Source organism: Salmonella sp. 32120201201600049SM, from assembly GCF_017572835.1.
Lineage (GTDB): Bacteria > Pseudomonadota > Gammaproteobacteria > Enterobacterales > Enterobacteriaceae > Salmonella > Salmonella enterica.
In genome coordinates this window covers 917,867-1,030,207 of sequence record NZ_JAGESA010000001.1, presented here as the reverse complement: position 1 = coordinate 1,030,207, position 112,341 = coordinate 917,867, and the positions used below count along the sequence as shown (strand labels likewise).

Here is a 112,341-nt window from a genome sequence, read left to right as displayed (position 1 = left end):
TTACTTCGCCACCTTCCACCTCGGCGTGGACGGCGGTATTGAGGTGACCGCCAGCCATAACCCGATGGACTACAACGGTATGAAGCTGGTGCGCGAGGGCGCCCGCCCGATAAGCGGCGACACCGGTCTGCGCGACGTTCAGCGTCTGGCAGAAGCGGGCGACTTCCCGCCGGTGAACGAGGCCGCGCGCGGCAGCTACAGACAAATCAGCCTGCGCGACGCCTACATCGACCACCTGCTCGGCTATATCAGTGTTAACAATCTCACCCCGCTGAAGTTGGTGGTGAATTCCGGCAATGGGGCGGCGGGGCCGGTCATTGACGCCATCGAAGCGCGTCTGAAGGCGCTGGGCGCGCCGGTGGAGTTCATCAAAATCCACAACACCCCGGACGGCACCTTCCCGAACGGCATTCCCAACCCGTTGCTGCCGGAGTGTCGCGACGACACCCGCAAGGCCGTTATTGAACACGGGGCGGACATGGGCATCGCCTTTGACGGCGACTTCGACCGCTGCTTCCTGTTCGATGAGAAAGGGCAGTTTATCGAGGGGTACTACATCGTCGGGCTGCTGGCGGAAGCGTTTCTGGAAAAACACCCGGGGGCGAAGATTATCCACGACCCGCGCCTGACCTGGAACACGGAGGCAGTGGTGGCGGCGGCGGGCGGGACGCCGGTGATGTCAAAAACCGGGCACGCCTTTATCAAGGAGCGGATGCGTACGGAGGATGCCATTTATGGCGGGGAAATGAGCGCGCATCACTATTTTCGTGATTTTGCCTACTGCGACAGCGGGATGATCCCGTGGCTGCTGGTAGCGGAGCTGGTGTGCCTGAAGAGACAGTCGCTGGGTGAACTGGTCTGCGACCGGATGGCGGCGTTCCCGGCGAGCGGGGAAATCAACAGCAGGCTGGCGGAGCCGGCGGCAGCCATTGCGCGGGTGGAAGCGCACTTTGCGGAAGAGGCGCAGGCGGTGGATCGCACGGACGGTCTCAGCATGTCATTCCCGGACTGGCGTTTCAACCTGCGCTCGTCGAACACCGAACCGGTGGTGCGCCTGAATGTGGAATCACGCGGCGATATTCCGCTGATGGAAGCGCGAACGAAAGAAATTCTTCAGCTACTCAATTCATAAAAAGCAGCCCTTCTTTATGGAGGGCTAACTTTTCGGATATTCTCTAACCAATTCGTAGTATAAAGCCAATAAATATTAAGTGTGTTTGATTGTTGTTGGTTTCCATTTCTAATAGATATAAGGCTTTCGCTATGTTCTTTTCGGACAGTATAAATAATCATTGATATAATTATTTATTTTACCTTCCTGGTAATATTAATTATTATGGGGCTAATAATAATTGATGTAATCCTGTAACTTCCCACGAATATTTATTTACTTTAAGTTTACATCCGGAAAGTAAAAATGCGAACTATAAAAGCGATTAACAACTTTAAAGTTGATTTATTTATTACTTTTTTTCTTATTGCGCTAGGATTTTATCTTCGAACTATATTTGTCTCTAAGATGGGCGCTGATTTAACAGGTGTGATGTTGTTATTTACACAACTGACTGCTTATTTAAATCTCGCCGAGCTTGGCATAGGGGTAGCTGCGGCAAGCCTTTTATACAAGCCGCTGAGTGAGGGGGATTATGCAAAAATAAAATACTTAACTTTATTGCTGTCTACAATCTATAGATATATCTCGTTTTTAGTTTTATTGATAGGTATAGTAATTGGCTTTGGTATTTACTTTTTCATCGATTCTGTTAATGCAGTAAGTCACGTTTTTATTTATTGGGCATTTTTTGTAATAAATACATCTTTAACTTATTCTTATGCAAAGCATTCAACTCTATTAACTGCAAATCAGCAATATTCAGTAGTCCGTAAAATACAGGGTGGCGGGAAAATATTAATTATTGCGCTGCAAATATTGCTATTAGTCACCACACATAATTTCTTACTCTATTTGCTCGTTGAAACTATTGGCGTGATAGTACAGTATTTTATATTTAAAAATATTATTAATAACGACATCCATTTTAAGGTAGTTCCACAATCTATTAGCGATGATGAAAAAACAACATTAAAAAATGAATTAAAAATAAAAATAAAAAACATGTTTTTTCATAAGATTGGTGGTGTGTTAGTTTTAAATACTGATTATTTGCTAGTTTCAAAATTTCTTAATTTAAGCTACGTCACGATTTATGGAAGTTATATGATGGTCTTCCAGGTTGTGACTGTGCTTATGTCCAGTTTTGTTAATGCTATTACAGCTAGTGTGGGTAATTTTTTAATCAATCAAAATGATGATGAAGTTACCAGTATTGCAAAGCAATTTAACACAGTATTTATAGCATTGGCTACCTTCATTTCTTTGAATATGTATTTTTTGGTTAATGACTTTATTACCAGCTGGATAGGCGAAAAATTCATACTAGGTAATGGTATTGTTATATTAATGCTTGTTAATGTATTTATAAGTGTCATTAGAATTCCTTGTGATATTTTTAAAAACGCAACTGGTTTTTTTGGGGATGTATATTATCCTTTGCTTGAGGGAGTGGTTAATTTATTTTTTTCCGCGCTCCTGGCTTTTTATATTGGTCTTCCCGGTATTATTATTGGCACGATTATATCTAATGTATTAATTACATTAATTGCAAAGCCATTATATCTATATGGTAAAATGTTTGGTAGATTTAATGCATTAAAAAAGTACTTGTCATTTGTACTGAAACCTTTAATATTCTCATTTGTTATTTTTGCTGTTTTTTATTTTACAAGAGAACAAATAATTTTCTTTAAAGTTTCCAACTGGTTTGACTTTATAAGTAAGCTTACTATTGTATCGCTGGTAAGTATGATTATAGTTTTTGCGGTTTTTTATGCAGATGCTAACTTTAGGTCTTTTGTTAAAAGAATTTTACGCGTGGTATTTTAAGTTAACCAAGCGGGAAAATATCCGCCGAACCACAATGTGCTATTAATGGACAAGTATTTAATATGCTTTACGCTGTAAAATTTGTAGCACATAATGGTGAAATATATGTAACTTCCACACCTGACAGGAGTATGTAATGTCCAAGCAACAGATCGGCGTCGTCGGTATGGCAGTGATGGGGCGCAACCTCGCGCTCAACATCGAAAGCCGTGGTTATACCGTCTCCGTTTTCAACCGCTCCCGTGAAAAGACCGAAGAAGTGATTGCCGAGAATCCCGGCAAAAAGCTGGTGCCTTATTACACGGTGAAAGAGTTTGTTGAATCCCTCGAAACGCCTCGTCGTATCCTGTTAATGGTGAAAGCGGGCGCAGGTACTGATGCAGCTATCGATTCGCTGAAACCGTATCTGGAAAAAGGCGATATCATTATTGATGGCGGTAACACCTTCTTCCAGGACACAATCCGTCGCAATCGCGAGCTGTCTGCGGAAGGTTTTAACTTTATCGGTACCGGTGTTTCCGGTGGTGAAGAGGGCGCGCTGAAAGGGCCATCTATCATGCCTGGCGGTCAGAAAGATGCCTATGAACTGGTGGCGCCGATCCTGACGAAGATTGCTGCTGTGGCAGAAGATGGCGAACCGTGCGTGACCTATATCGGCGCCGATGGTGCTGGTCACTACGTCAAGATGGTCCACAATGGTATTGAATATGGCGATATGCAGCTTATCGCTGAAGCTTACTCCCTGCTGAAAGGCGGCCTGAATCTCAGCAATGAAGAGTTGGCGAACACTTTTACTGAGTGGAATAACGGCGAGCTGAGCAGCTATCTGATCGACATCACTAAAGACATCTTCACTAAAAAAGATGAAGACGGAAACTACCTGGTGGATGTCATTCTTGATGAAGCCGCCAACAAAGGGACCGGTAAATGGACCAGCCAGAGCGCGCTGGATCTGGGTGAACCGCTGTCGCTGATTACCGAATCCGTCTTTGCGCGTTACATCTCTTCGTTGAAAGCGCAACGTGTTGCCGCATCTAAAGTGCTCTCCGGGCCGAAAGCGCAGCCGGCAGGCGACAAAGCTGAATTTATCGAGAAAGTGCGTCGCGCGCTGTATCTTGGCAAGATCGTCTCCTATGCGCAGGGCTTCTCGCAGCTACGCGCCGCGTCTGATGAATATCACTGGGATCTCAACTACGGCGAGATTGCTAAGATTTTCCGTGCGGGCTGTATCATTCGCGCTCAGTTTCTGCAGAAGATCACTGATGCTTACGCAGAAAACGCCGGTATCGCTAACTTGCTGTTAGCGCCTTACTTCAAGAAAATTGCTGATGAGTACCAGCAGGCGCTGCGTGATGTCGTGGCTTACGCGGTGCAGAACGGCATTCCGGTGCCGACATTCTCTGCGGCAGTGGCCTACTATGACAGCTATCGCGCCGCAGTACTGCCAGCTAACTTAATTCAGGCGCAGCGTGACTACTTTGGTGCGCACACCTATAAACGTACTGATAAAGAAGGCATTTTCCATACCGAATGGTTGGAATAATTTCTGCAAAAATGTTTAAGCCCGGTTTAATACCGGGCTTTTTTTTTATCTCTATTCTTATTGATTTATCGCTTTTGCTTAATATTAACTTAATAATCTGTGTTTATCGTAATGAAGATAATCTGAATTGTTTTCGTCTGCGTTGCACTTTATATACTCAGGCGTTAAAACTTTAATATCTTATCAGGATGCGAAATACATCATGATTCATAATTAAGTTAATTCTGAGAGCGAATAATGAAAATCACGATATCCGGGACGGGTTATGTTGGCTTGTCTAATGGTTTGCTTATTGCACAACATCATGATGTGGTGGCGTTAGACATTGTTCCTTCCCGTGTTGAACTGTTAAATGATCGGATATCTCCGATTGTTGATAAAGAAATTCAGCAATTTTTAAAGGAAGATAACATCAGATTCAGGGCAACGCTGGATAAGTTTGATGCGTACCAGAATGCAGATTACGTCATCATTGCTACGCCTACGGATTACGATCCCAAAACCAACTATTTTAATACGTCCAGTGTGGAATCGGTCATTCAGGATGTGATCAGCATCAACCCCGCAGCCGTGATGATTATTAAGTCTACGGTGCCGGTTGGCTTCACGGCGGCAATGCGTCAGAAGTTTGCGACAGAAAATATCATTTTCTCTCCGGAGTTTTTACGTGAAGGTAAAGCCCTTTACGATAACCTTTATCCCTCCCGTATCGTGATTGGGGAACAGTCTGAGCGCGCCAGAGAATTTGCCGCATTACTCCAGGAAGGCGCTATTAAACAGGAGATTCCAACGCTGTTTACGGACTCCACTGAGGCGGAAGCTATTAAACTTTTCGCCAATACTTATCTCGCTATGCGAGTCGCTTATTTTAATGAATTAGACAGCTATGCTGAAACGTTAGGATTAAATACCCGACAAATTATTGAAGGGGTGTGCCTCGACCCGCGTATTGGCAATCATTATAATAATCCCTCTTTTGGTTATGGCGGATATTGTTTGCCAAAAGATACCAAACAGTTGCTGGCCAATTATCAGTCGGTGCCTAATAATATTATCTCCGCTATCGTTGAAGCAAACCGTACGCGTAAAGATTTTATTGCCGACGCTATCCTCGCCAGAAAGCCTAAAGTGGTGGGCATTTATCGCCTGATTATGAAGAGTGGCTCCGATAACTTCCGCGCCTCATCGATTCAGGGGATTATGAAGCGCATTAAAGCGAAAGGCGTAGAGGTCATCATCTATGAGCCGGTAATGGAAGAAGATACTTTCTTTAACTCACGTCTTGAACGTGATTTGCACTGCTTTAAACAGCAGGCGGATGTCATTATTTCCAACAGGATGGCGGCAGAGCTTTTGGATGTCGCTGAAAAAGTGTATACCCGCGATCTTTTCGGTAGTGATTAATAAGGCAATCGGGGCTGATGAGTCCCGATGATTTATTGACCAAATGGAAATAATGTCTGATTTTTATCATTAATCCTATGGCATATATTTGCTTTATGGCTACACTGTCTCCAGCTTCATCCTTTTTTTAGTTAGGGTATCTATGACAGTGGATAGTAATACGTCTTCCGGGCGTGGGAACGATCCGGAACAGATTGATTTGATTGAGTTATTGCTACAGTTATGGCGTGGGAAGATGACCATTATTGTAGCCGTTATTATCGCCATTTTGCTGGCTGTAGGCTACCTGATGATAGCCAAAGAAAAATGGACATCCACGGCGATTATTACCCAACCTGATGCCGCGCAGGTTGCCACCTATACCAACGCGCTCAACGTCTTGTATGGTGGGAATGCCCCCAAAATCTCTGAAGTGCAGGCGAATTTTATAAGCCGCTTTAGCTCTGCGTTTTCCGCATTATCGGAAGTGCTGGATAATCAGAAAGAGCGGGAAAAGCTTACCATTGAACAGTCGGTAAAAGGGCAGGCGCTGCCACTCTCGGTTTCTTATGTGAGTACTACCGCTGAAGGGGCGCAGCGTCGGCTGGCGGAATATATCCAACAGGTGGATGAAGAGGTCGCTAAGGAACTGGAAGTTGACCTGAAAGATAACATCACGCTGCAAACCAAAACGTTGCAGGAGTCCCTTGAGACGCAGGAAGTTGTGGCGCAGGAGCAAAAAGATCTGCGTATTAAGCAAATCGAAGAAGCGTTGCGCTATGCGGATGAGGCCAAAATCACGCAGCCGCAGATTCAGCAAACCCAGGATGTTACCCAGGACACGATGTTCCTGCTGGGGAGCGATGCGCTAAAATCGATGATACAGAACGAAGCGACGCGTCCACTGGTCTTTTCTCCGGCCTATTACCAGACGAAGCAGACACTGCTGGACATTAAAAATCTGAAAGTGACTGCCGATACGGTGCACGTCTATCGTTATGTGATGAAGCCGACGCTGCCGGTCCGTCGCGATAGCCCGAAAAAAGCCATTACTCTTGTGCTAGCTGTATTGCTGGGTGGGATGATCGGTGCCGGGATTGTGCTGGGACGCAATGCGCTACGTAGCTATAAGCCAAAAGCCTTGTAAGCTTCTTTGCCGGATGGTGGTCGGCTACGACAGGTAAAATTTCTCATTAAAAAACCGGGCATTGCCCGGTTTTTTTACGCTTATTGATGACGCTTACGAAGATTGTCGATCACGGTGGTGAGGTTGAGATCCTGATCCTGCAACAGCACCAGCAGGTGGTACATCAAATCAGACGCTTCATTGGTTAATTCAAAACGATCATTGACGGTGGCCGCCAGCGCGGTTTCCACACCTTCTTCGCCAACTTTTTGCGCAATACGTTTAGTACCGCTGGCGTACAGTTTCGCCGTGTAAGAGCTGGCCGGATCGGCGGTTTTGCGCTCTGCCAGTAGCTGCTCCAGTTGATACAGGAATAACCACTGATGGCTGGCGTCGCCAAAGCAGCTGCTGGTACCTTTGTGGCAGGTCGGCCCGACAGGATTTGCCAGCACCAGCAGTGTATCGTTGTCGCAATCCGGCGCAATGCTGACGACATTCAGCACATGGCCTGAGGTTTCGCCTTTGGTCCATAAACGCTGTTTCGTGCGTGAGAAGAACGTGACATGGCCGGATTCAATGGTTTTGTCCAGCGCTTGTGGGTTCATATAGCCCAGCATCAATACTTCGCCGGATACCGCATGTTGCACGATGGCTGGCATCAGGCCATCGGTTTTTTCCCAGTCCAGCTCGCGGCGTTGTTGCTCTGTTAACATATCCTGATCTCCACGCCCTGGCCTGCCAGGTACGCTTTTAATTCGCCAATATTGATGATTTGCTTGTGAAAAACGGAGGCGGCAAGCGCGCCGTCGACATCGGCATCACGGAATGCCTCAAGAAAGTGTTCCATCGTGCCCGCGCCGCCGGAGGCGATCAGCGGCACGCGGCAAACGTCACGGACTTTTTGCAACTGCGTCAGATCGTAACCGTTACGCACGCCGTCCTGGTTCATCATATTCAGGACGATTTCCCCCGCGCCGCGCTGTTGTACCTCTTGCACCCAGTCCAGCGTCTCCCACTGCGTCACGCGGGTACGGTTTTCATCGCCGGTATACTGGTTAACATGATATTTCCCCGTGGCGTCGTCAAACCAGGTATCAATCCCGACGACAATGCACTGTACGCCAAAACGGTCAGCCAGACGGGTAATCAGCGTTGGGTCAGCCAGCGCCGGGGAGTTGATAGAGATCTTATCCGCCCCGAAAGAAAGAATTTTGGCGGCGTCGTCAATTGACCGGATACCGCCCGCTACACAAAACGGAATGTCGATCACCTCGGCAACGCGCGCCACCCAGCTTTTATCGACTACGCGACCATCGCTGGAGGCGGTAATGTCATAGAACACCAGTTCGTCCGCGCCTTCGTCGGCATAGCGTTTGGCCAGCGGAACGATATCGCCAATGATCTCATGGTTGCGAAACTGTACGCCTTTCACCACCTGACCATCACGAACATCCAGACACGGAATTATACGTTTTGCCAGCATTGGATGGCCTCCTTAACGGTAAATTTCCCTTCCAACAGCGCGCGTCCGACAATCACGCCGCGCACGCCGGTGCCGCGCAGGGCGGCAATATCATCGATATCGCCAATACCGCCGGAGGATTGAAAGGCGATCTGCGGATATCTGGCGCATACCTCTTCGTACAGCGAAACGTTAGAGCCCGCCAGCGTGCCGTCGCGAGAAATATCGGTACACAGTACATGTTTCAGGCCGACGGGGAGATAGGTCTCCACCAGTTGTTCCAGCGAGACACCGGAATTTTCCTGCCAGCCGCTAACCGCCACCTGCTTGGTGCCGTGTTCGTCTATGCGAACGTCCAGCGCCAGCACCAGCGCCTGCGCGCCAAAACGTTCAAACCAGCCTTTCACCACGTCAGGGGATTTCACCGCCGTTGAACCGATGACCACACGGGCAACGCCAGCTTTCAGTAATGCCGCAACGTCTTCTTCGGTACGCACGCCGCCGCCGACCTGAACAGGCACGTTCACGCCCGCGACCAGGGTTTTAATCAGCGGTATCTGTCGCTTAGCCGGATCTTTAGCGCCGGTCAGATCTACCAGATGCAGCACCCCGGCGCCCTGGGCGGCGTAATCCTGCAAACGGGGCAGGGGATCGTTACCGTAATCCCGCTGCCGGGCGTAGTCGCCCTGGTGGAGACGCACCACGGTGCCGTCAATTAAATCTAATGCCGGAATAATCATTACATCTCCAGGAAGTTTTTCAGCAACTGTGCGCCCGCCGCGCCCGAACGTTCCGGATGGAACTGTACGCCGAAGAAATTATCTTTCTGTACCGCCGCGGTAAACGGCTCGCCGTAATTGCACTGGGCGATAGTCCACGGGTTGACCGGCATCGCGTAGCTGTGAACAAAGTAAAAATAGGCGCCATCTTCAATGCCCTGAAACAGCCGGTTGCCCGCCTGCGGATACACGCGATTCCAGCCCATGTGCGGCAGCGGCAGACCAAAGTCGGTCATTTTCGGCACGTCTTGTTCGATAATGTTCAGCAGATCCACGCCGCGCGTCTCTTCGCTGCGACGACCCAGCAGTTGCATCCCTAAGCAGATACCCAGTACCGGCTGAGTACACGCTTTAATTAAGTCGATCAGTTCACGTTCGCGCAGTTGATCCATAGCGGCCTGCGCCGTGCCGACGCCGGGCAGAAAGAGTTTGTCAGCGCGTAATACGATTTCCGCTTCGCGGCTGACCACCGGGGTGTAACCGTGGCGCGCCACGGCGGATTTTACCGAGCTTAAATTGGCGCAGCCGGTGTCAAGGATGACGACGTTCATCACAGCACTCCTTTCGAGGACGGTAATGTATCGCCCTCCACGCGAATAGCCTGGCGTAGCGTCCGACCAAAGGCTTTAAACAAACTTTCGACACGGTGGTGATCGTTTTTACCTTTAGTCTTGAGATGCAGAGTGACGCCCATAGTGTAAGAGAGTGAGCGGAAAAAGTGTTCAATCATCTCTGTGCTCAAATCGCCCACACGTTGGTAGGTAAATTCAGCTTTATATTCCAGATGCGGACGACCGGAAATATCCAGCGCGCAGCGCGCCAGACATTCATCCATCGGCAGTACAAAGCCAAAACGACAGATACCGCGTTTGTCGCCAAGTGCCAGTTTTAATGCCTCACCGAGCGCCAGTCCGGTATCTTCTACCGTGTGGTGATCGTCGATATAGAGATCGCCCTTAACGGTAATCTCCATGCGAAAGCCGCCGTGGGTGGCGATTTGATCGAGCATATGGTCAAAGAAGCCGACGCCGGTATTAATCTTGCTGTTGCCTTCGCGATCCAGCCAGACGCTGACATCAATCTGTGTCTCTTTGGTGTTGCGGACCACATGCGCATAGCGATCGCGTTTCGTTAGCTGTTCGCCAATCATCGTCCAGTTCAGCGTTTCACGGTGATAGCGTAAACCAGTAATGCCCATATTATCAGCGAGCTGGATATCGGTTGCACGATCGCCAATCACATAGCTGTTGGCGCTATCCATCGCTTGTTCCGCAAGATAACGCTCCACCAGCTTCACTTTGGGCTTGCGGCAGTCGCAGTCGTCTGCGGGCAGGTGAGGGCAGATCAGTACCTCATCAAAGCATACGCCCTGAGAAGTGAAAATCTGCATCATCAGGTTGTGCGGTCCGTCGAAGTCCGCCTGCGGGAAGCTTTGCGTGCCAAGTCCATCCTGGTTAGTGATCATCACCAGCTTAAAACCGGCTTTTTGCAGCTTCAGCAATACGGGAATCACCTCTGGCTCAAAGGCCAGTTTATCAAAGCGGTCTACCTGAAAATCGCTCGGCGGTTCGGAAATCAAGGTTCCGTCCCGGTCGATGAAAAGATACTTCTGACTCATACTGGCTCCGCACGTAAGGCGTCAATGACGCGCTGGTTTTCCTGGCGGGTGCCGACCGTAATCCGCAGGCAGCCGCTTAAAGAAGGTTGTTTATTCTGATCGCGTAAGATAATGCCCTGATCCCATAAGGATTTAAACACGCTGCTGGAGGCGGTAAACCGCGCCAGAATATAGTTGGTTTCAGAGTCAAAGACGTGTTCTACGCAGGCGGTCTGTTGCAGGGCATTCACCAGATACTGACGTTCCTGCACTGTCTGCGCCACGCGATCGCGCATTGCGTTTATTCCCTGCGGGCTCAGCGCCTGGGCGGCGATATCCGCCACTGGCGTAGAAAGCGGATAAGGGGCGATCACTTTTAACAGCAGGTTGATCACCTCTTCATTAGCCAGCGTAAAGCCGCAGCGCAGACCCGCCAGCGCAAAAGCTTTCGACAATGTGCGCAGGATAACCAGATGAGGATATTCAACCAGCCAGCCTGTCAGCGTGGCCTGCGGGCAAAACTCAATATAAGCTTCGTCGGCGACGACTATCGCTTTACCGCGTGTCAACTCCAGCAGCGTGCGTAGATCCTGCGGGTTGATAAGTTGCCCGGTGGGGTTATTGGGGCTACAAACGAACACCACTTTTGCGCCGTCAAGGTTGTCGGAAATCCCCTGTAGATCCAGCTGCCAGTTTTCAAGCGCGGGAACCGTCCGGCGCTCTACGCCAATGGTTTCGGCGCTGACGCTGTACATACCGTAAGTGGGCGGACAGTAGAGAATGGCGTCTTTCCCCGGTTCGCAGAAGGCGCGGATCACCAGTTCGATCCCTTCATCCGCGCCGCGGCTGACCAGCACCTGCTCCGGCTTTACGCCAGCATATTGCGCGTAGTTTTCAATCACGGCCTTTGGCTGGCATTCCGGGTAGCGGTTAAGCGTTTGTTGGGTGAGCTGAAACTCCACCGCTGTCGGGAATTCATTCGCGTTCAGCCAGACATCGCCGTTACCGCCCAGACGGCGGGCGGACTGATACGGTACCAGGTTGCGGACATTTTCACGGGCTAAGTCAGCGACGCTGAGAGTGTTTTCAGTGCTCATGCTTGCTCCTTGAGGGCGTTTACGCGCAGGGTCACGGCATTTTTATGGGCGGTCAGACGTTCTGCCGCCGCCAATGTTTCAATGGTTGATGCCAGAGCGGAAAAGCCCGCTTTCGACAGTTCCTGAACGGTCATCCGTTTCTGGAAATCCGCTAACCCAAGGCTGGAACAGGTAGCAGTATAGCCATAGGTCGGTAAAACATGGTTGGTTCCGGAAGCGTAATCACCGGCGGATTCCGGCGACCAGTCGCCGAGAAATACCGAACCTGCGCTGGTAATCGCATCCACCAAATCGCGCGCATTGCGCGTCTGGATAATTAAGTGTTCCGGCCCATACTGATTAGAGATGGCGACGCACTGCGCTAAATCTTTGGTCACAATCAGACGACTGGCGCTCAGGGCCTGCCGGGCGGTGTCCGCGCGCGGCAGTTCCGCCAGTTGACGTTCTACCGCCTCCGCCACCTTGCGGGCAATGTCAGCATCCGGCGTCAGCAGGATCACCTGGGAATCCGGGCCGTGCTCAGCCTGGGAGAGCAGGTCAGAAGCGACGAAATCCGGTGTTGCGCCGCTGTCGGCGATCACCAGCACTTCAGACGGCCCGGCTGGCATATCGATAGCCGCGCCGTCGAGACGCTGGCTGACCTGACGCTTGGCTTCGGTTACAAAGGCGTTGCCGGGGCCAAAAATTTTATCCACTTTCGGTACGGACTCGCTGCCGAAGGCCAGAGCGGCAATCGCCTGCGCGCCGCCGACGTTAAAGATTTCCTGCACGCCACACAGTTGTGCCGCATAGAGGATTTCATCAGCGATGGGCGGTGGCGAGCACAGAACCACCTTCTGGCATCCTGCAATGCGCGCCGGCGTCGCCAGCATCAGCACCGTTGAGAAGAGCGGAGCCGAGCCGCCGGGAATATACAGACCGACAGACGCGACGGGACGCGTAACCTGCTGGCAACGCACGCCTGGCTGGGTTTCCACATCTACAGGCGGTAGCGTCTGCGCGGAATGGAACGTTTCAATATTTTTGACGGCAGCGGCCATCGCCTGTTTTAATTCGTCGCTCAGACGCGCGCCGGCGGCGGCGATCTCTTCAGGGGTGACGCGTAGCGCTGTCACTTCTGTTTTATCAAATTTAGCGCTGTATTCACGCAGGGCATCGTCACCGCGCGTTTTTACATTATCCAGAATATCGCTGACCGTCCGGGTAATACTGTCAGAGGCGGAAATCGCCGGACGCGTCAGCAGCGCACGCTGCTGTTCAGGGCTACAGCTGTTCCAGTCAATCAGGGTATTGAAGCTCATGGTCTTTACTCCATCACAGGGTTCCGCCTTATCCGGCCTACAGAACCCAAAATATCAACGCATTACGTAGGCCTGATAAGCGCAGCGCCATCAGGCGTCAGATCACTCCATCATCTTCTCGATCGGCAGTACCAGAATCGAGCTGGCGCCAAGCGCTTTCAGTTTCTCCATGGTTTCCCAGAACAACGTTTCGCTGCTGACCATGTGCATCGCCACGCGCTGTTGCTCGCCCGCCAGCGGCAGAATTGTCGGCCTTTCAGCGCCTGGCAGCAGGGCGATAACCTCTTCCAGGCGTTCACTTGGCGCGTGCATCATGATGTATTTCGATTCGCGCGCCTGAATCACGCCCTGAATACGGGTCAGCAATTTATCGATCAGCTGCTGCTTGCTCTGTGCCATCTCACCGTCGCGCTGAATCAGACAGGCTTTAGAGCGGTAGATAACTTCGACTTCACGCAGGCCGTTAGCTTCAAGCGTCGCGCCGGTAGAGACCAAATCGCAGATAGCGTCGGCCAGCCCCGCGCGCGGCGCGACTTCGACAGAACCATTTAACAGACACGATTTAAAAGAGACGCCTTTCTGGTCGAGGTAGCGTTTGAGGAGGTGCGGATAAGAGGTAGCGATACGTTTACCGTCCAGCGCGGCCGGGCCGTCCCAGGCTTCGTCAACCGGCGTTGCCAGTGATAAACGGCAGCCGCCGAAGTCAAGACGGCGCAGGGTTAAATAGCGTGGATCTTCGCCCTGCGCGCGGCGGTTGAGTAGCTCTTCTTCCAGCACGTTTTCGCCGATAATGCCGAGATCGACCACGCCATCCATCACCAGACCCGGAATGTCATCATCACGCACGCGCAGGATATCAATCGGCATGTTTTCCGCCATCGCAATCAGGCGCTGAGTGTGTAAATTAATTTTTATGCCGCAGCGGGCCAGCAATTCTCGTGAATCATCGCTTAAACGGCCTGATTTCTGAATAGCTATGCGTAAGCGGGTGTTGTCTAACATTCTGCGTTCCTCTTTATCCTGTCTGAACCGGTCTGTATCGCGCGCCAAAAAAAAAGCCCCCGGAAGATGATCTTCCGGGGGCTTTCTCATGCGTTCATGCACCACTGGAAGATCTGAATGTCTTCCAGCACACATCGCCTGAAAGACTAGTCAGGATGATGGTGATGATGGTGGTGTTTAAATTGAACGCGTGTCATAAAAATTCCGATGAATGCTTATTCATTTGATACCTTTTAACCTAAACCACTTTTACGCCTTAAAGCAAGCGCTTTTTTCATTTCGCATTTATAGTATGAATTGTCAGTCACGGCGGGCTGGCGTAGCCTTATGTATAAAGCGTTAAAGTCAGGAGAAAATGGATGAAAAAGGTCGCAATTGTCGGTTTAGGTTGGTTAGGCATGCCGCTGGCAATGTCGCTGGCAGCGAGAGGCTGGCAGGTTACCGGCAGCAAAACCACCCTTGACGGGGTGGAAGCGGCCCGTATGAGTGGAATTGAAAGCTATCCGCTGCGTCTGGAGCCGGAGCTGGTCTGTGAGGCGGACGATCTTGACGCTCTGCTGGATGTCGATGCGCTGGTGATAACACTGCCCGCGCGCCGTAGCGGTCCAGGAGAGGATTTTTATCTGCAGGCGATGCAGGAGCTGGTCGACAGCGCGCTGGCTTATCGTATCCCGCGTATTATTTTTACCAGTTCGACGTCTGTTTACGGCGATGCGCAAGGCGTGGTGAAAGAGAATACGCCGCGTAATCCGGTCACGGCCAGCGGGCGTACCCTGAAGGAACTGGAAGATTGGCTGCATAATCTGCCGGGCACGTCAGTAGATATTCTGCGGCTGGCGGGGTTGGTCGGGCCTGGACGCCATCCCGGTCGTTTCTTTGCCGGAAAAACCGCGCCGGATGGTCAACACGGGGTCAATCTGGTGCATCTTGAAGACGTGGTTGGCGCAATTACCCTCTTGCTACAGGCGCCGAAAGGAGGGCACATCTATAATATATGTGCGCCGGCGCATCCAGCCCGCAACGTGTTTTATCCGCAAATGACGCGCTTGCTGGGAATGGCGCCGCCGCATTTTCGTGACGCACCGGACAACGGCAAAGGGAAGATTATCGACGGTAGCCGGATTTGTAATGAGCTGGGATTTGAATATCAATATCCCGATCCGCTGGTGATGCCGATGGAGTGAGTCGCTGTCCAGCAGGTGGTCGCCATATAGCGCAAGGGGACGAGTATGAAACCACTGCTGGACGTTCTGGTTATTCTTGATGCGTTAGAAAAAGAAGGCAGCTTCGCGGCGGCGTCGGCAAAATTATTTAAAACGCCGTCCGCCCTCAGTTATACCGTTCATAAGCTGGAAAACGATCTTAATATCCAACTGCTCGACCGTAGCGGGCATCGCGCGCGATTTACACGAACCGGTAAGATGCTACTGGAAAAAGGCCGTGAAGTGCTGCACACCGTTCGCGAGCTGGAAAAGCAGGCGATTAAACTGCATGAAGGCTGGGAGAACGAACTGGTCATCGGTGTGGATGATACCTTTCCCTTTTCTCTTCTGGCCCCGCTTATCGACGCTTTTTATCAACGCCACAGCGTGACGCGCCTTAAATTTGTCAATGGCGTTCTCGGCGGTTCATGGGAGACGCTGACGCAGGGAAGGGCGGATATTATTGTTGGCGCCATGCGCGCGCCGCCGCCTGACACCGGCTTTGGCTTTGCAAGACTGGGCGATCTTGAACTGGTGTTTGCTGTCGCTCCGCATCATCCGCTGGTTCATGAAGAGGAACCGCTTAGCCGCCAGACGATCAAACGTTTTCGCGCGATTGTGGTTGGCGATAGCGTCCATTCCTCGCGATCAATAGGGTCTGAACTGCTCGACGCTCAGGAAGCGATTACCGTGTTTGATTTTAAAACCAAGCTGGAGCTGCAAATTAGCGGCCTGGGATGCGGCTATTTACCGCGTTATCTGGCGCAGCGATTTTTGGAAAGCGGCGCGCTTATAGAGAAGAAAGTTGTGGCGCAAATCGTCTATGAACCGGTGTGGGTTGGCTGGAATGAACAGACCGCCGGGCTGGCCAGCGGCTGGTGGCGGGATGAAATTTTAGCAAATAATGCTATTGCTGGGGTGTATGCAAAATCGCCGGTTTAAAAATCAATCGCTTATGAAAAATAATTTTTTGAACGCGCTCGCATTCTCTTGTCATTTCACTTCAATTTAGGGCAGAATACGCCGCTTGCAAAAAATGACACTAACCGACGTTTTAATACGCGTCGGTTATTTTTTTGCTTCAAACACATCATTCAATACCAAGAGGCCGGGCTTCGTACCGGATAGATACTTACTTAAAAATCGACAGTTGTTGTCGCTGAGGAATCCAGAAAATGGGGCAATTTTTTGCTTACGCGACGGCATTCGCCGTAAAGGAGAATGACCATGTCGCATAACGTTACTCCAAACACCTCTCGCGTGGAATTACGTAAAACGCTTACGTTAGTTCCGGTTGTAATGATGGGTCTTGCCTATATGCAGCCGATGACGCTGTTCGATACATTTGGTATCGTTTCAGGCCTCACTGACGGTCACGTACCGACGGCGTATGCATTCGCGTTAATCGCGATTCTGTTTACGGCGTTGAGCTACGGGAAACTGGTGCGTCGCTACCCTTCCGCGGGTTCGGCGTATACCTATGCCCAGAAATCCATCAGCCCGACCGTTGGCTTTATGGTGGGTTGGTCTTCTCTGCTCGATTATCTGTTCGCGCCGATGATCAACATTCTGTTGGCGAAAATTTATTTTGAAGCGCTGGTGCCCTCCATTCCGTCATGGGTGTTTGTTGTGGCGCTGGTGGCCTTTATGACGGCCTTTAACCTGCGCAGCCTCAAATCGGTCGCTAACTTCAACACCGTGATTGTAGTGCTACAGGTGGTGCTGATTGCGGTCATTCTGGGCATGGTGGTTTATGGCGTATTTGAAGGCGAAGGCGCCGGTACGCTGGCGAGCACCCGTCCGTTCTGGTCCGGCGATGCGCACGTTATCCCGATGATTACGGGAGCGACGATCCTGTGCTTCTCCTTTACCGGCTTTGACGGCATCAGTAACCTGTCGGAAGAGACCAAAGATGCTGAGCGCGTGATCCCGCGTGCGATTTTCCTGACCGCGCTGATTGGCGGCCTGATCTTCATCTTTGCAACCTATTTCCTGCAATTGTACTTCCCGGATATCTCTCGCTTTAAAGATCCGGATGCGTCTCAGCCGGAAATCATGCTGTACGTGGCGGGTAAAACCTTCCAGGTGGGCGCGCTGATCTTCTCTACTATCACCGTGCTGGCTTCCGGTATGGCTGCGCATGCAGGCGTAGCGCGCCTGATGTACGTAATGGGGCGCGACGGCGTATTCCCGAAAAGCTTCTTCGGTTACGTTCATCCGAAATGGCGTACGCCAGCGATGAACATCATCCTGGTCGGGGCGATCGCGCTGCTGGCGATTAATTTTGACCTGGTGATGGCGACAGCGCTGATTAACTTTGGTGCGCTGGTCGCGTTTACCTTTGTTAACCTGTCGGTGATTTCGCAGTTCTGGATCCGTGAGAAGCGTAATAAAACGTTGAAAGATCACTTCCAGTATCTGTTCCTGCCGATGTGCGGCGCGCTCACGGTTGGTGCGTTGTGGGTTAACCTGGAAGAGAGCTCAATGGTACTGGGCCTGATCTGGGCGGGTATCGGGCTGATTTATCTGGCGTGCGTAACTAAAAGCTTCCGCAACCCGGTTCCACAGTACGAAGACGTCGCGTAATCGCGCGTATTATCGGCAATAGTAAAACCGGAGGCAGTGCCTCCGGTTTTTTGTTTGTCATCCAGCATGTTTACCGGATGGCGGCGTCACTATTTATCCGCTCTGGATTAACAATGCCCGTCAGGCATTGGTCAATTACACAATCTCGGTTGCGTACTGCCACAGTGATTTCAGCAACCCCAGCTTCGTTTTATCTTCCGCATACTGCTGAGAAAGCATCTGCAATTCATTGGCATACTGTTGTAAAAACTCCGGCGTCAGCACCTGACGGCGATGCTCCAGCCAGCGCTGCTGCTCTGCGTCATCCAGCGTACCGGGAAAATTGCGTGCGCGGTAATTAAACAGCAGCTTCTCAATGCGCTTATCGACAAAGGTAATATCCAGCGCGGGCAGGTTACGCGGCTCGGTTTCGAGTACGATTTTCATGGCTGCGCGATCGGCATCGCTGAAAAAACCATCATAGAGCTGGGCATCAACGTTATCCGAGGCGGCAAAAGGTTCGGCTTCGGCGAAAATCGCCACCACTTTGTCGCGGACCTGCGGGTTTTCACGCAGCACTTTCAGGTTATCCAGGCAGTGCTGGCGGTTAATTCCCAGCCGGTCGGCATCCTCCGGGCGCAAGGTATTCGCCTGCGCCAGTACCGGACATTTATTGATATGCACCAGCTTTACCGGCACTGCGGCGTGATCGCCAAGATCGGCTTTGGCCGTATAAAGCCGCTCGCGAAGGGTATCGCTGTCCAGCTCAAGAAGAGGAGAAATATCGCCTGCTAAATCGACCATGATCACCGCGTTACGGTTTTCAGGATGCCACGCCAGCGGCGCGACCCAGCTTGTATTACCGCGCCACGCGCCAAACATGCCGGAGACATGCACCAGCGGCTTCATTTGCGGGACGTCAATCAGCGCCGCCAGTTTATGTTTACTGCGGTGGCTATAAAGATAATCAAACAGCCGCGGCTGGCGTGTTTTCACCAGTTGCGCCATCGCAATAGTGGCGTAGACATCCGCCATCGCATCATGCGCGTTGCTGTGTTCGATCCCGTTCGCCTGGGTTAAATGTTCCAGACGAAAGCTGGGCAGGCCGTCGTCGTTTTCCGGCCAGTTAATTCCCTCCGGGCGCAGCGCATAACAGGCGCGCATGACATCCAATAGATCCCAACGTGAATTATCATGCTGCCAGCTCCAGGCGTAGGGATCGTAAAAGTTGCGATAAAAAATATTGCGCGTGACTTCATCATCAAAGCGCACATTGTTGTAGCCCACAACGCAGGTTTTAGGAACGGTAAACAGCGCATGAATGCGTCTGGCGAAAGCGGCTTCGTTTTCTCCTTTCTCACGCGCTTCCTGCGGCGTGATGCCGGTAATCAGCACCGCGCCGGGCTGCGGTAGATAATCATCGGCGGGTTTGCAATAAAACACCTCCGGCTCGCCAATAACGTTGAAGTCGTTATCCGTACGGAGCGCGGCGAATTGCGCAGGTCTGTCGAGGGCTGGATGCGTACCGAAGGTTTCGTAATCGTGGAAGAGGAATGTGCTCTGTATGCTGTCGTTTTTAACTGTCACTTGATGTACACGCCTGATGTTATATGTATATGAAATATTTTATTCTTTTATTTTGTCGTTGATTGATTGTATTTGTACACCAATTGATATTGTTGCTAATGTTCGTACATGCGATGGTGAGTACAAAATACTAAAATGATCATCAGCGACACTAAACTACGCTCCCTCTATGGTAAACCATATTCCGGTCCATCTGAAATTACTGATTCTGATTTAGTACTGTATGGAATTTAGGCCAGGGGCAATCTGGCCGGGATCTCAAAAAATGCATGGACTAAAACGGGTCTATTTACAAAGGGACACAACGCTGTGTCCCTTAATTCCATGCGGGTTGAGGCTGGACTACGCCCAGGCCAGTGGCAGGATGGATGACAGAACACTCGGGAAATATTTTCTGGCATGACGTTGCATACTATCCGCCACAACGCTGGTACAGGTAAAGGCGCCATGGAGGCCGTGAAAACGGTCGGACCACTCGGTAAATTGTTCGCTGGATGGGAATATCGCCGGAGACAGCTCCCAGGCTTTCTGCATCAGCGCCTCCGCATAGCCTCTCAGGGCGGGCGGAGAGTCATGCTCAGTGCCGAAAATGGCGCTGGAGGAATAGCGTGCGAATGCGGTACTGAGACAGAACAGGGTTTCCGCCTGCTTCTGTGGGGTGGCGTCCGCCAGGTGATAAGCACTGAGGATGTGCTGGTAGTGTGTCGGGCTGAGTTTGCCTTCAGGAAGCAAGGGGTCAAAAACGGTGTTCAGACGCGACACTGAGGCATCATCAATCAACTTCACGGTGGAATGTTTCTGGTTCGTGGCGGCAATAAACTGCTGGTTCAGCTCCCCGTGCTCTTCAGTGCTGAGGATGATATCAATCAGCTCCCCAAAGCGTCGCTGCGTGGCCTGCTGATTAAATGCGGCGAGAAACACCGGAAAGTCATGACGGAATAACTCTACCGGAGAGATTTGCGCGGTGGAAACGTTCTCTCCGGCTCGCAGCAGGTAAAAGTTGTCCCATGCAGTGTCAGGAGTAGGGTTTAGCATTGTTAACAGCGTGTCAGTGGAGAGCATCATCGCCGTGTCTGAATCCTGGGAGGAAAGCAGCAGGAAATTATCTGCGGCGCGGGTTGTCCAGTCCGGGCTGCCGTCATAATTGCCGAAGAGTCCATTATGGATGTGGGGAGACACCGCCGGGTGCGCAAGATACTGTTCATAAAGCGCTGCAGCTTTCTGGCGGGTGCCATCAGTGCAGTCCACGCCTGTCATACAGTGTAAAATCACCTGATTAAAGAGTCCGCTGTGAGTGGTCATGGCGGCGCTGTTCCTGTCAAACGAATCCAGCAACACAGGCAGTATGCGCTGCTGATAATATGTGTCAGGAGCCGGCAGGGGAACGTCATTATAGGTCTGGCACTGGTGGGCAAAAAAACGTTCCTGAACAGGCCTGATCCACTCGCTGATAAGCGTACTTTGCGTATAGGGGGGGTGGGCCAGTACGCTCACCAGCGAACTTTCAACTGGCCGGATACATGCCTCTGTTAAGCGGCCGCCCCGCAATGACTTCACCAGGTCTTCCATTGCCCGGACTTTTTCCTGACTGTATTTATCGGGCAGACTGTCAATGGTCATCAGAATACTTTTACCATTATTGTGCTCATGATTTAAAAATCCATCCACAGCGTTCTCAGTCCAAAGGAGTGGCATTTGCAGCCAGATATCACCTAGACGAATAAAATTTCCGCCCCTTGATACTGACGGAGGTGATGAATTATCCGGTTCATTTAAAATAACGCCAGAGAGGTTGGCTTTGTGACGTATAAGCGTATTTTTTAATGTTGTATCAATAAAAGAGGGCTGTTGTTGTGTAGTAATTGAATACTGTAGAAACACTTCATTCATGTCTGAATTACTAAATTTTGTATTACTGCAGACTACATCACTCAGTGTCGAATAAGTGAATCGGCATTCGTCAAAATGTAAATGAGATATATCAGAATAAGTAAATTTTGAATTTGAAAAGTTGAACCCCTTAATAATATCGCCGTCTCGCTCCATGAAGCTGGGGGGCAATATTTTGCTGAATGTAATATTACGGAAATCTGCGTTTGAAAAATCGCGATCTGCGGCCGTAAGGGTTTCTCCGGCTTTCTGCCGTAAAACTGCATCCGTGAGTTTCTTAGCCCAGTCGGCAGGTGATGACGGGGAAGACGTAGCCTGAAGTGAGAGGGAGGGGGATACTGGTGGTGTTCTACCTTCAGAAACCGTGGGCCTGTTATTAGCTGATACAGAGACTCCACCGGGGAGCGGGGCCGCACCTGTCATTCTGTAATTATAATCACATGTTTGATTTGCAATATGCTTACGCATGAATGCTGCATTCATTTTTGAGACATCTTCTGCTGAAATATTTTTCTTGCCTGCATTATTTGTATCTTTAATATTTTTAACAGTAATCAATGTTTTGTTTAAGGTGTTTTTATCTTTCGGCTGAAAGAAGTCTTTTATTTTTTGTGGTAACGCTAACTCAATCGGTGAGTCCTTTCCTGTTTTAAATTTTTCATTTAAAGATGTATGCGTGTTTTTAACACTGGTTATTTTTGAGGCGAGCCCGTTTTTCGTATGTTCACGAATAGAGGTAATTAATTTTTTAACCTGGTTAGGAATAGTAGAAAAATTAATTGCGCCTGATGATATCTTCATTAGAATTCCTTATCAACATCATTATGGAAAAACGGTCTGGATTTTTAACGCCTTAAAAGTAAGCTTCATATGTCGGTATGGCGATGGAGATCACAATTCACCATGTTATCTGGCAGGTTTCTTTCAGAAAGTGTCCATCCTGTCATCATGTCACCGTATTGTGGGACGCTGACGTATCTGCGGAAAAATCAAGGCATAAGGGAGCGGGTCGGGTAACGAAGCCCGTGTGCACGCAAAAGTAAACCCGCTTCGATGCTCAACCAGCGTTTTTCACCGGCATTCAGGATATCGTCGGCGGACGTTCCGGCGCGTATGAGAAAGAACTGCGTAAAGCGCGTGAAATCGCTTTTCAGGAAATAATCGTTTTCTTTTAAATATTATTACGTGTTATTGGAATTGTATCATTTTTATAATTAACAGCGGGTTGTTTGGTAATTCTGCTGATTATTCAATGATAGTCCATGTGCGTGTTCAGGAAATGTAAAATATTTATAAAATAAAAGGTTTTATCGTGTTGACATGCTCATTTTAACAACTATTTCAAATTGTGATTGAAGCCGACATTTCATAATACAAATTAAATATAATCTTCAGCTATATCTAATAACAGGAGGTTATATGAGCATTAGTCGTCGTTCTTTTTTGCAGGGGGTAGGCATCGGCTGCTCTGCCTGCGCGCTGGGCGCTTTTCCGCCCGGGGCGCTGGCGCGCAACCCGATTGCCGGCATTAACGGTAAAACCACGCTAACGCCAAGCTTGTGCGAAATGTGTTCCTTTCGTTGCCCTATTCAGGCGCAGGTAGTCAATAACAAGACCGTTTTTATCCAGGGCAATCCTTCTGCGCCGCAGCAGGGGACGCGCATATGCGCCAGGGGCGGGAGCGGCGTCAGCCTGGTCAATGACCCGCAACGGATTGTAAAACCTATGAAACGCACCGGGCCACGCGGCGACGGTGAATGGCAGGTGATTAGCTGGCAACAGGCTTACCAGGAAATCGCGGCGAAAATGAATGCCATCAAAGCGCAGCATGGCCCCGAGAGCGTGGCTTTCTCTTCCAAATCGGGCTCGCTCTCCAGCCATCTTTTCCATCTGGCTACGGCCTTTGGTTCGCCTAATACCTTTACGCACGCCTCAACATGCCCTGCCGGGAAAGCCATTGCGGCAAAAGTGATGATGGGCGGCGATCTGGCGATGGATATCGCTAACACGCGCTATCTGGTTTCGTTTGGCCACAATTTGTATGAAGGGATTGAAGTTGCCGATACCCATGAGTTAATGACCGCGCAGGAGAAGGGGGCCAAAATGGTGAGCTTCGATCCGCGTCTGTCGATATTTTCCAGCAAGGCGGATGAGTGGCACGCTATTCGTCCCGGGGGGGATTTAGCGGTTCTGCTGGCGATGTGCCACGTCATGATTGATGAACAACTCTACGATGCGTCTTTTGTTGAGCGTTATACCAGCGGATTTGAACAGTTAGCACAGGCGGTAAAAGAGACGACGCCGGAATGGGCCGCCGCGCAGGCCGATGTCCCAGCCGACGTTATTGTCCGGGTGACACGCGAACTGGCCGCCTGCGCGCCTCACGCTATTGTCAGTCCTGGTCATCGCGCGACGTTCTCGCAGGAAGAGATCGATATGCGGCGTATGATTTTTACGCTTAATGTGCTGCTCGGTAATATTGAGCGCGAAGGCGGGCTATATCAGAAAAAAAACGCGTCTGTTTACAATAAACTGGCCGGAGAAAAGGTCGCGCCAACGCTGGCGAAACTCAACATTAAAAATATGCCGAAACCGACGGCGCAACGCATCGATTTGGTCGCACCGCAGTTTAAATATATCGCCGCTGGCGGCGGCGTGGTGCAAAGCATTATTGACTCGGCGTTAACCCAGAAGCCTTACCCGATAAAGGCGTGGATTATGTCGCGGCATAATCCTTTCCAGACCGTCACCTGTCGTTCGGACCTGGTAAAAACCGTTGAGCAACTGGATCTGGTGGTCAGCTGCGATGTCTATTTGAGCGAGAGCGCGGCATATGCCGACTATCTGCTGCCGGAATGCACCTATCTCGAACGGGACGAAGAGGTATCCGATATGTCGGGACTGCACCCGGCTTACGCTCTGCGCCAACAGGTCGTAGAGCCGATTGGCGAGGCGCGTCCGAGTTGGCAAATCTGGAAAGAACTTGGCGAACAGTTGGGATTAGGGCAGTACTATCCGTGGCAGGATATGCAGACGCGCCAACTCTATCAGTTGAACGGCGACCATGCCTTAGCGAAGGAACTGCGACAGAAAGGGTATCTCGAATGGGGCGTTCCGCTGCTATTACGCGAACCAGAATCCGTTCGTCAGTTTACGGCGCGTTACCCCGGCGCTATCGCGACGGACAGTGACAACACCTATGGCGAACAGCTTCGCTTCAAATCGCCCTCCGGCAAAATCGAACTTTATTCCGCAACCCTGGAGGAATTGCTCCCTGGCTACGGCGTTCCGCGCGTTCGTGACTTTGCGCTGAAAAAAGAGAATGAGCTTTACTTCATTCAGGGCAAGGTGGCCGTGCATACCAATGGCGCGACGCAGTACGTACCTTTACTCAGCGAGCTAATGTGGGATAACGCGGTCTGGGTTCATCCGCAAACGGCGCAAGAAAAAGGCATTAAGACCGGCGATGAGATCTGGCTGGAAAATGCCACGGGTAAAGAGAAAGGTAAGGCGCTGGTGACGCCCGGTATCCGCCCGGACACGCTTTTTGTCTATATGGGATTTGGCGCTAAAGCTGGGGCCAAAACGGCGGCGACGACACACGGTATCCACTGCGGAAATTTACTGCCGCACGTGACGAGTCCGGTATCCGGTACGGTAGTGCATACCGCAGGCGTGACGCTGAGCCGGGCATGAGGGAGGAGGGAACCATGAATCATTTAACGAATCAGTACGTCATGCTGCATGATGAAAAACGTTGTATCGGCTGCCAGGCGTGTACCGTTGCCTGCAAAGTGCTTAATGACGTACCGGAGGGATTTAGCCGCGTACAGGTACAAATTCGCGCCCCTGAACAGGCATCCAACGCACTAACCCATTTTCAATTTGTCCGCGTCTCCTGTCAGCACTGTGAAAATGCGCCATGTGTCAGCGTTTGTCCTACCGGAGCGTCATATCGTGATGAAAACGGGATCGTGCAGGTGGATAAATCGCGCTGTATTGGCTGCGATTATTGTGTTGCCGCGTGTCCTTTCCATGTGCGCTATTTGAATCCGCAAACCGGTGTCGCCGACAAGTGTAACTTCTGCGCCGACACGCGGTTGGCGGCTGGCCAGTCTCCGGCGTGCGTATCCGTTTGCCCAACGGACGCGCTGAAATTCGGCAGACTGGATGAGAGCGAGATCCAGCGCTGGGTCGGTCAGAAAGAGGTCTATCGCCAGCAGGAGGCGCGTAGCGGCGCGGTCAGTCTGTACCGTCGTAAAGAAGTCCATCAGGAGGGTAAAGCATGAATACTATCTGGGGAGCGGAACTACACTATGCGCCAGATTATTGGCCGCTGTGGTTAATTTATGCAGGCGTCGTGGTGCTGCTCATGCTTGTTGGGCTGGTTATCCATGCGTTATTGCGCCGGATGCTGGCGCCAAAAACGGCGGGCGGCGAAGAGCATCGTGACTATCTCTACTCGCTGGCGATTCGCCGTTGGCATTGGGGAAATGCGTTACTGTTTGTTTTATTACTGTTAAGCGGTTTATTTGGTCATTTTTCTCTCGGCCCTGTAGCGCTAATGGTACAAGTGCATACCTGGTGTGGTTTTGCCTTACTGGCTTTCTGGGTCGGGTTTGTGCTGATCAACCTCACCACAGGTAACGGGCGTCACTATCGGGTAAATTTTTCCGGACTGGTAACGCGCTGCATACGCCAGACGCGTTTTTACCTTTTTGGCATCATGAAAGGGGAAGCGCATCCGTTCGCGGCAACAGAGCAGAATAAGTTCAATCCACTGCAACAACTGGCATATCTGGCGATTATGTACGCGCTGGTACCGCTGTTAATCATCACCGGTTTGCTGTGTCTCTATCCGCAGGTTGCGGGTCTGGGCCCTGTGATGCTGGTGCTGCATATGGCGCTTGCTATCATCGGCTTACTGTTTATTTGCGCGCATCTCTATCTGTGTACTCTTGGCGACACGCCGGGACAAATTTTCCGTAGCATGGTTGACGGCTATCATCGTCATCGTACCGCGCCGCGCGGGGATAAGTCCGCCGTCTGAGCGTATCCATAAAATAATGTCAGCAAGAAAATGTGCCTTGTGTCACATTTTCTTGCAATTTATCCATGTTTGTTTAACTGAACTTCCGTAAAAAGAACGGCAAATAGAGACCATCCTGAGGACATGCTGTTGAAACGCCGTTTGTTTATTGCCGCTTCTTTATTCGCGATGCACCTTTCTCCTGCGCTTGCGGCCGATGCCGTAAGTTTTGCTCCCCAACCGCCAGCCATTGATGCAGGCGCCTGGGTGTTGATGGATTACACTACGGGACAGGTTCTTACCGCCGGTAATGAACACCAGCAACGTAATCCCGCCAGCCTTACCAAGCTAATGACGGGCTACGTCGTCGATCGCGCCATCGATAGTCATCGTATCAGCCCTGACGATATCGTCACCGTTGGGCGCGACGCCTGGGCGAAGGATAATCCGGTGTTTGTCGGCTCCTCGTTGATGTTTTTAAAAGAAGGAGATCGCGTGTCGGTGCGTGATTTAAGCCGTGGCTTAATCGTGGATTCCGGTAACGATGCCTGTGTGGCGCTGGCGGATTATATCGCGGGCGGGCAGCCGCAGTTTGTGGCGATGATGAACAGCTATGTGAAAAAACTCAATTTACGGGATACCCATTTTGAAACCGTCCACGGTCTGGATGCGCCGGGACAACATAGCTCCGCGTATGACCTGGCCGTACTCTCCCGGGCGATTATTCACGGTGAACCTGAATTTTATCACATGTACAGCGAGAAGAGCCTGACCTGGAACGGCATCACACAGCAGAACCGCAACGGCTTGTTGTGGGATAAGACCATGCATATTGATGGGCTTAAAACCGGACACACATCGGGGGCGGGGTTTAATCTTATCGCATCGGCGGTGGACGGGCAGCGTCGACTTATCGCCGTCGTGATGGGGGCGAAAAGTTCGAAAGGCCGTGAGGAACAGGCGCGAAAACTGTTGCAGTGGGGCCAGCAAAACTTTGCGACGGTGCAGATTTTGCACAGCGGTAAAAAAGTGGGCAGCGAGCGAATCTGGTATGGAGATAAAGAAAAGATTGCGCTGGGTACGGAACAGGACTTCTGGATGGCGCTGCCTAAAGCGGAAATTCCGCATATCAAAGCAAAATATGTGCTGGATAGAAAAGATCTGGAGGCGCCAATCGCCGCTCATCAGCGGGTAGGTGAAATAGAGCTCTACGATCGAGATAAACTGATCGCTCAGTGGCCGCTGGTCACTCTGGAATCGGTGGGTAAAGGCGGTATGTTCTCTCGTCTGAGCGACTATTTTCAGCATAAAGCGTAAGCCGTTGTCACATACCGTTCACCGTCACCTGAAGTGTCAAAAGGGCGGGAGCGCGAGGTTGCTCACAAAATGATCACTCTGTCCTTGTGACCGTAAAATGCCGCAATTATACTGTATATACATACAGCATGATAAAGTAACGGAGGCAGCATGGATTACGAAATCAGGCAGGAACAAAAACGCAAGATAGCCGGCTTCCACATGGTCGGTCCATGGGAACACACCGTGAAGCAGGGTTTTGAACAACTGATGACGTGGGTGGATCGACAGCGGATCGTGCCAGTTGAATGGATTGCCGTCTATTACGACAATCCAGATGTCGTACCTGCGGAAAAACTCCGCTGCGATACCGTGGTGTCCGTGGCAGAGAATTTCATCCTGCCGGACAATAGCGAAGGCGTAATCGTGACCGCCATTGAAGGCGGCGAATATGCCACTGCTGTCGCGCGTGTGGAAGACCGTGACTTTGCGAAGCCGTGGGAACGGTTTTTTGACGTCCTGGAGCAGGATAGCGCTTATCAGATAGCCTCTGCGCCCTGTTTTGAAACCTATCTGAATAACGGCATGGAAGATGGATACTGGGATATTGAAATGTATATTCCAGTACAGCGGAAGTGATCGACTGGTTTCCTGTCTGAAAAGAGCGGACGGATAATGTGTTCCGTCCGCCAGTGCGCTATTTTTGCTATAAAGCAGGTACAATGCATTTTTTGCCATTCCCGTAAGGAGCGCAAGCGTGCGTGCCGATAAGTCATTAAGCCCTTTTGAAATACGGTTGTACCGTCATTATCGCATCGTGCATGGCATACGTATCGCCCTGGCGTTCATTCTTACCTTTCTGCTGGTTCGTCTGTTTTCTATTCCCGAGGGCACATGGCCGCTAATCACGTTAGTGGTGATTATGGGGCCCATCTCATTCTGGGGAAATGTAGTGCCTCGTGCTTTTGAGCGCATAGGCGGTACGATTCTGGGCGCGGCGTTAGGGCTGGTGGCGCTACGCCTGGAGCTCTTTTCCTTACCGCTGATGCTGGTGTGGTGTGCGATAGCGATGTTTTTGTGCGGCTGGCTGGCCTTAGGGAAAAAACCGTATCAGGCGCTACTGATAGGCATAACGCTCGCCGTTGTTGTCGGCGCTCCCGCTGGTGATATGAATACGGCATTATGGCGTGGCGGGGATGTGATTTTGGGGTCGCTACTGGCGATGTTGTTTACCGGCATCTGGCCCCAGCGCGCCTTTTTGCACTGGCGCATCCAACTGGCGCATTGCGTCACGGCGTATAATCGGGTGTATCAGGCAGCGCTGTCGCCGAATTTGCTGGAGCGCCCCCGGTTGGATAAACATTTGCAACGGTTGCTGAACGATGTCGTCAAAATGCGCGGACTGATAACGCCTGCCAGTAAAGAAACCCGGATACAAAAATCTATTTTCGAGGCCATTCAGACCATCAACCGCAATCTGGTTTGTATGCTTGAATTACAAATCAATGCCCACTGGGCGACGCGCGCCAGCCATTTTGTGATGCTTAACGCGCACACATTGCGTGAAACCCAGCAGATGACGCAGCAAACCTTGCTAACGATCGCCCACGCGTTGTTTGAAGGCAACCCGCAGCCGGTACTGGCAAACACCGGTAAACTGAATGATATTGCTGCCGAGTTGCGGCAGCTAATGAACGAGCAGCAGGGCGACGCGGTGGCTGAAACTCCCATCCACGGCTATGTTTGGCTAAGTATGGAAACGGCCCGACAGTTGGAACTGCTTTCACATTTGATCTGCCGGGCTTTGCGCAAATAAAAAGCAGATGGGGCGAATGAATTTGTTGCTGCTTCGATTCAGCAAAGATTAAGAGTATGATACTAATATAAGGATAAAATGAGTGCTACTGGCAACGATTTTATCCCCGAACCTTCAGGTTTCCACAGGCGGCGACGTAACGGTGTTTCCTCTGGCGGCTTGAAGTATGACGGGGATAAACGTAATGTTTATCCACTAGCAGTTGCTTAACGAATCCGAATCTCACATTATCAGGGGTGTAAAAATGGAAACAACCAAGCCTTCTTTCCAGGACGTGCTGGAGTTTGTTCGTCTGTTCCGTCGCAAAAATAAACTGCAGCGTGAAATTCAGGACATTGAGAAGAAGATCCGTGACAACCAGAAGCGTGTGCTGCTGCTGGACAACCTGAGCGACTACATCAAGCCAGGTATGAGCGTTGAGGCGATTCAGGGTATCATCGCCAGCATGAAAAGCGACTATGAAGATCGCGTTGATGACTACATCATTAAAAATGCCGAAATCTCCAAAGAGCGTCGCGACATTTCCAAAAAGCTGAAAGCGATGGGCGAAATGAAACACGCCGATGTAAAAGCCGAATAATGCGCTACGGCAGTGGGAGCGTATATCAGGCTCTCACTGCAGTTTGACCCCGCCTGTGACCATCTTGAGTAAATGTTGTTTTGGCCAGTGTCGGGTAAGTTTTTTCTCTGCCAGCTTACCCTTCAGACGCGCAATATCATGACGTTTTCGGTCCAGCATCAGACCCACCACGCTACCGCTATGCGCCACGTTCAATCCGTATAAATCACACTCTTCGACCAGCGACAGCAGGGCGGTAAAGCCCGGCTTAGGTAACAGCGTCTGGCTGGCGATAGCGCTAAGCGTAGCCGCCTCACCCAGTCGGAGCGGATTTTGCGTTATACAGGCTTCCTGCACCAGATTCCAGGCCTGCTGCAAGGTTGGTGAACTTGCTATTAATTTCTGCTGGCGAGGGAGGCGGTGGTAATCTTGCGTGCGCAGTGTGACCGGGCTTTCCAGTACCAGCAAATCGATTGGCGGCGGTGGCTCGCAGGCGATTTGCGTGGCCGCATTATTATGATCAAACAGCGTTAACTGATGAAAAACGGTGCTATCAGTGGGTTCGATTGAGACGCAAAGCTGTGCAAGGGTAGTTTCATCCAGCGAATGGCCAAGATGATGCGCCGTTGCCACTGCCGTAGCGGCAATATCTGCGGTGCTGCTGGCCATGCCTTTGGCAACGGGAATTGACGAGCGCACATCGACGCGAATCTCGTTACTCCAGTGCGCAGGATACTGCCAGTGCGCCAGAACGCGCTCCACCATCGCCCGCGACAATGGACGCTCGTTTACCAGCGGCGGCGCAGCCGTGACTGCTACGGTGCTGTACCAGTCAACGGGGCAGGAGACCAGTTTCTCACTGCCCAGAATCCATCCCTGGATAAGTTCTCCGCATGAGGCGGGGCATTGCGCAACAGCCACGTTATCACCTTTCAGGTACGAATAGTGTGCGCGCATAGTGTCATGGTAAAAGCGTTATTACCATGACTTGCCGCAATGCGTCGTATAACCCTCTCAGGCTGGTACACAAAGCCCTTCCGTGGCCGGTAGCGCAATGCGCATAACGTCTTGTGCGATCATTAACTCTTCGTTGGTGTTGATGACGGCGACTTTCACCAGGGCGTTCTCCGTCTGGATAAATGTCGCATTACGCTGATTTTTCTCTTCATCAACGGCTAAGCCTAAAAATTGCAAATTATGGCAAACCGCCGATCTGGCGCGCGCTGAGTTCTCGCCAATTCCCCCAGTGAATACCAGCGCATCCAGTCCTCCCATTTGCATAATATAGCTGCCAATGGTGGCGCGAATGCGTTCGGCAAACAGAGTGAGAGCGAGTTTAGCCTGCCGGTTACCGGTATTGGCTGCCTGTTCGACATCGCGGTAATCAGACGACACGCCAGAAACGCCCAGCAAGCCTGACTCATTATTTAATAACTGATTCAACTGTTGCGGCGTTTTGCTTTCGCGCTGGGCTATCCACGGCAGAATAGAGGGATCAATATCTCCGCTACGGGTGCCCATCATCACGCCTGACTGCGGCGTAAAGCCCATCGACGTATTGACCGAACGCCCGTTCTTGATGGCGCAGATGCTGCTACCGTTTCCAAGATGACAACAAATCACCCGTAATGCGCTGAGTGGTACGCCCAGCTTTTCCGCCAGAACGCCGCTGACATACTTATGGCTGGTGCCATGAAAGCCATAACGGCGAATCCCCAGTTCAGCATAATAATGCCAGGGAAGCGGGTAAATATAGGCGGGTTCATCCAGCGTCTGGTGAAATGCCGTATCAAACACGGCTACGGAAGGGGCATCAGGCAACAGTTGACGAAAAACGTGAATACCCAACGCGTTTACCGGGTTGTGAAGCGGGGCCAGTTCAGCAAGACGTTCGATTTGCGCTAACGTTTCATCCGTGACCAGCGTCGAGTCTTTAAAAAACTCACCGCCGTGCGCCACACGATGGCCCACCCCATCAATGTCCCGCAGACTATTAATGATTTGATAACCCAGCAGCTTTTCCAGAAGCAGCGTTACCGCATCGCGATGATCGGCAACGGGGACGGTTTCCTGCCATTTTTGGCTGTGCGTCTTAATTGTCACCTGCGCATCCGCCATACCGATACGCTCAATCAGCCCCTGACAGAGCATGTCGCCCTGCGGCATCTCCAGCAGCTGGAATTTTAACGATGAGCTGCCGGCGTTAATTGCCATTATTTTGTAAGACATAAAGGTTCCTTCGAATTCAGAAAATCCAGCACGGCGTCGAGACCCGAGTTATTCAGCGCGCTGGTAATAAAAATCTGCTGTGCGCCAGCCTGCGTAAGCCACTCCGCAACCAGCGAAATACGCTGCGGCTCGGCGAGATCGGCCTTGGTGACCAGGCCAATCGTCGGGCGGTTCATCGGGGCGGTAAAACCCGGAGAAAAGGGCGACCACTGGGCGTCGGCATTCAGCACCAGGGCGATGACGTCGGCCTCGCAGGCGCTGGTCAGCAGGGCGCTGTACAGGCAGCGGTTCTCCAGATATTCGCCCGGCGTATCGATAGCCATCGGCGACCATTCAATGGCCTGGGTTTTCTTATAATGGAGCGCTTCGCCACGCAGGCTTTGGGTCAGCGAGGTTTTGCCGCACTGGCTGGGGCCGATAAACATCAGACGCTTCATTGGATTACGTCCGGGTGATCGAGCAGGTGGTGAACTGCATCATCTCGCCCAGGGTGCGCGTCACCTGCTTGAGGGCATATTCCACGGCGGAAACATCGCCGGTCAGCACCACCGCGCCGGTAAAGCGGTCAAGAAAACCAATCTCCACCGCGCCGGATTTGGTAGCAATATCGCAGGCAATAATAGATGCTTCGCTCGGCGTGATGGTAAGGATGCCAATGGCGGACACCGCATCCTGCAGGCCCAGCTTCTTAAATAAATCTTTCCCCGGATTGGCAATCAGGTGCGCGAGAGTGACCTGTTTCCCCGGCACGTATTCCTGAATCATGCGATCCGTTGTCGGTTGTCTTTCCATTATCCCTCCACCATCTGTCGCCACATGGCTTCATGCGGGCGTGGGATCACCGAACGGTAAACCAACAACCCTTTCTCGCCCGCGCTTTCGCTGGCAACCGTCACGGCGTTATTGACGTCAGAAACGTCGCCCGCCACCACCATGTAGCATTTACCGCCGATACCGAAGGCCATATGCACCCGCACCAGGGTGACGTTTGAGCCTTTCACCGCCCGGTCTGCGGCGCTAATGCAGGCCGCCACGCTCCAGGTTTCGACGATACCTACCGCCTGGCGCTTATCGACGCTGTTCAGGCCGCTGATGGCCGGAAGTACGCTGGGATGAATATTCGCCAGCACCAGGCTGTCGACGAGCATCTCGCCGGCCTGCGACGTACCGGTTTCAATGGCCTGCTGGATAGCGCCGATATCGCCGCCCAGCATCAGTAAAAACTTCCCCGGACAGATGGTCTTGCTGACCAGTAGATCGACGTTGGCGCTTTTCAGCATCGCATCGCCGAGTTCCATCCCTTTGGCGATGCTGGTGAGTTCTAAAATTCCTATAGCCTGAGACATGGTTAACCTCTTACAACCGTGATGGCCTGTTCGCTGATGGCCGAAACAATGCCGTCGATGCTGGCGTGAACGGGGGCGCCGAGCGCGCCAGGCGGGACATCGGTAACGCATTGCCCGCGCGTCACGCGCTCGCCGACGGCAACAGTCGGTACTGCGCTGGCACCAATATGCTGGCGCAGCTGCAAAGTGACTTTTTCTACTGACGGCTCTTCTTCAACCAGCGGCGCTTCCTGGTACCAGGGGCTTAGTCCCAGTTTGGCGATCAGCCGCTTCACCGGCACCAGGCGATATTTCGCCATTTCGTCGGACGGATTCAGCGGCCCTTCGTAGCGCTGGTTTTGCGCCCGTAGCTCGCGTTTTAACATGCGGTTGATGCGCATCGGCGAGATCCCCACCGGACAGGCCACGCTTTCGCAAACGTTGCATTCCGAGCAGGTAAGGGCGCTCAGCAGCAGCTGCGGCGTGGCAGCCTGGTGAAAGTTCACCGCCCGCACCAGCAGGTGCGGAGAGAGTTCGTGGCCGATCAGGTGTCGCGGACAGAGATCGGTACACAGTCGGCACTGTTCGCAGACGGTGCGCGCGACGGAAAGCACCGTGCGCTCGTCCTGCATTCTCCGCTGGATAAGCGGATGGCTTTTGGGGAGCACCAGCAGGCCGCCGGTAGTTTTCGTCACCGGATTATCAAGAGAGGTAATCAGGCCACCCATCATCGGGCCGCCGTTAATAAAACCAGGGTCGTCGACCGTTGCGCCGCCCGCCAGCGCCAGTACTTCCCGCAGCGACATGCCGATGGGAACAGTAACGGTCAACGGTCTGGCGACCGCGCCGTTCACGGTCAACGTGCGACGAGTGACCGGAAACTGCTGCTCGACCGCCCGGGCAATATTGAGCACCGTTTGCACGTTATTGACGGCCACGCCGACGCTGGCAGGCAACGCGGCAGGGGCGACCCGACGACCGGTTGCCATCCAGATAGTCAGCACCTCATCGCCCGCCGGATAAACATCCGGCAGAATATGCAGGCGGATACCGGCGGGCAGTAGCGGGGTAAGGGCGTCGATGGCCCGGCGGTATTTTTCTTTCAGGGCAATCACCCCTTCGCGCGCGCCGGTCGCCGTCATGGCGTACTGTACGCCGCGGACAAGACGCGCGGCCTGCTGCCACATTAGCTGCTGGTCAACCTTGAGCATCGGTTCACACTCGGCGGCGTTCACCAGAAAAATCTCTACCTGCGCCTGTAGTTTGACGTGAGCGGGAAAACCTGCGCCGCCCGCACCGACAACGCCCGCTGCGCGGACGTGCTCACGAATTTCATCGGCGCTAAGGGACATTTCAACGCTGTTGATGGCGGTGCTCATAGCAGTTCCTCCAGCAGTTCACGAATTTCTTCGGCGCTGGCCGGGCGCGGGTTGGTGCGCAGCGTAACGTCCGCCAGCGCGGCCTGCACCATCGCCGGAATGCGTGCGGAAAAGTTGGATCTTCCTTCTTTAAGCGCAACGGCCAGTGAGGGAAGGGCGCAGCGTTGCTTAAGCAGTTCGATTTGCTGAATCAGCGCATTGATCGCCGCGATATCATTGGCTTCTGCCGGGCAAAAACCGCAGGCTTTGGCCAGCCGCGCGTAGCGTTTGGCGGCGCGCGGAACGCCGGCGTTAAAACGGATAACCGTGGTTAACAGCAGGGCGTTGGCCAGGCCATGCGGCAGATGAAACTGCCCGCCAAGCTGGTGGGCTATCGCGTGGTTAAGCCCCAGCCCCGCCTGGCTGAAGGCCATCCCGGCGAGCGTTGAGGCATTGTGCATTTTCCCGCGCGTCGCCACGCAGTCGCCTTTTTCCACCGCCGTGGGCAGATACTGGAACACCAGTTTGGCGGCTTTTTCCGCCAGCGCGTCGGTAAAGTCGCTGGCGCGCGGTGACACCCAGGCCTCCAGGGCGTGGGTCAGCACGTCCATGCCGGTGTTGGCGGTAATCTGCGGCGGTACGCTGACCACCAGCTCCGGGTCGAGGATCGCCATATCCGGATACAGCGCATTGTTGAACAGCGGATACTTGATGCCTTTATCCGGGTCGCTAATTACGCAGGCGCTGGTCACTTCCGAGCCGGTGCCGCTGGTGGTCGGGATCGCCACGCAGGTTTCGATGTTGATCCCGCTCTGCTGGCTAAACCAGACAATCGCTTTCGCCGCGTCCATTGCCGAGCCGCCGCCAAAACCAATCACCACCTGCGGTTGCAGAGCCTGCATTTGCGCAATGCCCTGAACCACTGTGTGGATGGTGGGGTCCGGCGTTATCTCGCTAAAGACGCTGATGCGGTTATCTGCGGGCAGCGCGTTACGCAGGGTATCCAGCAGCGGAGAGCGCGCCAGAAAGCCATCGCAGATTATCCAGATGTGCTTATTGGTAAAGCGCTTGAGCACCGCCAGGCTGCCCTGACCGCTGTACAACCGCGTTTGTAGTGAGAAGGTATTCATCGCGACCTCAGTTAGCGAATAGAAAAGCCGTTGGTCAGTACGCAGCGCCGGGAACGGGCAAAAGTACGCGCTGACGTGGTCCCTTCACCGGTTGGCGTGGCGATAGTGAAGGTGGTAAAGCCTTCGCCGCCGACGCCGATCCCGGCATAAGAGGGGCCATTTTTGACGAATATCGAGGTTTGCAGGGTGCGGGCCGCGAGGTTCAGGCGCGACACGTTCTGCGAGTGCATAATGGCGGTATGATGTAGCCCCTCTTCAACCTTCAGGGCCAGCGCCAGTGCGCTATCGAAATCGCTGACTTTTACCACCGGCAGCATCGGCATCAACTGTTCGCTGGTGACCCACGGATCGTCAGCGTTAACCAGCGCAATCAGCAGACGCGGCGCTTTTGCAGGGACAGCGATCCCGGCGGCTTCCAGCATGGCCGATGGGCTCTTGCCGACCAGTTTTTTATTCGCCTGGCCTTCAGGCAGGCAGACGGCGCGGAGTTTGTCGGTATCGGCAGGGCTTAACAGCAGCGCGCCGAAGGTTTGCATTTGCTGCACCAGACGTTCGGCGACACTCTCCACTACGATCAGGCTCTTCTCGGCAATGCAGGGCAGGTTATAATCGAATGACGCGCCGTTGATGATATCTTCTGCCGCTTTCACCAGGTCCGCTGTTTCATCGACGATGCAGGGCGGGTTACCCGCGCCAGCGCCAATCACCTTCTTACCGCTCTTCATGCCCATTGCCACAATGCCCGGGCCGCCGGTAATGGCCAGTACTGCGATTCGCGGGTGGGCCATCATCTGCTGGGTCGCTTCGAAGGTGGGTTCAGCCACGGTCACCACCAGATTGCGGATGCCGCAGCAGCGGAAGGCAATCTCTTCAATCAGGCTAATCAGTTTCAGAGAGACCTTTTTCGCTCCCGGATGCGGGCTAAAGTAGATACTATTGCCCGCCGCCAACATGCTGATGCTGTTATTGATGATGGTTTCCGTCGGGTTGGTGCTTGGGGCGACCGAACCGATGACGCCAAACGGCGAGTATTCAAAGAGCACCATGCCGCCGTCACCGGTCAGCGCGGTGGTGGTGAGGTCTTCTACGCCCGGCGTGTTGTCCAGCGCAGCCTTGTTCTTGAGGAATTTATCTTCTTTGTTGCCCATCCCCGTTTCATTGGCGCTCTCTTCCGCCAGGGTCGCCAGTAGCGGCGTCAGCTCCTGACGCATCGCGCTGATAATGGCGCTGCGGGTTTTTAGCGGGCACTGCTGATAACGTAAGAACGCCTGGTGCGCGGCGTCGATGGCCTCGCTCACGGACTGGAAAATCCCTTTGCCCTGAGGCTGGGCCGGCGTTTGCGCCGGCGTGGTTAATTGCTCGCTAAGAATGGTGCGAATCAGGGTTTCGAGTTCAGAAGTATTCATTGATGAGTTCCCACGTTAATAGCCGCGATGGCGGTCTGTGCTATGTCCATGTCCTGCTCAACGCTGCCGCCGCTGATGCCAAGACCCCCAATTAATATGCCGTCGCGCCACAGGGCGTAACCGCCGCCAAAGGTGACCACTTTTCCCTGTAAATGACTTTCCAGGCCATAAAGCGCCGCGCCTGGCTGAACAACATCGCTCAGCTCATGGGTCGCCGTTTTCATTGCCACTGCGGTCCATGCCTTTTTCGGCGCCAGTTCGCTGCTGACCAGCAGGGCGTCCGGCATCCGCCAGGTCACAGTTTCCGTGCCGTGCGCGTCAACGATGCTGACGACTACCGGAACCTGCAGTTGCTGCGCGCGTTCAACGGCGGCGCGGGTGAGCTGGTGCAGATCGTGGAATGAGAGGGCCACGGGCGTTGTCTCCTTGCTGCGGGTCGGCTGGCTGGCAGCCAGATAGCGCTTGCTAACTTCACGGATGATGTTGGCCTGGTGCGCATCGCTATCTTCCGCGCGGGCCAGGGCGTACAGGCAGTCCGATAAGCGGTTGATGTAGCGCATCAGCACCTGGCGTACGTTGACTTCAGTTGCCAGTTCAACCAGACGGCGTTCGGCGCGGCGCGCCAGCGTGCGGGCAAAATGTAAGCGGCTCGCGGCTTCGCAGCGTCCGGGTAAAATAAAGCTGTGCAGCGGTTCGACGCGGGCCATTGCCCGATCGATAGCGGCTTCCAGAGCCGAAATCTCTTCGCTGCTGATGTAGCGCTGTTTGGGCGACGGCTGCTCGCTGTCGCTGGCCAGCTCTGCGCTAAACCAAAAAAGTTGCTGCTGGATGGCCTCGAGTAAGGTGCGGTGATTTTCATCCGCAGCGGCGCAGGCGCACAGGCTCAGCGCGGCGTTCAGCTCATCCAGCGTGCCGTAGGCTTCAACCCGCGGGTGGGTTTTGCTCACCCGCTGGCCGGTAAACAGTGATGTGGTGCCAGCGTCACCTGTTCGGGTATAAATCGCCATAACCACCCCTTAACGCGAAAGCGTATCTACAATGCCGACAACGGCGAGGTCGATGGCCTCATTTGGCCCGGAAAAAACGTGCCTGGCGCTGGAGCCGCCGCTGAGCAAAACCAGTTCGCCGACGCCCGCGCCGACGGAGTCCACGGCCACTTCATCGCCGGAGGTAGGCGAGGCGGGGAGTTCGCCATCGGCGCTGACCCGACGCACCAGCAGCAGCTTTTTCCCAATCAAAGAAGGTGATTTTTGCGTGGAGACAACCGCGCCCGTGACTCGTGCCAGATGCATGATTTACTCCTGCTTAATTAATTGAATATTCCGCGCATTGGCCGCGTCACGCGCCATGGCGGTCACGATGCATTTGCGGTGGACAACCACACGCCCCCGGCTTAGCAGCGCGACATCGCGATAGCTCAGCACCGAACCCGCATGCAGAACCAGCGGCAGTCCGTGCTCATCGGTGAATACCAGCGGCAGACGAGCCAGTTTTTTTACCGGGATAACCGGCAGCAGCTGGCTGTGCAGGCTGAGCTGTACGCGGATGCCAAACGCCAGCGCGTCGTGAATTTTCCGGGCGGCGGCATCGCCGGTTTCTGCATCCGCAAGCTGACCCAGCAGCGGCAGGTCGACGAGCAGGATGCGCAGCGACGCGTGCTGACAGAACAGTGCTGGACAGTCGGCATCGCGAAGTTGCGTAACGCTCAGCGTCGCCGTGCTCTGGGCACGGCGCTGCAGCCGGGAGACAATCTCCTCGACAATGCGCTGCAGGGTTTCGCCGTTCATCGCGGGCCTACCAGCCGGGCAAAGGCCTGCGGGTTATCGGCACCAGCGGCGTTGGCTTCATCGGTATCAATGTGCATTTCGAGGCGCATGTCCGGTGAAACGCGAATCGCCACGTTGTTGAAAATCAGCCCGCGATCGTCGCCTTCAATCGCCACTGAAACCATATCGCCGTGGGAAACCCGCAGGATCAGCGCATCAAGCGGCGACATATGGATATGCCGCTGCGCGACGATAACCCCGGAAGGTAGCTCCAGTTCGGCAAAGGGGCTGACCAGGCGGATGCCCGGCGTCCCCTTCAGGTTGCCGGACATTCTCAGCGGCGCGGCAATCCCCAGCGTTCTCGCATCGGTACGCGAAATTTCCACCTGGCTTACCGAGCGCAGCGGGCCGAGCAGGCGCACATTTTTGAGCTGCCCTTTCGGTCCCACCAGAGTGACGGTTTGCTCCGCGGCGTATTGTCCCGGCTGCAGCAGCGCTTTTTTCTCGCTGATGGGATGGCCGGGAAACAGCCGCTCATAATCCTGTGCGGACAGGTGGATATGACGGTTTGAGACGCCCAGCGGGATAGGCCGCTGGCGCATCTCATCAAGAACTTTACTGACCGTTGATTGCAGAAGCTCTTTATCCATTACGCTTCACCTCGCTTACCGGGATGAATGCAAAGCGTGCGAGGTTCGCCCTTCTGGCGAGGACATTTTGGATCCAGACACAGGTTGCAACTGACCAGTTCTGATTCCTGCGGGGCCTCTTCTGCTGTCGCTTCAGAAACGACATCAGCTATCTCTGACTCTTCAGGCTCAGGTTCAATGACGGAGGGTGGGGGTGTCTCTGCGAGCAGGATCCCTTCTCCGGGCCTGGCGATAACCTTGTGGGCCACCAGGCCATTCCGCTGTTCGGCGAAATGCGCACCGGTGGTGATAGCCGCCTGAACGGAGGCCACATCACCGGTAATTTTAATCACCATCCAGCCTGAACCATTGGTCTTTTCGAGGGCGAGCAGCGTGATAGAAGCGGATTTCGCCATGATATCGGCGCAGCTGATAGCCAGTGCCAGACCACAAACTTCAAGTAATCCCAGTGATTGCTTCACGCGGTGCTCCTTATTTGCCATCGATTAGGCTGATTTCGGTAAAATGGCCTCAACATCGCTGTGCGGACGCGGGATAACGTGGCAGGATTTCACTTCACCCACGACGCTTGCCGCCGCGCTGCCTGCATCTACGGCTGCTTTAACCGCGCCGACGTCGCCGCGAACCATGACGGTAACCAGGCCAGAACCAATTTTTTCGTAGCCCACCAGCTGTACGTTGGCGGATTTAACCATTGCATCGGCGGCTTCAATGGCGCCGACCAGCCCTTTTGTTTCAACCAGTCCCAGTGCGTTATTCATACTGCCGTTCTCCTGTGATTAAGCATGGAGATCCCGAAAAGGGATCCCTTTGACCAGCCGTGCCGCGTTATTACCGGTGTTGCGTTGGGCCTGACTGTCCTGATGATGCATCAGCGTAAAAAGCGGCGCCGATGCGGGTAAATTCTTGTAATGCACGACCAGCGAGTGTCGATCGCAGGCAATGCCAACCAGCAGCGGCGAGCTGCGCGCCGCCTGCCAGGCGCTGTCAACGACATCTCCAGCCGGGTGACGCTGAAGCAGGAAAGGGATGCCTTCCTCTTCGATACCCAGCAGCACTTCGTGCCAGAGGCTGGCGCAGTCGTTGATAACGGTAATGACGATGGCCGGGGCGCTGTGATTACTGTCCATATGCAAATTCCTTGTGCCAGGAGAGAATCAGGCCGGTGGCCACCGCGTTTCTTGGGCCTTCGCTGCCGCGAATATTTCCTCGCCCGGCGACCAGGCGGTAGTGCGCCAGCGCATCGGTGACCAGCTGCGGAACTTCAAAATCCAGCGACGAGCCGCCGACCAGCACCACGAACGGAATATCGCGAATGTTGCCGGTTGGACTGACCTGGCGCAGCGCGCGCAGGGCGTTGGTGACAAAGACACGTTCTTTAGCGCTGCGGCGAATAGCACGCACTTTTTCCAGCGCTAAGTCGCCGGGAAGCGGCACCAGTTCGTCCGGTTTCACCACGCAGACGCGGGCGAACACGGCGGGAGGCAGCGGCGTCGGGAAGAACTGGACGCTGCCGTCCTCGTGGCGTAAGTGGAACAGGCTTTCGACCTTAGCCAGCGGGTATTTTTTGATCTCTTCCGCCAGATAGCGGTCTTCCAGCCCCAGTTCGCGGGCAATAATCATCGTGACCATGTCGCCTGCCCCGGCGAGATGGGTGGCGATGATTTCGCCTTTAGGGTTGATGATGGAGGCATCGGTGGAGCCCGCGCCGAGGTCGAGGATCGCCAGCGGTCGGGTGGTACCCGGCGTGGTCAGCGCGCCCAGAATGGCGGCTTCAGCCTCAGCGCCGCCGATCTGCACGTCGATATTAAGCTTCTGCTCAATTTCACGGGCAATCATCGCCATCTGCAGACGGTCTGATTTCACCATCGAAGCGATGCCGACGGCCTGCTCCAGCGAGAACTCCCCGGCCAGACCGCCGGTGACGCTCACCGGAACCGAGGTGTCAACGGCCAGAAGATCCTGAATGAAAATCTCGCTGCTGGGCTTATTGGTTAGCTCGGCCATGGTCTGGCGTACGTGCTCCAGCATGCCGCCGATATTGGTCCCGGCCTCGCCGGTGACGTTGTCGAGCTTGCCGCAGCCGTCCACCGCTTTCATGATAGCTTCGGCACCGGCGGCAACATCCACGCGCACGGTACGACCCTGAGCCTGCAGCTCCAGGTTACCGGCGGGTATTGCGCGCGCTTTGACGTCGCCGGATGGCGTTTTAACCACCACGGCGGAACGGTTGCCAATCAGCGCGCGCGCCATCGGGACGATGTTTTTCGTCTCATCGGCGTTGAGATTAAATACGGTGGCGATGCCGTAAGGGTTGGAGAGGGTTTCGATAACCTTTCCCGGCACGGCGACTTCAATCGCCGCCAGCATCCCCAGCGGAATGCGGTCGATGTACAGAACTTCATCGACAATCGGTAGCGATTTTTCCAGCCGGTTGCTGACCAGTACGCCATCGTCGCGCTGCAAAATGACGCCGGTAATCTGGTATCCGGCGCGCATTGAGGCGTTGATAACATTGGCGATATCAGCAAAATCAAAGGCTGACGATACCACCAGAATATAGGACGAGTCCGCCGGGCGGGTTAACAGCTCCTCCGGCGTAATCGTGATACCCACACCAAGGCCTGCTCCGCCCGGCGTTTTTGGGTTATGGCCGATCATTGTCGATTCGGTGATGATGGTTTCGGTAATGGTTTCCATCGCCACATCGCCAATCACCGGCGTGGCTTCGTTAATGCGGATGAGCGAAATATCGCTGACATTGATCCCCGCGCGCTTTGCGACGAGGGCGAGCGCTTCCTGAATGCCGAACACGTTACGCAACGTGCCTTTGATCCCGGTCGTTTCCGCCAGCGCGCTGTGGGTGATTGTCAGCGCACCAGCCTCATTCAGAGTCGCCAGGGCGACTTCCGTCGATGAGTTGCCGATGTCAATGCCAGCTATATATCGCATCGTATATCCTTTTTCTCGTCGTACTTCAAACTGCCTTTTTGTTGGCTGCGTTCTTTCACCCGAATCACTTACTACAGTAAGCTCATCGGGGTTATGAGGGACATCCCTGTCCCTCACTAAAGCCAGCCTATGGCTGTTCAAATTCGTTCCAGACGAATTTGTCACTCACTTGCCGCCTCAATGCATCTCGAATTACTTAGAGAAAGCTAATCGTCGCCTTTGAGTTTTTTACGCTCGACATACAGCGTTGCCGCTTCGCGAACGAAAGCTGCGCAGATCTTCGCCTGATAGCGGTTTTCGAGATCGTCGGCGATAGCCATCAGCTCTTCTTTCGTCGAGCGATAGGGGCGAAGGGCGTTGTAGATTTCAAGAATGCGATCGTCCGGTACCGCGGTCAGTTCGGCGGCGCGTTCAAAGTTCATCGCCAGCCGGTCGCGACCCGCATCTTTGGCGATAGAGGCCTGTAAGCGCAGGGTTTCCGGGGTAATACGCATATCCTGAGCGGTGACTTTATTGCTCAGCACGTTTTCCAGCGTAAAGTCGTCCAGCGTTTTATTGGTGGCGGTTTTCACCCATTCCGGGTGTTTGTTCGCCAGCGGGTAGTCGCTGACCTTTGCGCTGCGGGACGTGCCGCCTGCCGCAGGAGCCGCTGCTGGCGCATCGCCCTGCAGGCTGTTCATGCGGCTCAATACGTCCCGGACCATCGATTCAATTGCGTCGGTATTCATGGAGTTATCCTTTATCAAAGCGCCACGCGCAGTTCCTGCGGGTTTTTGCCCGTCACGACGTACTTGGTCTCTTTAATGTGCAAAATGGCCGACTTTGCCTGGTACTTCGGGCGTGCCATCTGGTCATTGAGCGTAGGGACCGGCTGCGGTGATTCTCGTTTCGCATAGCGGGCGGCGTTTTTACCAATCTGACGGTAGGTTTCCAGCGTCAGCAGCGGTGCCTGCGGGAACAGCTCCAGGTTGGAGAGCGGCGGTAGCCCCTGCTGGTGGATAACCGTAGTACCTTTCGACTGGATGCCGATGGAGATGCCGGATCCGCTCAGGCGGTTACCTTCAACGGCGACGAACGCCACGTCGGAAGATTTAAAGCAGCGAATCACGCGCGCCTTGATGCCTTCTTCTTCAATACCGGCAATGACTTCGCGCAGAATGCTCTTATGCGGTAAGCCGACGATATTGACGGTTTGCGCCAGGCCAAATGCCGGGCCGACGGCGATAATGACTTCGTCCTGCTGAGTGCCCTGGCGCGCTTCGCCCACTTCGGTCAGAAAGCCGTCGCCCGCAGGCACAGCGGTCTGTGGCGCTGTGGATGCCGCAGGCGCATTAAACGAGACGGGTTTATCGCTGCCCTTCATATCGCGGAGCACGTCTTCAATTATCTGGCGCAGCAATTTTTCATTAATTTCCATTTCTCACCCCTTAATCAATCTCGTTGGGATCAAGAGCGCCAGGGATGTTTTTAATCTCTTCCCAGCGTTCTCCCTGCAGGCGATAACCTGTTGCCGGACCGGCATAGTCATTGACGTCATTAACCGCAGAGAGCACTTGTCCGTCGCCGACGATAATGGCGGAGGTGTGCAAATAGTCGCCGGTTAGCTTGGCTTTCTGGATGTTGAGCATGTCCTGGGCCACGTCGGTAAACCCGCCCTGCGCCAGCGCTTTCACAACTTCCAGACCGTTGCGGTTTTTATTGATGATTTCCTGGGCGAACTTGATGTCTTCGACGATGTTGCGCTCCGGCATATCTTTCGAACCGTGGGCATAGGTCGCGGCTTCAACTTCTTCATCGGTAATCGGCGGCAGTCCCATTCCGGCAAACACGGCCTGCAGCGCGCGGGCGGCTTTGTTACGGATGGCGATAACGTCCTCTTCGCGAACCGGGCGCAGACCGCCGTCCACTTTCAGGTCGCGCTGGATAACGTTGTAGTCGTCAAAGTCTTCCGCATCTTCGTTGGAACCGGCGAACATGTTGTCGTAGTTCGGCACCGCGGAATAACCAGAGGAGATAAAGTCGGTACCCGGCAGGAACTGCATCAGCAGGCGCGCGGTACGACGCATATCGGAGTGGGTGAAGGTCTGGTCGTTACTGGAGGCGCATTCCAGATCCAGCGAAGAGCAGATCAGGTTTTCCGCCAGCACGGCACGAATGCCTGACGGCACGGCAGACGGTACGCCGATGCAGCTTACGGAGCCGTTTTGCAGCCCCTGAACGCCCGCGGCTTTGGTGATATAGATGCAGCGCGCTTCCAGATACAGCATGGATTTGCCTTCGGCGTAGCCCATCTGCACTTCGGAGCCGGAGCCGGAGGTGAAGCGCATTTTCAGGCCGCGAGAGGCGTAGGAAGAGGCTAAGAAGCCCTTCGACCATGGGGTATCGTCACCGTCGGTGAAGACCGGCTCGGTGCCGTAAACGGAGATGGTTTCGGCGTAGCAGGTGTGGCCCAGCATGCCGAGCTTCAGCTCGGTGGCTTCTTCCAGCGAGCATTGAGTCAGTACCCCCGGACGACCTACCTGAGAACCAACCAGCAGCGCGATGGCGTTGAACGGCGCATAGCGCGCTACCGCAACCGTCGTCTCTTGTTCGTCAAACCCGCGCCATGCGCCTTCGGCGGCATCGGCGGCAATTTGCACCGGGTTGTCTTTAACGTTGGTGACGTGCGCCTGTTGAGATGGAGTACGGCGGGCGCGCATTTTCTGCATCGCCATCATCATCTCAACCACGTTCATATGCGAAACCACTTCGACAATTTTCGCTGGGGTCATCGCGGTGGTTAGCGGAACGATTTCGCTGCGCTTGACGTTCGGATCGCACAGCATGTTAGCCAGCTTGACCGAATCCATCGCCATCACTTCTTCGGCGCGGTTCAGGTTGATGCCGTAGCGGGCGATAAAGTGGTCGATCAGGTCGAATTCGCTAACCGGTTTTCCGTCCAGCTCGGTTACCGCGCCGTTAACGATTTTTATCGACGGTTTTGGGTCGTTCGGGCTTTCCATCGCGATAAAGCCTTCTTCGATCCACTCCTTAACAAAGCCGTCCTGATTCACAGGGCGTTTCGCCAGTGCTTCAAATCTTTTCGATCTCATGAATCAGCCTCGTGGGTATCAGATGTAGGACGGGCGATCGTTTTTCGGTTCAGAACCGAGGGTCGCAAGGACGGTTTTGCCGATTTCGCGGGCGGAGGTCACCGCCTGACGGACCGCGCCGGAGTCGCCGGAAATCACCAGAATAGCTTCGTTACTAAAGCTGGTGCCGTGCGCCGGAGAGCTGTACGCCACGACTTCAACGTTGGCTGACTTCAGCGCGGTATCGGCCATCAGTACGCCGACGGAAGCCGGAGCGCCGACGATAATGCCGCAGGCGCGGCCAATCGGCGCGCCGAACGCTTTTTCCAGCGCATAGCTGGCGCGAGCGGTGTACTGCAGCTCGATATGTCCGGCTTCGTTGCCGTAAACATCACCGAAGGTGCGGTCCAGCTCTTTCAGCGCGACTTCGATACCGCGCTTGACGTCGGATACATCGTTACCGCCTAAAATAATCAGCGAACCGTGGCCCGCGCCGCCTTTGGTATCGCGCGGCAGCTCAATGCTGACCACTTCGGTGTTGGTGGCTTTCACCGCTTCGTCCGCCGCCATAATGTGCGGGCCTGCGCCGGTGCGGGCGCCGAGAATACCGATGGAACGATAGCGCTTCTCAAGCTTCATCGCGTCCAGCAGGGCGGTATCGACGTTGGCGATAACCAGGCCCAGGGTATCGCCAATGGCGGTCCCGACAAATTCCGTTAAACTGCAGCTTTTTTCTGCCATAGCCGTCTCTCGTATAGGTTGGGGTTGACCAGGGATGGCCTGTTGTTCCGGCGTTGCCACACGGGCAATCACCTGCGCCATGATCTGTTCCACCAGCTCATTGCTGCTCATTGGCTAATTCCCTTCGGTAAGATTTTTTCTACATCGGTGTGAGGGCGTGGGATGACGTGTACGGCTTTCACTTCACCCACGTTGCGTGCGGCTGCGGCACCTGCATCGGTGGCCGCTTTGACCGCGCCAACATCGCCGCGCACGATGACGGTTACCAGCCCGGAGCCAATCTTTTCATAGCCCACTAACATCACATTGGCTGACTTAACCATTGCATCAGCGGCCTCTATGGCTGCGGTTAAGCCTTTGGTTTCTACCATTCCTAGTGCTTCTTGTTGCATAAAGACCTCGCATGGAGTGTTCCGATAGTTGGGACTATAAGAAGATGCGAGGAAAAAGAATGGCTGACTTGCTGTTGAGCATCAGAAAATAATGAGAAAGCAATATGACTAAATTGCCTTTTATTTTTATAACTCATTGATAATCAATATTTAATTTATTATTGTCTATATGATTATTTTGTTTTTATTATTTCATTTTTACATTTTTGTTAGTGACGAGAGTATTTTTATTTGATATGGCGAAAGACGCAAAATGTGATGTTTATTCGAAATTGATAAGTTGGCTTGTGCAATATTTTATTATTTCAACAGGCGTATTTTATAGCTCAAATTTCCCGTGTGATGGGCTGATAAAAATATCGGAAAAGCAAAATTTTGCTATCGCAACACGATTTTTCCGGAAGGCAGGCCCGCAGGTTGCCAACAATTTACAGGCGGCACTTTTTATAGTGAGGTTAGCTGTACTCTACCGCCAGCCGAAACTTGCGCTGGCCAGGACACGAACTTTGCTCAGAAGGTGTCACATGAATGATTCTCTAAAGGCGCAATGTGGTGCGGAATTTTTAGGCACCGGACTCTTTTTGTTTTTTGGTATCGGTTGTTTGAGCGCGCTCAAAGTCGCAGGCGCCAGCCTCGGATTATGGGAGATTTGCATTATTTGGGGGCTTGGAATTTCACTGGCCGTTTACCTTACTGCCGGAATCTCCGGCGGACATCTTAACCCTGCGGTGACGATTGCGCTGTGGCTCTTTGCCTGCTTCCCCAAACAGAAAGTATTGCCTTATATTATTGCCCAGTTTGCCGGCGCTTTTGGCGGCGCTCTGCTGGCGTATGTGCTTTATAGTAGCCTTTTTACTGAATTTGAGACTGCGCATCATATGGTGCGCGGTAGCGTCGAAAGTTTGCAATTAGCCAGCATTTTCAGTACCTATCCGGCCGCAGCGCTAAATGTATGGCAGGCTGCGTTGGTGGAAGTGGTCATTACGTCGATTCTGATGGGCATGATCATGGCATTGACGGATGATGGCAATGGCATTCCTAAAGGGCCGCTTGCGCCTTTGCTTATTGGGATATTGGTTGCCGTTATCGGCGCGTCTACTGGACCCCTTACCGGTTTTGCAATGAACCCGGCGCGTGATTTCGGTCCCAAACTGTTCACATGGTTAGCGGGGTGGGGGAACATGGCGATGAGCGGTGGGCGAGAGATCCCTTATTTTATCGTGCCGATTGTCGCGCCTGTTATCGGCGCCTGTGCCGGAGCAGCCATATATCGCTATTTTATTGGTAAGAATTTACCTTGTAACCGCTGTGAACTGTAAGAAAATGCGAACCAGATTCACAGCAATGATGTATCGTAAAAACAGGTGAGATAATTTCGTGATCTGCTTTCACGAACTGATCAAAACGTCTCCCAGCAATGGGAGACTTTTGATATTGTCATTGTACTTTTTATCAGGGCCAGGATAATGCTAATAAAAAGTGAATGTAAATAATGTGTTTTGTTTATAACAATAAATTAACTGAGGGGTTTTATCATGATTTCTGCGAGCGCTCTGAACTCAGAACTCATTAATAAAATCGCACAGGATTTTGCACAAGCCACCGGTCTGGCGGTTGTGGTTGTCAATATTCATGGTGATGAAATATCTGAGCTATTCAATTTCACGCCGTTTTGTCAGTTGATGCGGCAGCATCCCCAGCATAGTACACGTTGTCGTATGAGCGATCGCTGCGGGGGACTGGAGGCATCGAAGTCCGATCAACCCTGTATTTATCGTTGTCATGCCGGTCTAACGGATTTTTCTATTCCGCTGGTAATCGCAGGGCATTTAGTTGGCTTTGTTTTATGCGGGCAGGTTCGTTTAAGTAATGACGTGGAGCTGGTAAACATTCTTAATGTTGACGATCGCTGGCAGGCTGACCCTGAGCTCTTGAATGAATTTCGGAATGTGCCAGAGATGGACTATTCACGCGTTATCGCTTCCGCCGATCTTCTTAAACTGATTGTTGAGAATTGCCTGAAAAAACAGCTCAATTTCGTGGTTATCAAAGACAATCCGCAGCAATCGGAGGCAAATAAAACCACTCGTGGTCCCACTCCGCATGACAGTAAAATGAAAAAAGCGCTTCGCTATATTGATGCGCATTTGTCCGACGATCTTCGTCTTGAGGATGTCGCCTCACATGTCTATCTCAGCCCCTATTACTTCAGTAAGCTATTCAAGAAATATCAGGGAATCGGATTTAATGCGTGGGTAAACCGCCAGAGAATGGTTAGCGCCAGAGAATTGCTTTGCCATAGTGACTGGAGTATTGCCAGTATTGCGCGTAATTTAGGCTTTTCGCAAACCAGCTATTTTTGCAAAGTCTTCCGCCAGACCTATCAGGTTACGCCGCAGGCTTATCGCCAGCAGATAAATGAGAATTCTCATCCTCCATCGTTATGAATAGCAATATTTTGCTATTGCCGATTTTTGATAGTCTTTTGTATCTTAATCATTTCAGAAAGAAAATTTATCTGGTGTAACAATAAATTGTCATAGCGCAACAAAATAATAAAATTTAGGGCATAAACTGCACCAGTTTTTATTTTTGTGATGAAGTACAGTGTCAGGAAAGATAAGTTTTATTACGCTTTGTCGATACGTTTTATCGTCAATATACCGATAAGGATGAGTAGATTAACGTCAGATGAGCAACCGCTCAGGCTATTGCTCACAGAAATGTAAAACGTAGCACATTATTAATTGCCGTTATGGGTGTGCCGTACAGCCATAACGTAAACCAACAGGTTTGCCACATTTGTGGTAGGGAAGGGGGTGAAAATCCCCCGCAGCCCCCGCTGCTGTGATGCTGACGACCCCGTAAAGACCACTGATCGCAAGATTGGGAAGGACGGGCGAGGAGGACGCTAAGCCAGAAGACCTGCCTGTCGGTGATAACCAACAACTTCGGTGGGAAGTGGGTTGCGAAGACGCGTACAGTCGAAAGACTGAACATGCGCGTACCTGTATACCCCTACCACCCTGAACAGGATCAGGGTAATGGCGGCAAGGCATCACGCATTTATTCTTGCAGGCACAGGAAGCGGTTGCGGCAAAACCACGGTGACGCTTGGTTTGTTGAGGCTGCTGCAAAAACGCGCGCTGCGCGTACAGCCGTTTAAAGTTGGGCCAGATTACCTTGATACCGGCTGGCATACCGCTATCTGTGGCGTGGCGTCCCGTAATCTTGACAGTTTCATGCTTCCTCCTCCTGTTCTCAACGCCTTATTTTGCGAACAAATGCGGCAGGCGGATATCGCTGTCATTGAAGGGGTCATGGGGTTGTATGACGGCTATGGCGTCGATCCCAATTACTGCAGCACAGCTGCGATGGCCAAACAGCTTGGTTGCCCGGTCATCCTACTGGTGGACGGCAAGGCTGTTTCAACGTCGCTTGCGGCTACCGTTATGGGATTTCAGCACTTCGACCCGACCCTCAACCTCGCGGGCGTGATTGTGAATCGCGTCACTAGCGACGCCCACTATCAGCTCCTCAAAAATGCCATTGAACATTATTGCTCACTGCCGGTACTGGGGTATGTCCCTCCTTGCGACGGCGTCGCATTACCTGAACGCCACCTGGGGTTGATTACCGCCAGAGAATCCCTCGTCAATCAGCAATCATGGCATGATTTTGCCGCCACGCTGGAACAAACAGTGGATGTGGATGCGCTACTCTCGCTGAGCGTGTTATCAGCGCTTCCGGCGGGAATGTGGCCTGAACGCCCCGATAACACAGCGGGGGCAGGGCTGACGCTTGCTCTGGCGGATGATGAGGCCTTTAACTTTTATTACCCCGATAACATCGATTTGCTGGAGCGTGCCGGCGTTAACATTGTGCGTTTTAGCCCACTGCATGACCGCGCATTGCCTGATTGTCAGATGATCTGGCTGGGCGGTGGATATCCTGAATTATACGCCGCGGATCTGGCGGCAAATACGGCGATGTTAAAACATTTGCGGGCGGCGCATCAGCGCGGCGTGGCGATTTACGCGGAGTGTGGCGGTCTGATGTATCTGGGGAGCACTCTGGAGGATAGCGGTGGGGAAATTCATCAGATGGCGAATATTATCCCCGGTCACAGCAAAATGGGTAAGCGACTTACCCGCTTTGGCTACTGTGAGGCGCAGGCTATGCAGCCAACGCTATTGGCGGCGCCTGGCGAGATAGTGCGCGGCCATGAATTTCACTACTCAGATTTTATCCCCGAAACACCCGCCGTTATGGCCTGTCGTAAGGTTCGCGATGGCCGCGTGTTACAGGAATGGACTGGCGGCTGGCAGACAGGCAACACGTTTGCCAGCTATCTGCACGTCCATTTCGCCCAGCGTCCGGAAATGTTGCAGCACTGGCTGGCGGCGGCGAGGCGCGTATTATGACGATTCTTGCCTGGTGTATCGCCTGGGTGCTGGATTTTATCATCGGCGACCCTCAACACTGGCCCCATCCGGTACGCTGGATAGGTCGTTTAATCACGTTTGTGCAGCGTATTGTGCGTCGCTATTGTCCCGGCGATAAAGCGCTGCGGATTGGCGGCGGCGTAATGTGGGTTGTGGTTGTCGGGGCGACCTGGGGCGTGGCATGGGGCGTACTGGCGCTGGCGCAGCGGATTCACCCCTGGTTTGGCTGGAGCGTCGAAGTCTGGATGATCTTTACCACGCTGGCCGGACGCTCTCTGGCCCACGCCGCGCAGGAGGTTGAACGACCGTTACGGAAGAACGACCTTGCGGAAAGCCGAATAAAACTCTCCTGGATCGTCGGGCGCGATACGTCGCAACTTCAGCCAGCGCAGATCAATCGCGCCGTGGTGGAAACGGTTGCAGAAAACACCGTTGACGGCATTATCGCGCCGCTCTTTTTCCTCTTTCTCGGCGGCGCGCCGCTGGCGATGGTCTACAAAGCCGTCAATACCCTGGATTCAATGGTGGGCTACAAACATGAAAAATACTGGGCGATTGGTATGGTCAGCGCCCGTATGGACGACGTAGCGAACTATCTTCCTGCCCGACTGAGCTGGCTGTTGTTGGGCATTGCGGCAGGACTGTGTCGCCTGAGTGGTTGGCGGGCGCTGCGTATTGGCTGGCGTGACCGTTATAACCACAGTAGCCCAAATTGCGCCTGGTCGGAAGCGTGTGTGGCCGGCGCCTTAGGAATCCAGCTCGGTGGCCCAAATAACTACTTTGGCGAGCGTGTGGACAAGCCCTGGATAGGCGACGCGCAGCGCGATATTTCCGTGGACGATATTTCCCGAACGATTCGATTGATGTGGGTCGCTTCAACCCTGGCGCTGGCGCTGTTTATTGCGGCGCGGTGCGGGTTATCTGGCGTGGCCTGAGGACGACAGTATGCATTATATCCAGCAGCCCCAAACCATTGAGGCCAACAGTTTCACCATTATTAGCGACATTATTCGCGAAACGCGTCCTGATTACCGTTTCGCCAGTCCGCTCCATGAGGCCATTATCAAGCGGGTTATTCATACCACCGCCGATTTCGACTGGCTGGACATTTTGTGGTTCTCTGCCGATGCGCTGGAGCAGCTTTGTGATGCGTTACGCCATCCGTGCATTATTTATACCGATACCACGATGGCGCTGTCCGGCATTAATAAAAGATTACTGGCGACGTTTGGCGGCGAGTGTCGCTGTTATATCAGCGATCCGCGCGTGGTGCGCGCCGCACAAACGCAGGGGATTACCCGTTCAATGGCCGCCGTCGATATCGCTATCGCCGAGGAGGAGAAAAACAAGCTCTTTGTTTTCGGTAATGCGCCGACGGCCCTGTTCCGTTTGCTTGAACATAACGTGACGGTGAGCGGCGTGGTGGGCGTACCGGTAGGCTTTGTCGGCGCGGCGGAGTCCAAAGAGGCACTCACCCATAGCCATTTCCCCGCGGTTGCCGCGTTAGGGCGTAAAGGCGGCAGTAACGTGGCTGCCGCTATCGTCAATGCGTTGCTCTATCACCTCCGGGAGGCCTGATGAGCGAGCTTTCTTTTGACGCGCCGGTCTGGCACCACGGTAAAGCGTTACGTAAAGGATATACCACCGGTTCCTGCGCGACGGCGGCGGCAAAAGTCGCCGCGCTGATGGTATTACGTCAACATCTGATTCATCAGGTCTCCATCGTCACGCCGTCGGGCGTCACGCTATGCCTGAACGTGGAGTCGCCGCACATTGAAGGCCAGCAGGCGATAGCCGCAATTCGTAAAGATGGCGGCGATGATGTGGATGCCACGCACGGAATGCTGATTTTTGCCCGCGTTACGCTCAACGACAGCGGTGAGATTACGCTCACTGGCGGCGAAGGTATTGGTACGGTAACGCGTAAAGGGGTTGGACTGCCGCTCGGGAGCGCCGCCATCAATCGTACGCCGCGCCATACCATTGAGTCAGCGGTGCGCGAAGCGATAGGCCCGGCGCGTGGGGCCGATGTGGAGATTTTTGCCCCGGAAGGCGAAGCGCGGGCGCAAAAAACATATAACTCGCGGCTTGGCATTCTTGGCGGCATTTCCATTATTGGCACTACCGGCATTGTGACGCCGATGTCGGAAGAAAGCTGGAAACGCTCGCTATCGCTGGAGCTGGAGATCAAACGGGCGTCAGGATTAACGCGGGTGATACTCGTGCCGGGCAACCACGGCGAACGGTTTGTTCGCGAGCAAATGGGCGTCGACACACAGGCGGTCGTCACCATGAGCAATTTTGTCGGCTACATGATTGAAGAGGCGGTACGGCTGGGATTTTGCCAGATAGTGCTGGTGGGGCATCCTGGAAAATTGATCAAAATCGCCGCCGGGATTTTTCATACCCATAGCCATATTGCCGATGCGCGCATGGAAACGCTGGTCGCGCATTTAGCTTTACTGGGCGCGCCGCTGGAGTTACTCACCCTGGTCGGCGATTGCGATACCACTGAAGCGGCAATGGAGCACATTGAAGCATATGGCTTCGGGCATATCTATAACCATCTTGCCAGGCGCATTTGTTTGCGAGTCATGCAGATGCTGCGTTTTACCAAAACGCCGCCTGTCTGCGACGCCATCCTGTTTTCTTTTGATAACCATATTCTCGGCAGTAATCGTCCCGTCGACGAGATTGCTAAGGAGCTGCAATGCTAACGGTCGTGGGAATGGGGCCCGCCGGACGGCATTTGATGACCCCTGCGGCGCTGGAAGCGATAGACCACGCCGATGCGCTGGCAGGCGGTAAACGGCATTTGGCGCAGTTTCCGGCGTTTGGCGGCGAACGATTTACGCTGGGCGCGGATATTGGCGCGTTGTTGTCCTGGATTGCCGCCCGCTGGGATAAAGGGATCGTGGTGCTGGCCTCCGGCGATCCGCTGTTTTATGGCATCGGTACACGCCTGGTGGCGCATTTTGGTATCGAACAGGTTCGCATTATCCCTGGCATCAGCGCCGTACAGTATCTGTGCGCACAGGCTGGAATTGATATGAATGACATGTGGTTGACCAGTAGCCACGGTCGTTGCGTCAGCTTCGAGCAGTTGGCGAACCATCGCAAAGTGGCGATGGTCACGGATGCCCGCTGCGGGCCGCGGGAAATCGCCCGGGAACTGGTCGCGCGCGGTAAAGGGCATCGCTTAATGGTGATTGGTGAAAATCTGGCGATGGAAAATGAGCGGATCCACTGGCTACCCGTCAGTGCGGTCAACGCCGACTATGAAATGAATGCAGTGGTGATCCTGGATGAAAGATGAGCTTTTTCTGCGCGGCGAGAACGTGCCAATGACCAAAGAGGCGGTACGGGCGCTGGCGCTGTCGAAACTTGAGCTTCACCGCGCCAGTCACCTGATTGACGTCGGGGCGGGAACGGGAAGCGTCTCAATTGAAGCGGCGCTGCAATTTCCTTCGTTGCAGGTGACGGCTATCGAGCGTAATCCTGCCGCGCTACGGCTGCTTGATGAGAATCGTCAGCGCTTTGCCTGCGGCAATATCGATATTCTCCCCGGCGAAGCGCCAATGACCATAACCGGGAAAGCCGATGCGGTGTTTATGGGCGGCAGCGGCGGGCATCTGACGGCGCTGATTGACTGGGCGATGGGCCATCTGCATCCCGGTGGCCGTCTGGTGATGACCTTTATCTTACAGGAAAACCTCCATAGCGCGCTGGCGCATCTTGCGCACATCGGCGCATGTCGAATGGACTGTGTACAGCTTCAGCTTTCATCGTTAACGCCGCTGGGGGCGGGACACTATTTCAAACCGAACAACCCTGTTTTTGTTATCGCCTGTCAGAAGGAAGAAAACCATGTCAGAGACATTTGATCCACGCTGTGTATGGTTCGTCGGCGCCGGGCCGGGCGATCGCGAGCTGATCACGCTTAAAGGCTACCGCCTGCTGCAACAGGCGCAGATAGTTATCTATGCCGGTTCGCTGATCAATACCGAACTGCTGGATTACTGCCCCGCGCAGGCAGAACGCTACGACAGCGCCGAACTGCATCTTGAGCAGATTATCGAGCTGATGGCCGCGGGCGTGAAAGCGGGAAAAACGGTGGTGCGGTTGCAAACGGGCGATGTCTCGCTGTACGGCTCCGTACGTGAGCAAGGCGAAGAGTTAACTCGCCGTGGTATCGACTGGCAGGTAGTGCCTGGCGTCAGCGCGTTTCTCGGCGCTGCGGCGGAGCTGGGTGTGGAATATACCGTACCGGAAGTATCGCAGAGTCTCATTATTACCCGTCTGGAAGGGCGTACGCCAGTACCGGCGCGGGAACAACTGGAGGCTTTCGCCAGTCACCAGACGTCAATGGCGATTTATCTCTCCGTTCAGCGTATTCACCGGGTGGCGGAACGTCTCATTTCAGGTGGTTATCCGGCAACTACGCCTGTCGCGGTCATCTATAAGGCTACCTGGCCGGAAAGCCAGACCGTTCGCGGCACGTTAGCGGATATTAGCGACAAAGTACGTGATGCTGGCATCCGTAAGACGGCGCTGATTCTGGTCGGGAATTTTCTGGGTAAGGAGTATCACTACTCAAGACTTTATGCAGCGGACTTTAGCCATGAATACCGTAAAGCCTGAATCCATTGCGTTGTTTTGCCTGACTCCCGGCGGCGTGGCGCTGGCAAAGAGACTCGCCGCGATGCTGCCGTTAACCTGCTTTACCAGTGAAAAACTGCGGGAAGAGGGATTTATTCCCTTCGATGGCGGATTCGCTAATACCGCCCGGCAGGCTTTTACCACTTATACCGCGCTTATTTTTATCGGCGCGACCGGCATTGCCGTTCGTGTCCTGGCGCCGTTAGTGAACGACAAGTTCAGCGATCCGGCGGTGGTCGTCATTGATGAACGTGGTCAGCATGTCATTAGCCTGCTTTCCGGTCATGCGGGCGGGGCCAATGCCTTGACGCGCTACCTGGCAGGAATGTTAGGCGCCGATCCGGTGATTACCACGGCAACGGATGTCAATGAGATGTCCGCGTTGGACACCTTAGCTTTCCAGCTTAACGCCCGCATGACCGATTTTCGCACGGCGGTAAAAACCGTCAACCAGATGTTGGTCAGTCATCAACGTGTGGGGTTATGGTGGGATGCCGAACTAACGGAAGAGATCGGCCAGTGTGATATTCGCGGTTTTATCCCTGTTGATGATTTGCAGCGGCTGCCTGAACTGGATGCGCTTATCTGCGTCTCTTTGCGTAATGACCTCCCTGAGCTTCCCGTACCGCACTGGAAACTGGTGCCCCAGCGCGTGGTGGCGGGAATTGGCTGTCGCCGCGATACGCCATTTCCCCTGTTAGCGACATTACTGGCGCGCCAGCTTGAAGCGCAGAAACTCGATCCGCTGGCGTTAAAAGCGATTGGCAGCGTCACGCTCAAAAAAGGGGAGCCGGGGCTTATTCAGCTCGCCTCCTGCTGCCGCGTGCCTTTTAAAACCTTTACCGCCGAAGCGTTGCGCGAATTCGAACACCATTTTCCCGGTTCTGGCTTCGTCAGAAAAACGGTGGGCGTTGGCAGCGTATCCGGCCCGGCTGCGTGGTTATTAAGCCAGGGACAATTGTTAGGCGAAACCCTGCGCGAACAGGGCGTCACTATTACTTTGGGAGTTTCACACTGATGTTAAGCGTAATCGGAATTGGCCCTGGCTCACAGTCAATGATGACCATGGAAGCGATTGAGGCGTTACAGGCGGCGGAAATCGTCGTCGGTTATAAAACCTACACCCACCTGGTGAAAGCCTTTACCGGCGATAAGCAGGTGATCAAAACCGGGATGTGCAAAGAGATTGAACGCTGCCAGGCGGCGATTGAGCTGGCGCAGGCCGGGCATAACGTGGCGCTGATTAGCAGCGGCGACGCCGGTATTTACGGCATGGCGGGTCTGGTGCTGGAGCTGGTGAGCAAGCAGAAGCTGGACGTCGAGGTGCGGCTCATTCCTGGCATGACCGCCAGCATCGCCGCCGCCTCTTTACTGGGCGCGCCGCTAATGCATGACTTCTGCCATATCAGCCTCAGCGACCTGCTGACCCCGTGGCCGGTTATTGAAAAACGCATCGTTGCCGCCGGAGAGGCAGACTTTGTTATCTGTTTTTACAACCCGCGCAGCCGCGGGCGCGAAGGGCATCTGGCGCGCGCGTTTGACCTGCTTGCCGCCAGTAAAAGCGCGCAAACGCCGGTTGGCGTGGTGAAATCCGCTGGACGTAAGAAAGAGGAAAAATGGCTGACCACGCTCGGCGATATGGATTTTGAACCGGTAGATATGACCAGTCTGGTCATCGTCGGTAATAAAACGACCTATGTTCAGGATGGGCTGATGATAACGCCGCGAGGTTACACGCTGTGAATGAGGGGGAGGTGCTGGTGGTGGGCGGCACCAGCGATGCGCGCGCGTTATGCCGACAACTGGATGCGGCGAACGTCGCGTACACCTTATCCGTGGCGACGCCAGCCGGAAAAACGCTGGCTGGCGACATAAAAGGACAGGTGCGCTGTGGTCGTCTGGAATACGGGCAGATGGTCGACTGGCTAAAAGAAAATCGTACTCGCTGGGTAATAGATGCATCGCATCCTTATGCAGAAATGGTCAGCCATAACCTCCTTCGCGCCTGTGAAACGGCGGGCGTGTTGTTAAGTCGTTATCAGCGCCCGGAGCAGCTTAGCAATCTGACACATCCGCTTCTCTATACGGCGCGTAGTATTGCCGATGCCTGCGAGATAGCGAGGCATTTTGGTCCGCGCGTGTTACTGACGACCGGCAGTAAAGATCTGGCCGTCTGGCGTGCCGGGCTGGCGGAAAAAACGTTGCTGGCGCGCGTACTGCCCGTGGCGGAGGTGATTCAACGCTGCAGCGAACTGGGGTTCGGCGTTGGAGAAATTTTCGCTCTGTGTGGGCCGTTCAGCGCTGATTTTAACGCCGCGTTTTACCACCAGTGCCGGGCCGACGTAGTCATTACCAAAGCGTCCGGCGCGGAGGGGGGATATCAGGAAAAAGTTCAGCCCTGTCTGGATGCGGGCATTCCCTGCATCGTTATTGCGCGCCCGACGCCGCTTGTGACGGGTGATGAGTTACTGGAAAGCCAGGCCGCCTTTGCGCAGCGTTTATCGCGCTGGCTGGCCGCAGCTAAGGAGTAAAAATGAAAAAAGCGCTTCTGGTAGTCAGTTTTGGCACCAGCTATCACGACACCTGTGAAAAAAACATTGTGGCGTGCGAACGTGATCTGGCGGCGTCCTGTCCCGATCGCGACCTGTTTCGCGCCTTCACTTCCGGAATGATCATTCGCAAGCTTCGCCAGCGTGATGGTATCGACATCGATACGCCATTACAGGCTTTGCAAAAGCTTGCCGCACAGGGATATCAGGACGTGGCGATTCAGTCGTTGCACATTATTAACGGCGACGAATATGAAAAAATTGTCCGTGAGGTACAACTCTTGCGTCCGTTATTCACTCGCCTGACGCTGGGCGTGCCGCTGCTGAGCAGCCATAACGATTATGTGCAGCTAATGCAGGCGTTGCGACAACAGATGCCATCGCTCAGACAAACGGAGAAAGTCGTTTTTATGGGCCACGGCGCCAGCCATCACGCATTCGCAGCTTATGCCTGTCTCGATCATATGATGACCGCGCAGCGCTTTCCGGCGCGCGTCGGCGCCGTAGAAAGCTACCCGGAGGTCGACATCCTGATCGACAGCCTGCGTGACGAAGGCGTCACCGGCGTACATTTGATGCCATTAATGCTGGTGGCGGGCGATCACGCCATTAATGATATGGCTTCAGACGACGGCGACTCATGGAAAATGCGCTTTAACGCGGCGGGCATTCCGGCGACGCCGTGGCTGAGCGGGCTGGGAGAAAACCCGGCTATCCGGGCGATGTTTGTCGCGCATTTGCACCAGGCGCTGAACATGGCGGTAGAGGAGGCGGCATGAACGGTAAATTATACGCATTAAGTACCGGGCCAGGCGCGCCCGACCTGATAACCGTCCGCGCAGCGCGGATTCTTGGCTCGCTGGACATTCTGTATGCGCCCGCCGGTCGTAAGGGGGGCGATAGTCTGGCGCTGTCGATTGTGCGCGACTATCTCGGCGAGCAGACGGAAGTACGTTGTTGCCATTTCCCTATGAGCGCTGACGGCGCCGAGAAAGAAGCGGTCTGGAACGAGGTTGCCGCCGCGCTTACCGCAGAGGTGAAAGCGGGTAAACAGGTCGGTTTTATTACCCTGGGCGATGCGATGCTATTCAGTACCTGGATTTTTTTACTCCAGCGTATCGGCTGCCCGGAGTGGCTGGAGATTGTCCCCGGCGTCACGTCCTTCGCCGCGATAGCCGCCCGCGCGAAAATGCCGCTCGCCATAGAACAGCAATCGCTGGCGGTTATTTCTTGTACCGCGCCGGAAGCGGAAATAGCCCAGGCGCTACAACAGCATGATAGCTTGGTGCTGATGAAAGTGTATGGCCGGTTCGCTCGTATTAAAGCGTTGCTGGTGCAGGCTGGCCTGCTGGAATGCGCCTTAATGATGTCCGAGGCCACACTGCCCGGCGAGCAGTGCTGGCGCCATCTCCACGAGGTCAACGATGATCGACCGTTGCCCTATTTTTCGACCATTCTGGTCAATAAACAGTGGGAGTATGCAGAATGAAACTTGAACAGCAGCTTCGACAGTTGTCTTTCAGTGGACTGGCTGCAGCGCTATTGCTGATGGTTGTCCCGCAACAGGCGTTTGCGATGCATATCATGGAGGGCTTTTTACCGCCAGTGTGGGCGCTGGCCTGGTGGCTACTGTTTTTACCCTGCTTGTGGTATGGACTGGTGCGCTTACGGCGTATTGTGCAGGAGGATAATCATCAGAAGGTACTGCTGGCGCTGTGCGGCGCGTTTATTTTTGTCCTGTCCGCGCTCAAAATTCCGTCGGTAACGGGGAGTTGTTCACATCCGACCGGCGTTGGTCTGGCGGTTATCTTGTTCGGGCCCGGGGTGGTGGCGATTCTCGGCGCGGTTGTGCTGTTGTTTCAGGCGCTATTGCTGGCGCACGGCGGCCTGACGACGCTTGGCGCAAACGGAATGTCGATGGCGGTGATTGGCCCGGTTGTCGGTTATCTGGTGTGGAAAATGGCCTGCCGTGCCGGACTGCGCCGCGATGTCGCCGTTTTTCTGTGCGCGATGCTGGCGGATTTGGCGACCTATTTTGTGACTTCAGTCCAGCTTGGCGTTGCGTTTCCCGATCCCCATGCCGGAGCGACAGGGTCTGTTGTGAAGTTTATGGGGATTTTCTGCCTCACACAGATTCCTGTCGCCATTGCCGAAGGTTTATTAACCGTCATGATTTATGACCAGTTAACCAAACGGCAAGTGATTACCGTACAAGGACATTAAAATGAAAAAAACGTTGATGTTGTTAGCGATGGTGGTGGCGCTGGTGATTCTGCCGTTTTTTATTAACCATGGCGGTGAATATGGCGGTTCAGACGGCGAAGCGGAAAGCCAGATTCAGGCTATTGCGCCGCAGTATAAACCCTGGTTTCAGCCGTTATATGAACCTGCCAGCGGTGAAATTGAAAGCCTGCTGTTTACCCTTCAGGGCTCTCTTGGCGCGGCGGTGATTTTTTATATCCTGGGGTATTGCAAAGGTAAACAACGCCGTGATGACCGGGCTTGATCGACTCAGCTATCAAAGCCGCTGGGCACACGTTGCGCCGCAGCGCAAGTTTTTGCTGTGGCTGGCGATGATGATACTGGCGTTTGCTCTGCCGCCTGTAGGGCAGGGCATTGAGCTGCTGATCATTGCCGGATTGAGCTGTTGGCTATTGCGCATATCCCTCTGGCGCTGGTGTCGATGGATGGCGATACCTTTTGGATTTTTGTTGGTCGGCGTGATAACGATTATCTTCAGCATCAGCCGCGAGCCGCAAATGCTGCTGGCTGGCATCTCTGTCGGGCCGTACTGGATCGGGATCACCCGTGCGGGCGTGGTTACGGCGAATGAAACGTTCTGGCGTAGCCTGACGGCGCTGTCCGCGACGTTGTGGCTGGTGATGAACCTACCGTTTCCGCAGTTAATTAGCTTGCTTAAGCGCGCGCATATTCCACGCCTGCTTACCGAGCAAATCCTGTTAACGTGGCGCTTTCTCTTTATTCTTCTGGATGAGGCGGTGGCAATTCGTCGCGCGCAAACGCTGCGTTTTGGTTATTGCAGCCTGCCGAACGGCTATCGATCTCTGGCAATGCTGACTGGACTCCTGTTTACGCGGGTGTTAATGCGTTATCAGCAAATGACCACCACGCTGGATATCAAACTGTATCAGGGTGATTTTCACCTGTAAGGACTATTATGCTTGCCACTTCAGACCTGTGGTTTCGTTATCAGGATGAGCCGGTACTTAAAGGGTTAAATCTGGATTTTTCGCTTTCGCCTGTTACCGGTTTGGTGGGCGCGAACGGCTGTGGGAAGTCTACGCTTTTTATGAACCTGAGCGGCCTGTTGCGTCCGCAAAAAGGGGCCGTGTTGTGGCAGGGAAAACCGCTGGATTACAGCAAGCGCGGACTACTGGCGCTGCGCCAGCAAGTTGCGACGGTTTTTCAGGACCCTGAACAGCAGATTTTTTATACTGATATCGATAGCGATATTGCGTTTAGTTTACGTAATTTGGGGGTGCCGGAGGCGGAAATCACGCGCCGCGTCGACGAGGCGCTAACGCTGGTTGACGCCCAACATTTTCGCCATCAGCCCATTCAGTGTTTGAGTCATGGGCAAAAAAAACGTGTGGCTATCGCCGGAGCGCTGGTGCTACAGGCGCGCTATCTATTGCTGGATGAACCCACTGCTGGTCTCGATCCCGCAGGGCGTACTCAGATGCTTGCTATCATCAGGCGGATTGTGGCGCAGGGCAATCATGTCATTATCTCCAGCCATGATATCGATCTTATTTATGAAATTAGCGATGCCGTATACGTGTTACGCCAGGGCCAGATCCTGATGCATGGCGCGCCTGGCGAGGTTTTCTCGTGTACGGAAGCGATGGAACAAGCGGGGCTAACCCAGCCCTGGCTGGTCAAACTTCATACTCAACTGGGACTGCCGCTGTGTAAAACAGAAACGGAGTTTTTTCATCGAATGCAAAAGTGCGCATTCAGGGAGGCGTCATGACGCAGGCAGTTATGTTGCAGGGGACGGCATCCGACGTCGGCAAAAGTGTGCTGGCGGCGGGTTTATGCCGCATTTTTTATCAGGATGGTCTGCGTACCGCGCCGTTTAAATCGCAAAATATGGCGCTTAATTCTGGTATTACGCCGGATGGTAAAGAGATGGGGCGGGCGCAGATTTTTCAGGCGGAAGCCGCGGGGATCACGCCAGATGTGCGTATGAATCCGGTGCTGCTCAAACCGACCAGCGATCGTCAGGCGCAGGTCGTGCTGATGGGGAAAGTGGCGACCAATATGGATGCGGTGAGTTACCATGACTATAAACCGCGTTTGCGTGAGCAAATCCTTGCGGTCTATAACAGTCTGGCGCAGGAATATGACGTTATTGTGCTGGAAGGCGCCGGAAGCCCGGCGGAAATCAATCTGCGCGATCGCGATATCGTCAATATGGGAATGGCGGAAATGGCCCAGTGTCCGGTTATTCTGGTGGCGGATATCGACCGGGGCGGCGTATTCGCCGCTATTTATGGCACGCTGGCGCTGCTGCATAAACAGGAGCGTGACAGAGTAAAGGGCGTCATTATCAACAAATTCCGCGGCGACGTGGCGTTACTCTATTCCGGTATCGAACAAATCGAATCGCTTACCGGCGTCCCGGTTCTGGGAGTGATGCCATGGCTGGATGTGGATCTGGAAGATGAAGATGGCGTCGCGCTGCAAAACGATAAATATCGCGGTAACGCCCCCCGTGATATCACTATTGCCATTGTGCAACTGCCACATATTTCTAACTTTACGGATTTTAACGCTCTGGCGGCGCAGCCGGATGTGCGCATACGCTATATTCGCCGCCCGGAAGCGTTGACTGACGCTGATCTGGTGATCCTGCCGGGCAGTAAGAATACGCTGAGCGACCTCGCCTGGCTGCGCGAAAGCGGGATGGCGGATGCGGTATTGCAGACACATCGGCAGGGCGTGCCGGTGATGGGAATTTGCGGCGGCTACCAGATGCTGGGCGACACCATTGTGGATGAGGTGGAGTCGGGGCTGGGTACGCAGCCGGGCCTGGGGCTGCTTAATACGATCACTCGCTTTGCACAGGATAAAATCACGACGCAGGTTAACGCGACAATGTCAGGCGAGCTGCCCAGCTGGCTGGCTGCCGCGGCGGGGCTACCGGTACGCGGTTATGAAATCCACATGGGGGAAACGGTGCTGCAGGAAGGATGCTGTACGGCCATGACGTTACAGAAAAATGGATGCTCTGTGGTGGATGGCGCGGTCACCGCCGACGGACTGGCGTTTGGCACTTACCTTCACGGCCTGTTTGACAGCGATGCGTTTACCCGTGCGGTGGTCAATGGGTTACGGGCACGAAAAGGGCTTGCGCCGTGGGAAACGACTTTTTGTTATGCGGAGCATAAAGCGCGGCAATTTGATCTGCTGGCGGAAGCGATGCGGCAACATATTGATATTGATAAAATTTATACCATCATGCAACAGCATCAGGAGCCGGTATGATGATTCTGGTGACGGGCGGGGCGCGTAGTGGTAAAAGCCGTCATGCTGAAGCCTTAATTGGCGATGCGCCGCAGGTACTGTATATCGCCACCTCGCAGATTCTTGATGACGAGATGGCGGCGAGAATTCAGCATCATAAAGATGGCAGGCCGGCACACTGGCGGACCGCAGAATGCTGGCGTCATCTTGATACGTTGATTACCGCGGATCTTGCCCCTGACGACGCGATTTTGCTGGAATGTATTACCACCATGGTGACGAATCTGCTGTTTGCGCTGGGAGGCGAAAACGATCCCGAACAGTGGGATTACGCGGCGATGGAGCGCGCCATTGACGATGAAATTCAGATTTTAATTGCAGCCTGCCAGCGCTGCCCGGCGAAAGTGGTACTGGTGACAAATGAGGTGGGAATGGGGATCGTCCCGGAAAACCGTCTGGCGCGCCATTTTCGTGATATTGCCGGCCGGGTCAACCAACGACTGTCGGCAGCGGCGGATGAGGTCTGGCTGGTGGTCTCAGGTATTGGAGTCAAAATTAAATGAGTAAGCTGTTTTGGGCCATGCTCGCTTTTATTAGCCGCTTGCCCGTGCCGTCACGCTGGTCGCAGGGACTGGATTTCGAGCAGTATTCGCGTGGGATCGTGATGTTTCCCTTTATCGGGTTGATTCTGGGAGGGGTAAGCGGCCTGATTTTCATCCTCCTGCAACCCTGGTGCGGTATTCCGCTAGCGGCGTTGTTCTGTATTCTGGCGCTGGCGTTGCTGACCGGTGGTTTTCACCTGGATGGGTTGGCCGATACCTGCGATGGTATTTTTTCCGCGCGCCGCCGTGAGCGAATGCTGGAGATTATGCGTGATAGTCGTCTGGGAACCCATGGCGGGCTGGCGCTTATTTTTGTGCTACTGGCAAAAATTCTGGTGGTCAGCGAACTGGCGTTACGTGGAACGCCAATGTTGGCGGCGTTGGCGGCGGCCTGTGCGGCCGGACGCGGCAGCGCCGTTTTATTGATGTACCGTCATCGCTACGCCCGTGAAGAGGGGCTTGGCAATGTATTTATCGGTAAAGTCAGCGGACGGCAAACCTGCATTACTCTGGGATTGGCGGTAATCGTCGCCACGGTATTACTGCCTGGTATGCAAGGGTTGGCCGCAATGGTGGTCACATGCGCGGCGATTTTCATCCTTGGCCAGTTGCTTAAACGTACGCTTGGCGGTCAAACCGGCGATACGCTGGGCGCGGCGATCGAACTTGGCGAACTGATCTTTCTGCTGGCTCTGTTATGAGCCGATTATTACGGACGAGACATCTTATGCAGACACTACACGCTTTACTCCGTGACATTCCTGCGCCGGACGCCGAGGCGATGGCGCGTGCGCAGCAACATATTGACGGCCTGCTCAAACCGCCGGGCAGCCTGGGCAGACTGGAAACCTTAGCCGTTCAGCTCGCGGGAATGCCGGGTCTTAACGGTACGCCGCAGGTAGGTGAAAAGGCGGTGCTGGTGATGTGCGCCGACCATGGCGTCTGGGATGAAGGCGTAGCGGTTTCGCCCAAAATCGTGACGGCGATTCAGGCGGCGAATATGACGCGGGGAACAACCGGCGTATGTGTGCTTGCCGCTCAGGCCGGTGCGAAGGTGCATGTCATTGATGTCGGTATTGATGCCGAACCTATTCCGGGCGTAGTTGATATGCGCGTCGCGCGCGGCTGCGGAAATATTGCCGTTGGCCCTGCGATGAGTCGCTCGCAGGCTGAGGCGCTTTTGCTGGAGGTTTCCCGCTACACCTGCGACCTGGCGCAACGCGGCGTGACCTTATTTGGCGTAGGGGAGCTGGGAATGGCGAACACTACGCCAGCCGCCGCGATGGTCAGCGTTTTTACAGGAAGTGATGCAAAAGAGGTGGTGGGGATTGGCGCGAATCTTCCGCCTTCCCGCATCGATAATAAAGTGGACGTCGTGCGGCGGGCGATTGCGATTAATCAGCCCAATCCGCGCGATGGCATTGATGTGTTGTCGAAGGTGGGTGGTTTCGATCTGGTCGGGATGACCGGCGTGATGCTTGGCGCGGCAAGGTGTGGCTTACCCGTATTGCTGGATGGCTTTCTTTCCTACTCGGCAGCGCTGGCGGCCTGTCAGATTGCGCCTGCGGTGAGACCTTATCTGATCCCGTCGCACTTTTCGGCGGAAAAGGGTGCCCGCATCGCGCTCGCGCATTTGTCTATGGAACCCTATTTGCATATGGCGATGCGGTTAGGTGAAGGAAGCGGCGCGGCGCTGGCGATGCCGATCGTGGAAGCCGCGTGCGCCATGTTCCACAATATGGGGGAGTTAGCGGCCAGTAATATTGTCCTGCCGGAGGGGAACGCAAACGCAACATAACCCGGGAGCACAACACCAGCCATGTGAGAAAAAAGCTATACTTAACGCACACCTGCCGCGACAAAGGAAGGGATATAATGCGTCGTATCACACCTTTTTTTCCGTTTTTCGTCTTGTTGGTAAGCCATTTCTCGCTGGCTATAAGCTATCCGTTGCCGCCCGAAGGCAGTCGTCTGGTAGGACAGCCTGTCACAGTCGCCGTACCACAGAACAATACTCAGCCCTTAGAGTCATTTGCCGCCCGCTACGGTCAGGGGCTGAGTAATATGCTTGAAGCGAATCCCGGCGTGGATGTGTTTTTACCTCAGTCTGGTTCCACACTGGTGGTGCCGCAGCAGTTGATTCTGCCTGACACCGTTCGTGAAGGTATTGTGGTAAACGTCGCCGAGATGCGCCTTTATTATTATCCCGCAGGCACGAATACGGTTGAGGTGCTACCCATTGGTATTGGTCAGGCTGGCCGTGAAACGCCGCGCAACTGGGTAACTGCGGTTGAACGCAAACAAGATGGCCCGGTTTGGGTGCCAACGGCTAATACGCGTCGGGAATATGCTAAAGAGGGAAAAACGCTGCCCGCGATGGTGCCTGCGGGGCCGGATAACCCTATGGGGCTATACGCAATATATATCGGCAGGTTATATGCCATCCATGGCACTAATGCTAACTTTGGCATTGGCCTTCGCGTCAGTCAGGGCTGTATCCGTTTACGCAATGACGATATTAAATATTTATTCGACCATGTTCCTGTAGGAACCCGCGTTCAGATTATCGACAGGCCCGTTAAATTTTCGGTAGAGCCGGATGGCAGTCGTTGGCTGGAGGTACACGAACCGCTTTCTCGTAACCGTGCTGAATTTGAGTCAGACAAAAAAGTTCCATTGCCCGTTACGCCAGTGCTGCGCACGTTTATCAAAGGGGATGACGTTGATACTTCGCGGGTTAATGAGGTGCTGGAGCGCCGTTCCGGAATGCCGGTCAACATTAGCGCAGGCAGGTCTGGCCTTTAAATATCCTGCCACATTGCTGGTTTTCATGGGCTGGAGTATCTGTATTAGTAGTGAGTGTCATAGCAGGGGCTTCATTTTCTCAACGAACCGTGAGGCCCCCGATTAAGCCCTCAAAAACTATGGGTGTCAAAAAACCCGGCAAACCTTATCAGGTTAACCGGGTAAAGATAAGTTCTTATTTTTTGAACGTCTCCGGACTCACCAGGATGTCCCGAAACTAAAATCTGGCTCCTCTGACTGGACTCGAACCAGTGACATACGGATTAACAGTCCGCCGTTCTACCGACTGAACTACAGAGGAATCGTGTGGGGTCGTATATTAGCGGCGGAAAAATTTTTGTCAAACCCCATTTAACCTCTTACAGATTCGATTGCGGGTTATCTCATCACTTTGTTGCATTTGCAGACATTTTTTCTGCAAAAAGCTTTGCAGCCTTACGATTTCTCGCTCATTATTGAAATGTGGTTTCAACTCTCTTCTTTAAGGTCCATTTTGAACGTCTCCACTGCCTTACGCCAGGCTGTCGTCCGTACGCCCTGGTATGCCAAACGCAAGAGCTACAAAGTGTTGTTCTGGCGTGAAATCACCCCACTTGCTATCCCTATTTTTCTGGAAAATACCTGTGTTTTGCTAATGGGCGTGCTCAGTACTTTTCTCGTCAGTTGGCTGGGCAAGGAAGCAATGGCGGGCGTGGGGCTTGCCGACAGTTTTAATATGGTAATTATGGCTTTTTTTGCGGCTATCGATCTTGGTACTACGGTGGTGGTTGCCTTTAGCCTGGGCAAGCGCGACAGGCGACGGGCAAGGGCGGCGGCGCGCCAGTCGCTGGTGATTATGACGCTATTTGCCGTTGTGCTGGCAGTGGTCATTCATTATTTCGGCAGTGAAATTATTAATATTGTCGCAGGCGAGGCGACGCCAGAAGTAAAGGGGCTGGCGTTAACGTACCTTGAACTGACGGTGCTGAGTTATCCGGCTGCGGCAATTGCGCTAATCGGTAGCGGCGCGCTGCGTGGGGCAGGGAATACTAAAATCCCGTTGATGATTAACGGCGGGATGAACATTCTCAATATTATCATCAGCAGCATCCTGATTTACGGGGCTTTCTCCTGGCAAGGGCTGGGTTTTGCCGGCGCGGGGCTGGGATTAACCATTTCGCGCTACATCGGCGCGGTAGCGATTATTTGGGTGCTGATGATTGGTTTTAATCCGGCGCTGCGCATTCCGCTGAAAAGCTATCTGAAGCCGCTGAATTTCGGCATTATCTGGGAAGTGATGGGGATTGGTATTCCGGCGAGCATTGAATCAGTGCTGTTCAACGGTGGCAAACTACTGACGCAAATGTTTGTCGCCGGAATGGGCACTAACGTTATTGCGGGTAACTTTATTGCCTTTTCCGTGGCGGCGCTTATCAACCTGCCGGGTAACGCCCTTGGTTCGGCGTCGACTATTATCACCGGTAAGCGTCTTGGTACCGGGCAAATTGGTCAGGCAGAGCGTCAACTGCGCCATGTATTCTGGATGTCGACTATCGTACTTACGGCAATTGCCTGGGGGACGGCGCCGTTCGCGGGTCTGTTTGCCTCATTTTATACCCAGGAGCAGGACGTAAAAGAGGTAGTGAAAGTTCTGCTCTGGCTTAATGCTGCCTTTATGCCAATTTGGGCGGCCGCGTGGGTGCTGCCGTCGGGTTTTAAAGGCGCGCGCGATGTGCGATTTGCGATGTGGGTATCGATGCTGGGGATGTGGGGCTGTCGCGTTGTGGCAGGGTATACGCTTGGTATTGTGCTGGGTATGGGGGTTGTAGGGGTTTGGCTGGGGATGTTTCTTGACTGGGCCGTGCGCGGCGCGCTGTTTTACTGGCGTCTGGTAAGCGGGCGCTGGCTGTGGAGATACCCGCGCGTAAAGAGGGAGTAAGCGCTTTTTGCTGTGAAAATCATCAGGAAACGGTGAATTTTAACCGAAGTGTGGAATAAAGCAGCAAACGAACTTTTTTTGTGAAAACAGGCTTTGACAAGCCAGGGGCACCTCGTTAATATTCGCCCCGTTCACACGATTCCTCTGTAGTTCAGTCGGTAGAACGGCGGACTGTTAATCCGTATGTCACTGGTTCGAGTCCAGTCAGAGGAGCCAGATTTTAGTTTCGGGATATCCCAGCGAGTCCGGAGACGTTTAAAAAAACAAGAAGTTATCTTTGCCCGGTTGACCTGAGAAGGTTTGCCGGGTTTTTTGACATCCATAGTTTTTGGGGCTTAATCGGGGCCTCACGGTTCGCTGAGAAAATGAAGCCCCCGCCGATGGCATTAACCGATACCGCTATCCGCAAGATCAAACCCGTATCAGTATGCTGACATATAGATGTGTTCGGTTCAAACGGAGCGATCACACAAGCTTGCCAGGTGATGCCCCTGGTGGGAATCGCGACTGTCTCTTTCATCTGATTTCAGATATTTCCAGTGATCTTGATCCGTTCTTTCCCAAAAGATTGATTTCTTTCATTCGAAACAAGGATGTACAATAAGTAAACCAAAATAGTAACTATAGAGTTTCTAATGGATACAGTAGAAGAACTAAATGGAACATACTTCTATGCAGGAAAATCCAATCTGACTGCTGCCGAACTTCTGTTATGATTTTTTGTGAGAATACCGCAAGCCAGTTTGGGATTGGTGTTGCAGATTTCGGGGCTGTTGTTGCTTTGGCATCAGGTCGTAATAATCTTTGGACAAGGGCGAAACCCGCTGGAGCGACTAAAGGCACATCATACGCGTCCAGGACTGCACGTGCAGTGTTTAAAAAGTCAAAATTTCCCTTTGGAATATCCCTTCCGACATGGTTAGGCGGTTACACCCCGTGGACAGCCAGACGTGTTATGGTTCGTAACATTGCGCCGTTTGTTGGACGTTTCATTCCTTTGATCGGGGAAATTATCCTTGCCGCAGATGTGTCACAAATAACATATCGCACTATACGCGACTACAATACCATTGCTCGGGGCAATGATAAGTTATGGTAGACAATATTGAACAGCAAGTTTACGAGCTTGTACGGCCTTATGCTGGCACATATCTTTTCAACATTAAGCAAGTGGAATTAACACCAGAGATTGACCTTGATACTGATCTGAGCATTGATGAACTTGAAGCCGAAGATCTCATGAATAAATTCTTCGAGAAACTCAATGTCGAGCGAGGTAACTTCAGAATAGAAACCTATTTTCCTAATCACCCTTTTTCATGGCATCCGTTCAAGAAAACGGAGCCTGTACCCGTCCCAGATTTCACTATCAGCATGCTGATCGAGTCAGCAAAAGCCGGGAAATGGTTATATGACTAATTGTAATGAACTTAACAAATGGCTGTACCAGTACCCTTCTTTTTGAGCGATGATGGTGGCGCTAAGATAGTTCTCTTTTCTTTTTAAAGGGTTCATGTTTACTGCCGCCACCCTTACGCTAACCCCTTTAGTTTCCTCCTTTGCTGTCATACTATCGAATGACGTGCCTCACCTGTGAACGCTAAGGAGAATAATATGGAAAATAAAGGCACAAACCTAACGCCCGAGCAGGCGCTGGATCGCCTGGAGGAGCTATACGAGCAGTCGGTTAACGCGCTCCGTGAAGCCATCGCTGACTATGTTGATAACGGTACGCTGCCCGATCCCCACGCCAGGCTTAACGGACTGTTTGTTTATCCTTCGCTGTCTGTAAGCTGGGATGGCGCGACACCGAACCCGCCTAAAACACGCGCTTTTGGACGCTTTACTCATCCCGGCTGTTATACCACTACCGTTACGCGGCCTGCGCTATTTCGCGCTTATCTTCTGGAACAGCTTAACCTCGTTTACCATGATTATGGCGCGCATATTACGGTGGAGGCCTCGCACCATGAGATCCCGTATCCTTACGTGATCGACGGCTCAGCTCTGACGCTGGATCGTTCTATGAGCGCCGGGCTAACGCGCCATTTTCCTACCACAGAACTGGCGCAGATTGGCGATGAGACAGCAGACGGTCTGTTCCACCCCGGCGAATTCTATCCGTTATCGCACTTCGACGCGCGTCGTGTTGACTTCTCGTTGGCCCGATTACGGCACTATACCGGTACGCCGGTTGAACATTTTCAGCCCTTCGTTTTGTTTACCAACTACACCCGCTATGTCGATGAGTTTGTGCGCTGGGGATGCAGCCAAATTCTTGATCCTGACAGTCCCTATGTCGCGCTTTCCTGTGCTGGCGGAATTTGGATCACGGCAGAAACGGAAGCGCCGGAAGAGGCTATTTCCGATCTGGCCTGGAAGAAGCATCAGATGCCCGCCTGGCACCTGGTAACGGCAGATGGGCAGGGGATTACGCTGGTAAATATCGGTGTCGGCCCTTCAAATGCTAAAACGATTTGCGACCATTTGGCCGTGTTGCGGCCTGACGTCTGGCTTATGATTGGGCACTGTGGAGGGTTACGAGAAAGTCAGGCGATTGGCGATTATGTGCTGGCCCATGCCTACTTACGCGATGATCATGTGCTGGATGCCGTTCTGCCGCCTGATATTCCTATTCCAAGCATTGCGGAAGTACAGCGTGCGCTGTACGACGCTACCAAAGCGGTTAGCGGAATGCCCGGCGAAGAGGTGAAACAGCGACTGCGCACGGGAACCGTCGTCACCACGGATGACCGTAACTGGGAGCTTCGTTATTCCGCATCGGCGCTGCGATTCAACCTTAGCCGCGCGGTTGCGATTGATATGGAGAGCGCGACGATTGCAGCCCAGGGCTATCGCTTCCGCGTGCCTTACGGCACGCTGCTTTGTGTTTCTGACAAACCTTTACACGGTGAAATTAAACTGCCCGGGCAGGCAAACCGGTTTTATGAGGGGGCTATTTCAGAACATTTGCAAATTGGCATTCGTGCTATTGATTTACTACGCGCAGAAGGTGATCGTTTGCACTCACGTAAATTACGCACGTTTAATGAGCCACCGTTTCGCTAACGAAATGAGCTGTCGTCTGCTGTTGGACAGGAGCGGAAGAGGCGTATTTATGTGATATGGAAAGTGGCTGAATGAAGCCTTAGCGGGCGGCGATTCTGCATCCCGCTAAGACCTTATTGTGCCGCGAGCTCCATCGCCATCGCCGGAGACCTGTCGCCGATAATCGCGTCTACGTCAGGAAACGCGCCGGAAGGCGAAAACATTGCGCCGCACTTCACGCTCCTTGAGCGCCTGACCCACAAGCCCGGATTAACAAGCAGATACCGACCGTGTGAATCGGTCAGTTTAAAGGGGTGTCAGAAGGCTTGATACTGCGCGTTTTCGCGTCGGACAGGGATATAGGGTGGTCACGTCATTATCGAACTGAAATGACCCCAAATCAGACCACCAATTTCGCCGGATGCGCAGGGAAAACCAGATACGCATCGGGAAATATTTTCAGGCTAACTTATTGAAACATAACTGAATAGTGACTTATAAGTACGCCTGAAAACAGGAATTTGGCTCCTCTGACTGGATACGATTTGTTCACTATCTGATTGAATTAAAATGATTTAAATTTTTATTGTTAAAATAAGGCCCTCAAAAAAGCCCCTAATTCTATTATTGACTTTAAATGTGATATTAGTCATGTTTTAGGTTGTTGTTCTGATCGTAGATAGATATGACAATCGGCGTTTGCCAAAAACGAACGTTTCAGTATCAGAGGTTGCTCTCAAGTGATAAGTAAGCCATTTTAACACTTACACATAACTGGATATCCAGTGGCAATGCTGTTTGCATATTTGATTAAATTTTAAAGGAAATTATTTGCTTGATGAATGTGTGCTGGCGCAGTTATGATATGCTGTAATATAGTATATCTTCTTGGCTTTTCAGCAAAGAGGCAATTAGTAAACTGAGTGAATATAAAAATGCAAGGGTATTTTTTCTAAACCCTTGCAATAAAATTAACCTTGGTATTGTCTTCTATCTTCGACTTGGACACATAATTCTTTCAAACTTTCTACCAGCTGTATATGATTGTCAGCAGAATCATATTCCAGCACGGATATATTATTTGTTTTTTTGAATGCTGCTATCATTGTCCTATGCATGCCTTTTGACATGGTTGCATAATGAGGATTATCACTAGGGTATGTAATTATATTATTTTCAAGTATCAACTGAATTTCCGGATCATTGACACTGTATCCGATAAAAAGAATGGTATGAGTCAAAAATATACTTTCTAACGCACTGAAAAAACCTGGATATTTTGACCTGGCTTTGAAAAAATCAGATTTGGTGAGAATTGTATGTTCAGGAGTTCCTGCGCAACCATGAACTTTTACAATAATTCTCTTAGGTGAACGCATTCTTGCAATAAGACCATCGTCATAATAATTTAGAGCTACATACCCATCTCGACCTTCATCTCTTAAACAAAGATGCTCATAAATTCTATCGAAATTTGTTGTGAAAACTATTTTCTGGTCAAGACTTAAAACTGCCTTATGTATTTCAGTTGGGTTATATCCCGAAAAAATTGATTCAATGCTTCTGTTATAGTCAGCTGGTTGCATGCAGTTGTGGCGGATTAATTCAGCACAATCAAGATATTTTTGATTTTGAAGAAGCTCATTCGCTTTTTCTTTAGAACCATCTTGATCTTCATGACATTTTTCCAGAAGGATTTCAAGTAATCTATCCCAGGTTGGAGGGCTGATTGTCTCATTATTAGGCCCTTTTTTTGTCGCACTAGCCGATGTACCGGAGCCGATAAATATTACACATCGGCGAGCAGCTAGCTCATCAATTAAAGAATCCGGCCAGTTAATCATTTAGCATCTACCCCCAACATATTTAAATTACGTAAGAGGTTCTCTGCAATTGGATGTATCGTATTGTAAAATTCTTTGACTGCAGAATATTGAGATCCGACAAGTCCATCAGTACTGGTTAAACCGTGAATTGGAACAGCATTTTTTTGAGCTAGAGGTACAAGACTATAAAGGTGTTGTATATCACCAAGTTTGGCATGTTCTGGATGAGCCTCTAAATGCTGAGGATAGAAATTACGAAGATATGTATTAATTTCGACACCAACATTACCTATAATAGATTCGTATGCCTTTGTAGCACGTCTTTCTTTACCGTAGGATTTTGTAATATAAAGTTGAACAGTGTAACCGATGAAACCTTTATATACACTAGGAGTATCAATGATATTAAATCGGTCTCTTAATATAGTTTTCTCCTCAGGTTCTAATAGATTCCATAGATTAATATAGTCTTTTAGCCATTTTGAAAGCCAGGTCGCTATATTTTTAACACCAATGATACTAAAAACATCAGATCCTAAAGGGGTTAGGAAGTGTTGGCAACCAATTAGTACCGAGCGATTTATTGAGCCCAAGCTAGGGCCAAGATCATACATGACGAGATCATATTTATTTTCTAAGAATCTACAGAGGTGATTATTCCAGTTTGTTTGCCTATAACCAGGTCTGTCTCCCGCACGAAGTTGTGACCATGCAGCACCTAATCTATCTTCAATTATTGCTAAATAAGGGTGGCCAGGTAGTAAATCTACACCAAATCTATTTTCTGAAGATTTTAGGAACGTTAGATCAGTGTTTATATCTGAGTCACCATCTTCAATTGGTTGCAAGACATCTTTTATAGTGCTGATTTTGTTATTTGACCTAGTATAAAACTCAGCAGACTCCTCAATTCCCATGATTAATTGTGTGGAATTACATTGCGGATCGCAATCAACAATTAACACTCGCTTATTGAACTCCGTTGCAATAAACGATGCTAGGTTGCAGGTTAGGGTTGTTTTTCCTACACCACCTTTATTATTGAACATTGCTACTGATTTCAATGTGTTCTCCTTACTTATATTCAAATATTAATAGAGACTCAGCAACACTTCCCTTACAATTTTTCCTGGCTCGTCGGGCTTCAGGAATTTCACTCGAAATTTTGTCGGTTAATTCATAGTCAGGCCATTCATTATTTATCAAATCAATTACAATATCGTCTAGCCTTTTTTTTGTAGTATTGGTTGTGGTACCAACAAAAATCGCAAGTTTGCCTCCATGACGTAAATTTTTACGCCATGAATTGAGACATGAACTAAATTGCTCAACAAATCTTGTTGCGCTTGGGGAAATGGACTTATTGAGCGATGACCAATCCTCAACACCCATAAGATAAAGTCGTAATCTATTATCACGAGCATAATCAAGTTGTCCCATGTATGGGGGACTGGTAATTATTGCATCAACCTTACGAGGCAACTCTAAAGTAGAAGCATCTTGCTGATAAACAGTTCTACTTAATGAGTAATCAATTGAAGGCAATGAGTTATACACCCGGAAAATTTTCTTTTCTAGTCGAGGGCGTACTTGCCTATATTCGTAGAGCTCAGGAAAATCATGTGGAGGAAATTTTTTAGTTCTGAGATACGGCACTGTATGACTTGATGGATATGAAAGAAAACCAGGTCGCTGATGGTGAGCGATGGAAAGCAAGCAAGCGAGAGCAAACTCATCATTATTATTTTTTAAAACTGCAACCCATGCTAACAACTCGATTAAAGTTTGTGGATTATAGAAGTCCTTTACCCAAACAGGAATTTCATCAAGATCGATGGTCGGCTTTATCTTTTCAACGAAAGCTGAGTATTTATCTAATAGTACATGGACCCTTTCTGAATTATTAGGTTCATATGGATTTAGTTTTGCGCGTGACACTAGGCAGGCATAGGGGTTGAGGTCGGTACCAATAGTATCCCTACCTTTGAGCCAAGCTTCGAGGAGCACAGTACCAGAACCACAAAATGGGTCGTATACTAATTCGCCTGGTTTGGATACAGTATCAATAGCCCACCCCGCAATTTCGGGGCGCATCTTCCCAATGTATGGGGCTACGGTATGTAGTCGCTCAGTTTTTAATGGGATATCTGCTTTTGTCATTAGGTTCTCAGAGCCATGTGTAAGTACAATCCAATTAAGCGCCATGATACATGGGTTTTCCCCGCCTATAAAGTTGCTTGGAGTCTGTTTAAACTCAGAAAAGGTGATGCATCAGGCGATAATCGCTAAAGCCTTGGTAGCTAGGTTTTTAGATCAGTTGCCAAACTGATTCCATTCTTCACTCTTCGTTGGCAGTCAAATTTGCCCATACACCTGCGCCACATACCGCCCACGCCCGTCCCCATGCCCCAGATCCATCGCCACAATTGCCAGCGCTTCTTTCCTGTTGAACCCCTGCGCCAGATAGTGACTAATGACATCCTGCGCCCACGCATAACGCAGGAAATGCGGAGAATATGCGCCAGTCAGACCAATACGCGCCGCCTGGTTGTGCCAGTAGTCTATCGCGCTTTTCAGATCCGGTTTGTCGATCAGTCGGCCATGACGGCTTTCTGCAATAGCCAGCGCATTATCCAGCGCTTTTCTGACAGCTATAGTATCCAGAATCACCGTTTTGCGGGGCCGTCCGCCTTTGGTGCCGAACACCACGGTTAAGCGCGTATCGCTGCGTTCAATGGCCTATTTCCACGTTTTCAGCGATTGCACGCTCTGCACCGCTTCCTGTGAACGTAAGCCCATCAGCCTCGCCAGTTCCAGCGCCGCCGCCAGTCCCGGATCTTTCATGCGGGCCGTCTCCAGCACATGATGATAATGTTCCGGCGTGATCGCCTGTCGCGTCCCGCTGCGCGATGCACCAGCCAGACCCAGCGATTTATTAGTCAGCCGCTCATGCTCTGCCACCTGTTTACGCCCGGCCTGTTGCAGAACAGCGCGCAGCGAGGCCATTTCATTTTGCAGCGTGCGTTTGCCGATCCCCTACGCCAACCTTTCATGAATATAGCTTTCAATGTGGCGCACCTTAATCTGCGCAACCCGCTGGATATGGACGTTCAAAGCCCGTAAGTGGTGATCGAAACGCTGCACGATATGAATGCGATCGTTCACCGTTTTATGGCTACCACCACAGTGCTTTGCCAGTGCCTTCATTTCACCACCTAACTTGCCCATACACTTCTCCTGTGATTTTGAGAACACAAACAGTCTCCGGCGTATGCTTTTTGGCTGCGCCAGAACGATACCTTTACGCCGGAGTGGTAGTTTGTTGAGGTATAGGGAGTTTCAGACTGTACGCGGTACAGGCTGCCTGCGTGAGCAGGAATTCTCCGGGGCATCATGCCCCCCCTCGGTATCGATCTTTTTCTCTTCTTTCTTGCTGACAGCGGCCCCAAAAAGGCGCGTCAGATTCGGGAATGAACGCCGGAACCCCGAAAACAGGGGCATGGCGCGGTGTAGTGGTTGTGCGTCACTTTGTCGCTTTGCGCGACGAAAGCGACGCACTGGTCGAGTGCAGTACGCGAAAGATCGCAGACTCTGGTGTTGTTTTACGGTCACGCGGCAGCAAAGCCGGACGTCTTTGCAGGCCGCAGCCCGTAAAGTAAAAGGCGTTGATGTGGTAACGGGTGCCGGGTGGAATCGCTTCCGTCACGGTGCAGCATTGACCAGAGATCTGGCGCAGGTACCATCGAGATACTCTTTCAGTTCTTTGGTACCGAACGTGTCGATAGCCCGCTGAGCTGCGCCGAGATTAGACGCCAGCTTGTCACCGCCCATGTCTTTATCGGCTTTAACTGCCGCAGCCCAGTCTTCTGTTTGCTTCTGCCATGACTCCGCTTGCTGTTGTTGCACTCCCGCCAGCACTTTCGGATAGACGTCCACCAGCTTCTGCGCCTGCTCCTGCGTCAGGTTCAGTTCACGCGCCACTGGTTCGAACTGCGCCAGCGCGCTGGTATCGAGTTCCTGACCTTCAGGGGCGGTGAACGCGTATTTCTCCGGCGCGCCGGGCGGCGTTTCTTCTTTCGGTGGAGTGGGCTTATTGGGAGCGGCGGGTGGATTTTCTGACGGTTTTCCTGTACCCGGATCGGTCTGCGTGCCGCCAGCGGTATCGGTTAATGCCATAGGAGGGGGCTCCATTTACTCAACGAACCGTGAGGCCCCGATTAAGCCCCAAAAACTATGGATGTCAAAAAACCCGGCAAACCTTATCAGATCAACCGGGTAAAGATAATTTCTTGTTTTTTAAACGTCTCCGGACTCGCCAGGATGTCCCGAAACTAAAATCTGGCTCCTCTGACTGGACTCGAACCAGTGACATACGGATTAACAGTCCGCCGTTCTACCGACTGAACTACAGAGGAATCGTGTGAACGGGGCGCATAGTAACGATGTGCGATCGGCTTGTCAAAGGGGGAAATAAGGTTGCGCGTTTGTTTGCTGACAAAAACAACAAAGCGTTGAAGTTTTGATCTAATTCCTACTTTGCTCCGGCATGGCGCAACTTTGTCTGTAATTGCACAAGTCAAATGCTGTGACCTTACCGCAATGGCTATGTACCGCGTCTGATGAAACGTGAAAAACTGGCAGGCACTTGGCAAATAATTCTGAGACATAACGCCGTAGAGATTAAGGGCAGGGAGTAGAATGAACTTTAGACGTGAAATATTTTGTGAAAATGGTTGATACAGGCAGTCTGACGCCGGTAGCGGAAATGGCAGATAAATTTCTGGTGCAGGCGAAAAGATTTCCGTCAATATCATAGGCAGAATTATGGTGCATCAGCTTTTGGCGACGACACGGAACGAGCGGGTTTTATCGCGCTTTTCCTGAAGGATTTTTTCATCAGCCTGTTTTTTGCGTTCGGGTCAATCCCCTGATCCAGCAGCCTTTTGACCTCGTCACGGCGTTGTCTGGCATCAGCAAGAGAAACCGCAGGGTAAACCCCAATAGAAAACACCTTCTGTTTGCCATTAAAGCGATAGCCTGACTGCCAGTATTTTGAATCGATAGAGGCCAAACCCGTCAGCGAGCTTGACGGCCTTTTCCGCTGGTCTGGCATTTTTTACTTTAGTATCAGTCAGTGACATGACGGTTCCCTCCGCGTGCTGGTAAAACGCAAATCGAACCAGCTTTACCAGCAAAAGGGTATAGCTTCGAGTGGTTTTTAGTAAACGAGAGTGAACCTGAAGAAGGGGTTAATCAGTTGATATAAATGCAGAAAGCAGACGTCAGTGAACGTCTGCTTCCCTAAATTTGGCTCCTCTGACTGGACTCGAACCAGTGACATACGGATTAACAGTCCGCCGTTCTACCGACTGAACTACAGAGGAATTGTTTCAACGAGGCGCATAATACTGGGCCGGCTATAACGTGTCAACAGTAAAATTAACGCGCCAATTCAATTGGTTAATTAACCCACAAAGTGAGGAATTAATGTTCGGATTCCTCGCCGTAGTCGCCTTCGGCAGCGCTTACCCGTAAGCGCTGAGAAGGATCCTGGCGATAGAACTGGCAAAAACGCTGCCATAGCGCCGGGAAACGTGGAGCAAACAGTTCTGGCGCGCTGAAAAAATACTCTGACAACACGGCAAAACATTCTGCAGGGTCGGTGGCGGCATAGGCATCTATACTGGCAGCGCTTTCGCCAACAAGATCGATTTCATCCTGAATATTATTCATTGCCGCGTGGAGATCGTGTTCCCAGCCAGCCACATCGCGCAACGGGATGAAAGGGATGCCGCTGGCGCGATCGCCATTACGCATATCCAGTTTGTGCGCGACTTCATGAATAATGAGATTGAAACCCGAAGCATCGAACGAGTCCTGGATATCCAGCCAGTTCAGAATAATGGGCCCTTGTTGCCAGCTTTGCCCCGACTGTACGACACGCTGGCTGTGCACCAGACCTATGTCATCTTCCCATTCATCATCTACCACAAAGGGCGCGGGATAAATGAGCACTTCATGAAAACCATCAAGCCACTCAATACCGAGCTCCAGGATCGGTAAGCAAAAAATTAACGCAATACGTGCACTTTTTAACGAGTCGAGCTCAAATCCCTGTAGCGCTACCAGTCTTTTCTGCTGCAAAAAACGTTCGGCTAGCGCAATAAGCCGAGCCTGTTCTTGCGCGGTGAGGTTTACCAGAAGAGGTATAGCCAGCGCATCATCCCACGGCCAGTCTTCGTTCTGGGTTATTTCTTGTGCTTTCCAGGGCCACTTAATCATCGTTTTGCTCGTAAACTCGTCACTTGAACAAAATTACCCGAATAGGGTCTGTTAAAATGCCAAATTACCTGGCATCATTGCAATATACGGAGAGATGCCGGAGCGGCTGAACGGACCGGTCTCGAAAACCGGAGTAGGGGCAACTCTACCGGGGGTTCAAATCCCCCTCTCTCCGCCACAATTCAAACACTTAGCTCATCTTCTTTCAGCGATCAGTCTCACACTTAGAATACACTTAGAATATTCTGTTAGAATATTACGTGAAAAACGTATCGCCATCTTATGCTTTTTCTGCCAGAAGAGGGGGCCAGGGATAGTGTTATTTTTACTTTTCGATCATAAGTCAACTCCTGGTTTTCTGCCCCGCTCTTTCGCCGTACCCCATCTGGATTAATATTGATGTCACTAGCGGCGATTTAACGCCGTCGTCCTCGGTAATCGTCGCCCCCGGCCTGTTGCCCGACATGTTCCCCTGTAGACATGGGCGCAGGGCGAAAGATTAATTGCTGTCAGGGAAACGCGCTGGCGCGTGGCGATAACTTACGCTGCGGGGCTGTCGACGCTGTACAGAAAATGTGGCCTCCAGACTGGCTTAAATATGCACACATGACAATACAACCGGAAAATTTACAAAACCCATAATTTGAACTGAGAGAGAAACTTACAAACGAAGCGACGAAGATTTCAACAGCCGCAGCGACTCCAGTATCTTGCGCGCATGTTTAAATAATACTACTGTATATAAAAACAGTATTCGAGGTATGGATTATGGAATTTTTCAGACCTACAGAGTTGCGCGAAATTATTCCTCTCCCATTTTTCAGTTACTTAGTGCCGTGTGGATTCCCCAGCCCCGCAGCGGACTACATTGAGCAGCGTATCGATCTTAATGAGTTGCTCGTTTCTCATCCCAGCTCAACATATTTTGTCAAAGCCACGGGTGATTCAATGATTGAAGCAGGCATCAGCGACGGCGACCTGCTGGTGGTGGATAGCTCACGGAACGCAGACCACGGTGACATTGTAATTGCGGCAATTGAAGGAGAGTTCACCGTAAAACGGTTGCAGTTGCGCCCGACAGTGCAGTTAATCCCCATGAACGGCGCCTATCGACCCATACCTGTCGGCAGTGAAGACACGCTCGACATATTCGGGGTGGTGACCTTTATCATTAAAGCGGTCAGTTGATTATGTTCGCGCTCTGCGATGTTAATAGCTTTTACGCCTCCTGCGAAACGGTCTTTCGTCCTGATTTATGTGGCCGACCGGTGGTGGTGTTATCAAACAATGATGGCTGCGTTATCGCGTGTAGCGCCGAGGCGAAGCAGCTCGGTATCGCACCAGGTGAGCCATACTTCAAACAGAAAGAACGCTTCCGGCGATCCGGTGTTGTTTGCTTCAGCAGTAATTACGAGCTTTACGCTGATATGTCGAACCGGGTAATGACCACACTCGAGGAGATGGTGCCGCGGGTAGAAATTTACAGCATTGATGAGGCTTTTTGTGATCTGACGGGGGTACGAAACTGCCGGGATCTGACAGATTTCGGGCGCGAGATAAGAGCGACGGTCCTGAAGCGCACGCACCTGACTGTCGGTGTAGGCATTGCCCAGACGAAAACCCTTGCCAAGCTGGCTAACCATGCTGCGAAAAAGTGGCAGCACCAGACCGGCGGGGTGGTTGACTTGTCGAACATCGATCGCCAGCGTCGGCTGCTGGCCCTGATACCCGTAGAGGATGTCTGGGGTGTCGGCAGGCGCATCAGTAAGAAGCTAAATGCCCTGGGCATCAAGACTGCTCTCGATCTCTCTGAACAAAGTACCTGGATCATCAGGAAACACTTCAATGTCGTGCTGGAGCGTACCGTGAGAGAGCTTCGCGGAGAGCCATGTCTGGAGCTTGAAGAGTTTGCGCCGGCAAAGCAGGAAATCGTTTGTAGCCGCTCTTTCGGCGAGCGGGTCACAGACTATGAGGAAATGCGCCAGGCTATTTACAGCTACGCTGCGCGCGCGGCAGAAAAACTCCGCGGCGAGCACCAGTACTGCCGTTTCATCTCAACATTCGTCAAAACATCCCCCTTTGCCCTGAACGAGCCCTACTACGGTAACAGCGCCGCGGTGACGCTTCTCACCCCCACGCAGGATTCACGCGACATTATCAATGCGGCTGTGAAGTGCCTGGATAAAATATGGCGCGACGGCCATCGCTACCAGAAAGCGGGGGTGATGCTGGGTGACTTCTTCAGTCAGGGCGTAGCGCAACTCAACCTTTTCGACGGTAACGCGCCGCGCGCCGGTAGTGCGAAGTTGATGGAAGTACTGGACCATCTTAACGCAAAAGCCGGGAAGGGGACGCTGTACTTCGCCGGGCAGGGGATGTCGCAACAGTGGGCTATGAAGCGAGAAATGCTTTCGCCTCGGTACACCACAAGATACTCTGATCTACTGCGTGTTAAGTAACTTGTGCGATCAATGCCTGAGATGGTTGCCAAATCATCCCCGTTCTCTAACCGGTTTTGGTCGCACAAGATCACAGGAACCTCTCACGATGAGGCGCATGTATCCTGGTTTACGACATAAGTAAATGTGGCGCGTTTATTGCCAGGTAGGCGTTGTGAGACGTCACTTATTTACGCCAGGTTTCAGCCGTAGCGACAGGCATGGATAAAAAGAGTATGGCAATCAGCGTGATAATGATAAAAAACAATTAATATTTTTTTAACAAAACTAAAGCTTGCTATGTGCAGTTAACCATGCGTTAATGGTTGTGCGGTTTGATACAAACTTATCTGAAGTAGTGATTGTAATATTTCTCATCATTTGTTCCTCTTGAGATCTCCTTTAGGTTTTTTTCTCTCTGATAATTTTCTTCAGGCCATTTTGCCCAAGGGCTCATTCAAAAGGTAACAATATTATGACGACGAAAATCACTGGTTTAGTAAAATGGTTTAACCCTGAAAAGGGCTTTGGTTTCATTACGCCTAAAGATGGCAGCAAAGATGTGTTTGTGCATTTTTCCGCCATTCAAAGTAATGAATTCCGCACTCTGAATGAAAATCAGGAAGTGGAGTTTTCAGTAGAGCAGGGACCAAAAGGTCCATCAGCGGTCAACGTTGTGGCGCTTTAAGGCAACTGATATTACTAATAAAATTCACTTCCGGTGTCCATGTTGCCATGGTTCACAATACAGAACATCGACATTCGATGTTACTGAGCAAAACCCGTTTGGCGCGAAATGTATTTTTTGTAAGTCAACCATGATCACTTTTGATAATGTTGGATTATACATTCGCTCAGGACAGGTTCCGCCAGATTTTAGAAAATAATTCATATTAGCTCCGTACCGGAGCTTTTTTATGCCCGATGATTATCATCTATAGACGCTGGCATTCATCATCTATAGTGGCATTTTCCTTTCCCCAAAGGTGTTATTTCTCTTGCAGACAGCGCCTGAAAAGAGCGACGTTGTCTTCATCTATCCGATGAAGCCAGGTCACCTGTCTTTGCGCCGTTATCCGTTATTTAATTCTTGTCCTATAATAACAAGCCCGCGCTAAGCACGGGCTTGAATAATATAAAGCGTCTTAGAACTGGTAGACCAGACCAACACCTACGATATCATCGGTTGCAATACCGTTGTTTGCGTAGAAGTCATCATCTTCGTCCAGCAGGTTGATTTTATAATCAACGTAGGTGGACATATTTTTGTTGAAGTAGTAAGTCATACCGACGTCAACATATTTAACCAGATCTTTGTCGGTGTAACGATAGTTACCACGGCTATCTATATCCTGGCCGCCTAAATCTTTGCCCTTAGACTGCAAGTAGGCGATGGACGGACGCAGACCGAAATCGAACTGATACTGCGCAACCACTTCAAAGTTCTGGGTTTTGTTAGCGATACCGCCGCCACCGCCATCGCCACCGCCATAATAGGTCATGTTGCGGGTTTCAGCGTACATGGCCGCCAGGTAAACATTGTAGGCGTCATATTTGGCACCTACGGTCCAGGCTTCGGCAGTTTCACCGCCGGCATAGCTATTGCCATAGTAATGATGGCCATCACCACGCCCACTAGCAACCTGATTGTCCGTACGGTCAGAGGAAGAGTAGGCCGCACCCAGGCTTAACCCGAAGTCAAAGTCGTAGGAGGTAGACATACCGAAACCGTCGCCGTTTTCACGGGCCAGTTTGCGAGTACCACTATCTGCATCGCTGCCGTTGGTTGTTCCTTCGCCTGCGCCAGGATCTTCATTATTACCCTGGTACTGCAACGCGAAGTTCAGGCCTTCCACCAGACCGAAGAAGTCGGTATTACGGTAGGTAGCAACGCCGTTGGTTCTGCCCAGCATATAGACATCGGTCTGGGTATAAGTATCACCGCCGAATTCCGGCAGCGCATCGGTCCAGGCTTCAATGTCGTAGATAACACCATAGTTACGGCCATAATCGAAAGAGCCGTACTCGCCGAATTTCAGACCGGCAAAGCCCAGACGAGTCCAGGAGTTTGCACCTTCGCCTTCGGTGGTGTTCACCTTAATGTTGTATTCCCACTGACCATAGCCGGTCAGCATATCGTTGATTTGCGTTTCGCCTTTAAAGCCAATACGGGCGTAGGACTGGTCGCCATCGTCGCCTGAATTGTCAGAGAAGTAACGCAGACCATCAACTTTGCCGTACAGGTCGAGTTTGTTGCCATTTTTATTATAAATTTCAGCCGCATTTGCTGCGCCTGCCACTAATAACGCCGGGACAAGCAGTGCCAGAACTTTTCTGTTCATTATGTATTCCCTTATGATAATAATTTATATGAATATGTAGCCACTTCAACAAAACTACAAATTGATACTATTCTATGAAGTTCATGGAATTTAAAAAATAACATGTAACAAAGATATTTAAAATATTTCAATTTGTTTCTGTTTGGTTTTTTATAATACAGGCTATATAAGTAACTAAGAATATATATTCTATAATTATCATTTTTTATCAATGGGTTATGTGTTTTGATTTGATGGCTGTTGGCGTGAATATAATTTGTTTTTTATATGTATTTGATGCTTTGATTAGGAAAAAGCATAAAAAAAACGGCATAAATGCCGGTAATGTGGGTAATGATAAAATAAATGATAAAAGGCTAATAACCGAATCATTCTGACATTTAATGCTAATAAAATAAAACGCTATCGCGGTGCGTAAAAATAAGTTGTTCTGGTTATGGGTTATTCTGCATCAGAGTGCGATTCAATCACCATTCCCTTATTTAACAGCAGGTTCAGCGCCTGACGTAACATTAACTGAGAATAAACTATTTGTGGAATGAATAGCCAGAACAGGTGGATGAGGTATTCCATGGTCGAAGTGTGATTAATATCACATTATAATGTAATTAATGTCATATGACTTACATCACAAAAGCGGAGTAAAGTTTGAGTACCAGGGAGGACAACGCCACCCGTAGCATGGGCGGTAAATTAGCGTTATGGGTTTTTTATACCTTTTGCGGCTACTTCATCTGGGCGATGGCGCGTTGCGTGTGGCTGATGTCCGCCATACAAACCGAGCCGGTTCTCGGCCCAATCAGCACTCCTGGCAGCGCAACGGAAAAATGGCTTAACGCGCTTTCGCTGGGCGTCGTCTGGCTTATTCTGGGGAGTATTGCCTGGTACACCCGGCCTCGCAAAAACAGGGGGTATCCCGCCGACACTCAGCCAGAAACGCGCAAGCACGCAAGGATGTAAAGTGGTGGCGGATATGTCAGGATAGCGAACCCTGTGTTCAGGCATGTAATAAAAATGGTCTGCTATAAAGAGAGGGCGTATGGACTCAGGATACTGGCAATCGCAGTTTGAAGACTGGCTACGTCACCACTACCAGGAACAGGATGCCGCCCATGACATCTTCCATTTTCGTCGTGTTTGGGCAACCGCGCAAACGCTCGGGGAAAACAGTCCTGTCGACTGGCTGGTGGTGCTATCGGCATGTTATTTCCATGACATCGTCAGCCTGGCGAAAAATCATCCGCAGCGGCATCGTTCTTCCATTCTGGCGGCGGCAGAAACCCGGTGTATTTTTCTGCGGGATTTTCCTGACTTTCCGGCAGAAAAGCTGGCGGGCATTTGTCATGCTATCGAAGCGCATAGCTTCAGCGCAAAAATTGCGCCTACCACGCCAGAGGCAAAAATCGTGCAGGATGCAGACAGGCTGGAGGCGTTGGGCGCCATTGGTCTGGCGCGGGTCTTCGCGGTTTCCGGCGCGCTGGGCGTCGCGCTGTTTGATGCCGACGATCCCTTTGCCGACAGACGGCCTCTTAACGATAAGCAATTCGCGCTCGACCATTTTCAAACCAAACTGCTGAAACTGCCGCTGACGATGCAGACTGAACGGGGCAAGTACCTGGCGCAGCGTAATGCGGATTTTCTGGTGTCGTACATGGCGAAACTGAGCGCTGAGCTGAAAGGCGACTATGAAACACGGGATGAGGCGGTCATCCAGATGTTTGCTACGCATCAGTAACCCCTGCCGCTGAAACGTAAACCGCGTCATTTTATGTTAGTCTGTCGGCAATTATTTTTGGCCGGTTAAATGTATGCAGGAAAATATTTCAGTAACACACGCCCGGAACCTCATCGCCGACGACGCCGGAAGCGAGATCCAGGCGATGCTGAGTCAATTGCTGGAAATCTACGATGTTAAAACGCTGGTGGCGCACCTTAACGGCCTGGGCGAACAGCACTGGAGCCCGGCCATCTTAAAGCGCGTAATGATGAACGCGGCATGGCATCGTTTGAGCGACAATGAACTCACCTATCTTAAAACAGAGTTGCCGACGCCGCCAGCGCATCATCCACATTACGCCTTTCGTTTTATCGATCTCTTCGCGGGCATCGGCGGCATTCGCCGCGGATTTGAAGCGATAGGCGGGCAGTGCGTGTTTACCAGCGAATGGAATAAGCACGCGGTACGGACATATAAAGCGAACTATTTTTGCGATCCGCTGCAACATCGCTTTAATGAAGATATCCGCGATATCACGTTGAGCCACCGGGAAGGGGTCAGCGATGATGAGGCGGCGGAACACATTCGCCAGCATATTCCGCAACATGATGTCCTGCTGGCGGGCTTTCCCTGTCAGCCATTTTCTCTGGCGGGCGTTTCCAAGAAAAATGCGCTGGGCCGCGCCCACGGCTTTGCCTGCGAGACTCAGGGGACGTTATTTTTTGATGTCGTAAGAATTATCGACGCTCGCCGCCCCGCGCTGTTTGTGCTGGAAAACGTGAAAAACCTTAAAAGTCACGACCAGGGCAACACTTTCCGCATTATTATGCAAACGCTCGATGAACTGGGATATGACGTGGCGGATGCCGCTGACAATGGCCCGGACGATCCGAAAATTATCGACGGGCAGCACTTTCTTCCTCAGCATCGGGAACGTATTGTGTTGGTGGGATTCCGTCGCGATTTAAACTTGAAAACCGATTTTACGTTACGCAATATCGCCCGTTGTTATCCACCGCGCCGTCCGACGCTGGCAGAACTGCTGGAGCCCGTCGTCGAAGCCAAATATATCCTGACGCCGGTGCTGTGGAAATATTTATATCGCTACGCGAAAAAGCACCAGGCGCGGGGAAACGGTTTTGGCTATGGCATGGTTTATCCTGACAATCCGGAAAGTGTGGCGCGCACGTTATCTGCTCGCTACTACAAAGATGGCGCCGAAATTCTGATCGATCGTGGTTGGGATATGGCGAAAGGCGAAGTGAATTTCGACGATGCTGGCAACCAACAACATCGTCCCCGCCGACTCACGCCGAGAGAGTGCGCGCGTTTAATGGGATTTGAGGCGCCGCAAACGTACCAGTTCAGGATACCTGTCTCGGATACGCAGGCCTATCGCCAGTTTGGCAACTCCGTGGTGGTGCCGGTATTTGCCGCGGTAGCAAAGCTGCTGGAACCCAAAATTCACCAGGCGGTGACGCTGCGTCAGAGAGAGACGGTAGATGGCGGACGTTCACGATAAAGCCACGCGCAGTAAAAATATGCGCGCGATAGCAACCCGCGATACGGCTATTGAAAAACGTCTTGCCGGCCTGCTAAGCGCGCAGGGGATTACGTTTCATACTCAGGACGCGACATTACCGGGCAAGCCGGACTTTGTGGTGAATGACTATGATTGTGTGATTTTTACTCACGGCTGCTTTTGGCATCATCACCACTGTTATCTGTTCAAAGTACCGGCCACGCGAACGGCTTTCTGGCTGGAAAAAATCGGTAAGAACGTTGAGCGCGATGAGCGCGATATTCAGCGTTTACAGGCGCTTGGCTGGCGGGTACTGATCGTCTGGGAGTGCGCCTTGCGCGGGCGAGCGAAATTGAGCGACGCGGCGTTGGCGGAGCGCCTGGAAGAGTGGATCTGCGGCGGCGGCGCCAGCGCGCAGATCGACACCCAGGGGATTCATCTACTGGCGTGAATCTTCCGTTTTACACGGCGTGACCACCGCCCTGGCGGGAAACAGGTACTTACCCAGAGTCACCAGCACTACGGCAAACACAATCACACCCAGCGCGGCCCATTCAACGGGCGATAACCTCTCGCCGCCCAGGCCAGTGCCAAGCAACACGGCGACAACCGGATTCACATAGGCGTAGCTGGTCGCCAGCGCCGGACTGACGTTGCGAATCAGGTACATATAGGCATTAATGGCGATAATAGAACCGAACAACGCCAGGTAACCGACGGCCATAAACCCCGATAAACCAGGCAGCGTGGCGAGCTTTTCGCCGGAAAGAAACGCCGCGCAAAGCAATACCACGCCCGCCGCCAGCATTTCAATCGCGCCCGCCATCATGCCCACAGGGAGGGCGATGCGCGAGCCGTAAACGGAACCAAATGCCCAGCTCATCGAACCTATCAGGATCAAAATCGCGCCCCACGGATTGCCGCTTAAGTTGCCGCCGCTGTTCAGCAGAATAATCCCGGCAAGTCCAATGGCAATCCCCACCCATTCTAATTTGCGCGTTTTAATACCAAAAAAGTAGCTAAAGCACAGCGTAAATAGCGGGACAGTGGCGACCACGACGGCAGCAATGCCCGATGGCACGTTTTGATGCTCCGCCACCGTCACCAGGCCGTTACCCACCGCCAGCAGCAGTAGACCAATCAGCGCGGCGTTGATGGTCTGGCGCAGCGGCGGAAGTTTTTCGCCGCGCAACAACAAAAACGCCATGAGCAACATCCCCGCCGAGAGAAAACGTACGCCTGCCATCATCAGCGGCGGCCAGCTTTCAACGCCTATGCGGATAACAAAATAGGTAGACCCCCAAATGATGTACAAGGCAAAAAGCGCGCCAAAAAGAGGTAATAACTGCCGGAAACGCATAATCACTCACGGTGAAATAAAAAGGGTGAATATAGTAAACGTCAAAATTATTATGCTGGCGAGCATTATAATTGTCCTTTTGGAATAAAAAGGCGTTGACCCGCGCCGCCGGTTTCGGCATTGCGCGTTTTGCTACATACTTAACGTCTTAGAAGAAAAGACCGAGGAAATCATTTTGGCAGGAAGTAGCTTACTGACATTACTCGACGATATCGCCACGCTGCTGGACGATATTTCGGTAATGGGCAAATTGGCCGCGAAAAAAACCGCGGGCGTACTGGGGGACGACCTGTCGCTCAATGCGCAGCAGGTGACCGGCGTTCGCGCTAATCGCGAGCTGCCAGTGGTATGGAGCGTGGCGAAAGGATCATTAATCAACAAGGTTATTCTGGTGCCGTTGGCGCTGCTGATAAGCGCATTTATCCCGTGGGCCATCACGCCTTTATTAATGTTAGGCGGCGCGTTTCTCTGCTTTGAAGGGGTAGAAAAAGTCCTGCATACCTTTGAGGCGCGAAAACACAAAGAAGACCCGGCGGAGCGGCAAAAACGTCTTGAGGCGCTGGCTGCGCAAGATCCTTTGGCCTTTGAAAAAGATAAAGTAAAAGGGGCGGTCCGTACCGATTTCATTCTTTCCGCTGAAATTGTGGCAATTACCCTGGGGATTGTCGCGCAGGCGCCGCTGCTTAATCAGGTGTTGGTGCTGGCGGGGATTGCGTTGGTTGTGACCATTGGCGTGTATGGCCTGGTGGGTATTATTGTCAAACTGGATGATATGGGGTACTGGTTGGCGGAAAAGCGTAGCGTGCTGGCGCAGGGCGTCGGTAAAGGATTACTGATTATCGCGCCCTGGTTAATGAAAGCATTATCCATTGTCGGTACGCTGGCGATGTTTCTGGTCGGCGGCGGGATTGTCGTACACGGTATTGCGCCGCTACACCATGCCATTGAACATTTTGCGCAGCAGCAGGGGGCTTTCATGGCGCATACGATCCCTGCGGGGCTGAATCTGGTGCTCGGCTTTATTATCGGCGCCATTGTGGTGGCGCTGGTGAAAGGTGTGGCGAAAATTCGCGGTGTTTCGCACTGATTTTCTAGAATGAATTATGCAAAATTGTCCATCCTCGTCTAAGGTGAAAACGTTTCATCTGATACAGGAGGCAGGTATGGTCTTTTCTGTCAGTGAGGAAGTTACCGTGAAAGAGGGTGGGCCCCGGATGATCGTCACCGGTTATTCCAGCGGAATGGTAGAGTGTCGCTGGTATGATGGTTTTGGCGTAAAGCGGGAGGCATTCCATGAGAATGAGCTCGTGCCAGGCAAGGAAAGGCGCGTGCGGGACGAAGCCCGATGACAAAACGCCCGGTTAATGCCGGGCGTTTTGCTGTGGAGAAAAAGAGTCGTCGCGCTGCGACATGCTGCTACCTGGTTATGCCAGGATTGAGTGGTATCCCTTGATGAGGTCTGGCTACCGTAAGCCATCAGGGGGAGTTGTATCAATAACCAGGAGTTACCAGGGTGCCGCACGAAACACTGTTAGACAATCAAGGCTGGTTTAAAAAGCTGGCGCGGCGTTTTGGTCCCGGTCATGTCGTCAACACCTGTTTTCTGATCGTGATGCTGTTCTCGACGCTACTTACCTGGCGGGAAGTGATGATACTGAAAGACGCGTATGTCGCCAGTCAGCGCAATCATCTGGGGAGCGTCGCGAATGTCCTTGACCGCCAACTGCAATTCAACATGGACAGGTTGATCTTTTTACGCAACGGTATGCATGAAGCGCTGGTGGCGCCGCTGGCTTTTTCCGCATTGCAAAGCGCGGTGACGCAGTTTGAGCAACGACGCGTCAGACATTTCTGGCAACTGGAGCTGGATAAGCGGCGGACATTGCCGTTATATGGCGTTTCCGATCAATTTGTCGCCCGGACGACGCTTCTTTCGCGGGAGAGTCGTGACCTGGCAAATGAATTAACCGCCACGCTGGAGTTAGGGTATCTGGCGCGTCTGGCGCGCTCATCCGCCATGCTGACGCTGGAGACGATGTATGTTTCTCGCTCAGGGTTTTACCTCTCAACTCTCCCTACGGCGTACGGTAGCGATATTGTCTCCCGTTACTATCAGTACGTGACCCAGCCCTGGTTTATCGAGCAAAGCCAACGGCGTAACCCACAGCGCGGCGTGCGGTGGTTTACCTCCGCACAGCCCTATGTTGCTGACGAGCAGAAAAAAGTGACAGCCAGTCTACCGCTGGATCACGATAATTACTGGTATGGCGTACTGGCAATGGATATTCCCGTCGCGTCATTACAGCGGTTCCTGCGCGATGCGGCCGAAAAGGATATTGAAGGGGAATATCAGCTATACGATAACCATCTCCGTTTGTTGACGGACTCCGCGCCGGAACAACAAACCGCGAATACGTTAAATGACCGTGAGCGCGCCTTACTGGCGCGTGAAATAGAAAAAGATACCCTGGGCGGGCTGCGTTTAGGAACGCATTATGTAAGCTGGGAGCGGCTGGATCATTTTGATGGCGTCCTGCTGCGCGTGCATACATTACGTGAAGGCATACAAGGGAATTTTGGCAGTATTAGTATCGCGCTGACGCTGTTATGGGTGCTTTTTACGGCGATGCTGTTGATCTCCTGGGGCGTTATTCGACATATGGTCAAAAACATGTTTGTTCTGCAAAATTCGCTGCAATGGCAGGCATGGCACGATCCGCTGACCCGGCTGTATAACCGTGGCGCGCTGTTTGAAAAAGCGTCCAGGCTGGCAAAGCGCTACCGGGAAGCCCGCCAGCCATTTTCTGTGATACAGCTGGATTTAGATTATTTTAAAAGCGTTAACGATCGCTTTGGTCATCAGGCAGGCGATCGCGTGTTGTCCCATGCCGCTGGGCTCATTGGCAGCACCATTCGAGCGCACGACATCGCCGGACGGGTAGGGGGCGAAGAGTTTTGTATCGTGCTGCCCGGCGCGACGAAAGCGCAGGCGCTGCAGATTGCCGAACGCATACGCCAGCGCATTAATGACAAAGAGATTCTGGTGACGAAAAGCACGACGCTTCGTATCAGCGCGTCAATGGGGATCAGTAGCGCGGAGGAATACGGCGACTATGATTTTGAGCAGTTGCAGTCGCTGGCCGACAAACGGCTTTATTACGCCAAACAGTCCGGACGTAACCGTATTTGCGCCAGCGACGCGACTCAGGAGCGGGAAAAGAAATAGTCCATTCCTTCGCGCCAGCCATCCGGCCCTTCGTTCTGGCTACGGTAGACGCGCTGAGGATCGTCGTTACGCAAATGTACGCCCTCCCGGTTTAGCCCTTTGACGACAACCGCATAATCCATCACATCCAGTAAAGGCGCATCATTGGGGCCGTCTCCTAGTCCCAACGTCAGAGGACGCGCGCGCCACTGCCGACGATATGCTTCAATCAGCCAGTTGGCAGCCTGATCTTTACCGGCGGAGGCGTCCAGCACATGCCAGAAACGGGCGCCATGGACAAATTGCAGTCCCAGGTCATTTAAACGGGCGACAAACTGCGCCATGCGTTCATCGCTATCGCGCCAGATCAGCGACACCGACGCTTCATGCAGACGGGTTAGGGCAGACTGTGCCCGGTTTAGGCCCGTCCATTCGCTTATCACCTGATCGTCAACGTCATCAAACGTGGTGAACTTAAACTGTTCCTTTTCACGCAATTTATGCAGGACGAGGCGGATTTCGTTGTGAGAAATACCGGCTATCAGGCGGGGATAGTTGGGATGGTCTTCCCAATGAACGTCCAGTTGGATCACCGCGCCGTTTTCCGCAATCAGCGGCAGTCCCTGTAGATTTAACGTCGTCTGGAGCTGGAGCATTTCAGCCGCGGTTTTACTGCTACAGAGGATCACAGGCACGCCGCTTTCATGCAGGCGTGTAAGCCAGGGAGCCGCGGGCTGCCACTCAAAAGTGTGGCTGTTCAGCAATGTGCCGTCCAGATCGGTAAAAATCAGCAAGGGGTCATGGATTGAGAGCATTTTTTCCTCATTTTCCGTTGCAACGGCGGGCTTATTTCCAGGAAAAGTCCTAAAGCACACCCGAAAGAAGTCGAACGCTAACTGGAACCGATCCCGTCGCTTCCAGGCAGCACATGCGTTGTCACACTTTTGCTACCGAACTATTAGCGTGCTTAATCATTCATGTAAAAAATATTTACTTGTCATGCAAAAAAATTGCAGATAAGGTAAATCTCACATCAGATTTCCTGGTGTAACGAATTTTCAAGTGCTTCTTGCATAAGCAAGTTTGATCCCGACCCGTAGGGCCGGGATTTTTTTCGGCCATTCTTAACGGTTTACTTCTGTTACACTAAAATCATGAATATCCAGCTCGAATGCTTCAGCTAATTCATGCCATGTATGATATTCCCGTCCGTCTACGCTCACCCGCTCAGGATCTTCCTGGCTACGGTGAACCTCGCTTTCGCTGATTTCATTGATGGCCGCCAGTAGCGCATCTACATCGACGCTCACTTCGCGCTTGGCCGTATCACTGTACTCTTTTGCCGTTTTCATCTTCACTACCTCACAGGTTCCTGACAGCCTAAGTATAGACCGTTGAGAAAACCAGCAAACACGCCGGCAAGGCGCTGTCAGACGCAGAAAATTGTTCTACACTGGCACAAAGCGACAGGAGGAAAATGATGAAGGTGAATGATCGGGTAACCGTTAAAACGGACGGCGGTCCCCGCCGACCGGGCGTGGTACTGGCAGTGGAAGAATTTAGTGAAGGCACAATGTACCTGGTTTCGCTGGAGGATTACCCGCTCGGCATCTGGTTCTTCAATGAGTCAGGTCACCAGGATGGTATTTTTGTCGAGAAGGCGGAGCAGGACTAATTGAGCCGGACTGGAGGTACATTGCCAGTCCGGATGTCTCAGCGCATGTTAACAAAAATGCCGTTAGTGACGTTATCTGTCAGCCGCACTACGTGATAGATCACTTGTTTATTATGCGTTTTTATCTTTCTTTTTATATTCCCCTTATGGGAGGATACTGTTTTTGCTTTAATATTCATTCTGTCAGAAATCTGAATGGTTCCCTGACCTTCCATCCACATTCGCAACATGCTGGATTCAGTTCGACTTAACGATAATGTTGGTAAATTTATGGTTCCTGAAATACCCGACTCTTTTTTCAGAATATCGCCAAGAAGGGTATCCAGCGAGTCAGGTTTAATCGATTTCGAGCTAATCAATAAGTTTTTTCTTACTAATAAATATTCATCAAAATGCACATTAGCAATTGCCATAAAAACAATAAATAACGTGTCAGGATGTTGATTAATGATTTGCTTTATTTGTTGACTGTCTGAAGGCGTATGAATGAAACAGTCCTCATTAATAAACACCACCGAAGGCCGATGCGCGCCACAAGCGATAGCGAGTTCGTCAACGGTTTCGATGTCGTTGATTTCCCTTTTTTTCACCCCTCTGCTGACCAGATACCCGCTTAACCCTAGCCGGGTGTAACTGCATAAATCCATAATAATCGTTGACATGGCATACCCTCACTCAATGCGTAACGATAATTCCCCTTACCTGAATAACTCACCATAATCAGACGGAACACGAATAGTCACCTTAGACAACGCTTACGCGGTTTTTCAGGCGAACTTACTATCCCGTAAAGTTACATATAATTTGCCAGGAATCATCTTAAAGTAAAGTGAATGTTGCGTTATGTGAGTGAAGTAAAAACAAATAAGGGGCAGCGGATATATCCTGGTGAATGTTTTTTAAAATTTATTTTCGGATAAACCTTAGTAAAACAGGATAAAAATTATGGGTTATTATTTATCGGCATCTCGCTAACAATATCAGCAAGCAAATTGAAAATTTCGCTGAATAAATGTTCGCAAAACGGCGCAATTAATGGCATTAGCGCGGCCATCAGCATAATGCCGACGGTGAGGGTAAGCGGGAAACCGATAACAAATATCGAGAGCTGCGGCGCCATGCGGTTTAATAGCCCCAGCGCCAGGTTGAGCGTAAGCAGGAGGGTAATGACCGGCAATGCCAGCATCAGTCCGTTTAAGAAAATGAGCCCTCCGGCCCTGGCGAGCGCCATAAATGCATTACTGTTCACCGGGTTACTACCGATGGGCAGAGTGTGGAAGGTATCGACCAGCAGCGAAATAAGCCACAAATGGCCATTAAAGGTGAGAAACAGTAGCATGGCGAGCATATCCATAATACGCGCCAGAACCGGCATATTCAGGTGGCTGCCCGGGTCGACGAAGGTGGCAAAGGAAAGCCCCATTTGCAGACCGATAAACTCACCTGCGGTACGCACCGCCGCAAAGGCGAATTGCATGGTAAATCCCAGCGCAATACCGATCAGAATTTGTTGCATCGCCAGCCATAAGGCGGCAATAGAAAAAAGCGGCGTATCGTTTGCCGGTAGCGACGGCGCGATAACGAGGGTAATCATTATTCCCAACCCCAGTTTTACCCGCTTGGGAATAGCGCGCTCGCTGAGAATGGGCGCCGTTGAAATCAGCGCCAGTACGCGCAGCAAAGGCCAGAAATAGAGATGCAGCCAGTATAGCCATTGCTCGCTTGTAACCTGAATCATCGTTCTGTTTATCCGATGATATAAGGTAAATTGCTGAACAGAGTGCGTACGTAGTCCAGCAGCAGGTTGAGCATCCACGGGCCGGCAACGATAATTGCGATGAATACCGCGACGATTTTAGGGATAAACGACAGCGTCATTTCATTAATCTGAGTCGCGGCCTGCAAGATGCTGATAATGAGGCCGGTAATCAGCGCGACGAGTAACAGCGGCGCAGCCAGGGCGAGAGCGACTTTCATCGCCTCGGTGCCCATCATCATGACGGATTCAGGAGTCATTTTGCGCCTCTAACTGTAAAAGCTTTGGGCCAGCGACCCCACAAGCAATTGCCAACCATCGACCAGCACAAACAGCATCAGCTTAAACGGTAGGGCGATTGTCGCTGGCGGCACCATCATCATCCCCAACGCCATCAATACGCTGGCGATCACCAGGTCGATAATCAAAAAAGGGATGAAAATCGTAAAACCGATCTGAAACGCCGTCTTTAATTCGCTGGTGACATAAGCGGGCAGGAGGATACGCATCGGTACTGCTTCCGGTCCCTGTAACGGACCGCTATTGGCCAGACGGGCAAACAGCGCCAGATCGGCTTCGCGGGTTTGGCGCAGCATGAACGCGCGTAACGGTTGCGCGCCTTTATCCAGCGCTTCCTGCATAGAAATTTTCTGCTCGCTAAACGGCTGGTAAGCATCCACGTAAATCTTGTCAATGACGGGCGACATAATAAAAAAGGTCAAAAACAACGCCAGCCCGAGTAACACCTGATTTGGCGGTGCCGAGGGCGTGCCCAGCGCGTTACGCAACAGGCCAAAAACAATGATGATACGTGTGAAGCTCGTCATCATCAGTAAAATCGCCGGCAGAAACGTCAGCGAGGTGATGAAAACCAGCGTCTGGACGGATAATGACCAGCTTTGGCCTCCGCCCGCTAATGGTTGGCTGATAAGCCCCGGCAGTTGCGCAGCAGCGACGGGACTAAAAAGCCACAGACCCGCCAGAGAAAGGAATAACAAACGGCGCATCAGGATCTCCCGGAACGCTTGAGTAAGCTCTTCATCATGTTCTGGAAATCCGCCGGTGGGGCAACGGGTGCTTCCGTGTCATTCTCCGCGGGCGGCAGGGTGTGCAGCAGGTTGATCTGCGAGGCGGTCACGCCCAGTACCAGACGCGCATTTTCGACCTCGACAATCACCACGCGTTCGCGCGGGCCAAGCGAGGCGCTGGCTGACACCTTGAGCCCCCGGACGCTATTTCCTTTGGGCGCGAATCCCATACGCTTAATCACCCAGGCCGCCGCCAGAATGAGCGCAATAATGCCAATTAATGCGCCGCTCACCTGCATGAGCGGCGATCCGGCTGGCGCGGTGGGCTGAGAAACCGTGGCCTCTGTCTTCATCATTAACGACTCAAACGACGCATACGCTCGGATGGCGTAATAATATCGGTGATACGTACGCCGTATTTATCCGCCACGACGACCACTTCACCCTGGGCAATCAGGTAGCCATTAATCAGGATATCCAGCGGCTCGCCCGCCAGCCCGTCCAGCGCGACGACCGACCCCTGCGTCAGACGCAGCAGTTCTTTAATGGTCATTCGCGTGCGGCCCAGCTCTACGGTCAGTTTGACCGGGATATCCATAATCAGATCGATATCCTGCATAGCACCGCTGACATCGCCGCCGCCAAGCTGTTGGAAAACCGCGTCGGCGGCGCTTTTATTGGTGGTTGCTTTTTGCTCGTTTAACGCGTCAGCCCACAGATCATCCAATGCGCCAGTATTCTCATCGGACGGATTATTCATGTCACTCATTTGGGCTGTTCCTCATTCAGCGAATTCAAAATTGGGTTGATCAAATGTTCTACGCGTAGCGCATACTGTCCGTTTACGGTGCCATATTGGCTGGTGAGTACCGGAACGCCGTCCACATGAGCAATAATGCGGTCGGGTTTTTCAATCGGCAGTACATCGCCGGGTTTCAGCTTCAAAATCTGGGAAAGACGCAACGGAATATCGGCAAAATTGGCCACCAGCTCCAGTTCAGAGTGCTGAACCTGGCGCACCAGGTTATCACGCCAGTTCTGATCTTCATGGCGCGAGTTTTCCAGCGGCGGATTCACCAGCAGCTCACGCAGCGGCTCGATCATGCTAAATGGCAGACAGATGTTAAATTCACCGGTCAGATTGCCGATCTCCACATGAAACGGCGTATTGACGACGATATCGTTCGGCGAGGTGGTGATATTGGTAAATTTCACCTGCATTTCGGAACGCACATACTCCACTTCCAGCGGATTAATGGCTTTCCATGCGTCGCTATAGCCTTCCAGCGCCAGTTTCAGCATACGGTTGATGACACGCTGTTCCGTATGGGTAAACTCGCGGCCCTCGACTTTGGTCGGAAAGCGGCCGTCGCCGCCGAACAGGTTATCGACGGCAATAAACACCAGACTCGGCGAGAACACCACCAGCCCGGTGCCGCGTAGCGGCTTCAGGTGGATCAGGTTCAGGTTGGTCGGTACCGGCAGGTTACGCGCAAATTCGTGATACGGCTGAATACGTATGGCGCCCACGGTAATATCCGGGCTGCGGCGCAGCAGGTTAAATAATCCCATCCGGAACTGGCGTGCGAAACGCTCGTTAATAATCTCCAGCGCCTGCAAGCGTTCACGCACGACGCGACGCTGGGTATTGGGATCGTAAGGGCGAATATCGCTATCGCTTGCGATACCGGGAGTGGGTTCGTCTTTGGTGTCGCTGTCGCCGTTCAACAGCGCATCGATTTCAGCCTGAGAAAGAATACTATCGCCCATATCGTTACCGCAGAATAAAAGCTGTATAAAGCACGTCAGTGACGACCTGTTTTGGTTGTCCGGCAACGAGCGGCGCGGCCAGCGTCTCTTTAATGGCGGCAATCAGTTTTTGTTTGCCAGCTTCTGTTGAGAGCTCGGCGGCATTCTGACGGGAAAACAACAACAGCAGACGGCTGCGCACTTCCGGCAGATATTCATTTAATCGCGCGCGCGTCGCTTCGTCTTTCAGACGCAGGGTCACGCCGATATACAACACGCGATCCGCATCGCCCAGATTGACGGTAAACGTATCCAGCGCAAAAAATACCGGCGCGGGCGGCGGAGCCGGTTCCGCTTTAGCGTTCGTGGTCGGTTGCTGCTGCATACGCCAGTAGCTATAACCGGCGGTCGCGCAGGCGGCGAGGGTAATCAACACCAGCAAAGGTATCCAAATCGAGCGTTTGCTCTTTTTGTTAATCGCGGAGTCAGTCATCTGATACGGGCTTCCTGTTTCGGTACTGCTTATTGGCTGATTATCCCGTGTCCTGTCCACGACAAAGCGTGGAAAAGACGCGGATAATCATGCTACCTCTGGCGTTAGGCGAAGATATCCACTGCGCCATTGCCGCGCGCGGCGGCCTGAAGCGAGGCCGGCGCCGCTAACGCTATGTCATCTTCAGCGCCAAACGCGTCCGTGTGTTGGGCGCGGGAAGACTGTTGTTGCGATGAAGACTGCTGCTGTCCGGCAAAGCTTTCGCTACTGATGCTGCTTTGTCCCAACTGAATGCCGCTTTCCGCCAACTGAGTGCGCAACATGGGCAGGGCGGCTTCCAGCGCGGCGCGGACATGGCTGTGCGGCGATACCATCTGGAGTTGCGCCTGATTGTCATCCAGCTTGAGCGAAATATGCACCTGACCTAACTCTTCCGGATGCAATCGAAGCTGCGCGCTTTGCTGTCCCTGACGCGTAAATAACATGACCTGCTGACTGAACGTTTGCTGCCATTCATGGCTGCCTAACGGCGCGCTGAGTACCGGGGCTGAGGCGACAGGTAGCGGTTGCGGTTGCGCCGTGGCGCTGCTGAGCGTCGGCATTGCCGCGCCATGCGTTACTGGCGCGGGCGGGCTATCCACCTCCACTTTCGCGCTGGTCGCGGTGGCAGCAACCACCAGCGGCGTCAGTGCTGGCCCCGTGGCGCGATCGTCGCTGGCGCGCGCAAGCGACGCCTCGGTTTTCCCTTTTTCATGCTCGCTAAAAGAGAGCGTATGTGTCTCTTCCTGCGGCGCCGATGGCATGTCGCCGCGTAACAGTGACGGCAAGGCGATGTGATTTTCAGCCGGCGTTTCTCCGGCGACAGGCGTCGCGACAGGTTGTCCGGGCAGCATGGCGAATAAGGCGCTCAGACTGGCAAGATCCTCATCGCTCAGCGCGGGCGTTTTCTCATCATGCTGCGCCGTCTTACTCAGTGCGGCCAGAGCGCTGGTTTTCAACGATGGCGTTAGCGTAGACAGTAGATGCTGCGCTTGTGTCAGATCGGTAAGCGTTTCATCCGTCGCATTCGCTTTTTGCGCCAGCAGGTCGGCAAGCTTCACCGCCTGGACTGGCTCGCCATGTTGGGTCAGTAGCTCTTTCGATAACTTGCCGCCTGCCGCCTGTAAATCGGCCAGCGTGATGCGGGCGTCTTTGCCCTGTGCGCCGTCTGCGCCTAACGCGCCCGCCAGGAGCGCCAGAAAGTCCTCGGCTGAACCGGTGGTTTTTCCTGACGTCAGACCCGCGGTCATGTCGGTATCTGTGGTGATCAGTTGGGGCAGGGTGATCATTCGGGTTTCCTCATTGCTGCACGCTGAGCAAATTCATCCATCTTTTTCTGATCCATGCGGTTTTCAGCTAACAGCGCTGCCGCGGTTTGTCGGTCCTGTAAGGTTTGCCAGGCCTGAAGTCGCTGCTTTTTCTCACGCCAGCTCTTCAGCGCCAGGTCGACTTTTTGCGTCCACTGCGTAAGCTGGAGGCGATGCTGCTCTATCGCCTTTTCCAGTGTCTGAATAAACTGCTGATAGTTGATCCAGCGATTACTGGCGATGCCGTTGCCCATATCGGTGTTCAAATTACTGCGATACTCATTCTGATAATCGATCAGCATTTTGAGCTGTTCTTCCGCCTGTTGGCAGCCGCGACGCATTTCGCCCAGTAAACGCGCCGCGTCATCTACCTCTTTTTCGGCCAGATCTTTGAGTGTTTCCAGAGCGCCATGTTGTGCCATGATCGTCGCCCTCCTGCTTTATCACACCGTCGGGAAAATTAAATCGAGCGCCTGGAGAGAGTCCTCCCAGTCGGCCCGTTCAAAAATGCCTTGCTGTAAAAACGCTTCCAGTTGCGGCCATAAGGTAATGGCTTTATCGAGCATCGGATCGCTACCTTTGGCATAAGCGCCGACGCTGACCAGGTCGCGGTTACGCTGGAAACTGGAAAGCAACTGTTTAAATAGCCGTACTCGCGCATAGTGCTGCTCGGTAATGAGCGCGGTCATCGCCCGGCTGATTGACGCCTCGATATCAATGGCCGGATAGTGCCCGGCCTCCGCCAGACGGCGGGACAAGACAATGTGCCCGTCGAGGATTGCGCGTGCCGAGTCGGCAATGGGATCTTGTTGGTCGTCCCCCTCGGTCAACACGGTATAAAACGCGGTGATAGAGCCGCCGCCGTGGATGCCATTACCGGCACGCTCGACCAGCGCCGGCAGCTTTGCGAACACCGAGGGCGGATAACCTTTGGTGGCTGGCGGTTCGCCGATTGCCAGCGCAATTTCACGCTGCGCCATCGCATAGCGCGTCAGCGAATCCATAATCAGCAACACATGCTGTCCGCGATCGCGAAAGTCTTCGGCGATGCGGGTGGCATAGGCGGCGCCCTGCATTCGCAGCAGCGGCGAAACATCCGCCGGGGCAGCAATCACCACCGAACGCGCGCGACCGTCGGGGCCGAGAATATTTTCGATAAAATCTTTAACTTCGCGGCCACGTTCGCCGATAAGTCCCACGACAATCACGTCCGCCCGCGTGTAGCGCGCCATCATGCCAAGCAGAACCGATTTACCGACGCCGGAACCGGCAAAGAGTCCCATACGCTGACCGCGCCCTACGGTTAACAACGCGTTGATAGCGCGTACGCCGGTATCCAACACATGTTCGATTGGCGTTCGCTGTAGCGGGTTAAACGGCGGCGTGATTAACGCGCCGGTTTCCAGCGTATCCGGCGCAGGCAGTCCGTCGAGCGGTTTACCGCCGCCATCCAGCACCCGACCAAGCAGGGCCGGGCCGAGCGGTAGCTGTTTGCCGCTTTGCAGACCGTCGCCATGTCCGTTACGGGCGTAAACGCGGGCACCGGGCAGAATGCCTTCGACCTCTTCCAGCGGCATTAAAAACAGACGCTGGCCGTTAAAACCGACGACTTCCGATTCCACCTCTTTGGTTTCAGGGCCGTCCTGGCGCTCAATAATGCAGGTGGCGCCCAGCGGAAGCTGGAGACCGGTGGCCTCCAGTACCAGGCCAGTGGCGCGGGTTAAACGTCCATAACGACGCACCGCTGGCAATAACGCCATTTTGGCTTCAAAGTTGTCGAGCGCGGTAAGCCAGCGGGTCAGGCGCGTGGTCATCAGAGCACTCCCGGCGCCGCCAGGCGACACAACTCTTGCCAGCGAGTGGCGACGCTGGCGTCCAGATCGCCCTCATCGGCAGAGACTTTACACCCGCCGTGATGCAACGTTGGATCGCCGCGCAACCGCCATCCGTGAAGACTGAGCGTGGCGCCCAGCATCTCTTCCACCCGCTGTAAGTCGTCCGGATGCACGCGCAACTGCGGCTTGCCGCTAAAGAGCGGCTCTTGCTGCAACAGTTGTTGGATCTGTTTAATCAGCGCCGAGTTGTCCACCGCCGGCGTTTGGCCGATGACCTGACGTGCGGCCTCCAGGGCCATTTGCATCAGCCGTGAGGCGATAACGCTATCGAGCGCGTCAAGCGTGTTCTGAAACTCGTTCACTAACTGCTGCATACGGGCATGAATCGGCGCCTGCTGCGTCTGCGCCTGGGCTTGTCCTTGCTCCAGCCCCTGCGCTAACCCTTCCTGGTATCCCTGCGCGTGTCCTTTTTGCCGTCCCTCCGCCAGCCCGGCATTATAACCTTGTTCATGGGCCTGTATTTTTAGCTGCGCCAGCTCCTGCTCCAACTGCTGTTCGGCAGTGAGTTCGGGCTCCGGCGTATCGTCTGTCAAGGTCACGTTATCAGCCTCAACCGGCACAAACGTCTCCGGCGGCGGGGCGAGATCGTCGGGGGTCCAGACTTGCCACGGCAATTCATTAGACATAGGTATCCTCGCCGCTGCCAATCACCATTTCGCCGGTTTCCGCCAGACGACGCACAATAAGCAGAATCGCTTTCTGCTCGTTTTCCACCTGAGACAGACGAACCGGGCCACGGTTGGCAAGGTCGTCGCGCAGGATATCGGCGGCGCGCTGGGACATATTGCGCAGGAACTTCTCGCGTAATGGCGGTTCGGCGCCTTTCAGAGCGATCAGCAGCGATTCGGAATCCACTTCCTGCAACAGACGCTGGATACTGCGATCGTCCACATCCACCAGATTTTCGAACAGGAACATCTCGTCGATGATTTTCTGCGCCAGTTCGCCGTCGAATTCGCGCACAGCGGTAATAACCGCTTCTTCCTGCTGCGTTTTCATCAGGTTGATAATTTCCGCCGCGGTTCTTACGCCGCCCATTTTGCTGCGTTTCAGGTTCTGACCGTCGAGCAGGCCATTCAGCACTTCGGTCAACTCCGCCAGCGCCGCCGGTTGTACGCCGCCAAATGTCGCGATACGCAGCATCACATCATGACGCAGTCGTTCGTCAAACAGCGCCAGAATATCGGCGGCCTGACTGCGTTTAAGGTGGACCAGAATGGTGGCGATAATCTGCGGGTGTTCGTCGCGAATCAGGTCGGCGGCGCTCTGCGGTTCCATAAAGTTGAGCGTTTCGATACCGCTGGTGGTATCGCGCGTTTCCAGAATATCTTCCAGCAGGCTGGAGGCGCGTTCTTCGCCCAGCGCTTTAACCAGTACGGAGCGCAGGTATTCGTTGGCGTTGATATTCAGCGCGGCGAACTGCTCCGCTTCTTGCTCAAACTCTGATAGTACGTCCGTCAGTTGTTTGTTGGAGATCTGACGCACGTTAGCCATCGCCGTACTTAACGCCTGTACTTCGCGGGTTGAGAGGTGTTTAAACACCTCTGCCGCCCGGTCTTCGCCAATGGTCATCAACAAAATGACGCTTTTATCGGTACCGCTAAGATTACTCATGATCGTTACTCATCCACTGGCGAATGACCAGCGCCACCACGCGCGGATCGTTGTCTGACATTTCGCGAATACGCTGGCTCATCACCTCAGCGCCCAGACGCTGGTTAGCCCGGCGTTGCTGGAGCTGCTCGTCTTTGCTAAGGCGTACTTCCACGGCTTCTTCGGTTTCCTGGCGAACCTGCGCCTGTTCCTGCGCCGCTTTCGCTTCTTCAACGCGGCGCGTCAACTGCGGACGTACCGCTTTGCGCCACAGAATCCAGGCCACCACCAGCACCAGTAACCAGCGACCTGCCGCGAGCAACTGATCGATAAAGGACTGCTGTTGCCAGAAGGGCAGTTCGCCGCCGGTGTCATCCACTGCGCTAAACGGTGAATTCACCACGTTTAGCGTATCGCCGCGTTTATCAGAAAAACCCATCGCCTCACGGGTTAGATCCTCGATCTGTTTCATCTGATCGGCGGTCAATGGCAGCGGTTTGCCATCCGCCAGCGTTTTGTAGTTCACCACGACGGCCACGGAGAGACGCTCAATATCGCCCACGTTCATTTTGGTGTGACGAATGGTGCGGTCCACTTCGTAGTTACTGGTTTCATTACGCTGTGTACTGCGCGGGCCAGCACTGTTACTGTTGGTACTGGTGCTGGTTTGTGGCGTATTCTGCGCGTTTTGTTGATTGGTCGGCGGCGTAGCGATCGGCGCCTCGTTAGGCGGCGCTGGTTGGTTCGACAGCGCGCCAGGCACGCCGCCGGGATAGCCCGCGCCTACCTGTTCGCTAATATTCAACTGACGTGAACGCAGGGTGGCCTTCGACGCATCGCCGTTCGGGCTGTAGTGCTCTTCCGTCTGCTCTTTATTGGCAAAATCCAACTGGGCGGTTACCTGAGCGTGAACATTACCGTTCCCGACGATAGGCGACAGAATGGCTTCGATACGGCGTTGGATGCGGCTTTCCACATCATTAGCAAATTTTAATTGCGCGTCATTAAGGTCGCGACCGCTGGTATTGGATTGCGTGAGCAGATGACCGGATTGATCGACCAGAGTGACGTTTCCTGGCGGCAAACCGGCGACAGCGCTGGAAACCAGATGTACCACGGCGCTAATTTGTCCTTCATCCAGCGCCCGTCCCGGTTCCAGTGTGACGGTGACGGAGGCGGAAGGGGATTTTTGTTCCCGCACAAATAGCGACGGCTTTGGCATCGCAAGGTGAACGCGGGCGCTTTTTACCGGCCCCAGCGTCTCGATCGTCCGGGCCAGTTCACCTTCCAGCGCGCGCTGATAATTCACCTGCTCGCTGAACTGGCTGATACCGAATTTTTCCTGATCAAGCAGTTCAAAGCCAACCGCGCCGCCTTTAGGCAGCCCCTGCTGCGCCAGACGCAGACGCAGTTCATGCACTTTGTCGGCGGGCACTTCAATCGCGCCGCTGCCATTGGCAAAGCGATAGGGGATATTCATCTGGGTCAACTGCGCGACGATCGCGCCGCCGTCCTGATCGGAAAGGTTGCTAAATAGCGTGCGGTAATCGGGCGTTTTGGCCCACAGCACCATCGCAACGACGATCGCCACGGCGGCGGAACCCGCCACAATTAACGGAATTCGGGGATTCGCGCGTAGGCGATTAAGCCACTCGAGAGGTTTAGGTTGGGTTGCAGTCGATGCAGTCGCACTCATCTCGCACCTCGTGACTGATCGTGGACGGCGTTTTTTGCAAAGTGGAACAAGACTCACTCCCGGGTCAGCAAACTCGAAAAATTGACGGTCTCATTATTTGTGGTTTCGAATTTTTCTATGCGCTAAAAACCGAGGTTTTTTATCGTTATTTAACGCCTTTATCTTATTGACAAACTGGTAATCTCTGCTGCGTAAAAAATCATCCAGGGGAATAGCATGGCAGCAATACAGGGGATTGAAGGGGTTATTAGCCAGTTACAGGCGACGGCGATGGCCGCAAGCGGGCAAGAAACACACTCGCAGTCGACGGTGAGTTTTGCCGGCCAGCTACATGCTGCGCTGGATCGTATTAGCGACAGACAAACGGCGGCGCGCGTTCAGGCGGAAAAATTCACTCTGGGTGAGCCGGGCATTGCGCTTAATGACGTGATGGCTGATATGCAAAAAGCGTCCGTCTCTATGCAAATGGGGATTCAGGTGCGCAACAAGCTGGTCGCCGCGTATCAGGAAGTCATGTCCATGCAGGTTTAAGCCAGGGCTGACAACACATCCGCAGCGAACTCCCGGGCGCTTACCTACGTCAGCGGCGGGGGGGCCGCGACGCCCATGCAACCAGTGCATGATTATGTGGGCTTGTTTTTTGCGAGGCGCGCTCATTTTATTGATAAGCGGGTTGCACATTGTTGCAGGGACTTATTAAAAATAGGGTACGCCTGTTTACTGACGCCATTCATTCCTACTATTCGTTCTGAGGCTATTGTCATTGAGTTTGCAATCCAGAATGTTCCTGCAATATATGCGCCGTTGCGATAATACACGGTAAATTCTTTACTAATACCTGGAATATCTGTTTCATGGAGATCCAGTATATACCCATACGGGGACAGATTATCAGCGAGACAGCGGGCAATGGCGCTCGGATGTGCATTGACCACTGTGACGGGTGAGTAACGGGCAGCGGCAAGACAGACGACTCCAATAATGGAGATGAAAATAATTTTTATCATTTTTTTGGCTTCTGCTGTGCATAAATAAATCATCACCTGATAGTGTCAGTGAGTAAAAATATAAATACCTGATAGTCTTTTATGGCGTAGACGGAAAATAATAATTGTTTTATTTTTTGATTAAAATAACCCTGGATTTTTCATCGGCTCAGACAAAATTAAAACGGTATACGTTATATAATAGATTTATGCCACGGCGCACAAGACGACCTTGTCTGATTTCTTTTATGCGTTGTAGATTTTTGCCGGTTATGCCGTAAAAAGGTCTCCCGCCGTAACGTACAGCGGGAGTATGCGCTTATTTTTGAATCAGATAACGAATTGTCGGGCCATCCTGTTGGATATCCAGCACCGTATAGCCATGATTGCGCGCATCCAGTGGAATATTATTAATGGACTGCGGACAGTCGCTCACCACTTCCAGGATCTCACCTTTTTTTAGCTGCGGCATCGCTTCCAGAGTGGCGACCGCCGGGTACGGGCAAGGTTCGCCAACCATATCCAGACGGTAATCAGGGACGATATTTTTCATACAGATTCCTTAGCAGGCGTCAGCCCCGCACGGCGGAAAAAACGTTTTTCCCAGCCGATAATTAACATCAGCGCGGCAAATAATAACAGGTAGGTGACCAGCAGACCGCCCAGCGGACCAAAGGTATTCAGCAGGTTAACTTTATCCCAACTGGTCGCCAGCGCGGGCGCGAAATCATCCCAGTAGTAAGCCAGGATGGTCGAACCGATGACATTGCCGAGGCCCACCCACCAGTAATGCACCTGGCCTTCTACGGCGCGGTACATCCAGCCGGTTTCGCAGCCGCCCGCCAGCACGATGCCAAAACCGAACAGCAGTCCGCCAATGACCGCATTCGGGCCAGCCCACATAATTTTAGGTGCAACGCCCAACTGCACGTAGCTGAAAATACCAATGGCGCTGACCGCCATGCCGAAAATAATCGCTTTCGCCATATGGGCGCGTCCGGAGATCCACAGGTCGCGAAAGGCCGAGGTAAAGCAGATTTGCGCGCGCTCGATCAGCAGCCCAAATCCGACGCCGAACAGCATCGCCAGCCCCAGTTTCGGCTGATGCATTGCCGTTAATAACGCCCAGCCAATCATGCCGATAAAGACCAGCATACCGAGCCTGAAACGCCGTCTTGCCTGATCCGGTTTCTGCGTCAGTGGCGAAGCCGCGGAGACCTTTTGCATTTTCACCGGTATGCGAAATATCGGCAGCAACGTAAAGCGGGCGCCGAACCAGGAGCCGATAGCGGTCGCCAGCGCAAAGAACCACGCATGTAGGGAGAACTGCGGGATTCCGGTAAAAAAGGCGGCCAGGTTACACCCCATCGCCAGACGCGCGCCGAAGCCAGCGATCATGCCTCCGACCACCGCCTGTACGATACGGATTCGGCTGCGCGGCATACGCAGTTTTACGTTGTTGGCCCACAGCGCCGCGGCGAAACAGCCGCCGAACATGCCGAGGATCATCATGCCGTCGATACGCGTCAGCGGCGTACCTTCCAGATGAATCAGCTTGTAGTAGCCCCACTGTTCGGCATGAACGCCAAAAAGCTGCAAAATTTGCCCGCCCCAGCGGGTAAATTCGCCCGTCACGGCCCAGAACGTGCCGGTGATGCCAAAATAGTAGGTAGAGAGAATACCGGCTGCGATCACCGCAGGGGCCGGCGCCCAGAATTTAATTAACCAGGTTTGCTTGAAGTGTTGCCATGACATGTGTTTAGCCTCTGAACTCAGAAGGTGTGAAACAAGAAGTGCGCATACTACACCGATCACAGAATTTGCCTACACCTAATAAGCGGTAATACCGACTGGATCAAATTGCGGCCAGCGCCTGGAAAGGCTGGCGGCGTCAGGGCTTTAATGCCACAATTCCTCTTTCTTCTGATGCAGGATGAATGATGAAAAAAGTAGCGATCGTTGGCGCATTGCTGGTTCTGGCCGGATGCGCCGAGGTGGAAAACTATAATGATGTGGTGAAAACGCCCGCGCCGGCCGGTCTGGAAGGGTACTGGCAGTCAAAAGGCCCGCAACGTAAGCTGGTGAGCCCTGAAGCTATCGCCAGCCTGGTGGTGACTAAAGAAGGCGATACGCTGGACTGCCGCCAGTGGCAGCGCGTTATTGCTCTGCCGGGCAAGCTGACCATGCTCTCCGATGACTTAACCAATGTTACGGTTAAGCGTGAGCTCTATGAGATTGAGCGCGACGGGAATACCCTGGAATATGATGGCATGACGCTGCAACGGGTCGCTCGTCCGACGCCGGAGTGCGCCGCCGCGTTAGAAAAAACGCCGCTGCCGACGCCGCTGCCGTAATTTCGCTTCCCGGCAGCGCTCTGCCGCCGGGAACGCTCATCACACGTCCTCAATGACCCACACGCTGACGCTGCCTGCGTTGCAGAAGAACGTCGCTTCGCCTTGATCATTAGTTACAACATGCTCACTGCGGTTTCCCAGAAAATCACGCCAGGTCTTGTTAGCGTAATTGTCGCCGAGCAGGAGGGTTTTTTCACCGTCGTCGCCATTGGAAAGTACAACCACACAGCCTGGATTCTCTTCAGTACCGCTGTGACTAAAGGCGATACAGTTAGGATGATCGAAAAAGAGTGTTTGTATACCGTGCGCAAAACGCTGACGAGCGAGGATCAGCCGATCCAGTTGGTTAATCACCGGCATGTCGACCCGACAGGTCTCGCCATTTTCGCCGCTATCTTCATAGCTGGCGCCGTATAAATCGGGATAAAACACTGACGGTACGCCGTTTTCACGAAGCAGGATCAGCGCATAGGCCAATGGTTTGAACCAGGGTTCTACCGGCGCTTCCAGCGCCTGTAACGGTTGTGTATCGTGGTTAGCGACCAGCGTCACCGCATGAAAAGGGTCGGCTTCTACCAGAGTGCCGGTGAATATGTGGCGCATGTCATACTCCGCGCCCTGGCGCGAGGCCTCGTGAAATTTCATCTGCAACGGCGCGTCGAACAGCATGGTTTTCCCGTCGACCTGATCGATGTACGTTTTCAGTTTATCCACTTCATGCGACCAGTATTCTGCGACAATAAACAGCGGTTTTGGTGCAACCGCCTGTACATGCTCAATCCATTCTTTATAAAACCAGGCGGGTATATGTTTTACCGCGTCCAGGCGAAAGCCGTCACAGTGGGTTTGTTCCATGACCCAACGAGCCCAATATTTAATCTCTTCCGTAACCGCGTGATTGCGAAAATCGATATTTTCCCCCATCAGATAGTCGAAATTACCCAGCTCATCATCAACCTGATCGTTCCAGCCATCGCCGGTATAGTCATTGACGATCTTAAAAATGCCGTCTTCGTCGGGATTCTCGATGTGATCAATGCCGCTGAAACAGTGATAGTCCCAAATAAAGTTGGAATACTGGCCCGCGCGGGCAGGGAAGGTGTAGCGCGTCCAGCCTTCGCATTCAATGATGTTGTCATCGATTTGCGTGCGGTCATCCTGATTCACGCGCTGAACGCGAATACGTTCTTTTTCGTCTGCGCCCATTTTGTGGTTCACGACGACGTCGAGCAGCACCGCAATATTATTTTTTTTGAGCGCGTCTATCGCCGTCAGTAACTGGCGTTTATCGCCGTACTTTGTCGCGATAGTTCCTTTTTGGTCAAATTCGCCGAGGTCAAACAGGTCGTAGCTATCATAGCCTACGGAATAGCCGCCGGAGGCGCCTTTACAGGCGGGCGGTAGCCAGACCATATTGATACCGATATCATTCAGCCCATCAGCACGTTCCGCCAGCTCAGACCAGAGTTTACCGCCGTCGGGATAATACCAGTGGAAGTACTGCAATAACGTGGGGTTTTTCATCTTCCGTGCTCCAGAAGTCGTTTAGCCGACCTCTGGAGTATGGAAGAATTTTCATACGAGACGGGAAAATATTATGAGGCGCCAGGCGCATCTGGCACGAGTAACATACCGGAAAGACGCCCATAAGCGTTGTTGAGTGATTTTTGGCGGGTGGATTGTCCGATCAAACTACTCAGTTCATCCAGTCGCTGTTGCAGCAGCCCTTTCAGGAGCTGCTCATTATCCAGCGTTTGTTTGATGTATCCGGCGACCATATCCTGAATACTTCGCGTAATGCCCGGTGGAGTTTGCTTTTCCATCACCGTTTCAATACTTTGCAGATAGGAGACCTCTTGTTGCAGTAAGAGATCCCATTCACCTCGCTGCGCAAGTTCAAGCAGCGATTGACTGAGCAGCGCAATACGCTGCCAACGGTTGATAAACTCCACGGTTGAGGTCATTAACGAGACTCCTGGAAAGATGCTTTCGGTGAAATCTGTTTCCAGGCTTCTGCAATATTGCTGAGTAACCCTTCCACTTCTTCGATGGCCTGAGCGTCGTTACGCAAATTAGCCTGCAGTAAACGGCGAATCATATAGTCGTATAGCTCGGAAAGATTCGTCGCAATCTCACCGCCTTTTTCCTGATCGAGGCCGGCTTTCAGCCCGCTATCGATAATATTGATGGCTTTGCTTAACGCTTCACCTTTCGCGACAACATCGCCTTGTTCTAAAAACAGGCGAGCGCGCACCAGAGCGCTATTCGCGCCATCAAACAACATTTCAATCAACTGATGCGGGCTGGCGCTCATCACGGCGCTTTCCACGCTGACTTGCGCATAAGCTTTGATACCGCTCGCGG

The 112,341-nt window shown here is 52.6% G+C and carries 118 protein-coding genes, 5 tRNA genes, 5 pseudogenes, 1 riboswitch and 1 other annotated feature (2 of these 130 only partly in view); of the genes and pseudogenes, 61 read left to right on the top strand and 67 right to left on the bottom strand.

Translation table 11 applies throughout. The annotated features are described in order from the left end of the window. The 5 genes from cpsG to wzzB all read left to right on the top strand — a co-directional run. On the top strand, positions 1-1,132 hold the 3' portion of the coding sequence (cpsG, locus tag J4650_RS05260; RefSeq protein ID WP_023993367.1) for a colanic acid biosynthesis phosphomannomutase CpsG. The gene continues 239 nt to the left of window position 1, outside the view; only the last 1,132 of its 1,371 coding nucleotides appear in the window; the start codon falls outside the window, past its left edge; the stop codon is at positions 1,130-1,132. A 285-nt stretch (positions 1,133-1,417) separates the two neighbouring features. Then, positions 1,418-2,944, top strand: a complete 1,527-nt coding sequence (locus J4650_RS05255) for a hypothetical protein (RefSeq protein ID WP_001259152.1) — start codon at positions 1,418-1,420, stop codon at positions 2,942-2,944. A gap of 136 nt (positions 2,945-3,080) precedes the next feature. Beyond that, positions 3,081-4,487: an NADP-dependent phosphogluconate dehydrogenase gene (gene gndA, locus J4650_RS05250; protein WP_000043532.1), complete on the top strand. Its 1,407-nt coding sequence runs from the start codon at positions 3,081-3,083 to the stop codon at positions 4,485-4,487. Between the two features lie 237 nt (positions 4,488-4,724). Beyond that, positions 4,725-5,891 (top strand): UDP-glucose 6-dehydrogenase, encoded by a 1,167-nt coding sequence (ugd, locus tag J4650_RS05245; protein WP_000704825.1) that lies wholly within the window; start codon positions 4,725-4,727, stop codon positions 5,889-5,891. A 142-nt stretch (positions 5,892-6,033) separates the two neighbouring features. Next, positions 6,034-7,017: an LPS O-antigen chain length determinant protein WzzB gene (gene wzzB, locus J4650_RS05240; RefSeq protein ID WP_000215259.1), complete on the top strand. Its 984-nt coding sequence runs from the start codon at positions 6,034-6,036 to the stop codon at positions 7,015-7,017. A gap of 80 nt (positions 7,018-7,097) precedes the next feature. Here wzzB and hisIE read toward each other — a convergent pair whose 3' ends face one another. The 9 genes from hisIE to hisL form a co-directional block, all read right to left on the bottom strand. Next, positions 7,098-7,709, bottom strand: coding sequence for a bifunctional phosphoribosyl-AMP cyclohydrolase/phosphoribosyl-ATP diphosphatase HisIE (hisIE, locus tag J4650_RS05235; protein WP_000954846.1), 612 nt, complete (start codon positions 7,707-7,709; stop codon positions 7,098-7,100). Continuing rightward, a complete protein-coding gene (hisF, locus tag J4650_RS05230; RefSeq protein WP_023993366.1) occupies positions 7,703-8,479 on the bottom strand; it encodes an imidazole glycerol phosphate synthase subunit HisF in 777 nt (258 codons plus the stop codon). Before hisF ends, hisIE begins: the two co-directional genes overlap by 7 nt. Beyond that, entirely contained in the window at positions 8,461-9,198 is a 738-nt protein-coding gene (hisA, locus tag J4650_RS05225; protein ID WP_000586409.1) for a 1-(5-phosphoribosyl)-5-[(5-phosphoribosylamino)methylideneamino]imidazole-4-carboxamide isomerase, read from the bottom strand. Before hisA ends, hisF begins: the two co-directional genes overlap by 19 nt. Continuing rightward, a complete protein-coding gene (gene hisH / locus J4650_RS05220; RefSeq protein WP_001103591.1) occupies positions 9,198-9,788 on the bottom strand; it encodes an imidazole glycerol phosphate synthase subunit HisH in 591 nt (196 codons plus the stop codon). The genes hisA and hisH overlap by 1 nt, the downstream gene beginning before the upstream one ends. After that, positions 9,788-10,855, bottom strand: coding sequence for a bifunctional histidinol-phosphatase/imidazoleglycerol-phosphate dehydratase HisB (hisB, locus tag J4650_RS05215; RefSeq protein WP_000080044.1), 1,068 nt, complete (start codon positions 10,853-10,855; stop codon positions 9,788-9,790). The genes hisH and hisB overlap by 1 nt, the downstream gene beginning before the upstream one ends. Then, the gene (hisC, locus tag J4650_RS05210; protein ID WP_000102710.1) at positions 10,852-11,931 is read right to left on the bottom strand and encodes a histidinol-phosphate transaminase; all 1,080 of its coding nucleotides are present in this window, start codon (positions 11,929-11,931) and stop codon (positions 10,852-10,854) included. Before hisC ends, hisB begins: the two co-directional genes overlap by 4 nt. After that, positions 11,928-13,232 (bottom strand): histidinol dehydrogenase, encoded by a 1,305-nt coding sequence (gene hisD, locus J4650_RS05205; protein ID WP_000009618.1) that lies wholly within the window; start codon positions 13,230-13,232, stop codon positions 11,928-11,930. The genes hisC and hisD overlap by 4 nt, the downstream gene beginning before the upstream one ends. A 102-nt stretch (positions 13,233-13,334) precedes the next feature. Next, positions 13,335-14,234 carry an ATP phosphoribosyltransferase gene (gene hisG, locus J4650_RS05200; protein ID WP_000886604.1) on the bottom strand — a complete coding sequence of 300 codons (900 nt, stop codon included), beginning with the start codon at positions 14,232-14,234 and terminating at the stop codon, positions 13,335-13,337. Positions 14,235-14,281: 47 nt separating this feature from the next. After that, positions 14,282-14,405, bottom strand: a sequence feature (His leader region). Continuing rightward, positions 14,381-14,431 carry a his operon leader peptide gene (hisL, locus tag J4650_RS05195; protein WP_001364200.1) on the bottom strand — a complete coding sequence of 17 codons (51 nt, stop codon included), beginning with the start codon at positions 14,429-14,431 and terminating at the stop codon, positions 14,381-14,383. Its footprint overlaps the feature before it by 25 nt. 162 nt (positions 14,432-14,593) lie before the next feature. Between hisL and J4650_RS05190 the strand changes: the two genes are divergently transcribed. The 4 genes from J4650_RS05190 (at position 14,594) to plaP (ending at position 18,022) form a co-directional block, all read left to right on the top strand. Continuing rightward, on the top strand, positions 14,594-15,418 hold the full coding sequence (locus J4650_RS05190; protein ID WP_000754712.1) for an SDR family oxidoreductase: 825 nt from the start codon (positions 14,594-14,596) through the stop codon (positions 15,416-15,418). Positions 15,419-15,463: 45 nt separating this feature from the next. Further along, complete coding sequence (locus tag J4650_RS05185; RefSeq protein WP_000803384.1) at positions 15,464-16,378, top strand: LysR family transcriptional regulator; 915 nt, start codon at positions 15,464-15,466, stop codon at positions 16,376-16,378. Positions 16,379-16,611: 233 nt separating this feature from the next. Further along, the gene (gene yoeI, locus J4650_RS05180) at positions 16,612-16,674 is read left to right on the top strand and encodes a membrane protein YoeI (RefSeq protein ID WP_096335044.1); all 63 of its coding nucleotides are present in this window, start codon (positions 16,612-16,614) and stop codon (positions 16,672-16,674) included. Beyond that, positions 16,664-18,022, top strand: coding sequence for a putrescine/proton symporter PlaP (plaP, locus tag J4650_RS05175; RefSeq protein WP_001519005.1), 1,359 nt, complete (start codon positions 16,664-16,666; stop codon positions 18,020-18,022). The genes yoeI and plaP overlap by 11 nt, the downstream gene beginning before the upstream one ends. Positions 18,023-18,157: 135 nt before the next feature. Here the strand turns inward: plaP and sbcB are convergent, their stop codons facing one another. Beyond that, positions 18,158-19,588, bottom strand: coding sequence for an exodeoxyribonuclease I (gene sbcB / locus J4650_RS05170; RefSeq protein WP_000216699.1), 1,431 nt, complete (start codon positions 19,586-19,588; stop codon positions 18,158-18,160). A 135-nt stretch (positions 19,589-19,723) separates the two neighbouring features. Here sbcB and J4650_RS22760 point away from each other — a divergent pair. Then, positions 19,724-19,801: pseudogene (locus tag J4650_RS22760) on the top strand (hypothetical protein); the annotation flags it as partial. A gap of 129 nt (positions 19,802-19,930) precedes the next feature. Here J4650_RS22760 and sopA read toward each other — a convergent pair. After that, complete coding sequence (gene sopA, locus J4650_RS05165) at positions 19,931-22,279, bottom strand: SPI-1 type III secretion system effector HECT-type E3 ubiquitin transferase SopA (RefSeq protein ID WP_023993365.1); 2,349 nt, start codon at positions 22,277-22,279, stop codon at positions 19,931-19,933. 266 nt (positions 22,280-22,545) lie between these two features. On the opposite strand from sopA, the pseudogene J4650_RS05160 reads away from it, so the two are divergent. The 8 genes and pseudogenes from J4650_RS05160 to J4650_RS05125 form a co-directional block, all read left to right on the top strand. Then, positions 22,546-22,638: pseudogene (locus tag J4650_RS05160) on the top strand (heavy metal-binding domain-containing protein); the annotation flags it as partial. Positions 22,639-22,897: 259 nt separating this feature from the next. Then, complete coding sequence (gene phsA / locus J4650_RS05155) at positions 22,898-25,174, top strand: thiosulfate reductase PhsA (RefSeq protein WP_000028228.1); 2,277 nt, start codon at positions 22,898-22,900, stop codon at positions 25,172-25,174. Between the two features lie 14 nt (positions 25,175-25,188). After that, positions 25,189-25,767 (top strand): thiosulfate reductase electron transport protein PhsB, encoded by a 579-nt coding sequence (phsB, locus tag J4650_RS05150; RefSeq protein ID WP_001016236.1) that lies wholly within the window; start codon positions 25,189-25,191, stop codon positions 25,765-25,767. Beyond that, entirely contained in the window at positions 25,764-26,528 is a 765-nt protein-coding gene (phsC, locus tag J4650_RS05145; RefSeq protein WP_001092553.1) for a thiosulfate reductase cytochrome B subunit, read from the top strand. Before phsB ends, phsC begins: the two co-directional genes overlap by 4 nt. Before the next feature lie 123 nt (positions 26,529-26,651). Continuing rightward, positions 26,652-27,824, top strand: coding sequence for a serine-type D-Ala-D-Ala carboxypeptidase DacD (gene dacD, locus J4650_RS05140; protein WP_023994315.1), 1,173 nt, complete (start codon positions 26,652-26,654; stop codon positions 27,822-27,824). A 150-nt stretch (positions 27,825-27,974) separates the two neighbouring features. Next, positions 27,975-28,442 carry a DNA gyrase inhibitor SbmC gene (gene sbmC, locus J4650_RS05135; protein WP_000384326.1) on the top strand — a complete coding sequence of 156 codons (468 nt, stop codon included), beginning with the start codon at positions 27,975-27,977 and terminating at the stop codon, positions 28,440-28,442. A gap of 118 nt (positions 28,443-28,560) precedes the next feature. After that, positions 28,561-29,619, top strand: a complete 1,059-nt coding sequence (locus tag J4650_RS05130) for an FUSC family protein (RefSeq protein WP_001200858.1) — start codon at positions 28,561-28,563, stop codon at positions 29,617-29,619. 244 nt (positions 29,620-29,863) lie between these two features. After that, positions 29,864-30,199, top strand: a complete 336-nt coding sequence (locus J4650_RS05125; RefSeq protein ID WP_000450405.1) for a DUF496 family protein — start codon at positions 29,864-29,866, stop codon at positions 30,197-30,199. A gap of 33 nt (positions 30,200-30,232) precedes the next feature. Here J4650_RS05125 and pduX read toward each other — a convergent pair whose 3' ends face one another. The 21 genes from pduX to pduA form a co-directional block, all read right to left on the bottom strand. Beyond that, a complete protein-coding gene (gene pduX / locus J4650_RS05120; RefSeq protein WP_001808089.1) occupies positions 30,233-31,099 on the bottom strand; it encodes an L-threonine kinase PduX in 867 nt (288 codons plus the stop codon). 93 nt (positions 31,100-31,192) lie between these two features. Then, the gene (gene pduW / locus J4650_RS05115) at positions 31,193-32,407 is read right to left on the bottom strand and encodes a propanediol utilization propionate kinase PduW (RefSeq protein ID WP_000120647.1); all 1,215 of its coding nucleotides are present in this window, start codon (positions 32,405-32,407) and stop codon (positions 31,193-31,195) included. Beyond that, on the bottom strand, positions 32,392-32,844 hold the full coding sequence (gene pduV / locus J4650_RS05110; protein ID WP_000826277.1) for a propanediol utilization protein PduV: 453 nt from the start codon (positions 32,842-32,844) through the stop codon (positions 32,392-32,394). The genes pduW and pduV overlap by 16 nt, the downstream gene beginning before the upstream one ends. A gap of 4 nt (positions 32,845-32,848) precedes the next feature. Next, positions 32,849-33,199, bottom strand: coding sequence for a propanediol utilization microcompartment protein PduU (gene pduU, locus J4650_RS05105; RefSeq protein WP_000441103.1), 351 nt, complete (start codon positions 33,197-33,199; stop codon positions 32,849-32,851). Continuing rightward, positions 33,199-33,753, bottom strand: coding sequence for a propanediol utilization microcompartment protein PduT (pduT, locus tag J4650_RS05100; protein ID WP_000075772.1), 555 nt, complete (start codon positions 33,751-33,753; stop codon positions 33,199-33,201). Before pduT ends, pduU begins: the two co-directional genes overlap by 1 nt. Before the next feature lie 2 nt (positions 33,754-33,755). Further along, positions 33,756-35,111 (bottom strand): cobalamin reductase PduS, encoded by a 1,356-nt coding sequence (gene pduS / locus J4650_RS05095; protein ID WP_023994314.1) that lies wholly within the window; start codon positions 35,109-35,111, stop codon positions 33,756-33,758. Continuing rightward, the gene (gene pduQ, locus J4650_RS05090; RefSeq protein ID WP_001091466.1) at positions 35,108-36,220 is read right to left on the bottom strand and encodes a 1-propanol dehydrogenase PduQ; all 1,113 of its coding nucleotides are present in this window, start codon (positions 36,218-36,220) and stop codon (positions 35,108-35,110) included. Before pduQ ends, pduS begins: the two co-directional genes overlap by 4 nt. A gap of 11 nt (positions 36,221-36,231) precedes the next feature. After that, positions 36,232-37,626 (bottom strand): CoA-acylating propionaldehyde dehydrogenase PduP, encoded by a 1,395-nt coding sequence (pduP, locus tag J4650_RS05085; RefSeq protein ID WP_001097672.1) that lies wholly within the window; start codon positions 37,624-37,626, stop codon positions 36,232-36,234. Continuing rightward, on the bottom strand, positions 37,623-38,633 hold the full coding sequence (pduO, locus tag J4650_RS05080; protein WP_001029486.1) for a two-domain cob(I)yrinic acid a,c-diamide adenosyltransferase PduO: 1,011 nt from the start codon (positions 38,631-38,633) through the stop codon (positions 37,623-37,625). The genes pduP and pduO overlap by 4 nt, the downstream gene beginning before the upstream one ends. 9 nt (positions 38,634-38,642) lie before the next feature. Beyond that, complete coding sequence (pduN, locus tag J4650_RS05075; RefSeq protein WP_000549825.1) at positions 38,643-38,918, bottom strand: propanediol utilization microcompartment protein PduN; 276 nt, start codon at positions 38,916-38,918, stop codon at positions 38,643-38,645. Between the two features lie 3 nt (positions 38,919-38,921). After that, entirely contained in the window at positions 38,922-39,413 is a 492-nt protein-coding gene (gene pduM / locus J4650_RS05070; protein WP_001012968.1) for a propanediol utilization microcompartment protein PduM, read from the bottom strand. After that, positions 39,410-40,042, bottom strand: coding sequence for a phosphate propanoyltransferase (locus J4650_RS05065; RefSeq protein ID WP_000356733.1), 633 nt, complete (start codon positions 40,040-40,042; stop codon positions 39,410-39,412). The genes pduM and J4650_RS05065 overlap by 4 nt, the downstream gene beginning before the upstream one ends. Then, positions 40,042-40,524 carry a propanediol utilization microcompartment protein PduK gene (gene pduK, locus J4650_RS05060; RefSeq protein WP_023994313.1) on the bottom strand — a complete coding sequence of 161 codons (483 nt, stop codon included), beginning with the start codon at positions 40,522-40,524 and terminating at the stop codon, positions 40,042-40,044. The genes J4650_RS05065 and pduK overlap by 1 nt, the downstream gene beginning before the upstream one ends. Positions 40,525-40,527: 3 nt before the next feature. Next, positions 40,528-40,803, bottom strand: a complete 276-nt coding sequence (gene pduJ / locus J4650_RS05055) for a propanediol utilization microcompartment protein PduJ (RefSeq protein WP_001057755.1) — start codon at positions 40,801-40,803, stop codon at positions 40,528-40,530. 18 nt (positions 40,804-40,821) lie between these two features. After that, positions 40,822-41,172: a propanediol dehydratase reactivase beta subunit PduH gene (gene pduH / locus J4650_RS05050; RefSeq protein WP_023202809.1), complete on the bottom strand. Its 351-nt coding sequence runs from the start codon at positions 41,170-41,172 to the stop codon at positions 40,822-40,824. After that, positions 41,162-42,994, bottom strand: coding sequence for a propanediol dehydratase reactivase alpha subunit PduG (gene pduG / locus J4650_RS05045; protein ID WP_017441814.1), 1,833 nt, complete (start codon positions 42,992-42,994; stop codon positions 41,162-41,164). The genes pduH and pduG overlap by 11 nt, the downstream gene beginning before the upstream one ends. Positions 42,995-43,200: 206 nt before the next feature. Beyond that, complete coding sequence (gene pduE / locus J4650_RS05040; protein ID WP_001090600.1) at positions 43,201-43,722, bottom strand: propanediol dehydratase small subunit PduE; 522 nt, start codon at positions 43,720-43,722, stop codon at positions 43,201-43,203. Positions 43,723-43,736: 14 nt separating this feature from the next. Beyond that, the gene (gene pduD, locus J4650_RS05035) at positions 43,737-44,411 is read right to left on the bottom strand and encodes a propanediol dehydratase medium subunit PduD (RefSeq protein WP_000405050.1); all 675 of its coding nucleotides are present in this window, start codon (positions 44,409-44,411) and stop codon (positions 43,737-43,739) included. 10 nt (positions 44,412-44,421) lie between these two features. Beyond that, positions 44,422-46,086: a propanediol dehydratase large subunit PduC gene (gene pduC, locus J4650_RS05030; RefSeq protein ID WP_001256896.1), complete on the bottom strand. Its 1,665-nt coding sequence runs from the start codon at positions 46,084-46,086 to the stop codon at positions 44,422-44,424. A gap of 18 nt (positions 46,087-46,104) precedes the next feature. Continuing rightward, positions 46,105-46,917, bottom strand: a complete 813-nt coding sequence (gene pduB / locus J4650_RS05025; protein ID WP_000097497.1) for a propanediol utilization microcompartment protein PduB — start codon at positions 46,915-46,917, stop codon at positions 46,105-46,107. Further along, entirely contained in the window at positions 46,914-47,198 is a 285-nt protein-coding gene (gene pduA, locus J4650_RS05020; RefSeq protein WP_001183618.1) for a propanediol utilization microcompartment protein PduA, read from the bottom strand. Before pduA ends, pduB begins: the two co-directional genes overlap by 4 nt. 524 nt (positions 47,199-47,722) lie before the next feature. On the opposite strand from pduA, the gene pduF reads away from it, so the two are divergent. The 23 genes from pduF to ldtA all read left to right on the top strand — a co-directional run bounded on the left by pduF (position 47,723) and on the right by ldtA (position 67,748). After that, entirely contained in the window at positions 47,723-48,517 is a 795-nt protein-coding gene (gene pduF, locus J4650_RS05015) for a propanediol diffusion facilitator PduF (RefSeq protein ID WP_001000023.1), read from the top strand. 216 nt (positions 48,518-48,733) lie between these two features. Further along, on the top strand, positions 48,734-49,645 hold the full coding sequence (gene pocR / locus J4650_RS05010; protein ID WP_000622326.1) for a regulatory protein PocR: 912 nt from the start codon (positions 48,734-48,736) through the stop codon (positions 49,643-49,645). A 325-nt stretch (positions 49,646-49,970) separates the two neighbouring features. Next, positions 49,971-50,146: riboswitch (cobalamin riboswitch) on the top strand. A gap of 96 nt (positions 50,147-50,242) precedes the next feature. Continuing rightward, positions 50,243-51,622 carry a cobyrinate a,c-diamide synthase gene (locus J4650_RS05005; protein WP_023243839.1) on the top strand — a complete coding sequence of 460 codons (1,380 nt, stop codon included), beginning with the start codon at positions 50,243-50,245 and terminating at the stop codon, positions 51,620-51,622. Continuing rightward, complete coding sequence (gene cbiB, locus J4650_RS05000) at positions 51,619-52,578, top strand: adenosylcobinamide-phosphate synthase CbiB (RefSeq protein ID WP_023993361.1); 960 nt, start codon at positions 51,619-51,621, stop codon at positions 52,576-52,578. Before J4650_RS05005 ends, cbiB begins: the two co-directional genes overlap by 4 nt. Before the next feature lie 10 nt (positions 52,579-52,588). Next, positions 52,589-53,221, top strand: a complete 633-nt coding sequence (locus J4650_RS04995; protein ID WP_000558988.1) for a cobalt-precorrin-8 methylmutase — start codon at positions 52,589-52,591, stop codon at positions 53,219-53,221. Then, on the top strand, positions 53,221-54,360 hold the full coding sequence (gene cbiD / locus J4650_RS04990; RefSeq protein ID WP_001292914.1) for a cobalt-precorrin-5B (C(1))-methyltransferase CbiD: 1,140 nt from the start codon (positions 53,221-53,223) through the stop codon (positions 54,358-54,360). The genes J4650_RS04995 and cbiD overlap by 1 nt, the downstream gene beginning before the upstream one ends. After that, entirely contained in the window at positions 54,354-54,959 is a 606-nt protein-coding gene (locus tag J4650_RS04985; RefSeq protein ID WP_000958841.1) for a cobalt-precorrin-7 (C(5))-methyltransferase, read from the top strand. The genes cbiD and J4650_RS04985 overlap by 7 nt, the downstream gene beginning before the upstream one ends. Then, positions 54,949-55,527, top strand: a complete 579-nt coding sequence (locus tag J4650_RS04980) for a decarboxylating cobalt-precorrin-6B (C(15))-methyltransferase (protein WP_000650985.1) — start codon at positions 54,949-54,951, stop codon at positions 55,525-55,527. Before J4650_RS04985 ends, J4650_RS04980 begins: the two co-directional genes overlap by 11 nt. Then, positions 55,511-56,284 carry a cobalt-precorrin-4 methyltransferase gene (locus J4650_RS04975; RefSeq protein ID WP_017465525.1) on the top strand — a complete coding sequence of 258 codons (774 nt, stop codon included), beginning with the start codon at positions 55,511-55,513 and terminating at the stop codon, positions 56,282-56,284. Before J4650_RS04980 ends, J4650_RS04975 begins: the two co-directional genes overlap by 17 nt. Next, positions 56,265-57,320: a cobalt-precorrin 5A hydrolase gene (gene cbiG, locus J4650_RS04970; protein WP_023993360.1), complete on the top strand. Its 1,056-nt coding sequence runs from the start codon at positions 56,265-56,267 to the stop codon at positions 57,318-57,320. Before J4650_RS04975 ends, cbiG begins: the two co-directional genes overlap by 20 nt. After that, the gene (locus J4650_RS04965) at positions 57,320-58,045 is read left to right on the top strand and encodes a precorrin-3B C(17)-methyltransferase (RefSeq protein ID WP_017441819.1); all 726 of its coding nucleotides are present in this window, start codon (positions 57,320-57,322) and stop codon (positions 58,043-58,045) included. Before cbiG ends, J4650_RS04965 begins: the two co-directional genes overlap by 1 nt. Continuing rightward, a complete protein-coding gene (locus J4650_RS04960) occupies positions 58,042-58,833 on the top strand; it encodes a cobalt-precorrin-6A reductase (RefSeq protein WP_020437396.1) in 792 nt (263 codons plus the stop codon). The genes J4650_RS04965 and J4650_RS04960 overlap by 4 nt, the downstream gene beginning before the upstream one ends. A gap of 2 nt (positions 58,834-58,835) precedes the next feature. Next, positions 58,836-59,630 (top strand): sirohydrochlorin cobaltochelatase, encoded by a 795-nt coding sequence (locus J4650_RS04955; protein WP_000709784.1) that lies wholly within the window; start codon positions 58,836-58,838, stop codon positions 59,628-59,630. After that, complete coding sequence (locus J4650_RS04950) at positions 59,627-60,340, top strand: cobalt-factor II C(20)-methyltransferase (RefSeq protein ID WP_023993359.1); 714 nt, start codon at positions 59,627-59,629, stop codon at positions 60,338-60,340. Before J4650_RS04955 ends, J4650_RS04950 begins: the two co-directional genes overlap by 4 nt. Then, the gene (cbiM, locus tag J4650_RS04945; protein WP_000764336.1) at positions 60,337-61,074 is read left to right on the top strand and encodes a cobalt ECF transporter S component CbiM; all 738 of its coding nucleotides are present in this window, start codon (positions 60,337-60,339) and stop codon (positions 61,072-61,074) included. The genes J4650_RS04950 and cbiM overlap by 4 nt, the downstream gene beginning before the upstream one ends. 1 nt (position 61,075) lies before the next feature. Next, positions 61,076-61,357 (top strand): energy-coupling factor ABC transporter substrate-binding protein, encoded by a 282-nt coding sequence (locus tag J4650_RS04940; RefSeq protein ID WP_000753212.1) that lies wholly within the window; start codon positions 61,076-61,078, stop codon positions 61,355-61,357. Next, on the top strand, positions 61,344-62,021 hold the full coding sequence (locus tag J4650_RS04935) for an energy-coupling factor ABC transporter transmembrane protein (protein ID WP_023241076.1): 678 nt from the start codon (positions 61,344-61,346) through the stop codon (positions 62,019-62,021). The genes J4650_RS04940 and J4650_RS04935 overlap by 14 nt, the downstream gene beginning before the upstream one ends. Before the next feature lie 8 nt (positions 62,022-62,029). Beyond that, positions 62,030-62,845 carry an energy-coupling factor ABC transporter ATP-binding protein gene (locus J4650_RS04930; RefSeq protein ID WP_023993357.1) on the top strand — a complete coding sequence of 272 codons (816 nt, stop codon included), beginning with the start codon at positions 62,030-62,032 and terminating at the stop codon, positions 62,843-62,845. After that, positions 62,842-64,362 (top strand): cobyric acid synthase, encoded by a 1,521-nt coding sequence (locus J4650_RS04925; RefSeq protein ID WP_023993356.1) that lies wholly within the window; start codon positions 62,842-62,844, stop codon positions 64,360-64,362. Before J4650_RS04930 ends, J4650_RS04925 begins: the two co-directional genes overlap by 4 nt. Beyond that, the gene (gene cobU / locus J4650_RS04920) at positions 64,359-64,904 is read left to right on the top strand and encodes a bifunctional adenosylcobinamide kinase/adenosylcobinamide-phosphate guanylyltransferase (protein ID WP_000973146.1); all 546 of its coding nucleotides are present in this window, start codon (positions 64,359-64,361) and stop codon (positions 64,902-64,904) included. The genes J4650_RS04925 and cobU overlap by 4 nt, the downstream gene beginning before the upstream one ends. After that, positions 64,901-65,644, top strand: a complete 744-nt coding sequence (gene cobS, locus J4650_RS04915; protein WP_000039997.1) for an adenosylcobinamide-GDP ribazoletransferase — start codon at positions 64,901-64,903, stop codon at positions 65,642-65,644. The genes cobU and cobS overlap by 4 nt, the downstream gene beginning before the upstream one ends. 26 nt (positions 65,645-65,670) lie before the next feature. Next, positions 65,671-66,741: a nicotinate-nucleotide--dimethylbenzimidazole phosphoribosyltransferase gene (cobT, locus tag J4650_RS04910; RefSeq protein ID WP_001193976.1), complete on the top strand. Its 1,071-nt coding sequence runs from the start codon at positions 65,671-65,673 to the stop codon at positions 66,739-66,741. 77 nt (positions 66,742-66,818) lie between these two features. Next, positions 66,819-67,748, top strand: a complete 930-nt coding sequence (ldtA, locus tag J4650_RS04905; RefSeq protein WP_001252828.1) for a L,D-transpeptidase — start codon at positions 66,819-66,821, stop codon at positions 67,746-67,748. A 225-nt stretch (positions 67,749-67,973) separates the two neighbouring features. Here ldtA and J4650_RS04900 read toward each other — a convergent pair. Next, positions 67,974-68,049 (bottom strand) — tRNA-Asn (locus J4650_RS04900). Between the two features lie 159 nt (positions 68,050-68,208). Here J4650_RS04900 and J4650_RS04895 point away from each other — a divergent pair. The 4 genes and pseudogenes from J4650_RS04895 to J4650_RS04880 all read left to right on the top strand — a co-directional run bounded on the left by J4650_RS04895 (position 68,209) and on the right by J4650_RS04880 (position 71,085). Next, positions 68,209-69,666, top strand: coding sequence for an EmmdR/YeeO family multidrug/toxin efflux MATE transporter (locus J4650_RS04895; protein ID WP_001538409.1), 1,458 nt, complete (start codon positions 68,209-68,211; stop codon positions 69,664-69,666). 140 nt (positions 69,667-69,806) lie between these two features. Continuing rightward, positions 69,807-69,882 (top strand) — tRNA-Asn (locus J4650_RS04890). 419 nt (positions 69,883-70,301) lie between these two features. Next, positions 70,302-70,765: pseudogene (locus J4650_RS04885) on the top strand (STM2901 family protein). Then, positions 70,759-71,085 carry a DUF1493 family protein gene (locus J4650_RS04880; RefSeq protein WP_000228159.1) on the top strand — a complete coding sequence of 109 codons (327 nt, stop codon included), beginning with the start codon at positions 70,759-70,761 and terminating at the stop codon, positions 71,083-71,085. The pseudogene J4650_RS04885 and the gene J4650_RS04880 overlap by 7 nt, the downstream one beginning before the upstream one ends. On the opposite strand, the gene J4650_RS04875 is transcribed toward J4650_RS04880, so the two are convergent. Then, positions 71,074-71,235 (bottom strand): hypothetical protein, encoded by a 162-nt coding sequence (locus J4650_RS04875; RefSeq protein WP_023888257.1) that lies wholly within the window; start codon positions 71,233-71,235, stop codon positions 71,074-71,076. The two genes, J4650_RS04880 and J4650_RS04875, sit on opposite strands and share 12 nt — an antisense overlap. Positions 71,236-71,280: 45 nt before the next feature. Between J4650_RS04875 and J4650_RS04870 the strand changes: the two genes are divergently transcribed. Further along, complete coding sequence (locus J4650_RS04870; RefSeq protein ID WP_023993353.1) at positions 71,281-72,735, top strand: AMP nucleosidase; 1,455 nt, start codon at positions 71,281-71,283, stop codon at positions 72,733-72,735. A 950-nt stretch (positions 72,736-73,685) separates the two neighbouring features. On the opposite strand, the gene J4650_RS04865 is transcribed toward J4650_RS04870, so the two are convergent. The 9 genes and pseudogenes from J4650_RS04865 to mtfA all read right to left on the bottom strand — a co-directional run bounded on the left by J4650_RS04865 (position 73,686) and on the right by mtfA (position 80,822). Next, entirely contained in the window at positions 73,686-74,558 is an 873-nt protein-coding gene (locus J4650_RS04865) for an SIR2 family protein (protein WP_023993352.1), read from the bottom strand. After that, entirely contained in the window at positions 74,555-75,604 is a 1,050-nt protein-coding gene (locus tag J4650_RS04860; protein ID WP_023994311.1) for a ParA family protein, read from the bottom strand. Before J4650_RS04860 ends, J4650_RS04865 begins: the two co-directional genes overlap by 4 nt. Positions 75,605-75,614: 10 nt before the next feature. Then, positions 75,615-76,700 (bottom strand): DNA methyltransferase, encoded by a 1,086-nt coding sequence (locus tag J4650_RS04855; RefSeq protein ID WP_075807433.1) that lies wholly within the window; start codon positions 76,698-76,700, stop codon positions 75,615-75,617. A 195-nt stretch (positions 76,701-76,895) separates the two neighbouring features. Continuing rightward, positions 76,896-77,768, bottom strand: a pseudogene (locus J4650_RS04850) (integrase domain-containing protein). 474 nt (positions 77,769-78,242) lie between these two features. After that, on the bottom strand, positions 78,243-78,716 hold the full coding sequence (locus tag J4650_RS04845; protein WP_023993346.1) for a protease: 474 nt from the start codon (positions 78,714-78,716) through the stop codon (positions 78,243-78,245). Positions 78,717-78,879: 163 nt separating this feature from the next. Further along, a tRNA-Asn gene (locus J4650_RS04840) sits at positions 78,880-78,955 on the bottom strand. A gap of 420 nt (positions 78,956-79,375) precedes the next feature. After that, positions 79,376-79,681: pseudogene (locus tag J4650_RS04835) on the bottom strand (Arm DNA-binding domain-containing protein); the annotation flags it as partial. Between the two features lie 167 nt (positions 79,682-79,848). Next, positions 79,849-79,924, bottom strand: a tRNA-Asn gene (locus tag J4650_RS04830). Positions 79,925-80,024: 100 nt separating this feature from the next. Next, on the bottom strand, positions 80,025-80,822 hold the full coding sequence (gene mtfA / locus J4650_RS04825) for a DgsA anti-repressor MtfA (RefSeq protein ID WP_000598920.1): 798 nt from the start codon (positions 80,820-80,822) through the stop codon (positions 80,025-80,027). An 88-nt stretch (positions 80,823-80,910) separates the two neighbouring features. Between mtfA and J4650_RS04820 the strand changes: the two genes are divergently transcribed. The 5 genes from J4650_RS04820 (at position 80,911) to J4650_RS04795 (ending at position 84,147) form a co-directional block, all read left to right on the top strand. Next, positions 80,911-81,000 (top strand) — tRNA-Ser (locus J4650_RS04820). 590 nt (positions 81,001-81,590) lie between these two features. Beyond that, positions 81,591-82,010, top strand: coding sequence for a translesion error-prone DNA polymerase V autoproteolytic subunit (locus J4650_RS04810; RefSeq protein ID WP_000394197.1), 420 nt, complete (start codon positions 81,591-81,593; stop codon positions 82,008-82,010). A gap of 2 nt (positions 82,011-82,012) precedes the next feature. Beyond that, positions 82,013-83,281 (top strand): Y-family DNA polymerase, encoded by a 1,269-nt coding sequence (locus J4650_RS04805; RefSeq protein ID WP_023993345.1) that lies wholly within the window; start codon positions 82,013-82,015, stop codon positions 83,279-83,281. A 454-nt stretch (positions 83,282-83,735) separates the two neighbouring features. Further along, complete coding sequence (locus J4650_RS04800; protein WP_000208509.1) at positions 83,736-83,948, top strand: cold-shock protein; 213 nt, start codon at positions 83,736-83,738, stop codon at positions 83,946-83,948. A 10-nt stretch (positions 83,949-83,958) separates the two neighbouring features. Next, positions 83,959-84,147, top strand: a complete 189-nt coding sequence (locus tag J4650_RS04795; RefSeq protein WP_024131109.1) for a hypothetical protein — start codon at positions 83,959-83,961, stop codon at positions 84,145-84,147. Between the two features lie 258 nt (positions 84,148-84,405). On the opposite strand, the gene ompS1 is transcribed toward J4650_RS04795, so the two are convergent. After that, the gene (gene ompS1 / locus J4650_RS04790; RefSeq protein ID WP_023993344.1) at positions 84,406-85,602 is read right to left on the bottom strand and encodes a porin OmpS1; all 1,197 of its coding nucleotides are present in this window, start codon (positions 85,600-85,602) and stop codon (positions 84,406-84,408) included. A gap of 648 nt (positions 85,603-86,250) precedes the next feature. On the opposite strand from ompS1, the gene drpB reads away from it, so the two are divergent. The 4 genes from drpB (at position 86,251) to J4650_RS04770 (ending at position 89,292) form a co-directional block, all read left to right on the top strand. Next, entirely contained in the window at positions 86,251-86,562 is a 312-nt protein-coding gene (gene drpB, locus J4650_RS04785) for a cell division protein DrpB (RefSeq protein WP_000107435.1), read from the top strand. A gap of 79 nt (positions 86,563-86,641) precedes the next feature. Then, positions 86,642-87,337 (top strand): phosphohydrolase, encoded by a 696-nt coding sequence (locus tag J4650_RS04780; RefSeq protein WP_023993343.1) that lies wholly within the window; start codon positions 86,642-86,644, stop codon positions 87,335-87,337. A 73-nt stretch (positions 87,338-87,410) separates the two neighbouring features. Further along, positions 87,411-88,841, top strand: a complete 1,431-nt coding sequence (locus J4650_RS04775; protein ID WP_023993342.1) for a DNA cytosine methyltransferase — start codon at positions 87,411-87,413, stop codon at positions 88,839-88,841. Further along, the gene (locus J4650_RS04770) at positions 88,822-89,292 is read left to right on the top strand and encodes a very short patch repair endonuclease (RefSeq protein WP_000785978.1); all 471 of its coding nucleotides are present in this window, start codon (positions 88,822-88,824) and stop codon (positions 89,290-89,292) included. Before J4650_RS04775 ends, J4650_RS04770 begins: the two co-directional genes overlap by 20 nt. Here J4650_RS04770 and yedA read toward each other — a convergent pair. After that, positions 89,281-90,201, bottom strand: coding sequence for a drug/metabolite exporter YedA (gene yedA, locus J4650_RS04765; RefSeq protein WP_001212263.1), 921 nt, complete (start codon positions 90,199-90,201; stop codon positions 89,281-89,283). The genes J4650_RS04770 and yedA overlap by 12 nt on opposite strands. 169 nt (positions 90,202-90,370) lie before the next feature. Between yedA and J4650_RS04760 the strand changes: the two genes are divergently transcribed. From J4650_RS04760 to dgcQ, 3 genes are all read left to right on the top strand, one after another. After that, complete coding sequence (locus tag J4650_RS04760; protein WP_085920526.1) at positions 90,371-91,288, top strand: DUF808 domain-containing protein; 918 nt, start codon at positions 90,371-90,373, stop codon at positions 91,286-91,288. A 76-nt stretch (positions 91,289-91,364) separates the two neighbouring features. Continuing rightward, positions 91,365-91,550, top strand: coding sequence for a YodC family protein (locus J4650_RS04755; protein WP_000232161.1), 186 nt, complete (start codon positions 91,365-91,367; stop codon positions 91,548-91,550). A gap of 164 nt (positions 91,551-91,714) precedes the next feature. After that, positions 91,715-93,427, top strand: a complete 1,713-nt coding sequence (dgcQ, locus tag J4650_RS04750; RefSeq protein ID WP_001119828.1) for a cellulose biosynthesis regulator diguanylate cyclase DgcQ — start codon at positions 91,715-91,717, stop codon at positions 93,425-93,427. On the opposite strand, the gene J4650_RS04745 is transcribed toward dgcQ, so the two are convergent. Both J4650_RS04745 and yodD read right to left on the bottom strand, forming a co-directional pair. Continuing rightward, entirely contained in the window at positions 93,406-94,221 is an 816-nt protein-coding gene (locus tag J4650_RS04745) for a mannosyl-3-phosphoglycerate phosphatase-related protein (RefSeq protein ID WP_000948794.1), read from the bottom strand. The two genes, dgcQ and J4650_RS04745, sit on opposite strands and share 22 nt — an antisense overlap. 309 nt (positions 94,222-94,530) lie before the next feature. Continuing rightward, on the bottom strand, positions 94,531-94,758 hold the full coding sequence (gene yodD, locus J4650_RS04740; RefSeq protein ID WP_000844798.1) for a YodD family peroxide/acid resistance protein: 228 nt from the start codon (positions 94,756-94,758) through the stop codon (positions 94,531-94,533). Between the two features lie 128 nt (positions 94,759-94,886). Here yodD and dsrB point away from each other — a divergent pair, with 128 nt between their 5' ends. Then, entirely contained in the window at positions 94,887-95,081 is a 195-nt protein-coding gene (dsrB, locus tag J4650_RS04735) for a protein DsrB (RefSeq protein WP_000867218.1), read from the top strand. 38 nt (positions 95,082-95,119) lie between these two features. On the opposite strand, the gene rcsA is transcribed toward dsrB, so the two are convergent. From rcsA to fliF, 14 genes are all read right to left on the bottom strand, one after another. After that, positions 95,120-95,743, bottom strand: coding sequence for a transcriptional regulator RcsA (rcsA, locus tag J4650_RS04730; protein ID WP_023993341.1), 624 nt, complete (start codon positions 95,741-95,743; stop codon positions 95,120-95,122). Between the two features lie 281 nt (positions 95,744-96,024). Then, entirely contained in the window at positions 96,025-96,819 is a 795-nt protein-coding gene (fliR, locus tag J4650_RS04725; RefSeq protein WP_000616953.1) for a flagellar biosynthetic protein FliR, read from the bottom strand. A gap of 8 nt (positions 96,820-96,827) precedes the next feature. Next, the gene (gene fliQ / locus J4650_RS04720; RefSeq protein WP_000187355.1) at positions 96,828-97,097 is read right to left on the bottom strand and encodes a flagellar biosynthesis protein FliQ; all 270 of its coding nucleotides are present in this window, start codon (positions 97,095-97,097) and stop codon (positions 96,828-96,830) included. Between the two features lie 9 nt (positions 97,098-97,106). Beyond that, positions 97,107-97,844: a flagellar type III secretion system pore protein FliP gene (fliP, locus tag J4650_RS04715; protein ID WP_001253414.1), complete on the bottom strand. Its 738-nt coding sequence runs from the start codon at positions 97,842-97,844 to the stop codon at positions 97,107-97,109. After that, positions 97,844-98,221 (bottom strand): flagellar biosynthetic protein FliO, encoded by a 378-nt coding sequence (gene fliO, locus J4650_RS04710; RefSeq protein ID WP_000978276.1) that lies wholly within the window; start codon positions 98,219-98,221, stop codon positions 97,844-97,846. The genes fliP and fliO overlap by 1 nt, the downstream gene beginning before the upstream one ends. Beyond that, positions 98,221-98,634, bottom strand: a complete 414-nt coding sequence (gene fliN, locus J4650_RS04705) for a flagellar motor switch protein FliN (RefSeq protein ID WP_001282111.1) — start codon at positions 98,632-98,634, stop codon at positions 98,221-98,223. Before fliN ends, fliO begins: the two co-directional genes overlap by 1 nt. Then, on the bottom strand, positions 98,631-99,635 hold the full coding sequence (gene fliM / locus J4650_RS04700; protein WP_000502811.1) for a flagellar motor switch protein FliM: 1,005 nt from the start codon (positions 99,633-99,635) through the stop codon (positions 98,631-98,633). The genes fliN and fliM overlap by 4 nt, the downstream gene beginning before the upstream one ends. Before the next feature lie 4 nt (positions 99,636-99,639). Continuing rightward, positions 99,640-100,107 carry a flagellar basal body-associated protein FliL gene (fliL, locus tag J4650_RS04695; protein WP_000132169.1) on the bottom strand — a complete coding sequence of 156 codons (468 nt, stop codon included), beginning with the start codon at positions 100,105-100,107 and terminating at the stop codon, positions 99,640-99,642. 104 nt (positions 100,108-100,211) lie between these two features. Further along, positions 100,212-101,435, bottom strand: coding sequence for a flagellar hook length control protein FliK (gene fliK / locus J4650_RS04690; protein ID WP_023993340.1), 1,224 nt, complete (start codon positions 101,433-101,435; stop codon positions 100,212-100,214). Beyond that, on the bottom strand, positions 101,432-101,875 hold the full coding sequence (fliJ, locus tag J4650_RS04685) for a flagellar export protein FliJ (RefSeq protein WP_000046981.1): 444 nt from the start codon (positions 101,873-101,875) through the stop codon (positions 101,432-101,434). Before fliJ ends, fliK begins: the two co-directional genes overlap by 4 nt. 21 nt (positions 101,876-101,896) lie before the next feature. Continuing rightward, entirely contained in the window at positions 101,897-103,267 is a 1,371-nt protein-coding gene (fliI, locus tag J4650_RS04680) for a flagellar protein export ATPase FliI (protein ID WP_000213257.1), read from the bottom strand. After that, positions 103,267-103,974 (bottom strand): flagellar assembly protein FliH, encoded by a 708-nt coding sequence (fliH, locus tag J4650_RS04675; RefSeq protein ID WP_001748526.1) that lies wholly within the window; start codon positions 103,972-103,974, stop codon positions 103,267-103,269. The genes fliI and fliH overlap by 1 nt, the downstream gene beginning before the upstream one ends. Next, positions 103,967-104,962: a flagellar motor switch protein FliG gene (gene fliG / locus J4650_RS04670; protein ID WP_000067735.1), complete on the bottom strand. Its 996-nt coding sequence runs from the start codon at positions 104,960-104,962 to the stop codon at positions 103,967-103,969. Before fliG ends, fliH begins: the two co-directional genes overlap by 8 nt. After that, positions 104,955-106,637 (bottom strand): flagellar basal-body MS-ring/collar protein FliF, encoded by a 1,683-nt coding sequence (gene fliF, locus J4650_RS04665; RefSeq protein ID WP_001276833.1) that lies wholly within the window; start codon positions 106,635-106,637, stop codon positions 104,955-104,957. Before fliF ends, fliG begins: the two co-directional genes overlap by 8 nt. Before the next feature lie 216 nt (positions 106,638-106,853). Between fliF and fliE the strand changes: the two genes are divergently transcribed. Next, the gene (gene fliE, locus J4650_RS04660) at positions 106,854-107,168 is read left to right on the top strand and encodes a flagellar hook-basal body complex protein FliE (RefSeq protein WP_000719042.1); all 315 of its coding nucleotides are present in this window, start codon (positions 106,854-106,856) and stop codon (positions 107,166-107,168) included. A 122-nt stretch (positions 107,169-107,290) separates the two neighbouring features. Here fliE and J4650_RS04655 read toward each other — a convergent pair whose 3' ends face one another. The 3 genes from J4650_RS04655 to yedE all read right to left on the bottom strand — a co-directional run bounded on the left by J4650_RS04655 (position 107,291) and on the right by yedE (position 109,435). Next, complete coding sequence (locus tag J4650_RS04655; protein WP_001629111.1) at positions 107,291-107,677, bottom strand: hypothetical protein; 387 nt, start codon at positions 107,675-107,677, stop codon at positions 107,291-107,293. A gap of 265 nt (positions 107,678-107,942) precedes the next feature. Next, the gene (gene yedF / locus J4650_RS04650; protein ID WP_000790504.1) at positions 107,943-108,176 is read right to left on the bottom strand and encodes a sulfurtransferase-like selenium metabolism protein YedF; all 234 of its coding nucleotides are present in this window, start codon (positions 108,174-108,176) and stop codon (positions 107,943-107,945) included. Next, entirely contained in the window at positions 108,173-109,435 is a 1,263-nt protein-coding gene (yedE, locus tag J4650_RS04645; protein ID WP_322933999.1) for a selenium metabolism membrane protein YedE/FdhT, read from the bottom strand. The genes yedF and yedE overlap by 4 nt, the downstream gene beginning before the upstream one ends. A 128-nt stretch (positions 109,436-109,563) precedes the next feature. Here yedE and yedD point away from each other — a divergent pair, with 128 nt between their 5' ends. Next, positions 109,564-109,977 carry a lipoprotein YedD gene (gene yedD / locus J4650_RS04640; protein WP_000754694.1) on the top strand — a complete coding sequence of 138 codons (414 nt, stop codon included), beginning with the start codon at positions 109,564-109,566 and terminating at the stop codon, positions 109,975-109,977. A 39-nt stretch (positions 109,978-110,016) separates the two neighbouring features. Here the strand turns inward: yedD and amyA are convergent, their stop codons facing one another. The 3 genes from amyA to fliS all read right to left on the bottom strand — a co-directional run. After that, positions 110,017-111,501, bottom strand: a complete 1,485-nt coding sequence (amyA, locus tag J4650_RS04635) for an alpha-amylase (RefSeq protein ID WP_023993339.1) — start codon at positions 111,499-111,501, stop codon at positions 110,017-110,019. Between the two features lie 71 nt (positions 111,502-111,572). Then, positions 111,573-111,941, bottom strand: a complete 369-nt coding sequence (gene fliT / locus J4650_RS04630; RefSeq protein ID WP_000204899.1) for a flagella biosynthesis regulatory protein FliT — start codon at positions 111,939-111,941, stop codon at positions 111,573-111,575. Next, positions 111,941-112,341 carry the 3' portion of a flagellar export chaperone FliS gene (fliS, locus tag J4650_RS04625; protein ID WP_023993338.1) on the bottom strand. It continues 7 nt past the right edge of the window, so only the last 401 of its 408 coding nucleotides appear in the window; the start codon falls outside the window, past its right edge; its stop codon occupies positions 111,941-111,943. Before fliS ends, fliT begins: the two co-directional genes overlap by 1 nt.

Bases quoted from the DNA above. Each gene is read 5' to 3' on its own strand.
- J4650_RS04780 (WP_023993343.1), top strand. From the start codon at position 86,642: ATGGACTCAGGATACTGGCAATCGCAGTTTGAAGACTGGCTACGTCAC.
- J4650_RS05185 (WP_000803384.1), top strand. From the start codon at position 15,464: ATGAAACCACTGCTGGACGTTCTGGTTATTCTTGATGCGTTAGAAAAA.
- J4650_RS04930 (WP_023993357.1), top strand. From the start codon at position 62,030: ATGCTTGCCACTTCAGACCTGTGGTTTCGTTATCAGGATGAGCCGGTA.
- hisF (WP_023993366.1), bottom strand. From the start codon at position 8,479: ATGCTGGCAAAACGTATAATTCCGTGTCTGGATGTTCGTGATGGTCAG.
- fliQ (WP_000187355.1), bottom strand. From the start codon at position 97,097: ATGACTCCTGAATCCGTCATGATGATGGGCACCGAGGCGATGAAAGTC.
- pduV (WP_000826277.1), bottom strand. From the start codon at position 32,844: ATGAAGCGTCTGATGTTTATCGGCCCCAGCCAGTGCGGCAAAACCTCG.
- J4650_RS04985 (WP_000958841.1), top strand. From the start codon at position 54,354: ATGCTAACGGTCGTGGGAATGGGGCCCGCCGGACGGCATTTGATGACC.
- wzzB (WP_000215259.1), top strand. From the start codon at position 6,034: ATGACAGTGGATAGTAATACGTCTTCCGGGCGTGGGAACGATCCGGAA.
- hisH (WP_001103591.1), bottom strand. From the start codon at position 9,788: ATGAACGTCGTCATCCTTGACACCGGCTGCGCCAATTTAAGCTCGGTA.
- J4650_RS04770 (WP_000785978.1), top strand. From the start codon at position 88,822: ATGGCGGACGTTCACGATAAAGCCACGCGCAGTAAAAATATGCGCGCG.
- pduD (WP_000405050.1), bottom strand. From the start codon at position 44,411: ATGGAAATTAATGAAAAATTGCTGCGCCAGATAATTGAAGACGTGCTC.
- pduG (WP_017441814.1), bottom strand. From the start codon at position 42,994: ATGCGATATATAGCTGGCATTGACATCGGCAACTCATCGACGGAAGTC.
- J4650_RS04775 (WP_023993342.1), top strand. From the start codon at position 87,411: ATGCAGGAAAATATTTCAGTAACACACGCCCGGAACCTCATCGCCGAC.
- rcsA (WP_023993341.1), bottom strand. From the start codon at position 95,743: ATGTCAACGATTATTATGGATTTATGCAGTTACACCCGGCTAGGGTTA.
- J4650_RS04800 (WP_000208509.1), top strand. From the start codon at position 83,736: ATGACGACGAAAATCACTGGTTTAGTAAAATGGTTTAACCCTGAAAAG.
- J4650_RS05065 (WP_000356733.1), bottom strand. From the start codon at position 40,042: ATGGATAAAGAGCTTCTGCAATCAACGGTCAGTAAAGTTCTTGATGAG.
- dsrB (WP_000867218.1), top strand. From the start codon at position 94,887: ATGAAGGTGAATGATCGGGTAACCGTTAAAACGGACGGCGGTCCCCGC.
- cbiB (WP_023993361.1), top strand. From the start codon at position 51,619: ATGACGATTCTTGCCTGGTGTATCGCCTGGGTGCTGGATTTTATCATC.
- pduO (WP_001029486.1), bottom strand. From the start codon at position 38,633: ATGGCGATTTATACCCGAACAGGTGACGCTGGCACCACATCACTGTTT.
- J4650_RS04855 (WP_075807433.1), bottom strand. From the start codon at position 76,700: ATGACAAAAGCAGATATCCCATTAAAAACTGAGCGACTACATACCGTA.
- J4650_RS04755 (WP_000232161.1), top strand. From the start codon at position 91,365: ATGGTCTTTTCTGTCAGTGAGGAAGTTACCGTGAAAGAGGGTGGGCCC.
- J4650_RS04980 (WP_000650985.1), top strand. From the start codon at position 54,949: ATGAAAGATGAGCTTTTTCTGCGCGGCGAGAACGTGCCAATGACCAAA.
- fliF (WP_001276833.1), bottom strand. From the start codon at position 106,637: ATGAGTGCGACTGCATCGACTGCAACCCAACCTAAACCTCTCGAGTGG.
- J4650_RS04865 (WP_023993352.1), bottom strand. From the start codon at position 74,558: ATGATTAACTGGCCGGATTCTTTAATTGATGAGCTAGCTGCTCGCCGA.
- fliE (WP_000719042.1), top strand. From the start codon at position 106,854: ATGGCAGCAATACAGGGGATTGAAGGGGTTATTAGCCAGTTACAGGCG.
- yedD (WP_000754694.1), top strand. From the start codon at position 109,564: ATGAAAAAAGTAGCGATCGTTGGCGCATTGCTGGTTCTGGCCGGATGC.
- cbiM (WP_000764336.1), top strand. From the start codon at position 60,337: ATGAAACTTGAACAGCAGCTTCGACAGTTGTCTTTCAGTGGACTGGCT.
- cobS (WP_000039997.1), top strand. From the start codon at position 64,901: ATGAGTAAGCTGTTTTGGGCCATGCTCGCTTTTATTAGCCGCTTGCCC.
- pduK (WP_023994313.1), bottom strand. From the start codon at position 40,524: ATGGCAAATAAGGAGCACCGCGTGAAGCAATCACTGGGATTACTTGAA.
- J4650_RS04655 (WP_001629111.1), bottom strand. From the start codon at position 107,677: ATGATTTATTTATGCACAGCAGAAGCCAAAAAAATGATAAAAATTATT.
- pduM (WP_001012968.1), bottom strand. From the start codon at position 39,413: ATGAACGGCGAAACCCTGCAGCGCATTGTCGAGGAGATTGTCTCCCGG.
- J4650_RS04880 (WP_000228159.1), top strand. From the start codon at position 70,759: ATGGTAGACAATATTGAACAGCAAGTTTACGAGCTTGTACGGCCTTAT.
- pduP (WP_001097672.1), bottom strand. From the start codon at position 37,626: ATGAATACTTCTGAACTCGAAACCCTGATTCGCACCATTCTTAGCGAG.
- J4650_RS04950 (WP_023993359.1), top strand. From the start codon at position 59,627: ATGAACGGTAAATTATACGCATTAAGTACCGGGCCAGGCGCGCCCGAC.
- J4650_RS04875 (WP_023888257.1), bottom strand. From the start codon at position 71,235: ATGACAGCAAAGGAGGAAACTAAAGGGGTTAGCGTAAGGGTGGCGGCA.
- yodD (WP_000844798.1), bottom strand. From the start codon at position 94,758: ATGAAAACGGCAAAAGAGTACAGTGATACGGCCAAGCGCGAAGTGAGC.
- pduT (WP_000075772.1), bottom strand. From the start codon at position 33,753: ATGTCTCAGGCTATAGGAATTTTAGAACTCACCAGCATCGCCAAAGGG.
- fliI (WP_000213257.1), bottom strand. From the start codon at position 103,267: ATGACCACGCGCCTGACCCGCTGGCTTACCGCGCTCGACAACTTTGAA.
- J4650_RS04995 (WP_000558988.1), top strand. From the start codon at position 52,589: ATGCATTATATCCAGCAGCCCCAAACCATTGAGGCCAACAGTTTCACC.
- hisB (WP_000080044.1), bottom strand. From the start codon at position 10,855: ATGAGTCAGAAGTATCTTTTCATCGACCGGGACGGAACCTTGATTTCC.
- pduU (WP_000441103.1), bottom strand. From the start codon at position 33,199: ATGGAAAGACAACCGACAACGGATCGCATGATTCAGGAATACGTGCCG.
- cobT (WP_001193976.1), top strand. From the start codon at position 65,671: ATGCAGACACTACACGCTTTACTCCGTGACATTCCTGCGCCGGACGCC.
- fliJ (WP_000046981.1), bottom strand. From the start codon at position 101,875: ATGGCACAACATGGCGCTCTGGAAACACTCAAAGATCTGGCCGAAAAA.
- J4650_RS04940 (WP_000753212.1), top strand. From the start codon at position 61,076: ATGAAAAAAACGTTGATGTTGTTAGCGATGGTGGTGGCGCTGGTGATT.
- J4650_RS05190 (WP_000754712.1), top strand. From the start codon at position 14,594: ATGAAAAAGGTCGCAATTGTCGGTTTAGGTTGGTTAGGCATGCCGCTG.
- pduF (WP_001000023.1), top strand. From the start codon at position 47,723: ATGAATGATTCTCTAAAGGCGCAATGTGGTGCGGAATTTTTAGGCACC.
- J4650_RS05125 (WP_000450405.1), top strand. From the start codon at position 29,864: ATGGAAACAACCAAGCCTTCTTTCCAGGACGTGCTGGAGTTTGTTCGT.
- ldtA (WP_001252828.1), top strand. From the start codon at position 66,819: ATGCGTCGTATCACACCTTTTTTTCCGTTTTTCGTCTTGTTGGTAAGC.
- pduE (WP_001090600.1), bottom strand. From the start codon at position 43,722: ATGAATACCGACGCAATTGAATCGATGGTCCGGGACGTATTGAGCCGC.
- fliO (WP_000978276.1), bottom strand. From the start codon at position 98,221: ATGATGAAGACAGAGGCCACGGTTTCTCAGCCCACCGCGCCAGCCGGA.
- pduC (WP_001256896.1), bottom strand. From the start codon at position 46,086: ATGAGATCGAAAAGATTTGAAGCACTGGCGAAACGCCCTGTGAATCAG.
- pduJ (WP_001057755.1), bottom strand. From the start codon at position 40,803: ATGAATAACGCACTGGGACTGGTTGAAACAAAAGGGCTGGTCGGCGCC.
- J4650_RS04935 (WP_023241076.1), top strand. From the start codon at position 61,344: ATGACCGGGCTTGATCGACTCAGCTATCAAAGCCGCTGGGCACACGTT.
- pduA (WP_001183618.1), bottom strand. From the start codon at position 47,198: ATGCAACAAGAAGCACTAGGAATGGTAGAAACCAAAGGCTTAACCGCA.
- pduW (WP_000120647.1), bottom strand. From the start codon at position 32,407: ATGTCTTACAAAATAATGGCAATTAACGCCGGCAGCTCATCGTTAAAA.
- gndA (WP_000043532.1), top strand. From the start codon at position 3,081: ATGTCCAAGCAACAGATCGGCGTCGTCGGTATGGCAGTGATGGGGCGC.
- J4650_RS04805 (WP_023993345.1), top strand. From the start codon at position 82,013: ATGTTCGCGCTCTGCGATGTTAATAGCTTTTACGCCTCCTGCGAAACG.
- J4650_RS04955 (WP_000709784.1), top strand. From the start codon at position 58,836: ATGAAAAAAGCGCTTCTGGTAGTCAGTTTTGGCACCAGCTATCACGAC.
- hisIE (WP_000954846.1), bottom strand. From the start codon at position 7,709: ATGTTAACAGAGCAACAACGCCGCGAGCTGGACTGGGAAAAAACCGAT.
- sopA (WP_023993365.1), bottom strand. From the start codon at position 22,279: ATGAAGATATCATCAGGCGCAATTAATTTTTCTACTATTCCTAACCAG.
- cbiG (WP_023993360.1), top strand. From the start codon at position 56,265: ATGAATACCGTAAAGCCTGAATCCATTGCGTTGTTTTGCCTGACTCCC.
- cbiD (WP_001292914.1), top strand. From the start codon at position 53,221: ATGAGCGAGCTTTCTTTTGACGCGCCGGTCTGGCACCACGGTAAAGCG.
- hisG (WP_000886604.1), bottom strand. From the start codon at position 14,234: ATGTTAGACAACACCCGCTTACGCATAGCTATTCAGAAATCAGGCCGT.
- hisD (WP_000009618.1), bottom strand. From the start codon at position 13,232: ATGAGCTTCAATACCCTGATTGACTGGAACAGCTGTAGCCCTGAACAG.
- ugd (WP_000704825.1), top strand. From the start codon at position 4,725: ATGAAAATCACGATATCCGGGACGGGTTATGTTGGCTTGTCTAATGGT.
- fliN (WP_001282111.1), bottom strand. From the start codon at position 98,634: ATGAGTGACATGAATAATCCGTCCGATGAGAATACTGGCGCATTGGAT.
- plaP (WP_001519005.1), top strand. From the start codon at position 16,664: ATGTCGCATAACGTTACTCCAAACACCTCTCGCGTGGAATTACGTAAA.
- dacD (WP_023994315.1), top strand. From the start codon at position 26,652: ATGCTGTTGAAACGCCGTTTGTTTATTGCCGCTTCTTTATTCGCGATG.
- yedF (WP_000790504.1), bottom strand. From the start codon at position 108,176: ATGAAAAATATCGTCCCTGATTACCGTCTGGATATGGTTGGCGAACCT.
- sbmC (WP_000384326.1), top strand. From the start codon at position 27,975: ATGGATTACGAAATCAGGCAGGAACAAAAACGCAAGATAGCCGGCTTC.
- fliK (WP_023993340.1), bottom strand. From the start codon at position 101,435: ATGATCACCCTGCCCCAACTGATCACCACAGATACCGACATGACCGCG.
- fliP (WP_001253414.1), bottom strand. From the start codon at position 97,844: ATGCGCCGTTTGTTATTCCTTTCTCTGGCGGGTCTGTGGCTTTTTAGT.
- J4650_RS05255 (WP_001259152.1), top strand. From the start codon at position 1,418: ATGCGAACTATAAAAGCGATTAACAACTTTAAAGTTGATTTATTTATT.
- pduQ (WP_001091466.1), bottom strand. From the start codon at position 36,220: ATGAATACCTTCTCACTACAAACGCGGTTGTACAGCGGTCAGGGCAGC.
- phsB (WP_001016236.1), top strand. From the start codon at position 25,189: ATGAATCATTTAACGAATCAGTACGTCATGCTGCATGATGAAAAACGT.
- hisC (WP_000102710.1), bottom strand. From the start codon at position 11,931: ATGAGCACTGAAAACACTCTCAGCGTCGCTGACTTAGCCCGTGAAAAT.
- J4650_RS04965 (WP_017441819.1), top strand. From the start codon at position 57,320: ATGTTAAGCGTAATCGGAATTGGCCCTGGCTCACAGTCAATGATGACC.
- J4650_RS05005 (WP_023243839.1), top strand. From the start codon at position 50,243: ATGGCGGCAAGGCATCACGCATTTATTCTTGCAGGCACAGGAAGCGGT.
- J4650_RS04895 (WP_001538409.1), top strand. From the start codon at position 68,209: ATGTGGTTTCAACTCTCTTCTTTAAGGTCCATTTTGAACGTCTCCACT.
- pduB (WP_000097497.1), bottom strand. From the start codon at position 46,917: ATGAGCAGCAATGAGCTGGTGGAACAGATCATGGCGCAGGTGATTGCC.
- fliR (WP_000616953.1), bottom strand. From the start codon at position 96,819: ATGATTCAGGTTACAAGCGAGCAATGGCTATACTGGCTGCATCTCTAT.
- fliL (WP_000132169.1), bottom strand. From the start codon at position 100,107: ATGACTGACTCCGCGATTAACAAAAAGAGCAAACGCTCGATTTGGATA.
- pduS (WP_023994314.1), bottom strand. From the start codon at position 35,111: ATGAGCACCGCCATCAACAGCGTTGAAATGTCCCTTAGCGCCGATGAA.
- hisA (WP_000586409.1), bottom strand. From the start codon at position 9,198: ATGATTATTCCGGCATTAGATTTAATTGACGGCACCGTGGTGCGTCTC.
- fliT (WP_000204899.1), bottom strand. From the start codon at position 111,941: ATGACCTCAACCGTGGAGTTTATCAACCGTTGGCAGCGTATTGCGCTG.
- pocR (WP_000622326.1), top strand. From the start codon at position 48,734: ATGATTTCTGCGAGCGCTCTGAACTCAGAACTCATTAATAAAATCGCA.
- amyA (WP_023993339.1), bottom strand. From the start codon at position 111,501: ATGAAAAACCCCACGTTATTGCAGTACTTCCACTGGTATTATCCCGAC.
- J4650_RS04810 (WP_000394197.1), top strand. From the start codon at position 81,591: ATGGAATTTTTCAGACCTACAGAGTTGCGCGAAATTATTCCTCTCCCA.
- pduN (WP_000549825.1), bottom strand. From the start codon at position 38,918: ATGCATCTGGCACGAGTCACGGGCGCGGTTGTCTCCACGCAAAAATCA.
- ompS1 (WP_023993344.1), bottom strand. From the start codon at position 85,602: ATGAACAGAAAAGTTCTGGCACTGCTTGTCCCGGCGTTATTAGTGGCA.
- J4650_RS04870 (WP_023993353.1), top strand. From the start codon at position 71,281: ATGGAAAATAAAGGCACAAACCTAACGCCCGAGCAGGCGCTGGATCGC.
- J4650_RS04845 (WP_023993346.1), bottom strand. From the start codon at position 78,716: ATGGCATTAACCGATACCGCTGGCGGCACGCAGACCGATCCGGGTACA.
- J4650_RS04745 (WP_000948794.1), bottom strand. From the start codon at position 94,221: ATGCTCTCAATCCATGACCCCTTGCTGATTTTTACCGATCTGGACGGC.
- pduH (WP_023202809.1), bottom strand. From the start codon at position 41,172: ATGGACAGTAATCACAGCGCCCCGGCCATCGTCATTACCGTTATCAAC.
- yedA (WP_001212263.1), bottom strand. From the start codon at position 90,201: ATGCGTTTCCGGCAGTTATTACCTCTTTTTGGCGCGCTTTTTGCCTTG.
- J4650_RS04925 (WP_023993356.1), top strand. From the start codon at position 62,842: ATGACGCAGGCAGTTATGTTGCAGGGGACGGCATCCGACGTCGGCAAA.
- phsC (WP_001092553.1), top strand. From the start codon at position 25,764: ATGAATACTATCTGGGGAGCGGAACTACACTATGCGCCAGATTATTGG.
- fliM (WP_000502811.1), bottom strand. From the start codon at position 99,635: ATGGGCGATAGTATTCTTTCTCAGGCTGAAATCGATGCGCTGTTGAAC.
- phsA (WP_000028228.1), top strand. From the start codon at position 22,898: ATGAGCATTAGTCGTCGTTCTTTTTTGCAGGGGGTAGGCATCGGCTGC.
- fliH (WP_001748526.1), bottom strand. From the start codon at position 103,974: ATGTCTAATGAATTGCCGTGGCAAGTCTGGACCCCCGACGATCTCGCC.
- fliG (WP_000067735.1), bottom strand. From the start codon at position 104,962: ATGAGTAATCTTAGCGGTACCGATAAAAGCGTCATTTTGTTGATGACC.
- J4650_RS04975 (WP_017465525.1), top strand. From the start codon at position 55,511: ATGTCAGAGACATTTGATCCACGCTGTGTATGGTTCGTCGGCGCCGGG.
- mtfA (WP_000598920.1), bottom strand. From the start codon at position 80,822: ATGATTAAGTGGCCCTGGAAAGCACAAGAAATAACCCAGAACGAAGAC.
- cobU (WP_000973146.1), top strand. From the start codon at position 64,359: ATGATGATTCTGGTGACGGGCGGGGCGCGTAGTGGTAAAAGCCGTCAT.